This is a genomic window from Allobosea sp. GW821-FHT03A12, assembly GCF_058986765.1.
On the sequence record NZ_JBYSVZ010000006.1, the window covers coordinates 109,866 to 219,545 of the forward strand.

107 protein-coding genes, 1 other RNA gene and 1 riboswitch (2 of these 109 running past the window's edge) are annotated in these 109,680 nt (G+C 67.6%); of the genes, 53 read left to right on the forward strand and 55 right to left on the reverse strand.

The window, feature by feature from the left end; all coding sequences use genetic code 11:
* Nucleotides 1-5: the 5' portion of a hypothetical protein gene (locus AC3WLC_RS22820; RefSeq protein ID WP_493686206.1), read on the reverse strand. It extends 202 nt beyond the left edge of the window; the window shows 5 of its 207 coding nt (coding positions 1-5); it begins with the start codon at nt 3-5; the stop codon falls past the left edge of the window.
* Nucleotides 2-745, reverse strand: a complete 744-nt coding sequence (locus tag AC3WLC_RS22825) for a COG4280 domain-containing protein (RefSeq protein ID WP_493686207.1) — start codon at nt 743-745, stop codon at nt 2-4. Before AC3WLC_RS22825 ends, AC3WLC_RS22820 begins: the two co-directional genes overlap by 4 nt.
* 126 nt (nt 746-871) lie before the next feature.
* Here AC3WLC_RS22825 and AC3WLC_RS22830 point away from each other — a divergent pair, with 126 nt between their 5' ends.
* The 5 genes from AC3WLC_RS22830 (at nt 872) to recR (ending at nt 4,622) form a co-directional block, all read left to right on the forward strand.
* Nucleotides 872-1,435, forward strand: a complete 564-nt coding sequence (locus AC3WLC_RS22830) for a Chromate resistance protein ChrB (protein WP_493686208.1) — start codon at nt 872-874, stop codon at nt 1,433-1,435.
* Between the two features lie 49 nt (nt 1,436-1,484).
* An RNA gene (ffs, locus tag AC3WLC_RS22835) (signal recognition particle sRNA small type) lies at nt 1,485-1,581 on the forward strand.
* A gap of 124 nt (nt 1,582-1,705) precedes the next feature.
* Nucleotides 1,706-3,571 (forward strand): DNA polymerase III subunit gamma/tau, encoded by a 1,866-nt coding sequence (locus AC3WLC_RS22840; protein ID WP_493686209.1) that lies wholly within the window; start codon nt 1,706-1,708, stop codon nt 3,569-3,571.
* Between the two features lie 19 nt (nt 3,572-3,590).
* Nucleotides 3,591-3,911: a YbaB/EbfC family nucleoid-associated protein gene (locus AC3WLC_RS22845; RefSeq protein ID WP_137882796.1), complete on the forward strand. Its 321-nt coding sequence runs from the start codon at nt 3,591-3,593 to the stop codon at nt 3,909-3,911.
* Between the two features lie 105 nt (nt 3,912-4,016).
* Complete coding sequence (gene recR / locus AC3WLC_RS22850) at nt 4,017-4,622, forward strand: recombination mediator RecR (protein ID WP_493686210.1); 606 nt, start codon at nt 4,017-4,019, stop codon at nt 4,620-4,622.
* A gap of 7 nt (nt 4,623-4,629) precedes the next feature.
* On the opposite strand, the gene AC3WLC_RS22855 is transcribed toward recR, so the two are convergent.
* Entirely contained in the window at nt 4,630-4,917 is a 288-nt protein-coding gene (locus AC3WLC_RS22855; protein ID WP_493686211.1) for a hypothetical protein, read from the reverse strand.
* 212 nt (nt 4,918-5,129) lie between these two features.
* Between AC3WLC_RS22855 and dapD the strand changes: the two genes are divergently transcribed.
* Together dapD and AC3WLC_RS22865 are read left to right on the forward strand one after the other, a co-directional pair.
* Complete coding sequence (gene dapD, locus AC3WLC_RS22860; protein ID WP_493686212.1) at nt 5,130-5,972, forward strand: 2,3,4,5-tetrahydropyridine-2,6-dicarboxylate N-succinyltransferase; 843 nt, start codon at nt 5,130-5,132, stop codon at nt 5,970-5,972.
* Between the two features lie 19 nt (nt 5,973-5,991).
* On the forward strand, nt 5,992-6,585 hold the full coding sequence (locus AC3WLC_RS22865; protein ID WP_493686213.1) for a hypothetical protein: 594 nt from the start codon (nt 5,992-5,994) through the stop codon (nt 6,583-6,585).
* Between the two features lie 18 nt (nt 6,586-6,603).
* Here the strand turns inward: AC3WLC_RS22865 and AC3WLC_RS22870 are convergent, their stop codons facing one another.
* The gene (locus tag AC3WLC_RS22870; protein ID WP_346358473.1) at nt 6,604-7,158 is read right to left on the reverse strand and encodes a DUF1269 domain-containing protein; all 555 of its coding nucleotides are present in this window, start codon (nt 7,156-7,158) and stop codon (nt 6,604-6,606) included.
* Nucleotides 7,159-7,300: 142 nt separating this feature from the next.
* On the reverse strand, nt 7,301-8,794 hold the full coding sequence (locus tag AC3WLC_RS22875) for an MDR family MFS transporter (RefSeq protein WP_493686645.1): 1,494 nt from the start codon (nt 8,792-8,794) through the stop codon (nt 7,301-7,303).
* A 160-nt stretch (nt 8,795-8,954) separates the two neighbouring features.
* Between AC3WLC_RS22875 and AC3WLC_RS22880 the strand changes: the two genes are divergently transcribed.
* On the forward strand, nt 8,955-9,332 hold the full coding sequence (locus tag AC3WLC_RS22880) for a hypothetical protein (protein ID WP_493686214.1): 378 nt from the start codon (nt 8,955-8,957) through the stop codon (nt 9,330-9,332).
* Nucleotides 9,332-9,829, forward strand: a complete 498-nt coding sequence (locus AC3WLC_RS22885) for a KH domain-containing protein (protein WP_493686215.1) — start codon at nt 9,332-9,334, stop codon at nt 9,827-9,829. Before AC3WLC_RS22880 ends, AC3WLC_RS22885 begins: the two co-directional genes overlap by 1 nt.
* On the opposite strand, the gene AC3WLC_RS22890 is transcribed toward AC3WLC_RS22885, so the two are convergent.
* Nucleotides 9,826-10,287 (reverse strand): winged helix-turn-helix transcriptional regulator, encoded by a 462-nt coding sequence (locus AC3WLC_RS22890; protein WP_493686216.1) that lies wholly within the window; start codon nt 10,285-10,287, stop codon nt 9,826-9,828. The two genes, AC3WLC_RS22885 and AC3WLC_RS22890, sit on opposite strands and share 4 nt — an antisense overlap.
* 113 nt (nt 10,288-10,400) lie before the next feature.
* Between AC3WLC_RS22890 and AC3WLC_RS22895 the strand changes: the two genes are divergently transcribed.
* Nucleotides 10,401-11,678 carry an MFS transporter gene (locus tag AC3WLC_RS22895; RefSeq protein ID WP_493686217.1) on the forward strand — a complete coding sequence of 426 codons (1,278 nt, stop codon included), beginning with the start codon at nt 10,401-10,403 and terminating at the stop codon, nt 11,676-11,678.
* Between the two features lie 59 nt (nt 11,679-11,737).
* Here the strand turns inward: AC3WLC_RS22895 and AC3WLC_RS22900 are convergent, their stop codons facing one another.
* The 4 genes from AC3WLC_RS22900 to AC3WLC_RS22915 all read right to left on the reverse strand — a co-directional run bounded on the left by AC3WLC_RS22900 (nt 11,738) and on the right by AC3WLC_RS22915 (nt 15,496).
* Nucleotides 11,738-12,226 carry a GlcG/HbpS family heme-binding protein gene (locus AC3WLC_RS22900; protein ID WP_493686218.1) on the reverse strand — a complete coding sequence of 163 codons (489 nt, stop codon included), beginning with the start codon at nt 12,224-12,226 and terminating at the stop codon, nt 11,738-11,740.
* Nucleotides 12,227-12,324: 98 nt separating this feature from the next.
* A complete protein-coding gene (locus AC3WLC_RS22905) occupies nt 12,325-12,933 on the reverse strand; it encodes a response regulator transcription factor (RefSeq protein WP_493686219.1) in 609 nt (202 codons plus the stop codon).
* Nucleotides 12,930-14,441, reverse strand: coding sequence for a sensor histidine kinase (locus AC3WLC_RS22910; protein ID WP_493686220.1), 1,512 nt, complete (start codon nt 14,439-14,441; stop codon nt 12,930-12,932). Before AC3WLC_RS22910 ends, AC3WLC_RS22905 begins: the two co-directional genes overlap by 4 nt.
* 80 nt (nt 14,442-14,521) lie before the next feature.
* Complete coding sequence (locus tag AC3WLC_RS22915; protein WP_493686221.1) at nt 14,522-15,496, reverse strand: sensor histidine kinase; 975 nt, start codon at nt 15,494-15,496, stop codon at nt 14,522-14,524.
* Nucleotides 15,497-15,694: 198 nt separating this feature from the next.
* On the opposite strand from AC3WLC_RS22915, the gene AC3WLC_RS22920 reads away from it, so the two are divergent.
* The 8 genes from AC3WLC_RS22920 to AC3WLC_RS22955 all read left to right on the forward strand — a co-directional run bounded on the left by AC3WLC_RS22920 (nt 15,695) and on the right by AC3WLC_RS22955 (nt 24,119).
* Entirely contained in the window at nt 15,695-16,498 is an 804-nt protein-coding gene (locus AC3WLC_RS22920; protein WP_493686222.1) for a DeoR/GlpR family DNA-binding transcription regulator, read from the forward strand.
* A gap of 101 nt (nt 16,499-16,599) precedes the next feature.
* Complete coding sequence (glpD, locus tag AC3WLC_RS22925; RefSeq protein WP_493686223.1) at nt 16,600-18,135, forward strand: glycerol-3-phosphate dehydrogenase; 1,536 nt, start codon at nt 16,600-16,602, stop codon at nt 18,133-18,135.
* Entirely contained in the window at nt 18,132-19,217 is a 1,086-nt protein-coding gene (locus AC3WLC_RS22930; RefSeq protein ID WP_493686224.1) for an ABC transporter ATP-binding protein, read from the forward strand. Before glpD ends, AC3WLC_RS22930 begins: the two co-directional genes overlap by 4 nt.
* A gap of 1 nt (nt 19,218) precedes the next feature.
* The gene (locus AC3WLC_RS22935; protein WP_493686225.1) at nt 19,219-20,313 is read left to right on the forward strand and encodes an ABC transporter ATP-binding protein; all 1,095 of its coding nucleotides are present in this window, start codon (nt 19,219-19,221) and stop codon (nt 20,311-20,313) included.
* A complete protein-coding gene (locus tag AC3WLC_RS22940) occupies nt 20,310-21,209 on the forward strand; it encodes a carbohydrate ABC transporter permease (protein ID WP_377012682.1) in 900 nt (299 codons plus the stop codon). Before AC3WLC_RS22935 ends, AC3WLC_RS22940 begins: the two co-directional genes overlap by 4 nt.
* Complete coding sequence (locus AC3WLC_RS22945) at nt 21,209-22,006, forward strand: carbohydrate ABC transporter permease (protein WP_493686226.1); 798 nt, start codon at nt 21,209-21,211, stop codon at nt 22,004-22,006. Before AC3WLC_RS22940 ends, AC3WLC_RS22945 begins: the two co-directional genes overlap by 1 nt.
* Nucleotides 22,006-22,284, forward strand: a complete 279-nt coding sequence (locus AC3WLC_RS22950) for a DUF2160 domain-containing protein (protein WP_493686227.1) — start codon at nt 22,006-22,008, stop codon at nt 22,282-22,284. Before AC3WLC_RS22945 ends, AC3WLC_RS22950 begins: the two co-directional genes overlap by 1 nt.
* A 77-nt stretch (nt 22,285-22,361) precedes the next feature.
* A complete protein-coding gene (locus AC3WLC_RS22955; protein ID WP_493686228.1) occupies nt 22,362-24,119 on the forward strand; it encodes an ABC transporter substrate-binding protein in 1,758 nt (585 codons plus the stop codon).
* A gap of 219 nt (nt 24,120-24,338) precedes the next feature.
* Here the strand turns inward: AC3WLC_RS22955 and AC3WLC_RS22960 are convergent, their stop codons facing one another.
* Together AC3WLC_RS22960 and AC3WLC_RS22965 are read right to left on the reverse strand one after the other, a co-directional pair.
* Nucleotides 24,339-24,743 (reverse strand): VOC family protein, encoded by a 405-nt coding sequence (locus tag AC3WLC_RS22960; protein ID WP_493686229.1) that lies wholly within the window; start codon nt 24,741-24,743, stop codon nt 24,339-24,341.
* Between the two features lie 67 nt (nt 24,744-24,810).
* The gene (locus tag AC3WLC_RS22965) at nt 24,811-25,275 is read right to left on the reverse strand and encodes a MarR family winged helix-turn-helix transcriptional regulator (RefSeq protein WP_493686230.1); all 465 of its coding nucleotides are present in this window, start codon (nt 25,273-25,275) and stop codon (nt 24,811-24,813) included.
* Nucleotides 25,276-25,343: 68 nt separating this feature from the next.
* On the opposite strand from AC3WLC_RS22965, the gene AC3WLC_RS22970 reads away from it, so the two are divergent.
* Nucleotides 25,344-26,075, forward strand: coding sequence for a DUF899 domain-containing protein (locus AC3WLC_RS22970; RefSeq protein ID WP_493686231.1), 732 nt, complete (start codon nt 25,344-25,346; stop codon nt 26,073-26,075).
* Nucleotides 26,076-26,207: 132 nt separating this feature from the next.
* Here the strand turns inward: AC3WLC_RS22970 and rfbB are convergent, their stop codons facing one another.
* The 3 genes from rfbB to AC3WLC_RS22985 are packed head-to-tail and all read right to left on the reverse strand — an operon-like array spanning nt 26,208 to nt 28,991.
* The gene (gene rfbB, locus AC3WLC_RS22975; protein WP_493686233.1) at nt 26,208-27,263 is read right to left on the reverse strand and encodes a dTDP-glucose 4,6-dehydratase; all 1,056 of its coding nucleotides are present in this window, start codon (nt 27,261-27,263) and stop codon (nt 26,208-26,210) included.
* Entirely contained in the window at nt 27,260-27,838 is a 579-nt protein-coding gene (rfbC, locus tag AC3WLC_RS22980) for a dTDP-4-dehydrorhamnose 3,5-epimerase (RefSeq protein WP_493686234.1), read from the reverse strand. Before rfbC ends, rfbB begins: the two co-directional genes overlap by 4 nt.
* Nucleotides 27,839-27,869: 31 nt before the next feature.
* A complete protein-coding gene (locus AC3WLC_RS22985) occupies nt 27,870-28,991 on the reverse strand; it encodes an anhydro-N-acetylmuramic acid kinase (protein ID WP_493686235.1) in 1,122 nt (373 codons plus the stop codon).
* A 173-nt stretch (nt 28,992-29,164) separates the two neighbouring features.
* Between AC3WLC_RS22985 and AC3WLC_RS22990 the strand changes: the two genes are divergently transcribed.
* A complete protein-coding gene (locus tag AC3WLC_RS22990) occupies nt 29,165-29,551 on the forward strand; it encodes a hypothetical protein (RefSeq protein WP_346361777.1) in 387 nt (128 codons plus the stop codon).
* A 2-nt stretch (nt 29,552-29,553) separates the two neighbouring features.
* On the opposite strand, the gene AC3WLC_RS22995 is transcribed toward AC3WLC_RS22990, so the two are convergent.
* The 4 genes from AC3WLC_RS22995 to AC3WLC_RS23010 form a co-directional block, all read right to left on the reverse strand.
* Complete coding sequence (locus tag AC3WLC_RS22995) at nt 29,554-29,763, reverse strand: hypothetical protein (protein ID WP_346361776.1); 210 nt, start codon at nt 29,761-29,763, stop codon at nt 29,554-29,556.
* An 85-nt stretch (nt 29,764-29,848) separates the two neighbouring features.
* The gene (locus tag AC3WLC_RS23000; protein WP_493686236.1) at nt 29,849-31,432 is read right to left on the reverse strand and encodes an ABC transporter substrate-binding protein; all 1,584 of its coding nucleotides are present in this window, start codon (nt 31,430-31,432) and stop codon (nt 29,849-29,851) included.
* 53 nt (nt 31,433-31,485) lie between these two features.
* On the reverse strand, nt 31,486-33,069 hold the full coding sequence (locus AC3WLC_RS23005; protein ID WP_493686237.1) for an ABC transporter substrate-binding protein: 1,584 nt from the start codon (nt 33,067-33,069) through the stop codon (nt 31,486-31,488).
* On the reverse strand, nt 33,066-34,592 hold the full coding sequence (locus AC3WLC_RS23010) for a serine hydrolase domain-containing protein (RefSeq protein WP_493686238.1): 1,527 nt from the start codon (nt 34,590-34,592) through the stop codon (nt 33,066-33,068). The genes AC3WLC_RS23005 and AC3WLC_RS23010 overlap by 4 nt, the downstream gene beginning before the upstream one ends.
* A gap of 228 nt (nt 34,593-34,820) precedes the next feature.
* Between AC3WLC_RS23010 and AC3WLC_RS23015 the strand changes: the two genes are divergently transcribed.
* Entirely contained in the window at nt 34,821-35,144 is a 324-nt protein-coding gene (locus tag AC3WLC_RS23015; protein WP_493686239.1) for a hypothetical protein, read from the forward strand.
* A gap of 12 nt (nt 35,145-35,156) precedes the next feature.
* Here AC3WLC_RS23015 and AC3WLC_RS23020 read toward each other — a convergent pair whose 3' ends face one another.
* From AC3WLC_RS23020 to AC3WLC_RS23040, 5 genes are all read right to left on the reverse strand, one after another.
* Entirely contained in the window at nt 35,157-36,443 is a 1,287-nt protein-coding gene (locus AC3WLC_RS23020) for a four-carbon acid sugar kinase family protein (protein WP_493686241.1), read from the reverse strand.
* A gap of 2 nt (nt 36,444-36,445) precedes the next feature.
* Nucleotides 36,446-37,720, reverse strand: coding sequence for a ribulose-bisphosphate carboxylase large subunit family protein (locus AC3WLC_RS23025; RefSeq protein WP_493686242.1), 1,275 nt, complete (start codon nt 37,718-37,720; stop codon nt 36,446-36,448).
* 130 nt (nt 37,721-37,850) lie between these two features.
* Nucleotides 37,851-38,390 (reverse strand): VOC family protein, encoded by a 540-nt coding sequence (locus tag AC3WLC_RS23030; protein ID WP_493686243.1) that lies wholly within the window; start codon nt 38,388-38,390, stop codon nt 37,851-37,853.
* Between the two features lie 25 nt (nt 38,391-38,415).
* On the reverse strand, nt 38,416-40,293 hold the full coding sequence (locus AC3WLC_RS23035; protein WP_493686244.1) for a TRAP transporter large permease: 1,878 nt from the start codon (nt 40,291-40,293) through the stop codon (nt 38,416-38,418).
* Between the two features lie 32 nt (nt 40,294-40,325).
* Nucleotides 40,326-41,342: a TRAP transporter substrate-binding protein gene (locus AC3WLC_RS23040; RefSeq protein WP_493686245.1), complete on the reverse strand. Its 1,017-nt coding sequence runs from the start codon at nt 41,340-41,342 to the stop codon at nt 40,326-40,328.
* Nucleotides 41,343-41,455: 113 nt separating this feature from the next.
* On the opposite strand from AC3WLC_RS23040, the gene AC3WLC_RS23045 reads away from it, so the two are divergent.
* Nucleotides 41,456-42,523: a LacI family DNA-binding transcriptional regulator gene (locus AC3WLC_RS23045; RefSeq protein ID WP_493686246.1), complete on the forward strand. Its 1,068-nt coding sequence runs from the start codon at nt 41,456-41,458 to the stop codon at nt 42,521-42,523.
* Nucleotides 42,524-42,542: 19 nt separating this feature from the next.
* On the opposite strand, the gene AC3WLC_RS23050 is transcribed toward AC3WLC_RS23045, so the two are convergent.
* Nucleotides 42,543-44,186, reverse strand: coding sequence for an acyl-CoA dehydrogenase family protein (locus AC3WLC_RS23050; protein ID WP_493686247.1), 1,644 nt, complete (start codon nt 44,184-44,186; stop codon nt 42,543-42,545).
* Nucleotides 44,183-45,715: a 4-hydroxyphenylacetate 3-hydroxylase family protein gene (locus AC3WLC_RS23055; protein WP_493686248.1), complete on the reverse strand. Its 1,533-nt coding sequence runs from the start codon at nt 45,713-45,715 to the stop codon at nt 44,183-44,185. The genes AC3WLC_RS23050 and AC3WLC_RS23055 overlap by 4 nt, the downstream gene beginning before the upstream one ends.
* 81 nt (nt 45,716-45,796) lie before the next feature.
* Here AC3WLC_RS23055 and AC3WLC_RS23060 point away from each other — a divergent pair, with 81 nt between their 5' ends.
* From AC3WLC_RS23060 to AC3WLC_RS23080, 5 genes are all read left to right on the forward strand, one after another.
* A complete protein-coding gene (locus AC3WLC_RS23060; RefSeq protein WP_493686249.1) occupies nt 45,797-46,429 on the forward strand; it encodes a TetR/AcrR family transcriptional regulator in 633 nt (210 codons plus the stop codon).
* 14 nt (nt 46,430-46,443) lie between these two features.
* The gene (locus AC3WLC_RS23065) at nt 46,444-46,965 is read left to right on the forward strand and encodes an isochorismatase family protein (protein WP_493686250.1); all 522 of its coding nucleotides are present in this window, start codon (nt 46,444-46,446) and stop codon (nt 46,963-46,965) included.
* Nucleotides 46,966-46,973: 8 nt separating this feature from the next.
* Complete coding sequence (locus tag AC3WLC_RS23070) at nt 46,974-47,609, forward strand: 2-hydroxychromene-2-carboxylate isomerase (protein ID WP_493686251.1); 636 nt, start codon at nt 46,974-46,976, stop codon at nt 47,607-47,609.
* Nucleotides 47,610-47,719: 110 nt separating this feature from the next.
* The gene (locus AC3WLC_RS23075) at nt 47,720-48,727 is read left to right on the forward strand and encodes a Vgb family protein (RefSeq protein WP_493686252.1); all 1,008 of its coding nucleotides are present in this window, start codon (nt 47,720-47,722) and stop codon (nt 48,725-48,727) included.
* Nucleotides 48,724-49,095 (forward strand): c-type cytochrome, encoded by a 372-nt coding sequence (locus AC3WLC_RS23080; RefSeq protein WP_493686253.1) that lies wholly within the window; start codon nt 48,724-48,726, stop codon nt 49,093-49,095. Before AC3WLC_RS23075 ends, AC3WLC_RS23080 begins: the two co-directional genes overlap by 4 nt.
* Before the next feature lie 9 nt (nt 49,096-49,104).
* Here AC3WLC_RS23080 and AC3WLC_RS23085 read toward each other — a convergent pair whose 3' ends face one another.
* The 6 genes from AC3WLC_RS23085 to AC3WLC_RS23110 all read right to left on the reverse strand — a co-directional run bounded on the left by AC3WLC_RS23085 (nt 49,105) and on the right by AC3WLC_RS23110 (nt 54,644).
* On the reverse strand, nt 49,105-50,094 hold the full coding sequence (locus tag AC3WLC_RS23085) for a branched-chain amino acid ABC transporter permease (protein ID WP_493686254.1): 990 nt from the start codon (nt 50,092-50,094) through the stop codon (nt 49,105-49,107).
* A gap of 19 nt (nt 50,095-50,113) precedes the next feature.
* Nucleotides 50,114-51,001 carry a branched-chain amino acid ABC transporter permease gene (locus AC3WLC_RS23090; RefSeq protein WP_493686255.1) on the reverse strand — a complete coding sequence of 296 codons (888 nt, stop codon included), beginning with the start codon at nt 50,999-51,001 and terminating at the stop codon, nt 50,114-50,116.
* Nucleotides 51,002-51,084: 83 nt separating this feature from the next.
* Nucleotides 51,085-52,287: an ABC transporter substrate-binding protein gene (locus tag AC3WLC_RS23095; protein WP_493686256.1), complete on the reverse strand. Its 1,203-nt coding sequence runs from the start codon at nt 52,285-52,287 to the stop codon at nt 51,085-51,087.
* Between the two features lie 54 nt (nt 52,288-52,341).
* Nucleotides 52,342-53,085 (reverse strand): ABC transporter ATP-binding protein, encoded by a 744-nt coding sequence (locus AC3WLC_RS23100; protein WP_493686257.1) that lies wholly within the window; start codon nt 53,083-53,085, stop codon nt 52,342-52,344.
* Complete coding sequence (locus AC3WLC_RS23105) at nt 53,075-53,839, reverse strand: ABC transporter ATP-binding protein (protein WP_493686258.1); 765 nt, start codon at nt 53,837-53,839, stop codon at nt 53,075-53,077. The genes AC3WLC_RS23100 and AC3WLC_RS23105 overlap by 11 nt, the downstream gene beginning before the upstream one ends.
* Before the next feature lie 169 nt (nt 53,840-54,008).
* A complete protein-coding gene (locus AC3WLC_RS23110) occupies nt 54,009-54,644 on the reverse strand; it encodes a TetR/AcrR family transcriptional regulator (RefSeq protein ID WP_493686259.1) in 636 nt (211 codons plus the stop codon).
* 196 nt (nt 54,645-54,840) lie between these two features.
* On the opposite strand from AC3WLC_RS23110, the gene AC3WLC_RS23115 reads away from it, so the two are divergent.
* From AC3WLC_RS23115 to AC3WLC_RS23125, 3 genes are read left to right on the forward strand one after another with little or no spacing between them, the layout of a single operon-like run.
* On the forward strand, nt 54,841-55,302 hold the full coding sequence (locus AC3WLC_RS23115) for a (2Fe-2S)-binding protein (RefSeq protein WP_493686260.1): 462 nt from the start codon (nt 54,841-54,843) through the stop codon (nt 55,300-55,302).
* 2 nt (nt 55,303-55,304) lie between these two features.
* Nucleotides 55,305-57,479, forward strand: coding sequence for a xanthine dehydrogenase family protein molybdopterin-binding subunit (locus AC3WLC_RS23120; protein ID WP_493686261.1), 2,175 nt, complete (start codon nt 55,305-55,307; stop codon nt 57,477-57,479).
* Complete coding sequence (locus AC3WLC_RS23125) at nt 57,479-58,099, forward strand: Isoquinoline 1-oxidoreductase subunit (protein WP_493686262.1); 621 nt, start codon at nt 57,479-57,481, stop codon at nt 58,097-58,099. The genes AC3WLC_RS23120 and AC3WLC_RS23125 overlap by 1 nt, the downstream gene beginning before the upstream one ends.
* A gap of 121 nt (nt 58,100-58,220) precedes the next feature.
* Here the strand turns inward: AC3WLC_RS23125 and AC3WLC_RS23130 are convergent, their stop codons facing one another.
* The gene (locus AC3WLC_RS23130; protein WP_493686263.1) at nt 58,221-59,675 is read right to left on the reverse strand and encodes an AMP nucleosidase; all 1,455 of its coding nucleotides are present in this window, start codon (nt 59,673-59,675) and stop codon (nt 58,221-58,223) included.
* Between the two features lie 111 nt (nt 59,676-59,786).
* Here AC3WLC_RS23130 and AC3WLC_RS23135 point away from each other — a divergent pair, with 111 nt between their 5' ends.
* Nucleotides 59,787-60,446 (forward strand): GntR family transcriptional regulator, encoded by a 660-nt coding sequence (locus AC3WLC_RS23135; RefSeq protein WP_493686264.1) that lies wholly within the window; start codon nt 59,787-59,789, stop codon nt 60,444-60,446.
* Nucleotides 60,446-60,928 carry an OsmC family protein gene (locus AC3WLC_RS23140; RefSeq protein ID WP_493686265.1) on the forward strand — a complete coding sequence of 161 codons (483 nt, stop codon included), beginning with the start codon at nt 60,446-60,448 and terminating at the stop codon, nt 60,926-60,928. The genes AC3WLC_RS23135 and AC3WLC_RS23140 overlap by 1 nt, the downstream gene beginning before the upstream one ends.
* Nucleotides 60,929-60,960: 32 nt before the next feature.
* Here AC3WLC_RS23140 and AC3WLC_RS23145 read toward each other — a convergent pair whose 3' ends face one another.
* Together AC3WLC_RS23145 and AC3WLC_RS23150 are read right to left on the reverse strand one after the other, a co-directional pair.
* Complete coding sequence (locus tag AC3WLC_RS23145) at nt 60,961-62,178, reverse strand: glycosyltransferase (RefSeq protein WP_493686266.1); 1,218 nt, start codon at nt 62,176-62,178, stop codon at nt 60,961-60,963.
* Nucleotides 62,127-62,612, reverse strand: a complete 486-nt coding sequence (locus AC3WLC_RS23150) for a MarR family transcriptional regulator (RefSeq protein WP_493686646.1) — start codon at nt 62,610-62,612, stop codon at nt 62,127-62,129. Before AC3WLC_RS23150 ends, AC3WLC_RS23145 begins: the two co-directional genes overlap by 52 nt.
* A 458-nt stretch (nt 62,613-63,070) precedes the next feature.
* On the opposite strand from AC3WLC_RS23150, the gene AC3WLC_RS23155 reads away from it, so the two are divergent.
* The 16 genes from AC3WLC_RS23155 (at nt 63,071) to AC3WLC_RS23230 (ending at nt 84,382) form a co-directional block, all read left to right on the forward strand.
* Nucleotides 63,071-64,822 (forward strand): type I secretion system permease/ATPase, encoded by a 1,752-nt coding sequence (locus tag AC3WLC_RS23155; RefSeq protein WP_493686267.1) that lies wholly within the window; start codon nt 63,071-63,073, stop codon nt 64,820-64,822.
* The gene (locus AC3WLC_RS23160) at nt 64,819-66,174 is read left to right on the forward strand and encodes an HlyD family type I secretion periplasmic adaptor subunit (protein ID WP_493686268.1); all 1,356 of its coding nucleotides are present in this window, start codon (nt 64,819-64,821) and stop codon (nt 66,172-66,174) included. The genes AC3WLC_RS23155 and AC3WLC_RS23160 overlap by 4 nt, the downstream gene beginning before the upstream one ends.
* Nucleotides 66,175-66,487: 313 nt before the next feature.
* Nucleotides 66,488-67,282, forward strand: coding sequence for a calcium-binding protein (locus tag AC3WLC_RS23165; protein ID WP_493686269.1), 795 nt, complete (start codon nt 66,488-66,490; stop codon nt 67,280-67,282).
* 71 nt (nt 67,283-67,353) lie between these two features.
* Nucleotides 67,354-69,657: a glycosyltransferase gene (locus AC3WLC_RS23170; RefSeq protein ID WP_493686270.1), complete on the forward strand. Its 2,304-nt coding sequence runs from the start codon at nt 67,354-67,356 to the stop codon at nt 69,655-69,657.
* Nucleotides 69,654-70,484, forward strand: coding sequence for a class I SAM-dependent methyltransferase (locus AC3WLC_RS23175; protein ID WP_493686271.1), 831 nt, complete (start codon nt 69,654-69,656; stop codon nt 70,482-70,484). Before AC3WLC_RS23170 ends, AC3WLC_RS23175 begins: the two co-directional genes overlap by 4 nt.
* Nucleotides 70,481-71,734: a glycosyltransferase family 4 protein gene (locus tag AC3WLC_RS23180; protein ID WP_493686272.1), complete on the forward strand. Its 1,254-nt coding sequence runs from the start codon at nt 70,481-70,483 to the stop codon at nt 71,732-71,734. Before AC3WLC_RS23175 ends, AC3WLC_RS23180 begins: the two co-directional genes overlap by 4 nt.
* The gene (locus AC3WLC_RS23185) at nt 71,731-72,498 is read left to right on the forward strand and encodes a hypothetical protein (protein ID WP_493686273.1); all 768 of its coding nucleotides are present in this window, start codon (nt 71,731-71,733) and stop codon (nt 72,496-72,498) included. Before AC3WLC_RS23180 ends, AC3WLC_RS23185 begins: the two co-directional genes overlap by 4 nt.
* 4 nt (nt 72,499-72,502) lie before the next feature.
* The gene (locus AC3WLC_RS23190) at nt 72,503-74,683 is read left to right on the forward strand and encodes a glycosyltransferase family 2 protein (RefSeq protein WP_493686274.1); all 2,181 of its coding nucleotides are present in this window, start codon (nt 72,503-72,505) and stop codon (nt 74,681-74,683) included.
* 2 nt (nt 74,684-74,685) lie between these two features.
* Nucleotides 74,686-75,990, forward strand: coding sequence for a glycosyltransferase family 4 protein (locus AC3WLC_RS23195; RefSeq protein ID WP_493686275.1), 1,305 nt, complete (start codon nt 74,686-74,688; stop codon nt 75,988-75,990).
* Nucleotides 75,991-76,022: 32 nt separating this feature from the next.
* Nucleotides 76,023-77,228, forward strand: coding sequence for a polysaccharide pyruvyl transferase family protein (locus AC3WLC_RS23200; protein ID WP_493686276.1), 1,206 nt, complete (start codon nt 76,023-76,025; stop codon nt 77,226-77,228).
* Entirely contained in the window at nt 77,225-78,427 is a 1,203-nt protein-coding gene (locus tag AC3WLC_RS23205; RefSeq protein ID WP_493686277.1) for a hypothetical protein, read from the forward strand. The genes AC3WLC_RS23200 and AC3WLC_RS23205 overlap by 4 nt, the downstream gene beginning before the upstream one ends.
* On the forward strand, nt 78,424-79,884 hold the full coding sequence (locus AC3WLC_RS23210) for a polysaccharide pyruvyl transferase family protein (RefSeq protein WP_493686278.1): 1,461 nt from the start codon (nt 78,424-78,426) through the stop codon (nt 79,882-79,884). The genes AC3WLC_RS23205 and AC3WLC_RS23210 overlap by 4 nt, the downstream gene beginning before the upstream one ends.
* Before the next feature lie 145 nt (nt 79,885-80,029).
* Nucleotides 80,030-81,064, forward strand: coding sequence for a GSCFA domain-containing protein (locus AC3WLC_RS23215; RefSeq protein ID WP_493686279.1), 1,035 nt, complete (start codon nt 80,030-80,032; stop codon nt 81,062-81,064).
* A gap of 121 nt (nt 81,065-81,185) precedes the next feature.
* On the forward strand, nt 81,186-81,467 hold the full coding sequence (locus AC3WLC_RS23220) for a hypothetical protein (protein ID WP_493686280.1): 282 nt from the start codon (nt 81,186-81,188) through the stop codon (nt 81,465-81,467).
* A 71-nt stretch (nt 81,468-81,538) separates the two neighbouring features.
* On the forward strand, nt 81,539-83,698 hold the full coding sequence (locus AC3WLC_RS23225; protein WP_493686281.1) for a protein-disulfide reductase DsbD family protein: 2,160 nt from the start codon (nt 81,539-81,541) through the stop codon (nt 83,696-83,698).
* Nucleotides 83,699-83,743: 45 nt separating this feature from the next.
* Entirely contained in the window at nt 83,744-84,382 is a 639-nt protein-coding gene (locus AC3WLC_RS23230) for a thioredoxin family protein (RefSeq protein WP_493686282.1), read from the forward strand.
* Between the two features lie 194 nt (nt 84,383-84,576).
* Here the strand turns inward: AC3WLC_RS23230 and AC3WLC_RS23235 are convergent, their stop codons facing one another.
* The 5 genes from AC3WLC_RS23235 to ugpB form a co-directional block, all read right to left on the reverse strand.
* Nucleotides 84,577-85,656 (reverse strand): sn-glycerol-3-phosphate import ATP-binding protein UgpC, encoded by a 1,080-nt coding sequence (locus tag AC3WLC_RS23235; protein WP_493686283.1) that lies wholly within the window; start codon nt 85,654-85,656, stop codon nt 84,577-84,579.
* Nucleotides 85,657-85,663: 7 nt separating this feature from the next.
* Nucleotides 85,664-86,512, reverse strand: coding sequence for a sn-glycerol-3-phosphate ABC transporter permease UgpE (gene ugpE, locus AC3WLC_RS23240; RefSeq protein ID WP_454029222.1), 849 nt, complete (start codon nt 86,510-86,512; stop codon nt 85,664-85,666).
* Nucleotides 86,512-87,270, reverse strand: a complete 759-nt coding sequence (locus AC3WLC_RS23245) for a creatininase family protein (RefSeq protein WP_493686284.1) — start codon at nt 87,268-87,270, stop codon at nt 86,512-86,514. Before AC3WLC_RS23245 ends, ugpE begins: the two co-directional genes overlap by 1 nt.
* Nucleotides 87,270-88,151, reverse strand: a complete 882-nt coding sequence (gene ugpA, locus AC3WLC_RS23250; protein ID WP_493686285.1) for a sn-glycerol-3-phosphate ABC transporter permease UgpA — start codon at nt 88,149-88,151, stop codon at nt 87,270-87,272. The genes AC3WLC_RS23245 and ugpA overlap by 1 nt, the downstream gene beginning before the upstream one ends.
* 165 nt (nt 88,152-88,316) lie before the next feature.
* Nucleotides 88,317-89,636 carry a sn-glycerol-3-phosphate ABC transporter substrate-binding protein UgpB gene (gene ugpB / locus AC3WLC_RS23255; RefSeq protein WP_493686286.1) on the reverse strand — a complete coding sequence of 440 codons (1,320 nt, stop codon included), beginning with the start codon at nt 89,634-89,636 and terminating at the stop codon, nt 88,317-88,319.
* A 204-nt stretch (nt 89,637-89,840) separates the two neighbouring features.
* On the opposite strand from ugpB, the gene AC3WLC_RS23260 reads away from it, so the two are divergent.
* From AC3WLC_RS23260 to AC3WLC_RS23270, 3 genes are read left to right on the forward strand one after another with little or no spacing between them, the layout of a single operon-like run.
* Nucleotides 89,841-91,019, forward strand: coding sequence for a fumarylacetoacetate hydrolase family protein (locus AC3WLC_RS23260; RefSeq protein ID WP_493686287.1), 1,179 nt, complete (start codon nt 89,841-89,843; stop codon nt 91,017-91,019).
* Complete coding sequence (locus AC3WLC_RS23265) at nt 91,016-91,948, forward strand: PfkB family carbohydrate kinase (protein ID WP_493686288.1); 933 nt, start codon at nt 91,016-91,018, stop codon at nt 91,946-91,948. The genes AC3WLC_RS23260 and AC3WLC_RS23265 overlap by 4 nt, the downstream gene beginning before the upstream one ends.
* A gap of 13 nt (nt 91,949-91,961) precedes the next feature.
* Nucleotides 91,962-92,990 carry a proline racemase family protein gene (locus AC3WLC_RS23270; RefSeq protein WP_493686289.1) on the forward strand — a complete coding sequence of 343 codons (1,029 nt, stop codon included), beginning with the start codon at nt 91,962-91,964 and terminating at the stop codon, nt 92,988-92,990.
* A 1-nt stretch (nt 92,991) separates the two neighbouring features.
* Here AC3WLC_RS23270 and thiE read toward each other — a convergent pair whose 3' ends face one another.
* From thiE to AC3WLC_RS23345, 15 genes are all read right to left on the reverse strand, one after another.
* Nucleotides 92,992-93,660 carry a thiamine phosphate synthase gene (gene thiE / locus AC3WLC_RS23275; protein WP_493686290.1) on the reverse strand — a complete coding sequence of 223 codons (669 nt, stop codon included), beginning with the start codon at nt 93,658-93,660 and terminating at the stop codon, nt 92,992-92,994.
* Nucleotides 93,657-94,424 (reverse strand): hydroxyethylthiazole kinase, encoded by a 768-nt coding sequence (locus AC3WLC_RS23280; protein ID WP_493686291.1) that lies wholly within the window; start codon nt 94,422-94,424, stop codon nt 93,657-93,659. The genes thiE and AC3WLC_RS23280 overlap by 4 nt, the downstream gene beginning before the upstream one ends.
* Before the next feature lie 40 nt (nt 94,425-94,464).
* Entirely contained in the window at nt 94,465-95,436 is a 972-nt protein-coding gene (locus AC3WLC_RS23285) for a HesA/MoeB/ThiF family protein (RefSeq protein WP_493686292.1), read from the reverse strand.
* Between the two features lie 13 nt (nt 95,437-95,449).
* On the reverse strand, nt 95,450-96,220 hold the full coding sequence (locus tag AC3WLC_RS23290) for a thiazole synthase (protein ID WP_493686293.1): 771 nt from the start codon (nt 96,218-96,220) through the stop codon (nt 95,450-95,452).
* Between the two features lie 3 nt (nt 96,221-96,223).
* A complete protein-coding gene (gene thiS / locus AC3WLC_RS23295) occupies nt 96,224-96,421 on the reverse strand; it encodes a sulfur carrier protein ThiS (protein WP_493686294.1) in 198 nt (65 codons plus the stop codon).
* A complete protein-coding gene (gene thiO, locus AC3WLC_RS23300; RefSeq protein ID WP_493686295.1) occupies nt 96,390-97,391 on the reverse strand; it encodes a glycine oxidase ThiO in 1,002 nt (333 codons plus the stop codon). Before thiO ends, thiS begins: the two co-directional genes overlap by 32 nt.
* A 5-nt stretch (nt 97,392-97,396) precedes the next feature.
* Entirely contained in the window at nt 97,397-99,274 is a 1,878-nt protein-coding gene (gene thiC / locus AC3WLC_RS23305) for a phosphomethylpyrimidine synthase ThiC (RefSeq protein ID WP_493686296.1), read from the reverse strand.
* 78 nt (nt 99,275-99,352) lie between these two features.
* Nucleotides 99,353-99,457, reverse strand: a riboswitch (TPP riboswitch).
* Between the two features lie 104 nt (nt 99,458-99,561).
* Nucleotides 99,562-99,762 carry a hypothetical protein gene (locus AC3WLC_RS23310; RefSeq protein WP_493686297.1) on the reverse strand — a complete coding sequence of 67 codons (201 nt, stop codon included), beginning with the start codon at nt 99,760-99,762 and terminating at the stop codon, nt 99,562-99,564.
* Between the two features lie 67 nt (nt 99,763-99,829).
* Nucleotides 99,830-100,120, reverse strand: coding sequence for a hypothetical protein (locus AC3WLC_RS23315; protein WP_493686298.1), 291 nt, complete (start codon nt 100,118-100,120; stop codon nt 99,830-99,832).
* Nucleotides 100,121-100,245: 125 nt separating this feature from the next.
* Complete coding sequence (locus AC3WLC_RS23320; RefSeq protein ID WP_493686299.1) at nt 100,246-101,334, reverse strand: OmpA family protein; 1,089 nt, start codon at nt 101,332-101,334, stop codon at nt 100,246-100,248.
* 1,353 nt (nt 101,335-102,687) lie between these two features.
* Nucleotides 102,688-103,581 (reverse strand): polysaccharide deacetylase family protein, encoded by an 894-nt coding sequence (locus tag AC3WLC_RS23325; protein ID WP_493686300.1) that lies wholly within the window; start codon nt 103,579-103,581, stop codon nt 102,688-102,690.
* A 16-nt stretch (nt 103,582-103,597) separates the two neighbouring features.
* Nucleotides 103,598-105,307 carry a dipeptide ABC transporter ATP-binding protein gene (locus AC3WLC_RS23330; RefSeq protein ID WP_493686301.1) on the reverse strand — a complete coding sequence of 570 codons (1,710 nt, stop codon included), beginning with the start codon at nt 105,305-105,307 and terminating at the stop codon, nt 103,598-103,600.
* 127 nt (nt 105,308-105,434) lie between these two features.
* Nucleotides 105,435-106,313, reverse strand: a complete 879-nt coding sequence (locus tag AC3WLC_RS23335; protein WP_493686302.1) for an ABC transporter permease — start codon at nt 106,311-106,313, stop codon at nt 105,435-105,437.
* Nucleotides 106,313-107,284, reverse strand: coding sequence for an ABC transporter permease (locus AC3WLC_RS23340; RefSeq protein WP_493686303.1), 972 nt, complete (start codon nt 107,282-107,284; stop codon nt 106,313-106,315). Before AC3WLC_RS23340 ends, AC3WLC_RS23335 begins: the two co-directional genes overlap by 1 nt.
* Before the next feature lie 97 nt (nt 107,285-107,381).
* Nucleotides 107,382-108,083, reverse strand: coding sequence for a creatininase family protein (locus AC3WLC_RS23345; protein ID WP_493686304.1), 702 nt, complete (start codon nt 108,081-108,083; stop codon nt 107,382-107,384).
* Between the two features lie 95 nt (nt 108,084-108,178).
* Between AC3WLC_RS23345 and AC3WLC_RS23350 the strand changes: the two genes are divergently transcribed.
* Together AC3WLC_RS23350 and AC3WLC_RS23355 are read left to right on the forward strand one after the other, a co-directional pair.
* Complete coding sequence (locus AC3WLC_RS23350) at nt 108,179-108,730, forward strand: MarR family winged helix-turn-helix transcriptional regulator (protein ID WP_493686305.1); 552 nt, start codon at nt 108,179-108,181, stop codon at nt 108,728-108,730.
* Nucleotides 108,727-109,680, forward strand: partial view of an ABC transporter substrate-binding protein gene (locus AC3WLC_RS23355; protein ID WP_493686306.1) — the 5' portion only. It continues 651 nt past the right edge of the window; the window shows 954 of its 1,605 coding nt (coding positions 1-954); the start codon lies at nt 108,727-108,729; its stop codon lies off the right edge, out of view. Before AC3WLC_RS23350 ends, AC3WLC_RS23355 begins: the two co-directional genes overlap by 4 nt.

A 109,680-nucleotide genomic window follows, 5' to 3' on the forward strand; every position in this document is an offset into this window, starting at 1 on the left:
TTCATCGGGCGGGCTCCATGACGAGGCGGCGCAGCAGCGCGGTGGTGGTGATCCCGACAGCGAGGAACAACGCGACGAAGGCCAGGATGGCGAGGTCGTGCCCCGGCCACGGCACACCGAGCCCTTCGCCCGTCCAGTAGACGCCGAAGGCCGAGAGCATGACCCCGACACCGAATTTCAGCGTGTTCTCCGGCACCCGCGCGAGCGGCTTGTGGACGACGACGCCGATCGCGAGCACGAGCAAGCAGGCGGCGAGCGCCCCTAGGCTCGCCGGCCAGACGAGGCCGCGCCCGGCACCGACCGCGATGACGATGAACACGACCTCGATGCCCTCCAGCACCACTGCCTTGAACGCGGTCAGCCCGGCGATCCAGTCATGGTGCCGGCCCGACGGCCCGGTCTGGGCGAGTGCCGTGGCCTGCTTCGAGAAGGCCGCGTCCTCGTCATGCAACGGGACGATTCCAGCCGACCGCAGGATTGCCTTGCGCAGCCAGCGCAATCCGAACAACAGCAGCAGCACTCCGATTGTCAGCTGCAACGCCTGCAGGGGAACCCGTTCGAGAAGCGGGCCGAGGCCAAGCACCAGCGCAGCCAGCACCGCGAGCGCCGCCGCCGCTCCGGTCAGAGCCGGCCGCCAGCCCCGCACCATCCCCACCGCAAGCACGATGGTGAAGGCTTCGACCACCTCGACCAAGGACGCAAGGAAAGCGGCGGAGATCGCGGGAAAGGCTGTAGCCCATGTCATGTCGATTGCCTCCCGAGGCAGCGGGAGGCTGGTCAACAGCTCCCATGACCGTCACAATGGAACCTACGTAACATAACGGCCAGTCACATATCTGTGTAACGACCGTAACATTAGTTAGGTTCATCCATGTCCTTGGAATGGCTTCTCCTCACCTACAAGCTCCCTGCCGAGCCGGCGCGGCGGCGTGTCTCGGTCTGGCGCAAGCTGAAAGGCATGGGCGCGATCTACCTGCAGGGCGGCGTCTGCCTGCTGCCGAAGACCGACGACCATCTGCGCCGCCTCAAGGTGCTGGAGAACGAGATCACCGAGGCGGAGGGGGAGGCGCTGCTGCTCGCGACCACTGGGCTCGACCAGAAGCAGCAGGATAAGATCATCGCCCGCTTCAACGCCGACCGCGACGACGAGTACAAGGAGTTCATCGAGAAATGCGTCGCCTTCGAAGTGGAGATCGCCGAGGAGACCCGTGTCCGGCACTTCACCTTCGCGGAACTGGGGGAGAACGAGCAGGAGCTGATCAAGTTCAAGACCTGGATCGAGAAGATCCGGAAGCTCGATTTCTACAGGGCGCCGCGCGGCGGCGAGGCTACCGAACGGCTGGCGCGTTCCGAGACGATCCTCGACGCCTACGCCCAGAACGTCTTCGCGGCCCAGGAGGAAAACCGCCCGAACGGGCAGACCAAGCAGGATTGAAGCGCAGAGCCGGGTTGCGCTGTGGCTCGACATGCACAATATAGCGCCCGGGAGGTTGGCGAGGGACGTCTCACTCGCCAACCCGGTCAGGTCCGGAAGGAAGCAGCCGTAACGAGACCGAACGGGTCTTCGTCCAACCTCCTACTTCAGCGCAAGCATTGGCTGCGCTCGATATGCGTGAACCGCGCTCCCTCACATTCCTGACGTGTTCGCGCCCTCCTATGACAGAGCGGCGTTGACCGGCGCGCCGCGATTGGCGAAAGCAGGGGCATGACCGACGAGACCGTCCCCGCCGACGAGCCGGGTTTTCCCGGCATGGCCTTGGGCCCAGCCCCGGCCGCTGCGCCCGCCGGCTATCGCGTGCTGGCGCGCAAATACCGGCCGGCGCATTTCGGCGACCTGATCGGCCAGGACGCCATGGTCCGGACGCTGACCAACGCCTTCGCGGCCGGCCGTATCCCGCAGGCCTGGATGCTGACCGGCGTACGCGGCGTCGGCAAGACCACGACGGCGCGCATCCTCGCCCGCGCCCTGAACTACCAGAACGCCGACGGCAGCGGCGCCCCGACCACCGACCTCTCGCAATTCGGCGTGCATTGCCAGGCGATCGTCGAAGGCCGGCACATCGACGTGATGGAGATCGACGCCGCCTCGAACAACGGCGTCGACAATGTCCGCCAGATCAACGACGCGGTGCGCTACGCCCCGGTCTCGGCGCGCTACAAGGTCTACATCATCGACGAGGTCCACATGCTCTCGGGAGGCGCCTTCAACGCCTTCCTGAAGACGCTGGAGGAGCCGCCGCCGCACGCAAAATTCATCTTCGCAACCACCGAGATCCGGAAGGTTCCGGTGACGGTGCTGTCGCGCTGCCAGCGCTTCGATCTGCGCCGCGTCGATGCGGCGCTGCTGGTCGGGCATCTCGACAAGATCTGCCGGGCGGAAGGCATCGAGGCCGAAGAGGAAGCGCTCGCCGCCGTGGCACGCGCCGCCGAGGGCTCGGTGCGTGATTCGCTCTCGATCCTCGACCAGGCGATCGCCCATGCCGGCGGCCGGATCACGCTGGAGGAGGTCCGCAGCATGCTCGGCCTCTCCGACCGGGCGCGCGTCATCGACCTGTTCGAACTGGTGATGAAGGGCGACATAGCGGGGGCGCTGACCGAGCTTCGGGCGCAGTACGACGCCGGCGCCGATCCGGCGGTCGTCCTCTCCGACCTCGCCGAGTTCAGCCATCTCGTCACCCGCCTCAAGCTGGTGCCGGATGCCGCCAAGGATTCCAGCCTGTCCCAGGCCGAGCGGGTGCGCGGCGCCGATTTCGCCCAGCGCCTGTCGATCCGTGTGCTGGCGCGGGCCTGGCAGATGCTGCTGAAGGCGATCGGCGAGGTCCGCCAGGCCGACCGGCCGGTGATGGCGGCCGAAATGGCGCTGGTGCGCCTCGCCCATGCTGCCGACCTGCCGACACCGGACGAGGCGCTGCGGATGCTGCGCGACGGCAGCGGCCAAGGAACCGGCAATGGCGGCGGCAACGGCTCGCCTGCGCCGCGTCCGCCTTCGGGCGGCGGCGCGACCGCGCTCGCGGCCCGTCCGGTGCTGGCCAGCGCCAATCCGATGCCGACCGCGGCGCCGGCCGCGCAGCCGCGCGCCAGTGCCCTGCCCCAGCCGCAGAGCTTCGAAGAGGTCGTCGCGCTCGCCTCACGCCATCGCGACATCACGATGAAGCTGGCGCTGGAGCGCGATGTCCGGCTGGTGCGCTTCGAGCAGGGGCGGATCGAGTTCGCTCTGGCCGAGCACGGCAATCGCCTGCTCGCCAACGACCTGTCGAAGCGGCTGAAGGAATGGACCGGCCAGACCTGGCTGGTCGCCATCGTCAATGCCGAGGGCTCGGCGACCCTGCGCGAGCAGGCGATGGCGGCCCGCGACAAGCGCGAGAACGATGCGGCGAATCATCCGGCCGTCCGCGCCGTGATGGAGCGCTTCCCGGGCGCGCGCATCGTCGATGTCCGCGATCCCCGCGCCGCCGAAGCCGAGGCGTCAGCCACCGCCACAGGCGGCGACGAGGACCTGCCCGAATTCGAGCCGCTCTTCGACGACAGCGAGCCCGATTTCGACGGCATCGAGTTCTTGACCGACAACTGACCGCAAAGGGAGCGCCGCCATGCGCGACATGATGGGCCTGATGAAGCAGGCACAGGACATGCAGAAGAAGATGGCCGAGATGCAGGCCCAGCTCGACACCCTCGAATTCGAGGGCTCGGCCGGCGGCGGCCTGGTCAAGGTGGTGATGACCGCCAAGAACGTGCTGAAATCGGTGAAGATCGACCCGAGCCTGATGGTTCAGGGCGAGGAGGAGATTCTCGAGGATCTCGTCATCTCCGCCAGCAATGATGCCCGCAACAAGGCCGAGCGCTCGGTGCAGGAGCGGATGGCCGAGGTCACCCGCGGCCTGCCGATCCCGCCCGGCATGAAGCTGTTCTGAGCTAGAGCAGCGTCATGTTCGGGTAAGGCCCGAGCATCTCTCGCAGAAGAGCCCTCTTGTCCTGAGATGGTCGGCCCGAGGCCGACCATGACGCCCTAGAGACCCATGTCGAAAGCCATCGCCGGCCCCGAGATCGAGCGCCTGATCCAGCTCTTGGCCAAGCTGCCGGGCCTGGGCCCGCGTTCGGCCCGTCGCGCCGCGCTCCATCTCGTCAAGAAGCGCGAGCAATTGCTCGGCCCCCTCTCGGAGGCGATGGCGGTGGCGCGCGAGCGCATCGTCGTCTGCTCGACCTGCGGCAATGTCGACACCAGCGACCCCTGCGGGCTTTGCCGTGATCCGCGCCGCGACGACAGCCTGATCGTCGTCGTCGCCGATATCGCCGATCTCTGGGCGCTGGAGCGCTCGGGCGCGGTCGGCGGACGTTATCACGTGCTCGGCGGCGTGCTCTCGGCGCTCGACGGCATAAGGCCGGAAAACCTCTCGCTCGACGCACTGGTGGCGCGCGCCTCGGAACCTGCGGTGAAGGAAGTGATCCTGGCGCTCAACGCCACGGTCGAGGGCCAGACCACGGCGCATTTCATCACCGACCTGCTGGCACATCTTCAGGTCAAGGTGACCAAGCTCGCCCATGGCGTGCCGGTCGGCGGCGAGCTCGACTATCTCGACGACGGCACGCTGGCGGCGGCGATCCGCCAGCGCACGGGTTTCTGAGGCGGTCTCAATCGTCCCAGGGCGAAGCGTTCTTGCAGCGGTAGCCGACGAAGCATTGCGGCGTATCGCGGGCCGGCACCCAGGCTGGAAAAACAGTTTCGTCGAACTGGCAAAAGCTGCGGTCGCGCACGAAGCGGTCATAGGTGTAGCCGCCGGTGCCGAGCACGATCGCACCATTGGCGATAACGCTCTGGCGGTTGGCCTCGCAGCTGCGCGCCGGCGATTGCGGCCGCCCCTGCGCCTGCGCCGCGCCTACGAAACCGAGGACGAGAAGAGCAATCAGGGTCCGGGCCATCTTCGCCTCCGCCACGTTAAGCCTGTTCGCATTGTAACATGGATGGGCTGCCAGCGATCCCGCTTTGCCTTGACGGCGCCGCGGGCTTCCGCCATCGCTCAGCCCGTCACGCTCGGGTCCGTCCCGAGCCGCCACGTCTTCCCCTTTTCATCCGCGTCCGCCAGGCGTGGATGGTCGGCACGAGCCCGACCATGACGAGAGAGAGCCGCTCCATGTCCCTGACCGACCTCGCCGCCACCATCGACGCCGCCTGGGAGAACCGGGCCGAGATCGGCCTCGGCACCAAGGGCGCCGTGCGCGAGGCCGTCGCGCAGGCGATCGAGCTGCTCGATTCCGGCCAGGCCCGCGTCGCCGAGAAGGTCGGCGGCGACTGGATCACGAATCAGTGGCTGAAGAAGGCGGTGCTGCTCTCCTTCCGTCTCGCCGACAACGAGATCATGGCGCACGGCCCGGGCGACGGCGTGTTCTGGGACAAGGTGCCGTCGAAGTTTGCCGGCTGGGGCGAGAACCGCTTCCGCGCCGCGGGCTTCCGCATCGTGCCGCCGGCGGCGGCGCGCAAGGGCTCCTATCTTGCCCCGAACGTCATCCTGATGCCGTCCTTCGTCAACATCGGCGCCTATGTCGATTCCGGCACCATGGTCGACACCTGGGCTACGGTTGGCTCCTGCGCCCAGATCGGCAAGAACGTCCATCTCTCGGGCGGCGTCGGCATCGGCGGCGTGCTTGAGCCGCTGCAGGCCAACCCGACGATCATCGAGGACAACTGCTTCATCGGCGCCCGCTCCGAGGTGGTCGAGGGCGTGGTCGTCGGTGAGGGCTCGGTGCTCGCCATGGGCGTGTTCATCTCGGCGACGACCAAGATCGTCGATCGCGCCACCGGCCAGGTCCATGTCGGCAAGGTGCCGCCCTACTCCGTCGTGGTCGCCGGCTCGCTGCCGGGCAAGCCGCTGAATGACGGCACGCCCGGCCCCTCGCTCTACTGCGCCGTGATCGTCAAGACGGTCGACGCCCAGACCCGAGCCAAGACCGGCATCAACGAACTGCTGCGCGACTGAGGATGGCGGGGCGGAGCCGATGAAGACGCTTCTGAGCGCCGCTTTCCTCTCCTTGTTTTCCCTGGCATCGACGACAGCGCAGGCCGAGCCGGTCGCGTTGACCCTGAAGCTCGTCGACGAGGCCGGCAAGCCGCTGGCCGGCCGCAGCGTTCGGGTCGCGATCGGTTCGGACGCCGAGATCAGCGCGCCCGGTGCCGGGCAGCAGCTCTCCACGGATGCGGGCGGCGTCATCCGCATGCAGGGCGAGGCGGCGATCGATCGCCGCAGCGTCTCCTCGACCAGCATCTATACGCGTCACCCGGCCGAGCATCTCATCATCGGGGTCGAGCTCGATCTGATCGGCCGGCGTGCGCTCTACCGGGTCAGGCTCGATCAGACCAAGGCCGGCACGGTCGGCCAGATCAACGCCTTCCTGGCCGGAGCGGGCGGCCGCTTCGACCAGCCGCTCGCCTTCCACGCCGACACGCAGAGCTGGAGCCTGCCCGACGACCCCGCCGGCCTGCGCCTCACCGGCATCGGCGCCGAGCTCGAGGCGCAAAGCATGACGGGCTCGGCCGAGACCGGCCGCACCATCACCCTCACCATCGCCAAGCAGAGCTTCAAGCGGCGGTAGCGGAAGCCGGTCCTCGACTCAGGCGCCGGGGATCGGGTTCGGCGTCGGCTCGGTCGAACCCGGCGCCAGCTCCTGCCGCTGCGCCGCCGGCGAGGCGGCGAGCGCGTCGCGCAGCGCCTGTTCCTGCGAGTGGTCGAGCGAGGTCTTCAGCACGACGCCGCCAGTGCCCTTGATCGCCTCGAGCACCTTGTCGCCCGTCATCTTCTGGATCAGCACGAAGAGCGCGGCATTGCCCGGCTGCAGGCTGGCGGACAGCTCCTTCATGAAGGCGTCATTGACGCCGTAGTCGCTCAGCGCGCCACCGAGCGCGCCGGAGGCCGCGCCGATCGCTGCGCCGAAGATCGGCATCAGGAAGATCGCGCCGATCAGCAGCCCCCAGAAGCCTCCCGAGGCCGCCCCGAGCGCGGTGGTGTTGAGCAGCTGGTTGAGCTTGACCTTGCCGTCCTCGTGCATCACCGCGATCGCGGCGTCGCTGATCTGGATCAGGTATTCCTTCTGCAGGCCGAACAGCTTCTGCCGCATTTCCTCGGCCCTGGCTTCGGTCGGATAGACGATGACGACGAGATCGGACATGGCGCACTCCTCTGACGCGACGAGACAAGCTGCCGCCGCTCTGTGACGGGCTTGCGGCAAACGCGCGACGAGGCGGCCCGTTCCGTAAGGCATGAGCATCGGATTGGTCCGAAAAGTGGATCCCACTTTTCGGTCCGATGCCCTACTCCCCCGCCACCTCCTTCGCAGCCGCGAGGGCCGAACCGCGCAGCGGCAGCTCCTTCATGCGTAGCAGGAAGAGCAGCGCGAGGGCGAATCCCGCGAAGCTTGCAGCAAAGACATAGCGGAACAGACCGACCATGGTGGCGCGATCGACGCCGCCGGCCTTGAGCGTCTCGGCCGAGAGCCCGGGGCCGCTGGCGCCGAGGCCGCCGAGCACGATCGCGCCGAAGATGGCGACGATCAGCGCCCCGCCGATCTGGCGGAAGAAGTTCGCCGTGCCGGTGACCGTGCCGAGCTGGTGCATCGGCACCGCGTTCTGGATCGAGACGGTCGCGACCGGCAGGAGCATGCCGAAGCCGACGCTGATCAAGGCGAGGACAAGCCCGAAGGCCCAGAGCGGCAGCTGGTCGCCATAGGCGATCAGCACGGCCGTGCCGACGAGCGCGAGGCTCAAGCCCGCGACCGGCACGCGCTTGTAGTGGGTCAGCTTGCCCATCGCCCGACCGGAGGAGGTCGCGCCGAAGACGGTGCCGCAGGTCAGGGGGATCAAGCCGAGCCCGGAATTGGCGGCGGACAGGCCCATGACCGTCTCGAAATAGAGCGGCAGGTAGATGGTGAGGCCGATGAACGTGCCCATGCCGAAGCCGGCGGCGACGGTGGCATTGCGCACCACCGGATTGGCCAGGACCGTCAGCGGGATCAGCGGCTCGGCCGCCGTGCGCAGGCGCCAGGCGAAGCAGAGCCAGAGCAGGACCGAACCAGCGACCAGCCCGAGGATCGGCGGCGAGCCCCAGGGATAATGCGTACCGCCCCAGGACAACGCTAGCAGCAGCGTCATCGTCGCCCCGGTCATCAGCAGCGCGCCGAGCACGTCGAGCTTGTGCGGCCGCTCATGCCGCGGCAGGCGCTGCAGGGCCTTGTCGGTCATCCAATAGGCACCGAGTCCGAGCGGCAGATTGATCCAGAAGATCACCGACCAGTGCAGCGCCTCGGCGATCATGCCGCCGAGCACCGGCCCGAGCAGCGAGGAGGTGAAGAAGACGCTGGCGAAATAGACCTGGTACTTGCCGCGCTCCTTGGGCGGGACCATGTCGCCGACGATGGTCTGCGCCATGGCCATCAGGCCGCCGCCGCCGAGCCCCTGCACGAAGCGGGCGGCGACCAGCAGCCAGAGCGACGGCGCCAGCGCGCAGGCGACCGAGCCGATCACGAAGATCACGATGCCGCCGAGCATGGTGACGCGCCGGCCATGGATGTCGGCGAACTTGCCGTAGAGCGGTGTCACCGCGGTCGCGGCGAGCAGATAGGCAGTGACGACCCAGGGCAGATGAGCGACGTCGCCGAGTTCGCGGCCGATCGTCGGCATCGCGGTCGCGACGATGGTCTGGTCGAGCGCCGCCAGAAACATGGCGAGCATGGTCCCGATCAGGATCGACCGGATATCGGCATGGGAAAGCGCCGCCTGCGCCGGCGGCGTCTCGACCCGCTTGTCCATCGGCACCTGTCCGTCCTGTGCTTGGGGAATGCCAGAGGATAAGGCTCGGCTTGGCTATGCGCCAGAGTCGGGGACGCAAGGCCGCCGCGAAGTGGGTGCAGCCCTGGATTCGCGCGAGCCACATGCTGCGGCTAGCATGGGCCCTCCACTGCGAGGGATTATGCGCGCGCATCTGCTCCTGGCCCTGTTGCCGATGATGCCGATCGCCGCCGAAGCGCTCGAGCTGACCGGCCGCTATGGCTATGCCGGCGAATGGGCGGTGACGGCGACGCTCGCCGCGGCGGAGCCCGCCGCTTCCAAGCGCAAGCGCGATTTCGCCGGACCGGTGACCTTGAAGCATCTCGCCATGTGCGGGCCGGGCGAGGTCGCCGAGAAAGCCGGCACGCTCAACCTGCGGCGCGATGGCCAGCGCTATGCCGCGATTCTGGTGATCGGCGAGGAGAGCTGTGCGGTCACCGGCACCCTGGCCGAGGATGGCGTCGCCTTCGCCGATTGCGGCAAGGCCGGAAAAATCCCGCTCAGGCTCTGGTTGAAATGATGCATCTGCGCTGTCTCGTCACTCTGGCGGCTGTCCTCGCCTGCAACGCCGCCTGGGCCGATACGCGTCCTTCGCTGTGCCAGGCTGGCGAGGTGGCGATCTTCTCCTGCGCCATCGGCGGCAAGGTCGCCTCCCTCTGCGCCTCCCGCGATATCGGTCCGAGCCAGGGCAGCCTGAGCTATCGCTTCGGCCGCAAGGACGCGATCGAGCTGACGCATCCGGACAGGCCTTTGCCGCCGGACCAGGCTTTCAGCACTGCCGCCGTCGGCGATGCCGGCTTCGCCGGCGATATCGTCCGCTTCAGCCGCGGCGAGACCCGCTACACGCTGTACTCGATCATCGTGCGGGGACAGGGCGAGCGCGACGGCATTCGCATCGCCAGAGGCGGCCGCCGGATCGCCGACCTCAGATGCAAGGATTTCGCGCTCGGCGCCGATGCCTGGAAGCTGCTCTATCGCGCCAAGCTGCCCAAAGCGGAGCCGGCCTCGCTCGACTAGCCCCCCGCCTCCTGCTCCGGCACCTTCAGGATCATCGCACCCTCGGCATCGATCGGCCTGCCATCCTCGGTCTGCACGGTCAGCGTGACTTTGCGACCGCTGTCGCGCTCGATCAGCGAGGAATGCTGCTCGCCTGGCCCGAACAGATGCTGCTCGCCCCATTGCCTCAGCGCCACCATCACCGGGAAGAGATCGCGACCCTTGGCGGTCAAACGGTATTCCTGGCGTGCCCCGCCGGTCGCGGCCGGGACGGCTTCGAGGATGCCGCGCGCGGTCAGCGTGCGCAGCCGCTCGGAAAGGATGTTGCGGGCGATGCCAAGGCTCTTCTGGAACTCGCTGAAGCGGGTCATGCCGTCGAAGGCGTCGCGCACGATCAGCAGCGACCACCAGTCGCCGATCGCGTCGAGCGCCCGCGCGCTTGGGCAATAATCGCTGACCAGGCTGCGGCGCTTCACCATCGTTGCGACGCTCTCCTCAAGGCTCCGTGATCGCTCTTCAGTTGCAAGATAAAACCGACGTCGTTACACCGCAATGAGTTTCATAATGAAACCTATCTAGCGGAGACCCACCCATGCGACTGGACCCTGCGGCGGCGCCCGCCGGCGCCGCGAGCGCTGACGCACGCCCGTTATCCCCTCATCCGACAGCGCAGCTCTCGGCCGGCATGATCCTGCTCTTCGCGGTGGCGAGCGGGCTTGCTGTCGCCAACGCCTATTTCGCCCATCCGCTGCTCGACATCATCGCCGACGATCTCAAGCTCTCGCGTGCCACGGTCGGCCTCGTCGTCGGTGCGACGCAGCTCGGTTACGGGCTCGGGCTGATCCTGCTGGTGCCGCTCGGCGACCTCGTCGACCGGCGCAAGCTGGTCGTGCTGCAATCGCTGCTCTCGGTCGCGGCGCTGATCTGCGTCGCCGTCTCGGTCTCGGGTGCGATGCTGCTCGCAGCGATGGCGGCGATGGGTTTCCTCGCCGTGGTGACCCAGGCCTTCGTCGCCTATGCCGCGAGCTTGGCACGACCGGAGGAACGCGGTCAGGTCGTCGGCTCGGTCACGAGCGGAATCGTGCTCGGCATCCTGCTCGCCCGCGCCATAGCCGGCGCGACGGCCGACATCTCGGGCTGGCGGGCAGTCTATCTGCTCTCGGCGGTGGCGACGCTGATCATCGCCGCGATCCTGTTCTGGAATTTGCCGGCCGAGCGCAAGCCGTCGGCGCAGCTCTCCTATCCGCGCCTGATCGGCTCGCTCTTCACCTTGTTCCGGCAGGAGCGGGTGCTGCAAATCCGCGCGATCATCGCCATGCTGATCTTCGCCGACGTCACCACGCTGCTGACGCCGCTGGTGCTGCCGCTCGCCGCCCCGCCCTTCTCGCTGTCGCATACGGCGATCGGCCTGTTCGGCCTCGCCGGGGCGGCGGGGGCGCTCGGGGCAGCGCGGGCCGGCGCCTGGACCGACCACGGCCATGGCCAGCGCCTCACCGGCATCGCGCTCGCATTGATGCTGTTCGCCTGGCTGCCGATCGGATTGCTGCCGCAGTCGATCCTCTTCCTGATCGCCGGCGTGCTGATCCTCGATTTCGGCCTGCAGGCGGTGCACGTCACCAATCAGGCGATGATCTACCGCGTCCGGCCGGAGGCGCAGAGCCGGCTGACCGCCGGGTACATGGTGTTCTATTCGATCGGCAGCGCGCTGGGATCGTCGAGCTCGACGCTGGTCTACGCCCATGCCGGCTGGACCGGCGTCAGCCTGCTCGGCGCAGCCATCGCCGCGGTCGCGCTGCTGTTCTGGGCGGCGACGCTGAAGGCGATGCCCAATGAGGCGACGCGCGCCGTGACGGCGAAGCCTGCCGCCTGAAACGATCAGGGCCGCAGCCTCGCGGCAGCGGCCCTGACGCCCCCCTCACTGAAGACCGGTCACTTCAGCTTGGCGGCAATCGCCTGCAGGCCGGCATTGGCGCATTCCTCGTCGAGGTGGCCGCCCGGGGCGCCGCCGACGCCGACCGCAGCGATGACCTCGTCACCGACCTTCACCGGCACGCCGCCGCCGAGCAGCAGGAAACCGGGGATGTAGACGAGGTTGCGGGCGCCGGCATTGTTGGCGGCGGCTTCGGCCATGGCGCCGGTGTTGTTCTTGGCCGAGACCGAGGTGAAGGCCTTGGCGCGGCTGGCGTCGATGGTGTGCGGACCGGCGCGATCGGCGCGGATGGTGGCGAGCACGACGCCGCTGCGGTCGACCACGGTCGCGGCGACGTTGAAGTTCTTGGCGGAGCAGGCGGCGACGGTCGCCTGGGCGAGCTCGACGGCAAGCGCGGTCGGCAGGGCGCGAACCTGCGCAACCTGGGCCTGGGCGAGCGTCGGCAGGGCGATGGCGGCAGACATGATGGCGAGACGGGCGAACGACATGACGATCCCTCTGGTGACCACCGTTTCGGTGTGAGGGGACAATGCCGAAGCCGGCGCCGCGCTTGCATCCGGGCGATCCGCGCAAAGCTTACGTAGTTCTACCGATCGGCGCCGACGAGCTGCAGTCGGACCATCTCGGCGACCGAGGTCGTCTCCAGCTTCTCGGCGATATGGGCGCGGTGCGTGTCGACGGTGCGCGGCGAGATGGCGAGGGCGCGCGCGATCTCCTTGGTCGAGCGTCCCTCGGCGATCAGAGCGAGGATCTCGGCCTCGCGCTGCGACAGGCGGCCGAGCCTTTCACGCGATGAGGCGCTGCCGCTCTCGGCCGCGAGCATGCCGTCGAGCGCCGCCAGCGCCGCCTGGACGGTGTCGATCAACACCTGCTCATCGACCGGCTTGGTCAGGAAATCGGCGGCGCCGTTGCGGAAGGCGGCGCGGCAGGCCTCGACATCGCCATGGCCGGTGATGACGACCACTGGCCAGCGGCAGCGGGCGGCGGCGAGCCGCTCCTGCAGCTTCAGCCCGGTCAGGCGCGGCATGCGGATATCGGTGACGATGCAGCCCGGCCGCAAGCCCGGCAGCGCCTCCAGGAAGGCGGCGCCGTCGGCATGCGGCTGGACCTCGAGCCCGACGGTGCGCAGCAGGAAGCTCAGCGCCTCGCGCACCTCCCAATCGTCGTCGATCAGATGGACGAGCTGCCGGCTCATTCGGCCGCCTCCCGCGAAGCCCCGCTCGCGACGCGCGGCAGGCGGACACTGAAGACCGCGCCGCCCGCGGCGGCATTCTCGGCGGCGAGCGTGCCGTCGAAGCGCTCGACCAGGCGCACGCAGAGGGCAAGGCCGAGCCCGAGGCCGGCCGGCTTGGTGGTGAAGAAGGGCTCGAACAGGCGCGCCTGCGCTTCCGGCGACAGGCCGGGGCCATTGTCGCTGACCGCGAGCACGGCGTCGTTCCCTTGCGTGCCGACCTCGATGGTCACGCTGCGCTCGCCGTCGCGGCCCTCGACTGCCTCCAGCCCGTTGCGGGCGAGGTTGAAGACGACCTGTTCGAGCTGGACTCGGTCGGCCCGCACCAGCGGCCGGCTGCCGTCGCCGGCGACCCGCAGCGTCGCGCCGGCACTCAGAGTGTTCGCGGCAAGGAGGTGCACGACCTCGCCGGCGAGCTCGGTCAGGTCGACCGTCTCGACGACAGGCTCGGATTTGCTGATCCAGGCGCGCAGGCGCCCAAGGATGTCGCCGGCGCGGCGGGCATTGCGCGCGATCGCCTCGAAGGCGCCGGTCAGCACCGCCTGGTCCGCATCGGGCTGCGCCAGCAGGCGCCGCCCGGCCTGAGCCTGGCCCAGGATCGCGGTAAGGGGCTGGGTCAGTTCATGGGCGATGCCGGAGGCGAGCTCGCCCATCGCATTGACCCGCCCGGCATGGGCGAGACGCGCATCCTGCTCGGCGAGAGCTGCCTTACGCGCCGCCTCCTTCGCGGCACTGCGGGCTTCAAGCAGACGGTCGACCAGGAATGTGGCGAGGGCGACGAGCAGGCCCGCCAGGGCCAGAAAGCCCGGCGGCGGCAGCGGCCAGCTCGGCGCACTCGTTGTCAGCGTCAGGCGCAAGGGCTGGGTACGGCTGGCGATCTCGGCGCTGAAGGCGCGTGGCGGCTGGTCGCCTGGCTCGCCCGGCGCAATCAGCCGCAGATGGACCTGCGCATCGTCCGGCAGCGGCGTATCGCTCGCCGAGAGCCGGTTCATGTCGATGATCAGGGCGAGTGCATAGTGGCCGACACCGTCGGTAAGCGCCCGCTTGACCAGCAGCAATTTGCTGCCGCCGTCGAGGGCACGCGTGCGCAGGTTCGAGCCGACCGCCTGCCGCGCCTCCTCTGCGACGACAGCGGGATCGGCCGCGTCGAGCAGCGAGCGCGGCGGGCTCAGGGCGAGGTCGACGACATCGATACCGACGATGCGCGGATAGAAGCGGACGATGCTGGCCGCCACTTGCTCGACGGTCGCGATCGGCGCCGGCTCGGCGGCCTGAACCAGCGCCGACAGGCTGGTCAGATGGGCATCGTGCTGATCGACCCGCTGCGAGATCAGGCGGTGCAGGGTCCTCCCGGCCTCCTCCAGCGCGGCGGCGTCATGACTGCGCCGATTCAGCGAATAGGCGGCGCAGGCGAGCCCGAACGCGATGAGGCCCGCAACGAGGATGGCGGCGCGGCGCGACCTCCTCAGCATCAGCGTGTCGACCTCCTGCCGGAACCTGCCGGCAAGACTAACCGGTTTCGCGCCGCCATACAGTGGCCCGCGGCCGGCCGCTAGCCTTCCGCGAGGGCCGCGGTCGGCGCGTCGAGCGAGAGCACGATACCATCAGGCGCGAAATCGAGCCGCGCCGTGCCGCCGAGATAGCTGCCAAGCACTTTCTCGATCATCTGCGAGCCGAAGCCGCGCCGCTTCGGCGCCGTCACCGGCGGTCCGCCGCTTTCCTGCCAGCGGAAACGGAATTCGCCGCCCTGGTTGCTCCAGGAAACGTCGACATGGCCGCCTTCCTGCGAGAGCGCGCCGTATTTCACTGCATTGGTGCCGAGCTCGTGCAGGGCCAGCGCCATCGCCAGCGCGCATTTCGAGGACAGCGTCACCGAGGGCCCGTCGACGGCGAGGCGCTCGCCGGAGCGGTGAGGCGACAGCACGACCTCGACCAGCTGCGTGAGATCGGCGCCGTGGCGGCTCGCCATCATCAGGACGTCCTGCGCCGCTGCCAGCGCCTGCAAACGGTCGGAGAGGCGTCGTTTCACCATATCGAGCGGCTCGTCCGAGCCGCGCAGCGACTGGTTGACGATCCCCGAGACCATGGCGAGCAGGTTCTTGATGCGATGGTTCAATTCGCCCGCCAGCAGGCGATAGCGCTCCTCGCCGGCATGCATCTGCGTGATGTCGCGCGAGACGGAAAGAATCGCTTCCGGCTTGCCGTCGGCGGCAATGATCGGCGAAACCTGCACGTCCCAATAGCGCGGATTGCCAGCTGCGGTGTTGGCCGCCCCCTGGAAGCGGTAGCTGTTACCGGACCGCGCCGCCGCCAAGGCCGCCTGCGCCTCCGGGTAAGCGCCGCCTTCCCAAAATTGAATCCATGGACAGCCGCGGATCGCCTCGAAATCCTGGACCTCCATCACGCGCTGACCGCCCTCGCTCATGAATTCGAGCGTGCCGTCGAGGCCAATCACCTTGATGCAGTCGTCCGAGGCCGCCAGCACAGCGCGCAGGAAACGAGCATCCTTGTCGAGCTGTGTCGGCACAGGTGGGCCTTCGAGTCGGGGTGAAGACGATACAGTTCGACCGGTAGCGCGGCGTCTGTCAAACGCACATGTCTTTTGACAGGGTTGCACATCGCGAGTGCGTTCGGCAGCGCCCGCGATCGTTAGCCGCCGAACTCGATGCGGTTGACGGTGCCAGTCGGCGCGGTCAGCTTGGCGCCACGTCACGAGGAGCCGGATATGGAGAGCATCACGCCACGCCAGCGCGAGATCGTGGCGCTGGCCAGGGCGCAGGGACGCGTCAATGTCGAGGATTTGGCGGCGCGCTACGAGGTCAGCGCCCAGACCATCCGCAAGGACCTGAACCAGCTTTGCGACCAGCGCATCATGTCGCGGGTGCATGGCGGGGCGGTGGTGGCTTCCGGCGTCGAGAACCTCGCCTATGAGGCGCGGCGCTTCATCGCCCGCGATGAGAAGGCGGCGATCGGCCGGGCTGCGGCGGCGCTGATCCCGAACGAGGCTTCGCTCTTCATCAATATCGGCACGACCACCGAGGAGGTCGCGCGCGCGCTCACCGACCATCACGGCCTGCTGGTCATCACCAACAACCTGCATGTCGCGACCCTGCTCTACCCACATGAGAACATCGAGGTGATCGTCGCCGGCGGGCCGGTCCGGCGCTCGGATGGCGGCGTGATCGGCGCCGCCGCCGTCGACCTGATCCGGCAGTTCAAGGTCGACTATGCCGTGGTCGGCACCTCCGCCATCGACGAGGAAGGGGCGCTGCTCGATTTCGACTATCGCGAGGTTCGCGTCTCCCAGGCGATCATCGAGAACGCGAGGCAATGCCTGCTCGTCGCCGACAGCACCAAGTTCGAGCGCTCTGCCCCGGTGCGCATCGGCCATCTGCGCGATGTCGACGTCTTCGTCACCGACCGGCTCGACCCGGCGCCCCTACGCGAGCTCTGCCGCAGTGAGGGCATCAAGGTAGTCGAAACCGAAACGCTGATCGAGCATACGGCATACAGTCAAAGCGAAACCTGAAATTTTCACTTTGACTTTCGTTTTGCCGTTGCGCGCAAAAAAATCACGCTCTACCGTGCGTTGAAGAGGCGGCCGAAAGGGCTGCCTGCGGGAGGAAGCGTGTGACGGCTCCAGTGTTCGACATCGCCATCATCGGCGGCGGCGTGAACGGCTGCGGCATTGCACGCGATGCGGCCGGGCGTGGCGCTTCGGTCGTGCTGTTCGAGCAGTCGGATCTCGCCAGCGCGACGTCCTCGGCCTCGACCAAGCTGATCCATGGCGGGCTGCGCTATCTCGAGCACTACGAGTTCCGGCTGGTCCGCGAGGCGCTGACCGAGCGCGAGGTGATGTGGCGCGCAGCGCCGCACATCATCCGCCCCTTGCGCTTCGTGCTGCCGCACCATGCGGGCCTGCGGCCCTGGTGGATGCTGCGGATCGGCCTCTTCCTTTACGACCATCTCGGCGGCCGCAAGCTGCTGCCGGCGACGCGCTCGCTCGACCTGAAGCGCGACGCCGCCGGCGAACCCTTGCAGCCGCGCTTCGACCGCGCCTTCGAATATTCCGACTGCTGGGTCGAGGATGCCCGCCTCGTCGTGCTCAATGCCCGCGACGCGGCCGAGCATGGCGCCAGGATCCTGCCGCGCACCAAGGTCATCGGCGCGCGCCGCCAGGGCGATCTCTGGGTGGTCACGACCGAAGGTCCCGACGGCGTCCGGGCCGAGACGAGCGCGCGCGTGCTCGTCAACGCTGCCGGACCCTGGGTCGCCGACGTGCTCAACGGCATCGTCGCCAGCAATCGCCCGGCCTCGGTGCGGCTGGTCCAGGGCAGCCATATCGTGGTGCCGCGCCTGTTCGAGCACGATCGCTGCTACATCTTCCAGAACGCCGACGGCCGCATCATCTTCGCCATCCCCTATGAGGGCGACCTGACCCTGATCGGCACCACCGATAAGGACTATGACGGCGATCCGGCCAAGGTCGCCGCCAGCGAGGACGAGATCGCCTATCTCTGCGCCGCGGCGAGCGAGTATTTCCGCAAGCCGATCAAGCGCGAGGACGTGGTCTGGACCTATTCCGGCGTGCGCCCGCTCTATGACGACGGTGCCAGCAAGGCGCAGGAGGCGACGCGCGACTATGTGCTGACGCTGGACGAGCCGGCGGGCTCGGCACCGCTGCTCTCGGTCTTCGGTGGCAAGATCACCACGGCGCGCCGGCTGGCGGAAGCGGCGGTCGAGAAGCTGTCCGCGGCGGTTCCGGCCCTGCGCGCGCCGTCATGGACGGCAAAGGCGCACCTGCCCGGCGGCGATTTTCCGGTCGAGGGCTTCGAGGGATTGGTCGAGCGCATCGCCGCCGCCCGCCCCTGGCTCGAGCGCAAGCTGGCGCGCCGGCTCGCCCGCGCCTATGGCACCCGCGCCGAGACCCTGCTCGAAGGTGCCAAGGCGATGGCCGATCTCGGCCAGGTCTTCGGCGCCGACCTCACCGAGCACGAGGTCGCCTGGCTGATGAGCCAGGAATGGGCCGTGAGCGCCGAGGACGTGCTGTTCCGGCGCAGTAAGCTTGGCCTGCGCTTCTCGCCCGAGCAGCGCCGGGCGCTCGACGACTACATGGCGGCGAAGGCTTCGCCACCCGCTTCCGCCAAGATGGAGGCGCGCGGATGAGCCTGACGCTCGACAGTATCAGCCTGACGCGCGGCGCGCAGACCCTGCTCGCCGACATCTCGCTGACGCTGGAGAGGGGCTCGCTCAACGTGCTGCTCGGCGCGACGCTCGCCGGCAAGACCACGCTGATGCGCCTGATGGCCGGGCTCGACGCGCCCAGCAGCGGCAAGGTCCTGGTCGAGGGCCGCGACGTCACCGGGCTGCCGGTGCAGAAGCGCAATGTCGCGATGGTCTACCAGCAGTTCATCAACTACCCGGCCCTGTCGGTCTACGAGAACATCGCCTCGCCTCTGCGCGTCGCCGGCCTGCCGGCGAGCGAGATCGAGACCCGGGTGAAGAGCGCCGCGGCGCTGCTGCGGCTGGAGCCCTATCTCCAGCGCAAGCCGCTCGAACTCTCCGGCGGCCAGCAGCAGCGCACCGCGATCGCCCGCGCGCTGGTGAAGCGGGCCGAGCTCGTGCTGCTCGACGAGCCGCTCGCCAATCTCGACTACAAATTGCGCGAGGAGCTGCGCGAGGAATTGCCGCGCATCTTCGCCGAATCCGGCGCGATCTTCGTCTACGCCACCACCGAGCCGAGCGAGGCGCTGCTGCTCGGCGGCAATACCGCGACACTGTTCCAGGGTACGGTGACGCAGTTCGGGCCGACGGCGCAGGTCTACCGCCAGCCGGATGATCTCGTGACGGCACAGGTCTTCTCCGATCCGCCGCTCAACACGCTCGCCGGAACCAGGCAGGGCGGCGAGGTCAGGCTCTCGACCGGCCAGAGCATCCCGGCGACCGGGGCTTTCGCCGGCGTGCCCGACGGGCCCTATACGATCGGCTTCCGCGCCCATCATCTTGCGCTCGATGCGCTGCCGGCCCCGGCGATCGAACTCGAGGCGAATGTCTCGGTCTCCGAGATCACCGGCTCGGAATCCTTCGTCCATCTCGATGTCGGCGACCACCGCCTGATCGCGCTGGTGCCGGGCGTGCGGCGACTGGAGCCAAATGCTGCCGTCACGGCCTGGCTCGATCCCGCCCGCATCTTCCTGTTCGACGCCACCGGCCGGCTGGCGGCGGCGGCTCCGGCAAAGGCGGCGTGAGATGGCCAGGATCACGCTCGACAAGCTGGCCCATTCCTACAAGCCCAATCCGCAGGGACCGCAGGACTATGCCCTGCGCGAGGTCGACCATGTCTGGCGCCAGGGCGGCGCTTACGCCCTGCTCGGCCCCTCCGGCTGCGGCAAGACCACGCTGCTCAACATCATCTCCGGCCTCGTCGTGCCGACGCGCGGGCGCATCCTGTTCGACGACAAGGACGTGACGCAGTTGCCGACCGAGGCGCGCAACATCGCCCAGGTCTTCCAGTTCCCGGTCGTCTACGACACGATGACGGTGCGCGAGAACCTCGCCTTCCCCCTGAAGAACCGCGGCGTTCCGCGGGCGCAGATCGAGGCTCGCGTCGCCGAGATCGCCGGCCTGCTCGACCTCACCTCGGCGCTCGACCGCAAGGCGAGCCGGCTCGGCGCCGACGCCAAGCAGAAGATCTCGCTCGGGCGCGGACTGGTCAGGCCCGACGTCGCCGCGATCCTGTTCGACGAGCCGCTGACCGTCATCGACCCGCATCTGAAATGGCAATTGCGCTCGATGCTGAAGGAGCTGCACCGCAAGCTCGACCTCACCATGATCTACGTCACCCATGACCAGACCGAGGCGCTGACCTTCGCCGACACGGTGGTGGTGATGCATGATGGCGGCGTGGTGCAGACCGGCACGCCCGAGGAGCTGTTCCAGCATCCCGCCCACACCTTCGTCGGCCATTTCATCGGCTCGCCCGGCATGAACGTGCTGCCCTGCAAGGTCGAGGGCGCGCAAGCCAGCCTCGCCGGACAGGAGATCGCACTGGCTCGACACTATCCGGCACTCGCCGGCAAGGTCGAGCTCGGCATCCGGCCGGAATATGCGATGCTTCGTCCGCGCGGCGACGGCCTGCCGGTCAGGATCGCCAGGATTGATGATATCGGCCGCGCCCGCATCGCCCGCGTCGAGCTCGATGGCCTCAAGCTCGCCGCGAGCGTGCCTGAGGGCGCGAGCTTCGACGGAGATCAGGCGGCGCTGGCACTGCAAGCTGGCCAGATCCACATCTACAGCGACGGCCATCTGGTGAAGGGTGAAGCGCTTCCGGGAGGCCAGCCATGAAGCCGGTCAACCAGAAGGCCTGGCTGCTCGTCCTGCCGGTGCTGCTGATCGTCGCCTTCTCGGCGGTGATCCCGCTGATGACGGTGGTCAATTACTCGGTCCAGGATTCCTTCGGCAACAACCAGTTCTTCTGGAACGGCGTTGGCTGGTTCGCCGAACTGCTCGACCCGAAGAGCGATCTCGGCTCGCGCTTCTACGACTCGCTCTGGCGCAACCTCGCCTTCTCCGCGATCATCCTCGCGATCGAGATCCCGCTCGGCATCTTGGTCGCGCTGTCGATGCCGCGCCAGGGCTGGACGGTCTCGGCCACCCTCGTCCTGATGGCGCTGCCGCTGCTGATCCCGTGGAACGTCGTCGGCACGATCTGGCAGATCTTCGCACGCGGCGACATCGGCCTGTTCGGCGCGGCGGTGAACGGCCTTGGCATCCGCTACAACTACGTCTCCGACCCGGTCGCCGCCTGGTTCACCATCGTCGTGATGGATGTCTGGCACTGGACCTCGCTGGTCGCGCTGCTCTGCTATGCCGGCCTGAAGTCGATCCCGGACGCCTATTACCAGGCGGCGCGCATCGACGGCGCCTCGCGCTGGGCCGTGTTCCGCACCATCCAGCTGCCGAAGATGAACCGCGTGCTTCTGATCGCCGTGCTGCTGCGCTTCATGGACTCGTTCATGATCTATACCGAACCCTTCGTCGTCACCGGCGGCGGCCCCGGCAATTCGACGACCTTCCTCTCGATCGAACTGGTGAAGCTGGCGCTGGGCCAGTTCGACCTCGGCAAGGCCGCGGCGCTCTCGATCGTCTACAATCTGATCATCCTCGCGGTCTGCTGGGTGTTCTACACGGTGATGACCACCGCCGATGCGCGGGCCGACTCCGAAGCGGGGAGGGGCTGATGCGCGGCGGCCGGCTGATCCTTGCCCTCTACCTCATCGCGCTGATGTTGCCGATCTATTGGCTCGTCAACATGAGCTTCAAGACCAACACCGAGATCACCAGCCAGCTGACGCTCTGGCCGCGGACTTTCACCTTCGACAACTACGCCAAGATCTTCACCGACCCGAGCTGGTACAACGGCTACATCAACTCGCTGCAGTACGTCGCACTTAACACGCTGCTCTCGCTCGCCTTCGCGCTGCCGGCGGCCTACGCCTTCTCGCGCTACCGCTTCCTCGGCGACAAGCACCTGTTCTTCTGGCTGCTCTCGAACCGGATGGCGCCGCCGGCGGTGTTCGCCCTGCCCTTCTTCAACCTCTATTCGGCGATCGGCCTGTTCGATACGCCGCTCGCGGTCGCCCTCGCCCATTGTCTGTTCAATGTGCCGCTGGCGGTCTGGATCCTCGAAGGCTTCATGTCCGGCGTGCCGCGCGAAATCGACGAGACCGCGGCGATCGACGGCTATTCCTTCCCGCGCTTCTTCGTGAAGATCTTCATGCCGCTGATCGCCTCCGGCATCGGCGTCGCCGCCTTCTTCTGCTTCATGTTTTCCTGGGTCGAGCTCTTGCTGGCGCGCACGCTGACCAGCGTCAGCGCCAAGCCGATCGCCGCGACCATGACCAGAACGGTCTCGGCCGCCGGCATGGACTGGGGCGTGCTCGCCGCGGCGGGCGTGCTGACGCTGATCCCCGGCGCGCTCGTGATCTGGTTCGTCCGCAACTACATCGCCAAGGGCTTCGCCCTGGGGAGGGTGTGATGGAACTCGCCTGGATGGCCTGGACCTGGCAGACCGGCGTCTTCTTCGCCGGCATCGCCAGCCTCCTCCTGGTCCTGACCCTGCTCGCGATCTTCCGGCCCGAGACCGAGCGGGTCGGGGTGCTGGGGATCGCCACCACCCGCGGCGACCGGCTCTTCATCTCGCTGCTCGGCAGCGCCTTCATTCACCTCGCCTGGCTCGGTCTCGTCGGCCAGCCGCTGTGGTGGGCATCCGGCCTCGCGCTCCTCTATGCCGCAGCGGTGTTCCGCTTCGTCTGAGGAGGCTGGCCCAAGAACAAGAAACGACCGACCCGGAAGAACGGGCGGCACCCCAAGGGAAACGTCGGAGGACAACGATGACGACGCTCAGCAGGACCCTTACCAGCCTTTCCGGCGCCAGCCTGTTCGCGCTGACGCTCGCCGCCGGACCGGCCCTCGCCGGCCCCGAGGAAGCCCGCAAATGGATCGACAGCGAGTTCCAGCCCTCTACGCTCTCCAAGGAAGAGCAGATGAAGGAGATGGAATGGTTCATCAACGCGGCGAAGCCCTTCGCCGGCATGGAGATCAACATCGTCTCGGAGACGATCACCACGCATGAATACGAGTCCAAGGTCCTGGCCAAGGCCTTCAGCGAGATCACCGGGATCAAGCTGACGCACGACATCATCCAGGAAGGTGACGTCGTCGAGAAGATCCAGACGCAGATGCAGTCCGGCAAGAACATCTATGATGGCTGGATCAACGATTCCGACCTGATCGGCACGCATTTCCGCTACAAGCAGGCGACCAACCTGACCGACTGGATGGCGGGCCCGGGCAAGGACGTCACCAATCCCGGTCTCGACGTCGACGACTTCATCGGCAAGTCCTTCGGCACCGCCCCCGACGGCAAGCTCTACCAGCTGCCGGTGCAGCAGTTCGCGAACCTCTACTGGTTCCGCTACGACTGGTTCCAGCGCGCCGACCTCAAGGAGAAGTTCAAGGCCAAATACGGCTACGATCTCGGCGTGCCGGTGAACTGGTCGGCCTATGAGGACATCGCCGAGTTCTTCACCAACGACGTCAAGGAAGTCGACGGCACCAAGGTCTACGGCCATATGGACTATGGCAAGAAGGACCCCTCGCTCGGCTGGCGCTTCACCGATGCCTGGCTCTCCATGGCCGGCAACGGCGACAAGGGCATCCCGAACGGCCTGCCGGTCGACGAATGGGGCATCCGCATGGAAGGCTGCCGCCCGGTCGGCTCCTCGATCGAGCGCGGCGGCGACACAAATGGCCCGGCTGCAGTCTACTCGATCGTCAAATATGTCGACTGGCTGAAGAAATATGCGCCGCCGCAGGCGCAGGGCATGACCTTCGGCGAGTCGGGCCCGGTGCCGGCGCAAGGCACCATCGCCCAGCAGATCTTCTGGTACACCGCCTTCACCGCCGACATGGTCAAGCCCGGCCTGCCGGTGATGAATTCGGACGGCAAGCCGAAATGGCGGATGGCCCCCTCGCCCAAGGGCGCCTACTGGAAGGACGGCATGAAGCTCGGCTACCAGGACGCCGGCTCCGCCACGCTGCTCAACTCGACCCCGGTCGACCGGCGCAAGGCGGCCTGGCTCTACCTGCAGTTCATCGTCTCCAAGTCGGTCAGCCTGAAGAAGAGCCATGTCGGCCTGACCTTCATCCGCGAGAGCGACATCTGGGACAAGAGCTTCACCGAGCGCGCCCCGCAGCTCGGCGGGCTGATCGAGTTCTACCGCTCGCCGGCGCGCGTGCAGTGGACCCCGACCGGCAACAACGTCCCGGATTATCCGCGCCTCGCCCAGCTCTGGTGGCAGAATATCGGCGACGCCTCCTCCGGCGCCAAGACGCCGCAAGCGGCGATGGATGCCCTCGCCGCGGCGCAGGACTCGGTGATGGAGCGCCTGGAGCGCTCGGGCGTGCAGGGCGATTGCGGGCCGAAGCTCAACCCGAAGACCTCGGCCGAGGAGTGGTTCTCCAAGGCGGAAAAGGCCGGCACGATCGCGCCGCAACGCAAGCTCGCCAACGAGAAGCCGAAGGGCGAGACGATCGACTACGACACGCTGATCAAGAGCTGGCCAGCGTCTCCTCCCAAGCGCGGCTGAGCCCCCTCCTCCCGGCTCAACAGCGCGAAAGGGGCGCGGCAGCAATGCCGCGCCCCCGATCTTTACGGAGCCGCTACTGACTGAAGTTGCCGCTGCGACGCCATTCCAGTTCGTCATGCTCGCTCTCGTGGCGAGCATCCACGTCTTGAACGCCACGTTGCAGGAAGGAAGACGTGGATGGTCGGGACAAGCCCGACCATGACGGGAAAGTGCTGCTCGCTACCCCTGGACCACGCTCGGGTCCATCCACATCACGCCCCAGGCATGGCCGTCGAGATCCAGAAAGCTGTGGTCGTACATGAAGCCGTAGTCCTGCGGCTCATCGGTCGTCGTCCCGCCGGCGGCAAGCGCCGCCGCGACGGTCGCATCGACCGCCTCGCGGCTTTCGCGCGAGAGCGTGAGCAGGACCTGCAGCACCTGGCTGGTGTCGGCGATCGGCTTCGGCGAGAAGCTTTTGAACTTCTCATGGGTCAGCAGCATCACGAAGATGGTGTCGCTGATCACCATGCAGGCGGCGGTGTCGTCGGTGAATTGCGGATTGAAGGAGAAGCCGAGCGCCGCGAAAAAGGCCTTCGACTTGTCGAGGTCCTTCACCGGCAGGTTGACGAAGATCATCTGGGGCATTTGGTGCTCCTCGGGTCGGATCATCTGTCGGAAGGCCAGCCAACTGGGCCGGGACGATATGGCAGGGCTATGACACGGCCTGAAGCGCCTGCCTGAGCTTGGCCGGTTCGAAATCGCCGAGGCGGGCATCGACCGCATCATGCGTGCGCTGCCAGATCGGCAGCGCCTTGGCGAGCAGCTCAATTCCCTCCGGCGTAATTGCCAGGAGCCGGCTGCGGCGGTCCTTCTCGCCGGCGGTCACGACGACGAGGCCGCGGCGCTCCAGCGGCTTCAGCGCCGCGGTCAGCGTCGTCCGGTCCATGCCGAGCAGGTTGGCGACCGGGCCGATCGGCGGCGGCTCCGGCCGGTTGAGCGACATCAGGAGGGAGAATTGCTGATTGGTCAGGTCGACCGGGCGCAGCGCCTCGTCGAACAATCGCGCCAGCGTCCGTGCCGCCCGCTGGACATGCAGGCAGAGGCAATGGTCGCGCACATGCAGCGTCGTGGCGAAGGGAACGAGGGATTCGATGGGTGCTTCCAGTGATTTTGACATCGTTCAGATATGTTGATATCAACGCATCCAGCTTAGGCTGGGTAGCTGGATGCTGCAAGGAGGCGGTGATGGAGCATCAGGTGGTTTCCCGTTCCGACTGGCTGGATGCGCGCAAGGCCCTGCTCGCCCGCGAGAAGGAGTTCACCCGGCTGCGCGACGAGATCAATGCCGAGCGCCTCGCTTTGCCCTGGGTCAAGGTCGACAAGGATTACGTGTTCGACACGCCTGCAGGCAAGAAGACGCTGGCCGAGCTGTTCGACGGCCGCAGCCAGCTGGTGGTCTATCATTTCATGTTCGGGCCGGATTGGGAGGCGGGCTGCCCCGGCTGCTCCTTCATAGCCGACCATCTCGGCGGCACGCTGGCGCATCTCAACAACCACGACGTCACGCTGGTGATGGTCTCGCGCGCGCCGCTCGCCAAGATCGAAACCTACAAGGCGCGCATGGGCTGGAGCGTGCCCTGGGTCTCATCCTTCGGTAGCGACTTCAACTTCGACTACCAGGCCTCCTTCACCAAGGAGGAGCTCGCCCAAGGCGCGGTGCTCTACAACTTCACAAAGACGCCGTCGGAGCAGGCGCATGACGAATTGCCCGGCCTCAGCTCCTTCATCCGCAACGAAGCGGGCGAGGTCTTCCACACCTATTCGGGCTATGCCCGCGGCGGCGAGGAGATGCTGACGACGCTGATGATCCTGGATCGCGCGCCGAAGGGCCGCAACGAGGATTCGACGCTGAGCTTCGTCAGGCGCCACGACGAATACGAGGACAAGCCGAAGGCTCACGCCTGCTGCGCCGTCTGAGGGCGCAGCGAACACGATCACGCGCATAGGGTCGGTGGGATGCCCGCTTCCGCAAGGAGCCGGGCTTGGGGCGCGTGTTTTTCTCGATGGCTGCCGCGGGCCGGTTCCAGAGGCCGCCGCCCGCGCAGGAATTCAGCCGGCGCCGAGCCGCTCGCCGCGATAGACGCCGGAGCGGATTCGGCCCCACCAGTCGCGGTTCTCCAGATACCACTGGACGGTGTTGCGCAGCCCGCTTTCGAAGCTTTCCTGCGGCCGCCAGCCGAGCTCGCGCTCGATCTTGCTGGCATCGATCGCATAGCGCTGGTCATGGCCCGGCCGGTCGGCGACGAAGCGGATCAGGCTCTCGCGCGAGCCGATCGCGGCATCGGGCACGAGCTCGTCCATCAGCGCGCAGATCGCCTTGACGACCTCCAGATTGCTGCGCTCGGCCGAGCCGCCGACATTGTAGCTCTCGCCAATCCGGCCGCTTTCGGCGATCAGAGCGAGCGCGCGGGCATGGTCCTCGACATGCAGCCAGTCGCGGATCTGGGCCCCCGAGCCATAGACCGGCAGGTCCTTGCCTTCGAGCGCATTGAGGATCATCAGCGGGATCAGCTTCTCGGGGAAGTGATAGGGCCCGTAATTGTTCGAGCAGTTCGAGAGCACGACCGGCAAGCCATAAGTGTGGTGCCAGGCTCGCACCAGATGGTCCGAGGCTGCCTTCGAGGCCGAATAGGGCGAGTTCGGCTGATAGGGCGAGGTCTCGCTGAACAGCCCGTCCTCGCCGAGCGAGCCAAAGACCTCGTCGGTCGAGATCTGGTGGAAGCGGAAGCTCGCCTGCTCGGCCGGCGGCAGCGCGCGCCAGTGCCGCAGCGCCTCCTGAAGCAGCAAGAAAGAGCCGACGATATTGGTCTCGATGAAGGCGGCCGGCCCGTCGATCGAGCGGTCGACATGGCTTTCGGCGGCGAGGTGCATGACGATGTCAGGGCGGAATTCGGCAAAGGCCCGCTGTATCGCGGCCTGGTCGCCGATGTCGGCCTGGAGGAACGCCAGCCGGGGATCGTTCGAGACGGGTTCGAGATTGTCGCGGTTGCCGGCATAGGTCAGCTTGTCGACGACCAGCACCTGATGCGGCGTCTGCCGGATCAGATGACGCACCACGGCCGAGCCGATGAAGCCGGCGCCGCCAGTGACGAGATAGCGCTTCACAGCTGGGCCTCATAGCGAAACGGGCTGGCGAAACCGGTGAAGCCCGGGAGGACGGCGTCCTTGCCGGAGAGCTGCGCCTCGGCGGCCGCGACCGGCCAGTCGATCGCAAGCACGGAATCGTTCCAGGCGATGCCACCCTCGGTCTGTGGCGCATAGGGGCCGTCGACCTTGTAGACGACCTCGGTGCCTGCTTCGAGCGTGCAGAAGCCATGGGCGAAGCCACGCGGCACGTAGAGCTGCTCGGCTCCTTCGGCGGTGAGCGTCGCCGCACACCACGTCCCATAGCTCGGCGATCCCAGGCGGATATCGACGGCGACGTCGAAGATCGCGCCCTTAAGCACCCTGACGAGCTTGGCCTGCGCCGCAGGCGGAGCCTGGAAATGCAGGCCGCGCACCACGCCGCGCGCCGCCGAGAGCGACTGGTTGTCCTGGATGAAGACGGCATCGATGCCGGCCGCCGCGAAGGCCTCGGTGCTGTAGGTTTCCATGAAGTAGCCGCGCGCATCGCCGAATTTCTTCGGCCGGATCAGCATGACGGCCGGAATGGCGAGGGGCTCGAAGGCGAACTTGCTCATGCCGCCCTTGAACCCCTGCCGGCGCGCGCCGTCAACGCCCGGGCGCGATCCGCCCGCCCGTCATCGGCTCCGCCACCCCGGTGGTCAAAGGAAAGGAGATCGGCAGGCCGGCCTTGCGGCGCATGGCGAGGAAGGCGAAGCACTCCGCCTCGATCGCATCGCCGCGCCAGCCGACCGCCTCGGCCGGAATCGCCTCGGCGCCGGTGCGGGCATTGAGCGCCGCCATGATTGCCGGGTTGCGCCGACCACCACCGCAGACGATCAGCCGTTCCGGCCTGACCGGCAGCAGGTCGAGCCCGCGCCCCACAGCACCGGCGGTGAAGGCGGTCAGCGTCGCCGCCCCGTCCTCGAAGGCAAGGCCCTCGGCCATGGCGGCGGTGAAGTCGTAGCGATCGAGCGATTTCGGATAGGGCGCGAACAGGTAGCGATGCTCGAGCAGGCGCACGAGCCGGGCTTCGTCGACCGCTCCGGCCAGCGAGAAGGCGCCGTCGCGATCCATCTCGCCCTTGCCGTGTTGCTTGATCCAGTCGTTGAGCGGCGCATTGCCGGGGCCGGTATCGAAGGCGAGCACGCATTCGGCATCGGCGAAGGCGCTGAGATTGCCGACGCCGCCAAGATTGAGCGCGGCGGTCTCCTGCCCCGCCCCGATGCTGCGCATCAGTGCGGCATGGTAGCTCGCGACCAGCGGCGCGCCCTGGCCGCCTGCCCGGACATCGGCGGTGCGGAAATCGTAGACGACGTCGATACCAAGCTGCTGCGCCATCAAGGCGCCGTCGCCAAGCTGGCGGGTATCGCCCTTGCGCTCTTTGGTCGGAGCGCGATGCAGCACGGTCTGGCCATGGAAGCCGATCGCCGCGACCTCGCTCGCAGCGATGCCCTCGGCGGCGAGGAACTCGGCGACGGCCTCGCCTTGCGCCAACGTCAGAGCGTGCTCAGCCTGCGCAAAGATCGCCGGCTCCGGCCCCTCGAAGCGCCAGGCCAGCGCCGCTTGGACCGCTTCGGCCAGCAAGTCACGGACCTCCTGGCGATAGGGCGAAAGCCGCCAGGGGCCGAACTCAGCGACGACAGCACCGTCCGTGCGGATCGCCGCGATGTCGATATTGCCGTCGAGGACCGTTCCGGTCATCAGGCCGATCGCCCAGGCTGGCTGCATGCGCCGCATCCCTCTCGTCACTCCATCTCGCGCAATTCCGGACGCAAAACCGCTGCGCGCTTTTGCCGGATGGCTTTGGCGATGCCTGTCACAGGCCAGCCTCACCCGCAATCCCGTCCCGATTCCGTCCCAATCGCTGCTTACGCAAGGCAAGCCTCTTCTGGAGATCGGCCATGCTGACCCGTCGCTTCGTCCTCACCGCCTGCCTCGGCCTCGCTCCGGCGGGATCGGCCCTCGCCCAGGCCTTGAGCGGTGGCGTGGGAGCGCCGCCGCGAGCCGTTCCCCCGCCTGTCCCCCTGCCCGCCCCCGTGCCGGATGTTGCTCCACCGCCGCCGCGCGGGCCTCGGCCGCCAGCGCCGGCTTACGATGAAGACGATCAGGATTACGGCATCAGCCGGCGCGAAGCGGTGCGCATCGCCCGCCGCCGCGGCTTGGTCGATGTCGAGAACGTCAGCCGCCGTCGCGGCGTCTGGATCGTCTCGGGCACCGACGACGAGGGCGACGACATCCGCGTCGTCGTCAATGACGAAGGTTATGTCGTCGACGTCAGGCGAGACTGAATTCAGCCGGCCTGCAGCGCCGCGTCGAAGGCGTCCTGCAGCATCTGCCGGCATTGCCGAGCCTGTTCGCGGCTCGGCTCGTGCAGGATATGCGGGGTGATGTCGGCGAGATCGCGCAAGGCGAAGTCGATCGCCGACATCAAGTCGAGCGCATCGCCATCGCTTGCGGCGAGCTGCGGCTTCAACTGGCGGAACTGCAGAACCTGACCCATTACGCGTCTCACGAGACTAGAAGGCGAATCGTTCCCTTAAGTCTCGTCCGCAATCGGTCAGGAACCGGTTAACGCCGCCCCGGCCTCACTTCTTCTCGATGTTCCAGAACAGCATGACCGGAGCCGCCAGCACGCCAGAGACATTGGCGCGCCGGGCATAGGGCTGGTCGAACTGGCCGAGCACGCGATAGGGCTGCATCTCGGCCAGGCGCTTGTGCAATGCCTCGACCGCCGCCTTGCGGGCAGCATCGTCGGGCGCATCGACCACCGCGCCACGCAGCTTTTCGGCCTCGGCATCGCAGGGCCAGCCGGCCCAGGCCTTCTCGCAGGCCATGTTGGTGCCGATATTGGTCATCGGCGACTGCATGGTCGCGCCTGAGGCATAGGTGACGAACAGGTTCCAGCCGCCCTGGTCCGGCGGGCTCTTGTTCTGCTGGCGGGTGGTGACGGTGCCCCAGTCCGAGAACTGGACATCGACGGTGACGCCGATCTTCTTCAGCTGAGCGGCGGCGACCTCGGCCATCCGGCCGATCGCAGCGATGTCGTTGCTGGTCGTCAGCACCAGCTTCTCGCCCTTGTAGCCGGCCTCGGCCAGCAACTGCTTCGCCTTCTCCAGATCGGGCTTGGCGTAACCCTCCGTTCCGGCCTGCGTGCCGTTGGGCGCACCGCAGATGAAATAGGCGGCGCAGCGCTTCCACCATTCCTCGTCGCCGAAGCCGCCGGCGAGGAACTCGGCCTGGTCGGTGGCATAGGCCAAAGCGAGCCGCGCCTTCGGATTGTCGAAGGGCGGATGCAGGCTGTTCGGCCGCAGCATCACCTGGTTGGCGAGGTTGGAATAGCGCTCGACCTTGACGTCCTTGGCCGCCGCGACCACCGGGATCAGGTCCTGGCTCGGCTGCTCCCAGATGTCGATCTCGCCGGTCTGCAGCGCCGCCGCGGCCGTTGCCGGGTCGGGCATGATCAGCCACTCGACGCGATCGACCTTGACGACGCGCCCGCCGGCGAGCCCGTCGGCCGGCTCGTTGCGAGGCACATAGTCAGGATTCCTGTCATAGACGACCTTGGCGCCGCTGCGCCATTCCGCCCGGTTGAACTTGAACGGGCCGGAGCCGATCGTCTCGGTCACCGGCTTCATCGGGTCGGTCGCGGCGTCGGCTTCGCGCATGATCACCGGGATCTGGCCGACAGCCGAGCCGAGCGCGAACGGCACCAGCGCCATCGGCTTCTTCAGCTTGAGCACGAAGGTCCTGTCGTCCTTCGCCTCCATGCCTTCCGTGTACTCGCCGAGCTTGCCGCCGATGGTGTCGCGCTTCATCCAGCGCGCCAGCGAGGCGATGACGTCGCGCGTCGTCACCGGCTGGCCGTCATGGAATTTGAGGCCCGGCCGCAGGGTGAAGGTCCAGCTCAGCTTGTCATCCGAGGTCGAGAAGCTCTCGACCATCTGCGGCTTGGGCTGGAGATTGGCGTCCCAGGCGAACAGGGTCTCGTAGATCATCAGCCCGTGCATGCGGGTGATCACGATCGAGGCGGCCACCGGATCGAGCGTCTTGAGATCGGCATGCGGCGCGACACGCAGCACGTTCTTCGGCGCCGGCTGTGCCAGTGCGCCGGCGGCGAGCAGCAGCGCGGCTGTCCCGAACAGAGCGGCGACAAGGCGGGATCGGATCATGGCGGGCCTCCCTCGATTGTTGAAACGCAGGATGCGCGGGCGCCGGGGCGCCCTCATTGCTTCTCGATGTTCCAGAACAGCATGACCGGCGCGGCGAGCACGCCGGCGACATTGGCGCGCCGAGCATAGGGCTGCACGAACTGGCCGAGCACCCGATAGGGCTGAACCTCGGCGAGGTGCCGATGCAAGGTCTCGACCGCCGCCTTGCGGGCTGCCTCGTCAGGCGCATCGACGACAGCGCCGCGCAGCCTCTCGGTCTGCCCATCGCAGGCCCAGCCGGCCCAGGCCTTCTCGCACGCCATGTTTGTGCCGACATTGGTCAATGGCGACTGCATGGTCGCGCCGGGAATGGTGGTGACGAAGAGGTTCCAGCCGGCGCGGCCGGGCGCGCTGCGGTTCTGCTGGCGCGTCGCCACCGTGCCCCAGTCGGAGAACTGCAGGTCGATGTTGAAGCCGGCCTTGCGTAGGCTGTCGGCGGCGACCTCCGCCATGCGGCCGATCGAGGGGATGTCCATGCTCGACATCAGCGCCAGCGGCTCGCCCTTGTAGCCGCTCTCCGCCAGCAGCTGCCTGGCCTTGGCGAGATCGGGCTTGGCGAAGCCTTCGGCGCCAGCCTCAGTGCCGTTCGAGCTGCCGCAGATGAAGTAGGAATTGCAGCGCCGCCACCATTCCTCATCGCCGAAGCCGCCGGCCAGGAACTCGGCCTGATCGGTGGCATAGGCGAGCGCGAGCCGGGCCTTGGGATTGTCGAAGGGCGGGTAGAGATGGTTGGGCCGCAGCAGCGCCTGATCGGGCAGGCTGGCATAGCGCTCGACCTTGACCTCCTTCGTCGCCGAGATCATCGGCACGAGGTCCTGGCTCGGCTGCTCCCAGATATCGATCTCGCCGGTCTGCAGTGCCGCGGCAGCCGTCGCCGGATCGGGCATGATCAGCCATTCGACCCGGTCGACCTTGACGATCCGCCCGCCGGCGAGCCCGTCGGCCGGCTCGGAGCGCGGCACGTAGTCCGGGTTCCTGTCGTAGACGACCTTCGCGCCGCTGCGCCATTCCTCGCGGTTGAACCTGAACGGGCCGGAGCCGATCGCTTCGCTGATCGGCTTCAGCGGATCGCTCGCCGCGTCGCTCTCGCGCATGATCGCCGGGATGTTGCCGACCGCAGAGCCGAGCGCGAACGGCACCAGCGCCATCGGCTTCTTCAGCTTCAGCACGAAGGTCCGGTCATCGACCGCCGTCATGCCCTCGGTGTACTCGCCGAGCTTGCCGCCGATCGTGTCGCGCGCCATCCAGCGCTTCAGCGAGGCGATGACGTCGCGCGTCGCCACCGGCTGGCCGTCATGGAATTTGAGGCCGGGCCGCAGCGTGAAGCTCCAGCTGAGCTTGTCGTCCAAGGTCGAGAAGCTCTCGACCATCTGCGGCTTCGGCTGAAGCTTGGCGTCCCAGGCGAACAGCGTCTCGTAGATCATCAGCCCGTGCATGCGGGTAATCAGCACCGACGCTGCGACGGGATCGAGCGTCTTGAGATCGGCATGCGGTGCCACCCGCAGCACGTTTTTCGGCGCGGACTGCGCCTGCGCCCCGGTGGCGAGGAACAGGGCGGCCGCTCCGATGAGTGCGGCAGCGAGGCGGGATCGGGTCATGGCCGGCTTTCCGGGTCTATGCGGGTGAAATGCAGGATGCGCGAGCGATGGCTTGCAAGGCGCAGGCTGCCGTCCGCCTGCAGCCACAAGCAAGGCCGGTGCCGCCAGGGGCCGTGCTTCAGATCGGCCAGCGCCCGCCCGCCGGGCAGCGGCGTCAGCCGTGTATCGAGGCCGATCGTCCCGGCCCAGGGCCAGGATGCGGTGCCATCGGCCCGAATGGTGATCTCGACCCCGAGCCGGTCATCGCGCCAGCGCCCGACGAGGCGCTCGTCCAACGTCGTATCGGCGGGCACCGGCAGCAGCCGGCGAGCCGCGCCGCCGATCCTGCCGCTGAAGCCGCCATCGGCCTCGGCCTTCAGGGCGATGTCGAGATAGGCCGGCAGGCTGCGCAGACCGCCTTCGCCATCCGAGACCAGCTTCTCATAACCGCCCATGACGCTGATCGCGCCACCGGCGAACTCGGCCCAGAACGGGCCCTCCTCGGCCGCGTAGAGCCCGGTCGGCACGCTCTCCGGATCATCAGGCAGCGCTTCACCGGTGAGCGCTGCCAGCACGCGCAAGGCCGGCCAGAGCGCATCCTCCTCGCGATTGGTCAGCACAACGACGCCGACGCCCTGCTCCGGCGCCATCAGCATGTGGTTGCGATAGCCGGTGAGCGAACCGCCATGGCCGATGACCCGAATGCCGCCGAGCCGGCTCGCGACCAGGCCGAGCCGGTAGCCGCTCTCGCTGCCATCGGCGAACTGGCGCGGCGCGGTGAGCCGGTCGAGCAGCCCCGCATAAGGCTCGCGCCCGGCCATCAGGCCCGCCGCCCAGCGCGCCAGCCCCGCGGCGCTGCCGGCCATGCCACCGGAAGCCGAGAAGTTGAAGCCGTAGAAACCGCGCCGCCAGTCCTGCCCGTCGTGCCAGTAACCGGTGGCGAGGCCTGGAACGACCTCGCTCTCGTCGGAGACGAAGCGGATCGGCAGCGCGGCCGGCGCCATCAACTCCTCGACCAGTTGCGCGGCGCCCTTGCCGGTCCGGCGTTCGAGGATCGCCTGCGCCAGGCGCCAGCCGGTGTTCGAATAGGCCATCTCGGTGCCAGGCTCAGCGTTGAGGCTCGGCAGGCGGCAGGCGGCTGCGAAGATCTCGCCGGCGGAGAGGCTCGCGGTGAAGGGCGTGCCTTGCTGCCAGAGCGCTTCCATCATGTCCGGCAACGCGCCGGTCATGTCGAGCGCCCGGCCGAGCGGCACTGCGCCCAGCGCCTCGGGCAATTCCGGGATGAAGCTGCCGAGCGTTCCCTCCAGCGGCACGCCTTCGCGCAGCAGCAGCGCGGCGCAGATGTGCTTGCTGATCGAGGCCAGCCGGTTCTGCGTGTCGGGGGTGAAGGGCAGGCGGTGCTCGATCACCGCGAAACCGCCGCTGGCGCTCTCGCGCACGCCGTCGCGGTCGAACAGCACGATGGCGCCGCCCGGCCCGCCCTGCCGCGTCCAGGGCTCGGTGATCGCCTGCGCCTCGCTGCGCCCCTTCGTCCAGTCGGCCATACGCGTTCGTTCTCCGGCGATTCCGTCCCGGATGGGACTTTCGCGGATGTGGCCAGGACTAGGCAATCCTCCTGGTCATGCGTTGGTGTTCAACTGCATTGTCATGAAAGCGGCACAATCGCTGGTCGATCCTGCCATCGCGCGCCCGCGCGGCGGCGAGCTGGACCGTAGCCCGTCCCTGGCGGAGACTGCGGATTTGATGAAGGCATATTGAGGAGGCGGATTGGGATGAAACGCGTATTCTTCGTGGCTGGGGCGATTGGCTTTGCCGGTATCGTGGCGGGGTGCTCGCAGCCGCAGCGCTTCGGCGCCTCGCCTCCCGGCCTGGCGCCCAGCGCAGCACCGGCCCCCACCGTGATGACCAAGCGAATCGTCAGCGACGGTGCCGGCGGCCTGCAATTGCCGGATGGAACACGCGTCCAGACCGACCAGAGCGGCGGCTTCTCCCTGCCCAACGGCGCCTATGTCCGGCGTGACCGCTCCGGTGCGCTCAACTTGCCGAACGGATCGCGCTGCGTGCCCGACAATCAGGGCGGCTTCGTCTGCCCGTAAGGCTAGGCCGGCTCAGCCCGTCTCGGCGACACGATTGAAGAAATCGGGCGTGCCCATCTGGCCGCCTTTGAGCACGATATCGAGGCCGTCGAGCCTCGCATCGTCGCTATGGGCTCGGCAGAGCGGCGCGCCCGGCGTGCAGGGCGAACGATAGGACAGGCCCCAGAGGTCGAGCGAGCGGATCGCCAGCGTCGAGGTATCGCCGCCGGCAACGACCAGCCGCGCGATCTGCGCTTCGCTCATGATCGCGCGCAGCAGCGCTCCGGTCGCGACCGCGACCTTACCGGTCTCGGCTGGCGCGCTGGCCGGCTTGTCGGTGATCAGCATGACATTGCGCTGGGCGAGGCGGGCGAGCGTCTCGGTGCGTAGCTCATCGAGATAAGCGGGCTCGCCGGTCAGCCGCGCAGGGTCGATCGCGATCCGCTCGTATCCCTCCGCCAGCTCGACCTGGGCGCGGGTGACCGGCGAGAGGCTGCCGACCAGAGCGAGCAGATTGCCGCCAGAAACAGGCCGCGGGAGCTTTGGCAACGCGGGCTGCACAGCTCGCGGAAAGCCGGCGAAAGCCTGCGCCACCGAGCTCGCTCCGATCGCGAGCATCGGGCCGGCGCTCATCCGCTTGCGCAGCAGGGCGCCGATCGCCATAAGATCGGAAGGTTGCGAAACATCGAAGAGCACGGCTTCGGGCTCATCCGCCAGTGCAGCGCTGAGCGCCTCTCCGGCCCCGCCGCCTTCATGGCAGCGATAGTCGACGAGGGCGACGCGCTCCAGTCCCTGCGCCTGGAGATGCCGGCGCAGATCGGCCTCGCCCATCGGCGTCACCGGGTGGACGCTCATGGTCGGATGGCGGTCGATGCGGTGCACCGTCCCGCCCGCTCCGGCCGCGGCGAAGAGAATGCCGAACAGGCAGTAGCGCCCGAGATTGGGCTGGCCGCCGATGATCGGCAACAGCGGGTTCGGGAAATGCGGCCGCAAGGCGCGTGCCGCCGCGCCGAGGCTGCCGACTTCGGGCGCGCTGTCGAAGGTCGAGCAGCATTTATAGTGCAGCAGGCCGATGCCAAGCGCGGCGAAGAAGCGCCCGGCCTCGTCCAGTTCCCGCGCCATGGCGTGGGGCGTCATCGCCCGTGTCGCCCCGGCGATGCCGACAGCGTCCAACGCTCCGGCGCTGGCGAGCTGCTGGGGCGTCGGGATGCGCAGGAAGAGCAGAGCGCGCTGCCCGGCCTCTGCCAGCGTGGCGAGCGTGTCGGTGGCGCCGGTGAAGTCGTCGCCATACCAGCCGTAGCGGGGCGCCTCGTTCGCCATGCTCAGCCGGCGCCCTTGCCGAAGAAAGCGAGCGCCTGGGCGAGCTCGTCATGTTCCTTGGCTGCTTCGTTCAGCGGCACGCCGGCCGCGACCGCCTGCCAGGCCTGGCGGATGCTGGCGACACCGGCCGCGGGGCCGCCAGGATGGGCGAGGATGCCGCCGCCGGCCATGAACAGCAGGTCGTCATGGCCGATCGCATCCCAGGTCGGCTGCGCCGTGCCGGCCCATTGCCCGGAGGAGAAGGCCGGCAGCACGCGGTCGTCGATGCCATCCGCCAGCGGCGTCACGCAATCCTTCGCGGAAGTCACAACCTCCTCGTCCTCCTGCGCAAACTTCCCCTGCAAGCCATGGACATGCATGTGGTCGACGCCGGCGAGCCGCCACAGCGTCTGGTACGCCTGGAAGCCGATGCCGAGCAGCGGGTGACGCGAGAGCGCGCCAAAACCGTTGCGGTGGCCGTGCAAAGCCAGGCTGGTCGAGCGGCGGAGCGTTTCGACCGCCGAGAAGCCGCACCAGTTCAGGCTGACCATGACGCAGGAGCCACCCTCGCGCTCGACGAGCTCGGCATGGCGGCGCATCTGGTCAGTCTCGGCGGAGATGTTGAAGGCAACCATCACCGCCTTGCCGGTGCGGTCCTGATGGCGGCGGACCGCAGCCATCACGGCCGGGACACGTTGAGCCAGCGGCGCATGCACCGGATCGGCCGAGATCTCGTCGTCCTTGATGAAGTCGAGCCCGGCGGCGCAGAGCCGGCCGACCAGTTCGGCGGTCTCATAGGGGCGCAGGCCGACATTGGGCTTGATGATCGAGCCGATCATCGGGCCATCCGTCACGCCGGTCGCGCGGCGGGTGCCGGCGATGCCGCGCGTCGGCAACGGGAAGAGACGGCGATAGGCGGCCGGCAGAGCCATGCTCTCCAGCCGGAGCCCGGTGACCTCGCCGAGATCGAACAGGTTGCCGGCGACGATCGAGGCCAGCGTCGGCAAGTTGGCACCGACATTGTCGACCGGAAAGGAGAGCGTGATCCGGGCGCGCCGCCATGGGCCGTTGACACCCTTCCGCGCCAACCAGGCATTGGGCAGGCTCGGCTCGGCGGCGCTATCGAGCTCCTCGACCGCGACGACGACGGCGCGGGTGCGATCGCGGAGTTCGTCGGTCTCGCCGGCGACGCGGGTGAAGGTCCCGCTCGACTGCTCGCCGGCCATGACATCCGCGACCTTGCGGGGATCGAGCGGCGTCTCGATCAGATAGGTGGCTGTGAAGCGGTCAGCGGCCATGATCATGTTCCGAAGTCGCCGCCTCGTCATTGCGAGCGTAGCGAAGCAATCCAGGAGGTCTCGCGCAATCCCTCTGGATTGCTTCGTCGGCTTCGCCTCCTCGCAATGACGGGGAGGGCGCCATGATCGCTCAGAGCTTGCTGAGGTCGGGGAAGGGACGCACCGGGTCCTTGCCGTCCCACGTCTCGGCCGCCTCGCGGATCAGCCGGAACATCTCGCCCTTGGGACCTGCGACCTCCGAGAGCTCGATCACCGTGCCGGGATGGTAATGCGTGTCGAAATAGATGAAACGGCCGCGCTCGCCGACCTCGCCCGACATCACCGGCTTGAAGCCCTCGGCCAGCAGACGCTCCAGGTCGGCATCGTAGTCCGAGGTCCAGTAGGCGACGTGCTGCAGGCCGCTATGGCCGGCATCGGTGAAGTCCTTGTACATCGACGGCACCGCATTGCGGCACTGGATCAATTCGATCTGCAGCGGGCCGGAATTGGCGAGCGCCACGGAATTATGCGGCTCGTAGGCCTCGCCCTTGTAGCGATAGTTCCTGATCGGAACTTTGGGGTTGTAGAAGAACGGCCCGACGCCGAGCACCCGGCTCCAGTAGTCCATCGCCGCCTCGATATCGGGGACGACATAGCCGGCCTGACGGATCTGGCCAAAATGACGGCTCATGGCGGGTGCTTTCCTGCGAAGATGTCTAGAGGAAGCCGATGGAGAACCACGGCACGGCAGCGACGATGACGAGGCCGACCAAAAGGGCTGCGACATAGGCCCAGATGTATTTCAGCCCCTCGTCGGGATTGATCTTCGAGATCGCGCAGGCGCCGTAATAGCCGACGCCGAAAGGCGGGGCGAAAAGCCCGATGCCCATCGCGAAGATCACGACCATCGAATAGTGCACCTCGTGCACGCCGATCTGCTTGGCGATCGGGAAGAGCAGCGGGCCGAACAGCACGATCGCCGGGATGCCCTCGAGCACGCTGCCGAGGATGACGAAGGCGATGATCGAGATGGCGAGGAAGCCCCAGGTTCCGCCGGGGACCGCCGCCATGATCTTGGCGAGGTCCTGCGAGAAGCCCGACTGCGTCAGCCCCCAGGCCATGGCGGTGGCGCAGCCGATGATGAAGATGATCGCGCCGGTGAGCGAGGCGGTGTCGACCAGCATGCGCTTGAGCCGGCGCCAGTCGAACTGGCGATAGATCAGGATGCCGGCCAGCACCGCATAGGCGATGCCGATGGTCGAGACCTCGGTCGCGGTGGCGACGCCCTCGACGACGGCGGCGCGGATGACGAAGGGCAGTGCGATCGCCGGCGCCGCGATCAGGCAGAGCTTTCCGATCTCACGCTTCGAATACTTCGTGACGTGGCTGAGGTCCTCGCCCCGGTTGCGCCACCAGACGACGAAGCAGAGCGCGATGCCGAGCACGACCGCCGGCAGCATGCCGCCGGTGAACAGAGCCGCGATCGAGACGCCGGTGACCGAGCCGATGGTGATCAGCACGATCGAAGGCGGAATCGTCTCGGTCTGCGCGCCCGTCGCCGAAAGCAGCGCGACGAGGTCGCCGGGCTTGGCGCCGCGCTTCTGCATCTCCGGGAAGAGCACCGGCGCGATCGCGGCCATGTCGGCGATCTTCGAGCCGGAAATGCCGGAGACCAGGTACATAGCGCCGACCAGCACATAGGACAGCCCGCCGCGGACATGGCCGAGCAGCGAGGCCAGGAACTGGATCATGGCGCGCGCCATGCCGGTCATCTCGATCAGCGCGCCGAGGAAGATGAACAATGGCACGGCGAGCAGGATGAGATGGCTCATGCCCTCGTCGAGCCGGCCGACCATCACGACCATCGGCGTCGAGGTCGTCAGCGAGAGATAGCCGAAGGTGGCGAGTGCGAAGGAAAAGGCGATCGGTACCCCGGCGAAAACGTTCGCCGCGACGACGCCGACGAAGAAGATCACCAGGTTGAGCTTGCCGAGCGGCTTCAGCACCGGCCCGGCGACATAGAACAGCGCGATCAGCCCCACGGTGACTGCGACCGCGAGCGCGACGGTCTTCCACGAGCCGAAGCGCAGCAGCCGGCAGAAGGCGGCGAACAGCATCAGCACGATACCGATCGGCAGCGCCGCGGCGCGCCAGGAATTGGCGATCTCCAGCGCCGGCGTGACGATGAAGCGCTCGTCCTCGGCATAATCCAGCGCATCCGGCAGGATCATCACGAGGAAGGCGATCGCAGCGGTGATGGCGAGCGCTTCGAGCAGGAGGCGCGCCTGCGGGCCGACGCGGGTGACGAGCCCGGTCATGCGCATATGCTCGCCGCGGCGCAGCGCCACCACCGCGCCGAGCATGGAGAGCCAGAGGAACAGGATCGAGGCGAGCTCGTCCGACCAGACCAAAGGCGCATGGAAGGCGTAGCGGGCGGTGACGCCTGCACCCAGGATGACGATCTCGGCGAGGACGAGCACGGCTGCGACCAGTTCGACCACCGTGCCGACGGCACGGTCGAGCCTGTCCGCGAGGCGACCTAGGCCGGTCGCCGGCGCGGCCGGCGGCGGCAAAGTGGCGGCGTGAGCGTCCATGGCGTTTCCCCGAGATTCGGTCCCGGCAAGCCTCAGGCGAGCTTGCCGACCGCTCCCTCGAGCAGGCTCCAGGCCTCGGCGCCGAAGCGCTCCTGCCATTCCTTGTAGAACCCGCCGTCGCGGAGCTTGGCCCGGAAGCTGTCGGGGTTGGTCTTGTTGAAGGCAAGCCCCTTGGACTGCAGATCAGCCTGCACGGTTTCGTTGAGGCTCTTGATGTCGCCGCGCTGGGCGACGCCGGCGTCGTTGATCGCGGACGCCACGATCTTCTGGATGTCCGCCGGCAGGCCCTTCCAGGCGCGGCCATTGGCGATGAACCAGAAGCCGTCCCAGATATGGTTCGAGACCGCGCAGCTCTTCTGGACTTCGTAGAGCTTGGCGACCTGGATGATCGGCAGCGGGTTCTCCTGCGCATCGACGACCTTGGTCTGCAGGGCCGAATAGACCTCGGAGAACTGCAGGCTGGCGGGGGCGGCGCCGAGCGCCTTGAACATGGAGATCGAGAGCGGCGAGACCGGCACGCGGATCTTGAGCGAGGCCATGTCGGCCGCCTGCTCGATCGCCTTGCCCGAGGTGGTCATCTGGCGAAAGCCATTGTCCCACATCTTCTCGAACGCGTAGAGATTGACCTTCTCGATGGCGGCGCGGACATGCGCGCCGACCGGCCCGTCCATCGCCTTCCAGACCTGGTCGTAATCAGCGAAGGCGAAGCCGACCGCGTTGATCGCCGCGACCGGCACCAGCGTCGCGATCACCAGCGCCGACGGCGTGAAGAAGGTGATGCCGCCATTGCGGACCTGGCTCAGCATGTCGGTGTCGCCGCCGAGCTGGTTGTTCGGGAAGATCTTGATCTCGACCCGGCCGTTCGTCTCCTTGGCGACGCGCTCGGCCGCCTGCTGGGCGCGGATGTTGAGCGGATGGCTGAGCGGCAGGTTGTTGCCGTATTTCAGCTCGATCTCGGCGGCTCGCGCGATCATCGGCATGCCGATCAGCGATGCGGCGGGGGCGGCGGCGAGGCCCTTGATGAGCGTGCGGCGGCTCGGTCCGGTCATGATGTCCTCCCTGGACTTCCTGATGCGATTTGATCGCTCTTGAGTGCTTGACGCTCAGCATAGAAATCGCAACTGATGGTCTTCAAGCTCATTTTCTGATGGTTTTTGATTGAATGAATACACCGATCCGAAATGCAGCCGAGGAGATTGCACCGCGCCGCCGCCAGATGGCGCGGGTCGAGGACGTCGCGCGGCTCGCAGGCGTCTCGACTGCGACGGTCGACCGGGTGCTGAATCAGCGCCCGGGCGTCAGGCCGGCAACGGTACAGCGCGTGCTGAAGGCGGCGGGCGAGCTCGGCTATGTCATGGAGGGCGCGCTGCCGGCGAGCGCGCTCAGGCCCTTGCGGCTCGGCTTCCTGCTGCCGGCCGGAAACAACCGCTTCCTCGGCCTGCTCGGCCGGCTGATTGCCGGGTCGCAGGATCAGCTCGCTTCCTTCAACATGCGCGCAAGGGTCGAGCATATCGAGAGCTTCAAGCCGGAGCTGCTGGCCCATGAGCTCCGGCGCATCGGCCGCGAGGTCGACGGCATCGCCTTCATGGCGCTGGAGCATCCGACGGTGCGCGAGGCGGTCGATGCCCTCGCCGAGCGCGGCGTGCCGAGCGTCACGCTGATCTCCGACATCGCCAACACCGCCCGCGCCGCCTATGTCGGCCTCGACAACCGTGCTGCCGGACGCACGGCGGGACAGCTCATCGCCCGCTTCATCGGGCCGCGCCGGGCCAAGGTGGCGATGATCGCCGGCAGCCTGAGCTATCGCGCCCATGAGGAACGCGAGATGGGCTTCCTGCATCTGTTCGAGGAGCTCTATCCCGACATCCAGGTCGTCGGCCTGCGCGAGGGCCATGACGACGAGGCCAAGAACTACCGCCAGACCAAGACCCTGCTCGGCCAGCACCCGGACCTCGCCGGCATCTACAATATCGGCGGCGGGCCGGAGGGCATCGCCCGGGCACTGAAGGAGGCCGGGCGGCAGGACGTCGTCTTCGTCGGCCACGGCCTGACGCCGGAGACGCGCGGCCTTCTCGTCGACGGCACCATGGACGCAGTGATCACCCAGCAGCCTCTGGCGACACTGATGAGCTGCGTTGCAATCTTCGCCAATCTGCGCGCCGGCCGGCCGGCGGCGGAGGGAACGGCGCGGCCCGGCATCGAGATCGTGCTGCGCGAGAACCTGCCTTGAGAAAGCGACCGGCTGAGCTTCAGCCTTGCGCCACAGTCGCCCGCCGCACGATCCCCGCCAGCTCAGGCGCGGGATCGAGCGTGCCGAAGACATAGCCCCAATCGGCATCGAGCCGCGAGCGGCAGAAGCTCTCGAACACCGCCTCGTCGGCATGCTTCCTGAGCTCCGAAGCCTGCAGCGCATAGGCCATCAGATTGGCGAGGCGGCGGCCATGGCCGTCATCATTGCGCGGTTTGGCCGCCTCGTCGCCGAGCCGGTCGAGCCAGCGGTCGAGGGCGCGGTTTGCCCCGCGCGCCTGACCGACCTCGGTCATGAAGGCCTCCCTGGTGCGCGGCTCGCGGTTGAAGGCGCGCAGCACGTCCATGCACATCATGTTCGAGGTGCCCTCCCAGATCGCGTTGAGCGGTGCCTCGCGATAGAGACGCGCCATCGGATTCTCCTCAATGAAGCCGTTGCCGCCATGGCATTCCAGCGCTTCGACGACGAAGGCGGCGGCGCGCTTGCAGTTCCAGAACTTCGCCAGCGGGGTGGTGACGCGGGCGAGATGACGCTCCTGTTCGCTTGTCTCCATCGCATCGGTCGCAGCGGCGACGCGGAAGGCCATCAGCGTCGAGGCTTCCGAGTCGATGGCGAGATCGGCGAGGATATTGGTCATCATCGGCTGCTCGGCGAGCGAAGAACCAAAGCCCCGGCGCGACTGGGTGTGGTTGAGCGCCAGCGTCAGCGCCTGGCGCATCAGCCCTGCGGAACCGACGGCGAAATCGAGCCGCGTCAGATGGGCGTGGGAAAGGATCTCCTTGATCCCCGCCCCCTCCGCGCCGACGAGCCAGCCCAGGCATTCGCGGAACTCGACCTCGGAGGAGGCGTTCGAGCGGTTGCCGGCCTTGTCCTTGAGGCGCTGGATCTGCAGGCGGTTGCGGCTGCCATCGGGCAGGAAGCCCGGACAGAACAGGCAGGAGACGCCGCTTTCGGTCTGCGCCAGGGTGAAGAACCCGTCCGATTGCGGCACCGAGAAGAACCATTTGTGCCCGGTGATCAGATAGACCCGGCCCTCCGGGGTGTCCTCGAAGAAGCGGGCGGTGGTCTGGGTCTGGCGCAGGTCGGAGCCGCCCTGCTTCTCGGTCATCGCATAGCCGATGCTGGCACCCGCCTTCTGCGTCACCGGCACCGGGCGCTTGTCATAGCGACCCGAGGTGATCTTCTGCCGCCAGAGCGCGAACTCCGGCTGGGCGAGGCCGGGATAGGCGGCATAGGTCATGCCGGTCGGGCAGCCGGTCCCGTGCTCGACCTGGTTCCAGAGATAGGATAGCACCGCGCGGCCGAGATGGCCGTTCGGCTCTTTCGTGGTCCAGGCGAGCGAAGGCACCTCATGGGCGAAGGCGAGGCCCATCAATTCGTGCCAGGCCGGGTGGAATTCGATCCAGTCGATGCGATTGCCGTAGCGGTCATGGCTCCGGAGCTCCGGTCCATGGCGGTTGGCGAGGCGCGCGAGCTCCTGCACTTCGGCATCGCCGGCCTGGGCGCCGAGCGCCGCCGCCTTGTCAGCGACCCATGGCGCGCCGCGCGCGACGATGCCCTGCAGCACCGTATCGCCGGAGAAAGCGTTCCAGCCGGTGGCGGGGCGAGCCTGGTTGAGGACCTGATGGGTGGCGTGGGCGTTCATTCTGCGGCCTCCTGCGTCGTCACGCGTTCGGGCACCTCGCAGCCGGTGACGCAGCAACGGCCAGGCTGCTTCGACACGCGCGAGCCGTCGGCGAGCACGCCGCGATCGAGCAGGCTCTCGACCAGCGCGACCTTCTCCATGACGGGGTAGTTGCGCCAGATCTCGCGCTTCATCGCCTCGGGCGAGCCGCCGCCATGCAGCGAGATCACCGAATACCAGCCGGCCTCCTTGGACACGGTGAGGTCCTCGATGAAGCGGGCGACCTCGGCGCGCTGCTCATAGGGGATGTCCGGCCGCCCCGTGAGCACAGCCGCGAGCGAGGCCGAGGTCTCGGGATTGTGGTCCTCGTCCGGACCGGGGAGGGCGACGACGAGGCCGCCGGAGACGTAATGGGCGATGCGGTGCATGTCGTAGATCTTGGTAGCGAGCAGCAGCTTGCCGATATTGGCGAAAACTGCGTCCGGCATCGCGACGCCCGAGGCGTCCTTGCTGCAATAGACCGAGGCCGCGACGCCGCAGGCGAAGAAGCTCTCGGTGATGGTGATCAATTCGACCAGCTGCTCGCGGACATGCGAGTGCCTGTCGGCATCGAGCCCGTTGGCCTCGACCATCAGCGCGCCGGCGCCGATCAGGAGGTCGCCGAAGCCGGCCCTTGCGGCGATGCAGCTCTGGCGGTGATGGGTGGCGTAGCTGGTGGTGAGGTAGCCGGCTTCCTCGGTCTCGCCGGCCATGAAAACCCGGTCCCACGGCACGAAGACGTCGTCGAACATCACCGCGCCGGTCGACTGGCCGTATTTCGCCGAGAATTTCGCGGCGGGGTCGCCCGGCCGCCCAGCCGGGCGCGCAACGATGGTGATGCCCTGCGCATCGCAGGGCACGGCGCAGCACAGTGCGAAGTCCTCGTCGCCCTTGGCGTGGGTGCGGCAGGGCATCACCAGGAATTCGTGGACATAGGGCGCGCCGGTGACGATCGCCTTGGTACCGCGGATGACGATGCCATCCGGACGGCGCTCCTTGATGTGAACGTAGGAATCGCGATTGGCCTGCAGGCCCGGCCGCAGCGAGCGGTCGCCCTTGGCGTCGGTCATGGCGACGCCGCAGGTCAGGTCCTCGTCCTGGATGCGGTGCATGTAGGCGAGGAAGCGCTGGGTGTAGTCGCTGCCGTGATTGGCGTCGGCCCGCACTGTCGCCTGCAGGATACCGTTGAAGGCATCATGGGTCAGGTAGCGCTGGGCACAGCCGGAGATCTTGCAGACCAGGCGTACAGCCTCGAGCTTGGCGAGAAGATCGCTGGACGAGGCGTCGATATGGAGCATGCGGTTGACGGTCTTGCCGGAAGACCCCTGCACCGCCGTCATGATCGGCCGATAGGCCTCGTCATGGGCGAGGTCGTAGGTGACGCCGATGCCGTTGATGCCCGGCAGCAGGAGCTTCTCGTCGGCGACGCTCTCGACCCGCTGCCCGCCAACGAAGACGCGCGGTTGGTAGGCGCGCAGGGATTCGCGATAGCCGGCGGCGTCCATCAACATGCTAGCCTCCTCCCGAAAGGTTGTTGCCGTTAAAATTGAACGGCGTTAGATTTTCGTCAAGAGGATTGGAGGCGTTCCAGATTGAGCGAGGGAACGGCAGGCCGGAAGCGTGGCCGCTATGCCGCAACTGATGCGAAACGCGAGGGCATCGTCGCTGCGGCGCGCGCCGTGTTCGAGCGCGAGGGGCTGGACGGCGCCTCGCTGCGGGCGATCGCCGCAGAGGCCGGCTACACGCCGGCTGCGCTCTATTTCCATTTCGACTCGAAGGAAGCGCTCTATGCCGAGGTGCTCGGCCGGTCGATCGCGACCCTGCAGGAGGCGGTCGATACCGCCGTCGCGGCTGCCGAGACGCCCGAAGACCATTTCCGCGCCGCCGCCCTCGCCTTCTTCGATTTCTATGCTGCAAATCCGCGCGATCTGGATCTCGGCTTCTATCTGTTCCGCGGCGGCATGCGTCCGCACGGCCTCGGCCGCGAGCGCGACAGGGCGCTCAACGAGGCGCTGGAGGCGACGCTGGCGCCGATCCGCATGGCGGCACTGGCGCTTGGTGCCGATACCGCGCAAGCCGACTTGATCATGACCGACGCCTTCGCCCATGCTTCCGGCGTGCTGCTGCTGGCACATACGCGGCGCATCCGCATGTTCGGCGCGTCGCCGCGCCTGCTGATGGAGCGCCATGTCGAAACCGAACTCGACCGGCTCCTGCGGAGATGACGCCGATGCACCTGATGAGCGCCAACCGATCCCGCCTCGTCATCATCGATTTCCAGGCGCGACTGATGCCGGCGATCCATGACGGGCCGCGCCTCGTCGCCAATGCCGGCAAGCTGGTGGCGGCGGCGAAGCTGCTGGAGGTGCCGATCGTGATGACCGAGCAGAACCCTGCCGGCCTCGGCCCGACGGTGCCGGAGTTGGCGGAGGCTGCGTCCGCGATCGCCAAGATGAGCTTCGATGCCTGCGCCGCGCCCGGCTTCATCGAGGCCATCTCTGGCGACGAAGACCTGATCCTCTGCGGCTGCGAGGCACATGTCTGCTTCGGCCAGACCGCGCTCTCGCTGCTCGAGAACAAGCGCCGCGTCTTCGTGGTGCAGGACGCGGTCGGCTCGCGCGCGCCGGAAAGCAAGGAGGTGAGCTTGCGTCGGCTGCAGCGGCATGGCGCCGAGGTCGTCACCACCGAGATGGTCGTGTTCGAATGGCTGCGCTCGGCCGAGCATCCGCAGTTCCGCGCTGCGCTCGCGCTGGTCAAGTGAGCCTGCCCGTGCCTCAGCCCACCCTCTGGTATTTTGACATCATCTCGCCCTTCGCGCATCTGGCGCTGAAGCGGCTCGACGCGATCCGGACTTACCGGCCGGTCGTGCTGAAGCCGCTCGTTTTCGGTGGGGTGCTCAAGGCCTGGGGCCAGCTCGGTCCGGCCGAAATCGCTCCAAAGCGCATCCATACCTATAGGCTCGCCACCCACACAGCGCAGGCGATGGGCGTGCCTTTCCGCTTCCCGCCGACACACCCCTTCAATCCTTTGGCCATGCTGCGCCTCCTGACCGCGCTCGACGGCAACGAGGCGGCCGTGGCGGCCGCCTTCAGCCTTGTCTGGGGCGAGGGTCGCGACGCCAACGATGCGCAAGTCCTGCAGGAAGTTGCCGACGCCGCCGGCCGCCCCGATGCGCTGGCGCTGATCGGCGAGCAGGAGGTCAAGGATCGCTTGCGCCGGACGACCGAGGACGCGGTTGCCGCCGGCGTCTTCGGCGTGCCGAGCCTGGTGATCGACGGCGAGGTCTTCTGGGGCGCCGACGCGATGGCGATGGCGCAGGATTATCTCGCCGATCCCGCAACATTCCGCAGCGGCGAGATGGCGCGTGTCTCGGCCCTGCCCGAGGGCATTCAGCGGCAGCGCTAAACGGGGGGCAAGGGAACCGCCCGGCCACAGCCACAGTTTCACGATGTTGTCGGTTTACGCCTGTCTTGGACAGGCGGATCATCCACCGCCGACGACGAAAGGAGACGCCGATGCTGCGCCGTTCGTTCCTGAAATTTGGTGCCGCCGGCCTCGCCGCGCCGAACCTGATCCTGCGCAGCGCGCAAGCGACCGGCCAGACCCAGCCCGGCAGCCCGTTCATCGTCACCTATTTCGAGGTGCCGGAGATCAAGGGCTCGCGCGATGTCACCGACGCCGGCGACGGCACGATCTGGGTCTGCGGCCAGCGCAACGGCGTGCTCGGTCGCTTCGATCCGCGCACCAGCCAGACCAAGGTGATTCCGCTCGGCGACGGCGCCGCCCCGCATGGCGTGGTGCGCGGGCCTGACGGCGCCGCCTGGGTCACCGAAGGCGGGCAGAACGCCATCGCCCGCATCGACGACAAGACCCACAAGGTCGATCTGTTCAAGCTGCCGGAAGGGCGCGAGCGCGCCAATCTCAACACGCCGGTCTTCGACAAGGCCGGCATGCTCTGGTTCACCGGCCAGAACGGCATTGTCGGCCGGCTCGAGCCCAAATCCGGCAAGATGGACATTTTCGACGCCCCGCGCGGCGCCGGTCCCTATGGCATGACGCGCACGCCCTCGGGCGAAATCTGGTTCGCCTCGCTCGCCGGCAACTATATCGCCCGGATCAACACGCAGAGCGGCAGCTTCACCGTGGTCGACCCGCCGACGGAGGGCCAGGGCGCGCGCCGCGTCTGGTCGGATTCGAAGAACCGGATCTGGGTCAGCGAGTGGAACTCCGGGCAGGTCTCGTCCTTCGACACCGAAAGCGGCAGCTGGAAGGGCTGGAAATTGCCGGGCCATAAGCCGCGGACCTATTCGGTCTATGTCGACGATGCCGACAAGGTCTGGCTCACCGATTTCGCCCTCAACAGCATCGTCCGCTTCGATCCGCTCACGGAGGAGTTCAACAGCTTCCCGAGCGACAAGCCCGGCGCGAATGTCCGCCAGATGGATGGGCGAACCGGCGAGGCCTGGGGCGGCGAGAGCGGAACCAACCGGCTGGTGCGCATCCAGACGGTCAAGCCGGCGTGAGGGCGGCCCTCGCGCCGCTGATCATCTTTGCATTGGCCCTAAGCGGAGCGGCCCGAGCGCAGGAGCCGGCAAGTGCGGCCATCTTCAAGGCCTGCCAATCCTGCCACAGCCTCGATCCCGCCAAGGCCGGCATGGCCGGGCCACATCTCGCCGGTCTGAACGGGCGGGTGCTCGGCTCGGCCGAGAGCTTCGACTATTCGCCGGCGTTCAAAGCGGCGAAAGCGCAGGGGCTCAGATGGGACCGCGAGCGGCTGCTCGGCTATCTCGCCGATCCCGATGCGGTCGTGCCCGGCGGCTGGATGAGCCCACCCGCCGGCTTCAACGCTGCGGACCGGGCAGCCATCGCGGACTATCTGCTCAAGCAGTAGCGTCCGCCCTTACAGCGGCTTCTTGATCCATTTGGCGATGACGCCGACGATGCCCTCGCGGAAGAGCAGCACGCAGGCGACGAAGATCACACCCTGGACGACGAGCACCCAGGAGCCGAGGCCGGCGAGATAGTTCTGCATGGCGACGATGACGGCAGCGCCGACGATCGGGCCAAAGACGGTGCCGAGGCCGCCGACCAGCGTCATCAGCACCACTTCGCCCGACATCGTCCAGTAGACGTCGGTCAGCGAGGCCAGCTGGAAGACGATCGCCTTGGTCGCGCCGGCAAGGCCGGCGAGCCCGGCCGAGAGCACGAAGACGGCGAGCTTGTACTGGCTGGCGCGGTAGCCGAGCGAGATGGCGCGGGGCTCGTTGTCGCGGATCGCCTTGCAGACCTGGCCGAAGGGCGAGTGGATGATCCGGTAGATCAGCAGGAGCCCACCCATGAAGATCGCGGCGACCAGCCAATAGAGCGCACGGTCGTCAGCGAGGCTGATCATGCCGAGAAGCTTGCCGCGCGGCACCGCCTGGATGCCGTCCTCGCCGCCGGTGAAGCGCGGCGTCTGCAGCGAGAAGAAGAAGGCCATCTGCGCCAGCGCCAGGGTGATCATGGCGAAATAGATGCCCTGACGGCGGATGGCGAGCGCGCCGAAGACGAGGCCGAGAACGGCGGCGACGGCCGTGCCGAGCAGGATCGCCAGCTCCGGCGTCAGGCCCCAGTTCTTGGCGGTGTAGGCGCTGACATAGCTCGCCATGCCGAAATAGGCGGCGTGGCCGAAGGAGAGCAGGCCGCCATAGCCAAGCAGAAGATTGAAGGCGAGCGCGAACAGCGCGAAGCACAGCACCTTCATCACGAAGACGGGATAGGCGACGAAGGGCGCGATCGCGAGCAGCACCGCGATCGCGATGAAGAGGTTGCGGTGCAGCCGCGCGGCGCTGTCGTCTGTCTCGGCGACGACGGCGGCGGTGGGGGTATCGCTGGAAGCAAGGTCGGTCATGTCTTTGGTCCTTGCGTCCTCAGGCGGCGCGGCCGAACAGGCCGGCGGGCTTCACCAGCAGCACCAGCACCATGATGATGAAGATCACGGTCGAGGAGGCCTCGGGGTAGAACACCTTGGTCAGGCCCTCGATCAGGCCGAGCGAGAAGCCGGTGACGATCGCTCCCATGATCGAGCCCATGCCGCCGATGACGACCACGGCGAAGACGACGATGATCAGGTCGGCGCCCATGTTCGGGTTGACCGCATAGATCGGCGCGGCGAGCACGCCGGCGAAGGCGGCGAGCGCGACGCCGAAGCCGTAGGTCAGCGTCACCAGGAGCGGCACATTGATGCCGAAGGCCTGGGTCAGGGTCGGGTTCTCGGTGGCGGCGCGCAGATACGAACCCAGCTTGGTCTTCTCGATCACGAACCAGGTGGCGAGGCAGACCACCAGCGAGGCGACGACGACCCAGCCGCGATAGGTCGGCAGGAACATGAAACCGAGATTCTGGCCGCCTGTCAGCTGCGGCGGGATGCCATAGGGCAGGCCCGAGGAGCCGTAATAATTGCGGAACAGGCCCTGGATGATCAGCGCCAGGCCGAAGGTCAGCAGCAACCCGTAGAGATGGTCGTATTTGGCGATGCGGGCGAGGAAGACCCGCTCGATCACGATGCCGGTGGCGCCGACCGCGATCGGTGCGATCAGCAGCGCGGCCCAGTAGTTCACGCCGAGATAGTTCAGGCACATCCAGGCGACGAAGGCGCCCATCATGTACTGCGCCCCATGGGCGAAGTTGATGATGTTGAGCAGGCCGAAGATCACCGCCAGCCCGAGCGACAGGATCGCGTAAAACGAGCCGTTGATCAGGCCGAGAAGGACCTGGCCGAACAGCGCCTGCGGCGGCACGCCTAGAAGTTCGAACATCGGATCGACCGTTCCGTGAAAACTGATCCGGGGCCGGCTTCGGCCCCGGAAAGAGACGTCGTGCGGACCTTGTCAGCCAGCCGTCACTTGACGAGCGAGCAGCCGGTCTCGGCGAGCGGCTGGAAGGCCTCCTCGCCGGAGAGCACCGCGATCTGCTTGTAGTAGTCCCACGGCCCCTTCGACTCCGACGGCTTCTTGACCTCGTAGAGATACATCGGGTGCATCTTGCGGCCGTTGACGCGGATCGAGCCCTTGCCGAACAGCGGATCGTCGGTCGGCATTTCCTTCATCTTGGCCATGACGACGGCGGCGTCCTTGCTCTTGGTCGCCTCGACCGCCTTCAGATAATGCAGCAGGCCGGAATAGACGCCCGCCTGCACCATGGTCGGCTTCTTGCCGCCATTGAGCTTGGCAAAGCGCTCCGACCAGGCACGGGTGCCGTCGTCGCGATCCCAGTAGAAGGATTCGGTCAGCACCAGGCCCTGCGCCGCCTGCAGGCCGAGCGCATGCACGTCGCTGGCGAAGGTCAGGAGTCCGGCGAGCTTCTGGCCGCCCTGGGTGATGCCGAACTCGCTCGCCTGCTTGACCGAGTTGGTCAGGTCGCCGCCGGCATTGGCGAGGCCGATGACCTTGGCCTTGGAGGCCTGCGCCTGCAGCAGGAAGGACGAGAAGTCCGTGCCCGGGAACGGGGTGCGCACCGCGCCCACGACCTTGCCGCCAGCCTTGGTGATGACAGCCGTGGCGTCACGCTCGAGCGCATGGCCGAAGGCGTAGTCGGCGGTGAGGAAGAACCAGCTGTCGCCGCCGGCCTTGACCATCGCGCCACCGGTGCCCTGCGCGAGCGCATAGGTGTCGTAGGTCCAGTGGACCGTGTTCGGCGAGCAGGCCTTGCCGGTGAGGTCGGACGTGCCGGCGCCGGAATTGATGTGGATCTTGTTCTTGTCCTTGGTGATCTGGCTCACCGCCAGCGCCACCGAGGAGGTCGGCACGTCGAGGATCAGGTCGACGCCGTCCTGGTCGTACCATTGCCGGGCGATGGTCGAGCCGACGTCGGGCTTGTTCTGATGGTCGGCCGAGACGATGTCGACCTTGATGCCCTTCTCGGCCGCCTTGAAGTCCTCGACCGCCAGGCGCGCGGCGATCACCGAGCCCTCGCCGGAGAGGTCGGCATAGATGCCGGAGCGGTCGTTGAGCACGCCGGCCTTGACGGTGATCTGTTGCGCGAGCGCCGGCGCGGCCATCAGCGCGCCGAGCGCCGTGGCCGCAAGCAATGTCTTGAGGTTCATGTTGGTCTCCCTGGGGATGTCTGAATTGCGACGGTTCTTGTTGGACGCCCTGCGTCAGACTCCGAGATAGCTGTGGAGCTTGTCGATATTGGCGTCGAGGTCTGCGTTGGGGATCATGTCGACGACCTTGCCCTGCTCGACGACGTAGTGGCGGTCGGCGACGGTCTGGGCGAAGCGGAAGTTCTGCTCGACCAGCACGATGGTGAAGCCCTTCTGCTTCAGCATGCGGATGGTGGCGCCGATCTGGTCGATGATGACAGGCGCGAGGCCTTCGGTCGGCTCGTCGAGCAGGAGCAGGTTGGCGCCGGTGCGCAGGATGCGGCCGATCGCCAGCATCTGCTGCTCGCCGCCCGAGAGCTTGGTCCCCTGGCTCCTGAGGCGCTCCTTCAGGTTGGGGAAGAGCGTGAAGATCTGCTCGACGGTGAGGCCGCCCGGCTTCACCTGCGGCGGCAACATCAGGTTCTCCTCGACCGACAGGGTCGAGTAGATGCCGCGCTCCTCCGGGACGTAGCCGATGCCGAGCCTTGCGATGGCGCGCGAAGGCAGCCCGATCGTCTCTTGCCCGGCGAAGGTCACCGAGCCCTTGCGCTTGCCGATCACGCCCATGATCGACTTCAGCGTCGTGGTCTTGCCGGCGCCGTTGCGGCCGAGCAGCGTCACCACCTCGCCCTCGCCGACGTCGAGCTCGACACCATGCAGGACATGGCTCTCGCCATACCAGGCCTCGAGCCCGCGCACGGCGAGCAGCGGCTTGCCGCCTGTCACGGCCGGGCGCTCCAGCACCGCCTCAGTGGCCATGGCCGACCCCCGATCCGATATAGGCTTCGACCACGCGCGGATCCTTCGAAACGGTGGCGTAGTCGCCCTCGGCCAGGACCTGGCCGCGGGCGAGCACGGTGATGCGGTCGCAGAGTGCCGCAACCACCGAGAGATTGTGTTCGACCATCAGGATGGTGCGATTGGCCGAGACCTTGCGGATCAGCGCCTCGATGCGGTCGATGTCCTCGCGGCCCATGCCGGCCATCGGCTCGTCGAGCAGCAGCATCTCGGGATCGAGCGCCAATGTCGTCGCGATCTCGAGCGCGCGCTTGCGGCCATAGGAGAGCTCGCCCGCCGGCAATTCGGCGAAGGCCGAGAGGCCGACCGCCTCGACCAGGCGCAGCGCCTCGGCATCGAGCGAGGACAGCGCCCGCTCGGAGCGCCAGAAGTCGAAATTGTCGCCGCGCTTGCGCTGCAGGGCGACGCGGACATTGGTCTTGACCGAAAGCTGCGGGAACACCGCCGAGATCTGGAAGGAGCGGACCAGGCCGAGCCTGGCGATCTCCGCCGGCTTCTCGCGGGTGATGTCGCGGCCGTTATAGACGATCTGCCCGCGCGTCGGCGGCAGGAACTTGGTCAACAGGTTGAAGCAGGTGGTCTTGCCCGCCCCGTTCGGCCCGATCAACGCATGAATCGAACCGCGACGAACCTTCAGATCAACGCCATTGACAGCTGTGAAGCCGGCAAATTCTTTCGTCAGGCCTGAGGTCGCGAGAATAGTATCCTCAGACATCCCTGGATAACCTTGCCCATTGCTCGATTGTTCGTTTCCCGGGCGGCATGCTGCACCGCGCATATCGCCCATGTCAACGGCGCGGGCGTGCGCAGAACCCCATACAGAGCCCGCGAAGCAACCGCCGCTAGACGAAAGGCTTAGGCACAAGAGCCGGCTTGCGCTGCGATCAGCTTCGCGCCGACGCGTCCAGCGCGACCGCAGCCGCAAACACCGCCGCGACCTCGCGCAGCCGGACGAGATAATGCTCGCAGGACGGCTGCTCGCCATATTTCGCACCGGCGGCGGCGCGGACCAGCGTCGCGATCAGCGTCTCCAGCGGAAGGCCGCTGCGCGCGATCGCGATCTCGCCGCGGGCCGCCGCATCCTCGAAGAGCTGCCGGGCGAAACCGACGAAGATTGTCTCGAAAGCCGCAAGCTCGGCTCCGGCGATGGCGAGCATCACCGCCTTGAGCTCGCCGAGATGCTCGCCGGCGCTGAAGGCGGCGAAGGCGGTGCCGTGATGGGCCTCCATCAGCGCGGCGAGCCGCTCCGAGAACGGGCCGGGCGTCGCCAAGGCCTCGCGGCAACGTGTCTCGACTTGGGCTCCGAGGCCCGCGAGCATGGCCCGGAAGACGTCGTCCTTGCCCTTGAAATGGAGGTAGAGCGTGGCGCGGGCGACCCCGGCCTCGCGCGCGATGTCGTCCATCGAGGTGCGCTTGTAGCCGTAGCGGGCGAAGAGGCGCAGCGCCGCCGCCGCGATCTGCTCGATGCGGCCCTTGCCGTCCTCTGCGGACGCTACGGAACTTTCGCTGCGATCGCTCATTTGCAGTCTTGACAGAATCCAAACTGTCGGCGACCATTCTAGTTAGACGCAAAACGTCTAACTCGTCTAGTCGCGCGACCCAAGACGACGGATCACCGCCCGCCTTCTGATATGTCAGAACGGGCCTTCGAGCGAGCCTCGATCCGGCAGCCCTGGTGCCGCGCTGTGTCATGCCCAGCGAGCCAGAGAGGCAGCCATGGCCCACACCATCACAGTCAACGGAACGCGCCACAGCGTCGATGTCGACGACGACACCCCATTGCTCTGGGTGCTGCGCGACACTCTGCAGCTGACCGGCACCAAATTCGGCTGCGGCGTCGCGCAATGCGGCGCCTGCACCGTCTACATGGACGGCCAACCGCTGCGCTCCTGCTCCATGCCGGTCTCCGCGATCGGCGAAGCGAAGATCACCACCATCGAGGCGCTCGCCGGCAAGGAGGCCGAGGCCGTGCAGGCCGCCTGGGTCAAGCACGACGTGCCGCAATGCGGCTATTGCCAATCCGGCCAGGTGATGAGCGCGATCGCCCTGCTCAAGGAGGTCCGCAAGCCGACCGACCATGACATCGACCTCGCAATGAACGGCAATCTCTGCCGCTGCGCCACCTATGTCCGTATCCGCGCCGCGATCCACGACGCCGCGCGCACGCTGGAGGGCTGACCATGACCGCTCATGACATCTCCCTCTCGCGCCGCAATCTCCTGAGGGGCGCCGGTGCGCTCGTCATCGGCATGAGCCTGCCGCAGGCCGGCCGGGCGCAATCGGGCGCGGCCCAGGTGTTCAAGCCGGGCGGCACGGCCGCCTTCGCGCCGAACGCCTTCGTCCGCATCGCTGCCGACGACACCGTGACGGTGCTGGTCAAGCATATCGAGTTCGGCCAGGGCCCGTTCACCGGCCTCGCCACGCTCGTCGCCGAGGAGCTCGACGCCGACTGGGCCCAGATGCGGGCCGAGCACGCGGTCTCCGATCCCAGGCTCTATGCCAACCTCGCCTTCGGCATCCAGGGCACCGGCGGCTCGACCGCGATCGCCAATTCCTATGAGCAGATGCGCAAGGCCGGCGGCACCGCCCGCGCCATGCTGGTACAGGCGGCGGCCGAGGCCTGGAAGGTGCCGGCCGGCGAGATCACCGTCGAGAAGGGCGTGCTGAAGCATGCCTCTGGCAAGCAGGGCCGCTTCGGCGAGTTCGCCGAAGCGGCGTCGAAGCTGCAGGCTCCGGCCGAGGTCAAGCTCAAGGACCCCGCGCAGTTCAGGCTGATCGGCAAGGATGGCGCGACCCCGCGGCTCGACAGCCTGGGCAAGTCGACCGGCAAGGCGCAATTCACCATCGACATCCATACGCCGGAGATGCTGACGGTGGTGGTCACCCGGCCGCCGCGCTTCGGCGGCAAGGTCGCCTCCTTCGACGCGAGCGAGGCGAAGAAGGTGAAGGGCGTCGTCGACGTCAAGCAGATTCCCTCGGGCGTCGCCGTCTATGCGACCGGGACCTGGCCGGCGCTGAAGGGCCGCGAAGCCCTGAAGGTGACCTGGGACGAGAGCGGCGCCGAGAAGCGCGGCAGCCGCGAGCTCTTCGCCGAGTACCGCAAGCTCGCGCGGACGGAAGGGACCGTCGCCGGCAAGCATGGCGACGCCGAAGCCGTGCTCGCCAAGGCCGAGAAGGTGATCGAGGCGGAATACGCCTTCCCCTATCTGGCGCATGCGCCGATGGAGCCGCTCGACGGCTATCTCGAATGGAATGCGCAGGGCGCGCTCGCCCGCCTCGGCAGCCAGCTCCAGACCATCGACCACATGACCATCGCCAAGATACTCGACCTCGGACCGGAGAAGGTCACGGTCGAGACCGTGCTGGGCGGCGGCAGTTTCGGGCGGCGCGCGCAGCCAAGCTCGGAGCTTGCGGCCGAACTCGCGCAGGTCGCCAGGGCGATCGGGCCGAACCGGCCGGTCAAGCTGGTGCGCACCCGTGAGGACGACCTTTCCGGCGGCTATTACCGGCCGCTCTTCCTGCATCGCCTGCGCGGTGCGGTGAAGGACGGCAAGATCACCGCCTGGAGCGCCGCGATCGTCGGCCAGTCCTTCCTGAAGGGCTCGCCCTTCGAGGCGATGATCAAGGACGGCATCGACCCGGTGATGGTCGAGGGCGCCAACGAATTGCCCTATGAGATCGCCGATTTCCGCTGCGACCTGCACACGGTCGATGTCGGCGTGCCGACCTTGTGGTGGCGCTCGGTCGGCCACACCCATACCGGCTACGCGGTCGAGTGCTTCATCGACCAGTTGCTGCAGGCCGCCGGGCAGGACCCGGTCGCCGGGCGGCTTGCACTGATGGGCAAGCAGCAGCGGCTCGCCAATGTGCTCAAGGCCGTCGCGGATCTCGCCAAATGGAACGGGCCCGGCCCGGTCGACGGGCGTGCCCGCGGCGTCGGCGTGGTCGAGAGCTTCGGGTCCTATGTGGCGCAGATCGCCGAGGTCTCGCTCGGCGCCGGCGGCGAGCCCAAAGTGCACAAGGTCTGGTGCGCGGTCGATTGCGGCGTCGCGGTCAACCCCGACATCATCCGCGCCCAGATGGAGGGCGGCATCGGCTTTGGCCTCGGCCATGCCCTCTATGGCGAACTGACGCTGGACCAGGGCAAGCCGGTCCAGGGCAATTTCGACAGCTATCGCTCGCTGCGGATCAACGAGATGCCGGAGGTCGAGGTCCGGATCGTGCCCTCGACCGAGAAGCCGACCGGCGTCGGCGAGCCCGGCGTGCCGCCGATCGGCCCTGCTGTCGCCAATGCGCTGGCCCGGCTCGGGCGCGAGCGGCCGCTGTCGCTGCCGATGGTCGGGGGGACGGTGTGATGCGGTCGATCGTCCTCGCCTCCGCGGCTGCCGCCGTCACCCTGCTGCTCGGCAGCGCCTTCACGCTGGCGCAGACCGCGCCGGCGCCGGGCGGGGCGACCTTGCGCCCGGCCGCCAGCTTCGCCGGCATCGCCAATCAGCGCGACCGCTCGGTCGCGCTGTTCACCGAGATCGGCAAGGTGCTGCAGCACCCGCGCTGCATGAACTGCCATCCGGCCACGGAACGGCCGCGCCAGAGCGATGCGCGCCGCTTGCACCAGCCGATGGTGGTACGCGGCAAGGACGGGCATGGCGCGCCCGGCCTCGCCTGCACCACCTGCCATGGCAAGCAGAACTTCGACCCGGCCGGCGTCCCCGGCGATGGTCATTGGGCGCTGGCTCCAGCCTCGATGGCCTGGGAGGGCAAGACGCTCGGCCAGATCTGCGAACAGCTCAAGGACCAGAACCGCAATGGCAGCCGCGACCTCGCGGCGATCGTCAAGCACGTCACCTCGGACACGCTGGTGCTCTGGGGCTGGAACCCCGGCAAAGGCCGTCAGCCCGCGCCGGGGACGAATGCGCAGTTCGGCGAACTGATGCAGGCCTGGGCCGATAGCGGGGCGGCCTGCCCGGCGGGGTAGGCGAGCCGGTGAGCCTTTGCCGTCATGGTCGGGCTTGTCCCGACCATCCACGTCTTCGTTTAACTGATCGAGTGTAGTGTTCAAGACGTGGATGCTCGCCACAAGGGCGAGCATGACGGCATCACCTGAACGGCGGTTCGTCGAAACTGCGCAACTTGCGCGAATGGATCGACGAGCCGGCTTCCTTCAGCTTCTCCAGCGCGGCGAGGCCGATCTTGAGGTGCTCGCCGACTGCCCGCTCGTAGAAGGCGTTGGCGGCGCCGGGCAGCTTGATCTCGCCGTGCAGCGGCTTGTCGGAGACGCAGAGCAGAGTGCCGTAGGGCACGCGCAGGCGGTAGCCCTGCGCCGCGATGGTGCCGGATTCCATGTCGATGGCGATGGCGCGCGACAGGTTGATGCGCTTGCGCTCGTTGGTCCAGCGCAGCTCCCAATTGCGATCGTCCTGGGTGACGACGGTGCCGGTGCGCAGGCGCTGCTTCAGCCGGTCGCCCTTCTCGCCGGTGACCTCGGCAGCCGCCTGCTGCAGCGCGACCTGGACCTCGGCCAGCGCCGGGATCGGGATATCCGGCGGAACCAGCTCGTCGAGAATGCCGTCCTGGCGGAGATAGGCGTGGGCGAGGACATAATCGCCGATGATCTGCGTCTGGCGCAGGCCGCCGCAATGGCCGACCATCAGCCAGCAATTGGGCCTGAGCACCGCGAGATGGTCGGTGATGTTCTTGGCGTTGGAGGGGCCGACGCCGATATTGACCAAAGTGACGCCCTCGCCGCTCTCGCGGATCAGGTGATAGGCCGGCATCTGGAAGCGGTGCCAGGGCGCCGACATCACCCGCTCGGCGGCGCTGACGTCGATGCCGTCGCGATCGATGCGGATGCCGCCCGGCGCGACCAGCGCCTGCGCCGTGCCGGCCTCGATCTCCGCCAGAGCGAGCCGGACGAACTGGTCGACATAACGATGGTAGTTGGTCAGCAGCACCCAGGGCTGCACGGCGCGCCAATCGGTGCCGGTGTAGTGGACCAGCCGGCGCAGCGAATAATCGACCCGGACCGCGTCGAAGAGCGAGAGCGGACGCGGCTCGCCCTCGACGATCTCGAAGGTGCCGTCGGCGATCTCGTCGCCGACCAGCGCCAAGAGCGGCGTCGGAAAGTAGCGGGCGAGCTCGGCGGCCGTCACCGCGCCGCGCCCGAGTTCGTCGCCGCCATCGAGCGCGTAGGGGTAGGGGATTTCCTGGTTGCTGACGCCGGTCTCGATCGTCGCGCCGTATTCATCGACCAGCGGCTGGAGCTGGTCGAGCAGATAGGCCCGGAATTCGCCCGGCTGCGTCACCGTGGTCGAGTAGATGCCCGGCATCGAGAACTTGGCATAGCCACGCCGCGTCGCTGCCGGCAGCTTCGACGGCTCATAGGTGACGCGCAGCATCGGGTAGCGATAGAGCGCGCGCTCCTCCAGCGTCGGCGGCTCGGCGGTGGTGAAGAAGCGCTGCAGATCGTTGCGCAGCGCCGTCCGTGCCTGCTCGTAGAGCAGCTCCAGCCGGTCGACGGCCTCCTGCGGGGTGGCGGCGATCTCGAATGTCATGCGCGAACGATCCTCTCGTTCGGGGTGCTTGTAGCTGGGCCGGTGAGCCCCTGACAACAGCGCCGAAATGATGCGGCTTGCTGTGTAGCAAATTTTGGATACAATTATCCTATGCTTGCTACCTCGCTTGCCCCTGCTACGACCGCATCCGCCCTTGCCCAGCGCTTGCGCGAGGCGATCGATGCCGGGCGCTGGCAGCCCGGCGAACTGCTGCGGCAGGAGCAGATCGCCGCCGAATACGGCGTCAGCCGCATCCCGGTGCGCGAGGCGTTGGCGCAGTTGCAGAGCGAAGGCCTGCTGGAGATCGCGCATTATCGCGGCGCGCGCGTGAGCCGGCCGCAGGCCGGGGAGATCGGCGAGCTCTTTGATCTCAGGCTGCTGGTCGAGGGCGACCTGCTGGCGCGGGCACTGCGCCGGCACGACCAGCGCTCGCTGCGCGAACTGACCCGGTTGCAGGACGCTCTGGAGGACGCCGACGACCGCCTCGGCTGGATTTCCGGCGACATCGCCTTCCACGAGGCGCTCTATGCGCCGGCGGAACGTCCACGCAGCCTTGCCCTGTTCCGGCAGCTGCGCGCGCCGATCGACCGTTTCAGTGCCCAGGCACTCGGCCCCGGGGCGCGCAAGCAGGGCTGGGCGGACGAGCACCGCCAATTGATCGCCGCTGTCGCAGCCGGCGATGCGGCCGCCGCCCGGACGATCCTCGAACAGCATCTGCAGGCGACACGGGCCGTGGTGCTCGCAGCCTGCTCGGGAGAAGGAGAAAGCTGATGGCGACGCATGGCGCGACGATCACCTGGCAGCGCGGCGAGGAGGAGACCTTCCTCGACAACCGCTACAGCCGCGCCCATCTCTGGCGCTTCGACGGTGGGCTGGAGGTGCCGGCATCGAGCTCGCCGCATGTGGTGCGCGTGCCCTTCTCCAATCCGGCCAATGTCGATCCGGAAGAGGCCTATGTCGCGGCCCTGTCGAGCTGCCACATGCTCTGGTTCCTCAACCTGGCGGCGATGCGCGGCTACCGGGTCGACAGCTATGTCGACGCGGCCGAAGGCGCGATGGCGAAGAATGCCGAGGGCAAGGAGTGGGTCGCGACCGTGACGCTGAAGCCGCATGTCGTCTTCAGCGGACCGAAAACGCCGGACGAGGCCGCCGTCGAGGCGCTGCATCACGACGCCCATGCCAATTGCTTCCTGGCCAATTCGGTGCGCTCGACCCTGGAGACGCAGGGCAGCTGGGATCATCGCGCTGCCTGAGAACTGACCCAGCCGCTCGCGCCGATGCCCGCTCACTGCGCCGCGAGCAGGTCCTCCTCGGCGACGAGCCGGCCGATGAAGCCGAGCTGGCGATCGACGCAGGCCTCGCGCTCGAAGCGCGCCATGACCGTCTGGCGCGCTGCCGCGCGCAGCGGCGCCACCTCAGCGCGTCTGTCGAGCGCGGCGATCACCGTCTTCGCCAGCCTCGCCTCGTCGAAGAAGGGGGCGAGCAGGCCATTGACGCCGTGGCGGACCACCTCCTGCACCGGCGGCGTCGCCGAGCCGACGATCAGCGCGCCGCAGGCCATCGCCTCCAGCATCGACCAGGACAGGACGAAGGGAACGCTCAGATAGACATGGGCGGCCGAGACCTGGAACAGCCTGACGAGGTCGGCATGGGCGAGCCAGGGGATATGGACGATGCGGTCGCCGAGACCGGTCTCCTCCAGCATCACCTCGCGCCAGAGCCGCCCGTCCGGACGCGGCCGGCCATAGCCCGGTCCGTCGCCGCCGACCGCGACGAAGACCACCTCGGGCCGCTCCTGCGCAATCCTCGCCGCCGCCCGCATGAATTGCGGATAGCCGCGATAGGGATCGAGATCGCGGGCGGCAAAGGTGACGACGGTATCGCCGGGCCGCAGCACGCGCCCATCAGGCAGAGTGAACGTCGCCTGCCCGTCAGGCCGGCAGAAATGGATGTCGATGCCGTCATGGCAGACGGCGATGCGCTGCTGCAGGGCGCGCGGGTATTGTCGCTGCTGCCAGCGGGTCGGCGCATAGGCGAAGTCGAGGGTCTGCAACGTCACCAATTGGGCAGCGTTGCGCATGCGGATGCGCCGCCGCTCGGCCTCCGGCACCGTGAAGGCCGGATCGAAGTCGAGGTCGGAACCGGCAGCGTTGTAGAAATACTCGCAATAGCCGATCAGCGGCACGCCCGGCATCGCGTCCTTCGCGAAGAGCATGCCGCCCCAGCCGACATGGCCGAGAATGGCGTCCGGCCGGTCGTGCCGATGCAACCTGCTCAATTCAGCGGCAACCGCCTCACCCGTGCGCACGTGATAGTCCGTCGCAGCCAGCGTCGCATGCGCGGTCGCCGACTCGCCGACGGAATAGGCGATCTGCCTGATTCCCGGGCGATCCGGTTCGGGCTTCTCCGTCACCAGCGTGACCTCGCCGCCCTCGGCGACGAGGCGCTGGATCAGGTGAGCGAACTGACCAGATCCTGAACGATGAACGAATAGGACGTGCATGAAGCCAGCAGGATCCCGCCATAGCGCAAAGCGTCGCCCCACCACTGCTCGAGGCGGCGCAGCGTGTCGTGGGTAGCCTGAAGATCGGCGACGAGATCGCCGTCGAGTCCCTGGCTGAATTGGCTGGTCTCGTCGAGGAGCTTCAAGCGCTCGACCAGAAGCTGGCCCTTCGGCGAGAGCGAGATGCGGGCGAGGCGGCGGTCGCGCGGCGAGGCCCCGCGGTCGAGATAGCCGCTCTCGACCAGCTGCTTGAGGTTGTAGGAGGCGTTCGAGCCGACATAGTGGCCGCGATCGAGCAGATCGCGCACGGCGATCTCGCCGGAGCCGATGGTGAACAGCACCATCACCTGCGAGGGCGAGATGTCGTCGACGCCAAGCTTGCTGAGCTCGAGCCTGAGGTAGTCGAGAAAGCGCCGGCTGACCCGTTCGACCATGCGGGCGAGGTCGAGCTGCGACACCGGCGCCCGCGCCGGGCCTGATTCGGCTTCGAGGCGGCGGATGCCGTCGGGGGGATCTCCGTTGAAGCCATTGCCTAGGAATCGAGCGCCGTCATGGGGTTTTAGATGCATTCCCTACTCCGCCTGATCTCGAAATGAGCAGTCAGCCCTCCGGGCCCCTTCGGCTGACGAATAGCCTATACGCAAAGCACATGCCACCCCGAACCGAAGGAGATTAAGATTTTATCGGAATCAACATAGTCATGAACTGTTTCAAATTTTGAAATGTAGCACGGTTCCGCCATATTTCCGGTAATTGCCGTTGTTTCACAAGGCTTCATCTGTCATATTATAGACACGACTTGTGTGGCACGATTTTATAACGTTCAGAACCTGCCGTATCGGCATAGGCGTCGACAGCGCCATCTGATGGCCAGCCCCATTCGGAGATCTGCATGAAGGTTGCGACCCAGCCTGCCGACGTCCTGATTCGCGGCCTGCAGCGCGGCTTTGCCGGGGGGCTGGCCTATGCCGCCTTCCTCAGTTTCTGCGTCAACATCCTGCTGCTGACCGTGCCGATGTTCATGCTGCAGGTTCAGGATCGCGTCATCGTCAGCCGCAGCTACGACACGCTGACCATGCTGCTGGTGATCGCGGTCGGGGCGCTGGCGCTCTACGGCACGATCGAGTTCATCCGCTCGCTCACCTTCCAGGCGATGGCGAGCATCCTCGCCCGCCGGCTCAACCTGCCGGCGCTGCAGGCCGCCGTCTCGACCTCGCTGGAGAAGGGCTCCGGCCAGGCGACGCAGGCGATCCGCGACCTCAACGAGCTCCGCTACTTCATCGCGAGCTCGGCGATCGCGACGCCGCTGGAGGCGATGTGGGCGCCGATCTTCCTCGCCGTGCTTTTCGCCTTCCACTGGATCTACGGCCTCGTCGGCCTGGCCTCGCTGCTGATCCTGCTGCTGCTCGGCGTCGTCTCTGACATGCTGACCCGGCGGGCGCTGAAAGAGGCGAACGAGGAGGGCGTCGCCTCGATCAATGAGATCAGCGCCACCTTGCGCCATGCCGAGACGATCGAGGCGATGGGCATGCTGCCGGCCCTGTCCAGCCGCTGGCGGGCCAAGCAGATCGCCATGCTGGAGCATCTCGATCTCGGCACGCGCCGCGGCAAGTTCATCGCCGCCATCACCCGGGCCAGCCGCATGACCATGCAGCTCGCGATCTACGCAACCGGCGCCGTGCTGATCATCCGGCACGAGGTCACTGCCGGCACGCTGATGGCAGGCAGCATCCTGCTCGGCCGTTTGCTGGCGCCGTTCGATTCGATGATCACCGACTGGCGGCAATGGGTACTCGCCGCCGCGGCCTGGAAGCGCGTGCGTGAACTCCTGCAATCGCAGAGCTCGCAGCGCCAGAGCGTGCCGACCCCGGCGACGCAGGGCGACCTCGTCATCGACCGGCTGGTCTACGCGCCCAAGGGCGGCGAGCAGACGGTGATCAAGGGCGTCTCCTTCACGCTGGAGCCGGGCGATGTGCTCGGCCTGGTCGGCCCGTCCGGAGCCGGCAAATCGACGCTCGCGCGGCTGATCGTCGGCGTGCTCCGGCCCAATGTCGGCGGCGTCTATCTCGACGGCCACAACACCTATCTGTGGGAGCGCGGCTCCTTCGGCGACATGGTCGGCTATCTCCCGCAATCGGTCTCGCTGCTCGACGGCACCATCGCCGAGAACATCGCCCGCATGCGCAAGCCCGATCCGCACGCCATCCTGGAAGCGGCGCGCATTGCCGGCGTGCACGAGCTGATCGGCCGCCTGCCGCTCGGCTACGACACCAATGTCGCCGACAGCGACTTCAAGCTCTCGGGTGGCCAGCGCCAGCGCATCGGCCTGGCGCGGGCGCTCTACGGCATGCCGCGCCTCGTCGTGCTCGACGAGCCCAACGCCAATCTCGACACCGAGGGCGAGCAGAGCCTGATCCGCGCGATCAACACGGCGCGCGAGAGCGGCGCGATCGTGATCCTGATCGCGCACCGCCCCTCGGTGATGCAGACCGTCGACAAGATCCTGGTGCTGCGCGAGGGCCGCGTCGCCCAGTTCGGCCCGCGCTCGGCGATCTCCGGCATGATCACGCCCGGCGGCGTGGTCGAGCTCGAACCCGCGAAACCAGCCGGTCAACAGTCCCCTGCCCGCGAGGTGAGCGCATGAGCGAGCTTCCGATGCTGCGCCGGCCAGACCGCGCGCTCGTGCCGATGAAGGTGGAGGCGGAGCCCGAGGAGCGCATGCCCTCGCTGCGCAATCTCGTCCTCGCCGGCGTCTGCGCGGTGGCGATCGGCTTCGGCGGCTTCGGCGCCTGGGCGGTGACGGCGCGGCTCGACAATGCCGCCGTCGCGCAGGGTACCGTGATCGTCGACAGCCGGCGCAAGACCGTCAGCCATCTCGAAGGCGGCATCCTCAAGACCCTGCTCAAGGCCGAGGGCGAGCGCGTCGCCCAGGACGAGCCGCTGCTCAGGCTGGAGGATGCCCGCGCCCGTGCCGAGCTGCAGCAGCTCGAAGGCAAGCGCGTCGGCCTCGACGCCAGGCTCGCCCGCCTGCGCGCCGAGCAGGCCGATGCCACGGAGATCAACTTCCCCGAGGATATCGAGAAGGCGCGGACGCCGATCGCGCGCGAGGTCATCAATGCCGAGCGCGCGCTCTTCCGTGCCCGCGCCCAGGTCTATGACGGCAAGACCCGCATCCAGCAGCGCGTGATCGAGCAGCACCAGGCCGAGTCCGAGGCGTTGCAGGCGCAGATCGACGCCGTGCGCAACCAGCGCACGCTGATTGACGAGGAGGTCAAGACGATCGCCGAGCTCTACGAGAAGCGCTATGCGAAGCGCTCCCAGCTCGTCGAATTGCAGACCCGCCAGAGCGAGCTCACCGGCCGCGCCGGCGAGATGAAGGCGCGCAAGGCCAAGGCCGAGCAGGCCGTCGCCGGCGCCGAACTCGAAATCAAGGCGATCAGCCTCGATCGCCAGAGCGAGATCGCCAAGGACCTGCAAGACAGCCAGCTCCAGCTCTCGGAGGTGGTCGAACGTATCGTCCAGGCGCAGGACGTGCTGCGCCGACTGGTGGTGACCGCGCCGCAGGAGGGCATCGTCGCCAATATCCGCATGCGCACCGCCGGCAGCGTCGTTACCGCGGGCGAGGCGATCCTCGACATCGTGCCCGAGCAGGAGCCGCTGGTTGTCGAGGCCAAGGTCGATCCACGCGACATCGATTCGGTCCGGGTCGGCGCCGATACGCAGGTCCGACTCACCGCCTTCAATGCCCGGATCATGCCGCCCCTCCTGGCGAAGGTCTCCTATGTCGCCGCCGACCAGCTGATCGACGACAAGACCGGCAATGCCTTCTTCATCGTCCGCGCCGAGATCACGCCGCAGAGCCTGAAGGAGAACAAGGTGACGCTGCACGCCGGCATGGCGGCGGAGGTACTGATCGTCAACGGCCGGCGCTTTGCGTCCGACTACCTGCTCTCGCCGATCCGCGACAGCTTCAACCGCGCCTTCAGGGAGGACTGAACCCGGCAGCTCCGCCAGTGAAAGGCGCCCGCGCTGCGGACCTAGCGAACACGCCGACAAGATAGTTCGAAATCCAAAGTAACTTGTAAATTTAATTCCCGATATAACGAAATATAAAATGACTTAACCTTTGCTGCATCGCAAAATGGTCATAATATATTGCTTGATACGACATGGTTATTGGCTACTCTCCCGAGCGTCGTACGATAGCGAGCCTGTTTGTTCGCTGTCGAAACCGCACCATGACCCAGAACGAGCGGCGGAGGTTCTCCGCATATCTGGTGGTGCTCTCAGATCACCGAGGAGGTGACGAATGGCCACGATCGAAGGCAGCGCGTTTGACGATTTTCTGATCGGAACGCGATTCAGTGACGTAATCCATGCAGGTGCCGGCGACGACATCGTCCATGGCGGTAACGAGGTCGACCATCTCTTCGGTGAAGAGGGCGACGACCTGATCTTCGGCGACGGAGGCAACGACTTCATCTCCGGCGGGATCGGGAATGATGCGCTCTTCGGCGGCCAGGGTGACGACATCCTGTCCGGCGATGCGGGCAATGACAGCCTGTTCGGCGGCGAGGGCGACGATGTCCTCGACGGCGGCGCCGGCGACGACATCCTGCGCGGCAATGCCGGCGACGACGTGCTGCGCGGCGGTGACGGCGACGACCTGCTCCAGGGCGGGCCAGGCGACGACATCCTGCTCGGCGGCACCGGCAATGACCTCCTTCAGGGCGGCGCCGGCAGCGACGTGCTCGAAGGCGGCGCTGGCAACGACGTCCTCCAGGGCGGCGCGGGCGACGACCTGCTCTTCGCCGGCGCGGGTGACGACATTCTCTCCGGCGGGTCCGGCGACGACGTCTTCATCTTCAATGGCGGCGGCGGCAACGACGTCGTGCTCGACTTCGATGCCGGTCACGATCTGCTGCAAATCTCCAGCGGCATCAACGGCACCGACATCGGCTCGGCCGAGGATGTGGCGGCGCGGGCCACCACCGTGGGCGGCAATGCCGTCGTCGATCTCGGCAATGGCGACACCGTGACCATCGTCGGTGTCACCGCCGAAGACATCCAGGCCGATCCGAACTCCTACTTCTCGGTCGCCTGACGCTTTTAAGGGCGCCGGCCGGATTTCGGTCCGGCCGGCGCCTACCCCTGCCCTTTCGGAACAGGTTCCTCATGCTCTCTCTCGCGCCCGCGCCGGTCACGGACGGCCTGAGCCCGCAATTGCATCTCTCCAGGCTGAGCGGCTCGGTCTTCCTGCTGAGCTGGACCATCGACGCCCCCGTCCTCGCGCGGCCGCGCATCGCGCTGGCGGCAGGAGAGAAGCGTCTCGCCTCGGCCTCGGTCGTCCTGCCGCTCGGCGACGGACGCCAGCGCGTCATCGTCGTCTTCCGCCATGGCGGGCCCGGCGAGGCCGTCGCGACCCTGTCCGACGACAATCCGGGCGGCGACATCACCGCGCGCTTCGATCCCGATCTCGTCCACGGCATGGCCGATGCGGACGATCTTGTCCGCGACGCGACGCCGGAGGCGCGCCGCATGCTCGCCAACGCGCTGGTCGGCCACTGGCCCACGTTGTTCGGGCTGAGCCAGGCCGCCGGCTATCTCGGCTTCCTGCGCCAATTCCTGCTGATCCTCGCCCGCAAACCCTCGGCGGCGTCCCCGGTTGCCCGGCTCACCGAAGGCAAGGTCCTGCTAGAATCGACCGTTCCCGGCCGACTCGCCGGCATCCGCACCGCCTATCGGCTCGATTCCGGCGGCCTCTCCCGCCTGCCCGGAAAGCCGCGGCTCGGCCGCGCCGATCGCGCCGGCAACCGGCCTTTGCACCTGATCATCGACGAATTCCCGCCGCAGGCCGGCGGCCTGCTGATCCTGCAGGCCGACTCCGGCCTGATCGTCCGGACCGTCGCGGCCCGGCAGGACGTCCCTTCGCTCGGGCGCTGGTGGGCCGGCAAGGCTAGCCAGCGCGACGGCCTGCGCAGCTGGCTGGTCGAGCAGCTCTCCGGCCTCTCCGAGCAGGGCCGCCTGCTGGCGATCGAAATGCAAAGGCGCCTGCCGCTCGCCGCGCAGACCGTGCGCCGCAATGACGACCTGCCCTCGGCCGAGCTCGACCTCGCCGTCACCACCCCGGCTGGGCTCCTGCTCGGCGGCTGGTACCGGGACGCCGAAGGCCTGCTTGGCGAAATGCTGCTGCATCGCTCCGAGGGCGAGCCGGTGCCGGTCCTCGAACGGCTGGAGCAGTTCCCGGCGCTGCTGCCGGCCGGCGCCAAGGGCGACGTGATGCGCGCCTCCGGCTTTGCGGCGCTGATCCCCGGCCATGCCGGTGGTGCGCCGGTGCTGCAGCCGCGGGTCGAGCTGAAGCTGAAATCCGGCACAGTCCTGTCGCTGCGCCCCAATGTGCAGCCAGCGGATGCCGTCGCTATTCGCGCTCGCGCGCTGGCCGCGATCCCGCCGCAGCACCTGACCGCGCAGATGCTGGAGCGGACGATCGCGCCGGTGCTCGCCGAGTGCCAAAAGGCGCTGCGCGAGAGCCTGCCTGAGCCGCGGATCAAGAGCTTCGGCAAGGGGCCGGCGAGCCCGGCCGTCTCGGTGGTGATCCCGCTCTACCGCGTCTACGATTTCCTGCGCATCCAGGTCGCTGCCTTCGCCGCCGATCGCTGGTTCGCCGAGAAGGCCGAGCTGATCTACGTGCTCGATTCGCCCGAGCACGAGGGCGAGGTCGCCCACCTCCTCGGCGGGCTCTTCCTTGCCTATGGGCTGCCGATGCAGCTCGTGGTGATGGGCCGCAATGGCGGCTTCTCGGCCGCCTGCAATGCCGGCGCGGCCGCCTCGCGCGGGCAGGCGCTGGCGCTGGTCAATTCCGACGTCATCCCGGACAGCGAAGGCTGGCTGCCGGCGCTGCTGCAACGTCTGGAGCCGCATCGGCGCACCGGCGCAGTCGGCCCCAAGCTGCTCTACGATGATGGCTCGCTGCAGCATGCTGGGCTCTTCTTCAAGCGCGACAGTAAAGGCACCTGGCTCAACCATCATTACTTCAAGGGCATGCCCAGCGGCTATGCGCCGGCCAATGTCGAGCGGCCGGTGCCCGGCGTCACCGGCGCCTGCATCGTCATGCCGCGGGCGCTGTTCATGGAGATCGGCGGCTTCGACGACGCTTACGTGATCGGCGACTACGAGGACAGCGATCTCTGCCTCAAGATCGCCCGGGCCGGGCTCGGCATCGTCTATGTCCCGAGCGTCCAACTCTACCATCTCGAGCGCCAGTCGATCTCGAAGAGCCTCGACTACACGCGCGGCGTCGCCTCGCAGCACAATTCCTGGCTCCAGACCAAGCGCTGGGACGCTCAGATCGAAGCGCTGATGGCGGCGGTCGACAAGCCCGCGCCGCAGGAGCCTGCGCCACCGCCGGCGCCGACCATGAGCCCCGACCCCGAATTCTTCCTCTCCCGCGCCAATCTCAGAAGGGCGACAGCGGCATGACGGCGACCCTCGCCTTGCGACAGATCACGGAACCGGCTCCCGCGACCTTGCCGGCGACGCCAGAGCTCGCCTGGCTGATGGCCCATGTCCAGACGAACCGTTTCCTGCCGCATCCGCCGCCGGATTCGATCTTCGTCGGCGATGGCGACTATCGCGCCATCGGCGCCGAGTTTTTGGGCCATTTCGTCCGGATCGGCCGGCTGCAGCCACATGAGCGCGTCTTCGATATCGGCTGCGGCATCGGCCGCATGGCGGTGCCGCTGACGCAGTATCTCGATCCCGAGCGTGGCAGCTATGACGGCGTCGACCCGGTCATGGACGGTATCCTCTGGTGTGCCCAGACGATCACGCCGGCCTATCCGCGTTTCCGCTTCCAGCGCCTCGACATCGCCCATCCGCTCTACAACCCGCAAGGCTCGCTCCCGGGCAACGAAGTCCGATTCGGCTTCCCGAACCAGAGCTTCGACTTCATCACCATGACCTCGGTGGCGACGCATCTGCCGCCCGACGAGCTGGTGGTCTATCTCAACGAAGCCTCGCGCCTGCTCGCGCCCGGCGGCCGGCTCTTCCTCACCGCCTTCGCGCTCGACGGCCAGAGCACCGGCCAGGAGCGCCTGAAGTTCCGGCGCTGGGGCGAGGGCCCGGGCTGGTATGCGATCGAGGAAGCGCCGCTGGCGGCCGCCGGGATCGATGCCGGCTTCCTCTTGGAGCACGCCACCCAGGCCGGCCTCGCGGTCGAGCGGCTCGACCCCGGCCATTGGCGCGGCCACAGCGCGGCCCATTATCAGGACCTGCTGCTTGCGGTGAAGCCGGGAGGCCAGCGATGAGCCGGCGCATCCTCGTCGTCGCCCATAATCACCCCGATCTGCATCCGGGCGGTACCGAGATCTTCGCGCACGACCTGGCGAGTGCCTATCGCGGCGAGGGCTGCGAGGTGCTCTTCCTCGGCGCGACCAATGCGATCCACCGCCAGCCGCATCCCGGCACCGCCTTCCAGGCGACGGGAGCGAACGGCGACCTCCTGCTGTGGAGCGGCCATTTCGACCGCTTCCACCTCAGCCAGATCGATCATTACGGCACCTTGCAGGATCTCGGCTCGCTCTTGACCGAGTTCCGGCCGGACGTGATCCACATCCATCATCTCGTGCTGATTGGCGCCGAGTTCCTGGCGCTGGCGCGACGTCTGCTGCCGCAGGCGTCAATCGTGATGACGCTGCACGACTATTATTCGATCTGCCACCATGACGGGCTGATGGTGCGGGCGAACGACAAGCAGCGCTGCACCGGTGCTTCGCCGGCAAAGTGCCATGGCTGCTTCCCGGAAATCGGTCCCGACCGCTTCCTGCTGCGCGAGCGCTTCCTGAAGACGCATCTCGCCGCCGTCGACCGCTTCGTCGCGCCGAGCCGCTTCCTGCGCCAGCGCTATCTCGACTGGGGCCTGCCAGCTGAGAAGATCGAGGTCGTCGCCAATGCACGGCCAGCGCAGATGCCGGTGCCGCACCGGCACACCCATGGCGCCCGCAACCGCTTCGGCTATTTCGGCAATCTCAACCCGTGGAAGGGCGTGCTGCCGCTGCTGCAGGCCGCCAAGCTCCTGCGCGACGAGGGCGGTGAGAGCTTCGAACTGCGCATCCATGGCGGCGCGCCGTTCCAGAGCGAGGCCTTCACCACCGCGCTGGACAAGGCGCTTTCAGAAGCAGGTGCGGAAGTCATCCATTGCGGCCCCTATCGCCGCGACGAGATGCCGGCGCTGATGGCCGAGGTCGACTGGGTGGTGATGCCCTCGATCTGGTACGAGAACGCCCCACTCGTCATCCAGGAAGCCTTCCAGCACCTGCGGCCGGTGATCGCCAGCAATATCGGCGGCATGGCCGAGATGGTGCGCGACGGCGTCGACGGTTTGCACGCCCGCCCGGGCGATCCGCGCCAGCTCGCGCAGGTGATGCGCCGCGCCGCGAGCGAGGACGGGCTGTGGCGCCGCCTCGTCGACGGCATCGATTTCCAACCCGGCATGGATGACTGCGCGCAGGCGCACCTTGCCCTGTTCGATCAACTCAAACTGGCGGAGGCGGCATGACCAGCATGACGACGATGCACAGTCCGGACGGTACCGTGAGCGAAGCGAGCGCGACCCCGGCAAAGCTCAACGGGCGCGTCGACGCGCTCGACGGCAACCGGCTGCATGGCTGGATCTGGGACGAGGCCCGTCCCGAGGAGCGGCTGACCGTGCGCCTGATGCGCAATGGCCTCAAGGTGCAGGAGGCGGTGGCCGACCAGGGCCGCATCGACCTGCGCCGCAACGGCATCGGCGACGGCCGGCACGCTTTCGCCATGGAGCTCGACGACCGGACCGCGGCGGCGCGCGAGGCGCTGACCATCGTCGGTATCTCGCCGAGCACCGGCGCCGAGCTCGAATTGCGCCTGCCGCCGCCGGCGGAACTCGCGGCGGAGGCGGCGATCGCCGTGCCGCTCGCCCGCTTCTTCGACCGGGTCGAGGCGCTGATCGCGCTGCAGCGACGCTCGCAGCTCACCCAGAAGGAACTGCTCGACAAGGTCGGAGAGCTCGGCGTGCAGCTGGCGCAGCATCGCCAGCGGGAAGCCGAGGTGAGGCAATCCGAAGAGGTCGAGGGCAATGGCGCGATCGCGTCCCGTCTCGGCGAGATCGACGTCTTCCAGATGCGCTTCGACCAGACGTTGCGCGCCTTCGACGACCGGCTGGTCGCGATCCGCAAGGAAGCCAAGGCGCCGCTCCGGCAGGTCACCGTCGTGCTCGGCTTCCTCTCGGGGCTGTCGGCGGTGCTCTCCTTCGTCACCCTCACCGTCATGCTGATGGGCAGGTGACGCGATGAACGAGGTCATCATCCCCGAGCGGACCATGATCAGCCCGGCGCCGACCGTGGCCTGGACCCCGCTCGGCGAGAACGCGATCCTGGTGATGAGCGCCTGCGATGCGCTGCCCGGCAAGGTGCCGGTCGCGGTCGACGGCAATCCGCGCAACCGGGTCGAGACGATGGCGCTGACCTGGCGCCGGCCGCAGGCCGATGCCGCACACGCCACCGGCTTCCTCTGCCTCGCCCCCGCCCCGTCGCCGGATCGTGCCGGCTCCGGCGCGATCCTGCTCGGCCGACCTGGCCGTCCCTTGCGCCTGATCCTGGCGCCGAAGCCGATGCCGCTGCAGGCCTTCCTCGCCGCTCTCGCCGAGGAGGCCGGCCAATCCTTCCCGACAGTAGTCGACGGGCTGCTGGAGGTGCTCCTGTCCGGCAAGTCGAACCCGCGCCGCCTGCGCGCCGTCGGCATGCTGCTGCAGTCGGTCGCCAAGCCCGGCGGCTTCGTCGAAGTGATGGGCCCGCTCGAAGAGGGCATCTTCCTGCAGGGCTGGACCTCGAATTTCTCCGCCGGCCGAACCAAGCTGCTGATCGCCCATGGCGGGCTGTCACCAGCGGTGCTGGAGGCCGGCACCTTCGAGCGCGACGATCTCGGCGAGGGCGCCTGCGGCTTCTTCGGCCTGCTGGAGGAGTGCGCGATCCGCCATCCCAGCGAGATCGAGCGGCTGTTCTTCCGCGCCAATGACGGCTGGCGGGCGCTCGAAGTCTATGACCGCCACGTCCTGCTCGAGCAGATCACGGTGCCCGGCCATCTGCGCGACGGGCTGCAGCGCGGTACTGCCCCCCCGGCGACGACTGAGAAGCTGAAGCAGGCCTCGCAGCGCTTCGATGGCCGCGACACCATCTCCTTCCTGGAGCAGCCGGTGCGCGCCGGGATCGACGATGCCACCATCGTCGAGGGCACCGGCGTCCTGATCATCGGCTGGCTGTTCGATCCCGAGCGCCTGACCGGCAACGTCACGCTGCGCAGCGGCACGCAGTCCTGCGCCATCGACAAGAACTGGACGCGAGCGGTACGGCCGGACGTCACCGCCGCCTTCGCGGAGGACCCACGCTTCGGCCCGGCCATGGCGAGCCGGCGCAACAGCCACGGCTTCATCGTCTTCGCGCCGAAGCTGCTGCCGGAGCCCGGCCAGCCGCTCTATCTCGAATTCGAGGTCGAAGGCCACGGGCCGGCCTTCCTGCCGCTGGCGCCCGGGCGCAACCCGGCGCGGCGCGCGCTGGAGCGGGTCTTCGGCTTGCTCGATCCGCGCTCCTCGACCGCGACCGCCGTGGTCGAGAAGCAGATCGCGCCCGCTTTGCAGGCCGCCGAGATCCCGCCGCCCAAGGCGATCGAGACGCATGACATCGGCCGCTTCAATGCCGATGCGGCGCTCGGACTGGTGATCGGGCTCGACCAGCGCCAGCGCGAGCTCTCCAGCCTGTTCGCCCTGCTGGCGATCGACCCCGAGGTCAGGCCGCTGCCGATCGTCGTCGCCGCCCCCGGCGAGAGCTTCGACCGGCTCGGCGCCGAGGCGCGACGGCTGGCCAAGTTCTACGGGCTCCAGGTCCGGCTCGTGCTGGTCGAGGGTGTCGAGGACAGCTGTGATGCGCTGGAGGCGGGCGTGCGCGCCTGCCGCTTCCAGACGGTGGCGCTGCTCTCCGGCGCGGCCCAGATCCGCATGCCTGGCTGGCTCGGGCGGCTGGAGCGCGCCTATCGCGGCCGCGGCGGCCAATGCGTCGCGAGCCCGACCCTGCTGTTCGAGGACAATTCGATCCGCTGGGCCGGCGCCTGGCTCGAAGGCGAAGGCGCCAACCGGCGCGTTTACAACCGCTTCGTCGGCTATCCGCTGGATGCGATCGGCAGCCTCGGGCCGATGGAGGTCGCCGCCGGCGCGACCGAATGCTGCGTGATGTCGCGCAACGCCTTCCTCGAAGCCGACGGCTTCTCGCGCAGCTATTTCACGCCCAGCGAGAAGGGCCTCGACCTCTGCCTCAAGCTCAGGATGAACGGCGTCCCCTCGCTCTGGGTGCCGGAGGTCGAGATCTATGTCGTCGAGGACGGTGAGACCCGCCCGCATGTCGGCGCACTGATCAACCTCGCCGACCGCACCAGTTTCGACCGGCGCTGGGCGCTGGCCATTTCCAACATGAGAGGATGAGCATGCGTATCCTCGTCGTCTCGCACGGCCACCCTTCCTTCTCGCTCGGCGGCGCCGAAGTCGCCTCCTACAACCTGCACAAGGGCTTCCAGGCCAATAGCGAGGTGGACACCCACTATCTCGCCAGGGTCGGCGCGCCGACACCGCGCCATGCCGGCACGGCGCTGATGAGCCTGCGCCAACGCGGCGGCGAACTGCTCTACTACGCCGAGGAATACGACCACTTCCTGCTCTCGAATCGCGCCACCGACGAGATCGAGCGCGACTTCGTCCGCGTCTTGCGCGACCTGAAGCCCGATGTGGTGCATTTCCACCATTTCATCGGGCTCGGCCTCGAATGCATCTTCGCGGTGCGCGACACGCTGCCGGATGCGCTGATCGTGGTGACCTTCCACGAATATCTCTCGATCTGCCATCATCACGGCCAGATGGTGAAGACCGGCGCCTTCAAGCTCTGCTACAAATCCTCGCCGAGCGATTGCAACGCCTGCTTCCCGGACATTTCGCCGTCGCGCTTCCTGGCGCGCGAGACCTTCATCAAGGGCATCCTCAACCTCGCCGACCATTTCATCTCGCCAAGCCGCTTCCTCGCCGAGCGCTACCAGCAATGGGGGCTTTCGGCCGAGCGCTTCTCGGTGATCGAGAACGGCATCGACGTCGCCGAGGTCGCGCCGCCGCGGCCCGGGCCGCAAGAGAACGGTCGGCGCTCGCGCTTTGCCTATTTCGGTCAGCTCACGCCCTATAAGGGCGCCGACGTGCTGATCGACGCCGTCACCCGCATCCCGGAGGACGTCTGGGGCGAGGACAGCGTGCTTCTGGTCTATGGCGGCAATCTCGATCGCCAACCCGAGGCCTACAAGAAGAAGTTCACCGACCTGGTCGAGGCGGCCGGGCGGCGCGTGCGCTTCTGCGGCCCCTTCCAGAACCATGAGATGCCGAACCTGATGCGTTCGGTCGACTGGGTGGTGATGCCGTCGGTCTGGTGGGAGAACTCGCCGATCGTGATCCAGGAGGCCTTCTTCCATGGCCGCCCGATCCTCTCCAGCAATCTCGGCGGCATGGCCGAGAAGATCACCGACGAGGTCGACGGGCTGCATTTCCGCTCCGGCAGCCCGGAGGATCTCGTCGACTGCATGACCCGGGCGCTGAGCGAGCCCGGGCTCTGGGAGCGCCTGCGCGCAGGCATCAAGAAGCCGCTCAGCCATGTCGACTGCGCCAATCAGCATCTCGCGCTCTACCAGCGCCTGATTGCCGACCGAGGCGTGACGACCCCGGCCAATCGCGCCGCCGCGCCGATGATCGCGTGAGCGACGCGAAGACAAGAAGGGAGAACGCAACCATGGCCCGCATCCTCGTGATCAGCCCGTCGGGCGAGGTCTACGACCACGACAATGTCCGCTGGTACCGCCATGCCGACCTGCAGAGCCACATCAACCACTATCACAACATCGGCGACGCCTTCGTCTTCGATTCCTCGCTGAAGCTGCTCAACTTCGAGAAGCTCGAGGAACTGCCGATCACCAGCATCGATCCCGCCCAGATCGACCGGTTCAACGCCGAGTTCGACTATGTCTTCCTGCGCGGCTCGAACTATGTGCACGCCGGCATGAACTGGAGCCGCACCGCCGAGGTGCTGCGCCGGCTCAAGCTGCCGGTGCTCGCCTTCGGCATCGGCGCGCAGGCCCCGGTCAGTGGCAAGCTCGAGCTCAGCGAGGACAGCAAGACCGTTCTCAAGCTGATCTCGGACTCGACCGCCTCGGTCGGCGTGCGCGGCACCTATTCGGCCGAGGTGATGAACGAGCTCGGCATCAAGAATGCCCGGATCATCGGCTGCCCGACCGCCTTCCGCAACAACCGGCCGGACCTCGCCATCCGCCTGCCGGCGCTCGACGCGGTAAAACAGGTCGGCGTCACCCTGCGCCGCGAGGTCTCCAAGCACTACGCCAAGGACATCAAGCGCTACCTCTCCTTCCACCGCGACCTGGTGAAGGCGATGGCGGATCGCTTCGAGATCACGCTGATGTCGCAGGGCGAGGTCGAGGAGAAGAAGCTCGCGCTCGGCACGCCCGAGCAGAAGCTGGAGGGCATGGCCGCCCTGCGCGAGAACGGCTGGGCGATGGCCTGGTACCTCGATGAGCAGATGGAAGGCCTCTACCGCGACCGGATGTTCTATTCGGACGTCGTGGCCGGCTACGAGCAGCTCGTGCGCAAGCTCGATCTCGTGCTCGGCTATCGGCTGCACGGCAATCTGATGGCGCTCGCCAACGGCACGCCCTCGATCTACTTCACCTATGACAGCCGCACCGTCGAATTCGCCGAGACCTTCCAGATCCCGAGCGTCGATGTCTTCGGCGACAAGCCGTTCAAGCTGGAAGAGTACTGGGACCAGGTGCTCTTCGACCGCTTCAACGCGGCCTACGCCCGGACCTATGGCGCGATGAGCGCCTTCCTCAGCGAGAACAAGGTCGACCACAAGATGGTGAGGCCCGCTGTCGCCGCCCCGTCCGCACCGCCGGCTCCCGAGCCGGAAAGGAAGGTGGCATGAGGAACCTTCGCAGCGCCTTCGCCTGGCTGCCGGCGGCATTGCTGGCCGTCGCCGCTCCGGTCGCCGGCCTCGCTCAGCAGGCGCCGGGTCCGAAAGGGCCCGGCTACCGGCTGGAGATCGCGCCCGACGCGAAGGAGGAGACGGTCGTCTCCTGGGCGCGCGAGCGCTGCGAGGAATGGGACCTGCCGGACGCGCCCCTGCGCGCCTTCCGCGACAACAAGGGCGAGGTCGTCGCCTTCGCCAGCCATTATCGCAGCCGGCCGCTGATCGGCGGCAATCTCGGCGCGATCCGCAAGAGCTGCGCGGTCTCCTTCGAGGCGAAGAGCAGCGCCGACCCCAGCCAGTTCAGCGACAAGAGCTGGATCGCCGCGACCTGGACCGGCGACGGCCGCAATGTCGAGGCGCTGGTCCATGCCGAGTACCATGCCGACAAGCATCCCGGCGCCTGCCGTTTCAAGGATGCGATGAGCTGCTGGTACAATGTCGTCACCGCCGCGCATTCCAGCGATGGCGGTCTCAGCTTCAAGACCGACGAGCCGCGTCCGCTGGTGGCCGCCCCCGGCTTTCCCCAGGAGATCGGCCAGGGTCGCCATCGCGGCTTCTTCAACCCGTCTAACATCGTCCAGAAGGACGGCGCCTGGTACGCGCTGATCATGACCACCGGCGGCGAGGGCCAGAAGAACGGCGTCTGCCTGTTCCGCTCGACCAACATCAAGGACCCGACCTCCTGGCGCGCCTATGATGGGCAGGATTTCACCATCCGCGCCGTCGATCCCTATCGCGACGACCTCAGCCAGGCGCGGCCCTGCCAGACGCTCAAGCCGCTGCCGACCACCGTGGGATCGCTGACCCGGCACGAGCCGAGCGGAAAATGGCTCGCGCTGCTCCATCTCGGCCCCGATCCGAGCCAGAACATCGCCGGCGGCCGCGTCGCCTATAGCTGGTCCGACGACCTGATCCGCTGGTCGCCGCTGCAGACCCTGATGGTGCAGCCGACGATGTGGAGCAAGAACTGCAGCGACCGGCTGCGCTACGGCTATGGCGCCCTCGCCGACCCCGCCTCGCGCTCGCGCAATTTCGAGACCACCGGCGACGAGGCCTATCTCTTCATGACCAGGATGAAGGTCGCCGACTGCAAGCTCGGACCCGATCGCGATCTGGTCCGCCTCAAGGTTCAGTTCGTCAAGGAGGGGCCATGAACGCGCCCGTGCTCAATCTCGGCTCCGTCGTCTCGGCGCAGAACGCCATCAAGATTCTGCGCGCCACCACCGGCGAAGTCGTCGTCGCCATCGGTCGCCGGCCCGACCGGAGCTGGCCAGCGCTCAAGCTGCTGCTCGACGGGCAGGACTACGCCACCATCCATCCCGGCGCGATCGTCACCGGCGACGCCGATGTCGCCGAGCTGACGATCCCGCTGCCAGCTATGCCCAACGGGCGCCCCCACTCGGTCGCGATCGCCGACGCAGCCACGGGCACGCTCGCCCCGGGCTCGAATCTGCGTCCGATCGCGACCGAGACTAAATTGCGCGCGCTGGTGATCTATCCGGCTGGCGAGGTGCATGAGCACGACAAGGTGCGCTGGTACCGCGCGCCGATGGAGAAGCTGCTCTCCGACTACTTCAACATCGGCGACATGATCGTCTACGATTCGACGCTGAAGCTCCTGCGCTATGCGCATCTGGAGCCGATGAAGATCATGTCGCCGACCGAGGCCGATATCGAGCGCTATGCCAGCGAATTCGATTACGTCTTCGTGCGCGGCTCGAACTTCATCCATGAGAACATGGAGTGGTTCCGCGCCGTCGAGGTGCTGGAGCGGGTGAAGCTGCCGGTCTACGCCATCGGCGTCGGCGCGCAGGCGAGCCAGAACCGCAAGATCGAGCTGCCCGAGCCTTCGAAGCGCTTCTGGTCGATCGTCGCCGAGCGCTGCGCCTCGATCGGCGTGCGCGGCGCCTTCAGCGCCGAGACCCTGCGCCAGAACGGCATCCGCAATGTCGAGGTCGTCGGCTGCCCCTCGATCTTCCGCACCCGCAATCGCGACCTCAAGATCCGCATTCCTGACCAGCGCGAGATCCGCAAGGTCGCCTTTAGCCTGCGCCGCGAGGCCGACAAGAGCTACACCGCCGACCCCGAGGCCTATCTGCGCAACCAGAAGGCCGCGCTGCTCAAGGTCGATGCCCAAAGCGAGATGGTGATGTCCTCGCATGGCGAGCAGGAGGAGAAGGCGTTCTTCCTGCGCGATGGCGCCGCCAAGGAGAAGGCTGTCGCCGAGTTCGTGAAAACCAAGTGGTGGGACGGTCCGGACGATGCTCCGATGCGGCGCATCTACGAGAAGCAGTTGTTCTCGTTCTTCGACGTCGAGCGCTATGACGAGTTCGCGAGGTCGATCGACCTCGCCGTCGGCTACCGCGTCCATGGCGTGCTGCCGGCGGTCGCCCATGGCGTGCCCGGCGTGCTCGTCGCCTATGACACGCGCAGCCAGGAGCTGGCGGAGACGCTGAAGATCCCGGTCGTGCCGGAAGCGGCGCTGGCCGAGGGCGGCTGGCGCGCCGTCTACCAGGAGGCGGCGCTCAACAATCTCGCGAAGAGCTATGCCGCCTCCTACGACCGGATGCGCGGCTTCCTCGATCGCAACGGCATTCCCCACCGCATGTGAACAAACCCGGCGCGGCGAAGACCGCGCCGGTTGGAGGAAACGCCCGGAGGTCACCGGGCCATCTGCAAACGCCCGGCGTGCTTACGAGACTTCCCCAGTCCGCAGCGTCGAGCCCAAGAGGTTTGCACGAACCAGGAGACGATCGATGAAGATCGAATACGATGCCGGCACGGCCCTTTCCATCATGCGCGGCAATCCCGTGCGCGGCTGGACCTCGGGCAAGCCCGAGAAGATGGCCAAGGAGCGGCTGACCACCGGCAACTACCTCGCCGTCCAGCACAAGCCGAAATTCAAGATCGACCCGACCTGGCCGATCTTCACCATGGGCTCCTGCTTCGCACGCGAGGTCGAGAACATCCTGATGATGCGCGGCCTGCCGCTGCTGCTGCGCGGCCATGGCGTGCCGGCCGAGCATTTCGAGAGCTGGGACGAGGCGACGGGCCGCGGTGGCGGCGCCGATCGTGGCCAGCTTTCCCGCGGCGCGCTCAACAAGTACTCGGTCCGCTCGATGACGCATGAGCTGAAGCGCGTGCTACGCGGCGAGAGCTACCCCAATGACGGGCTGATCGAGCTCGCCCCCGGGCAATGGTTCGATCCGCATGCCAGCGGCCTCAGGCTGCTCGAGCGCGAGACCGCCTTCGCCAACCGAAAGCGCCTCACCGAGGCGACGGCGACGATCAAGCAGGCGAAGATCTGTTTCTTCACGCTTGGCCTGACCGAGACCTGGCTCGATGCCGAGACCGGGATCGCGATGAACGCCCATCCCGGGCCGAGCTGGCTGCAGCGCATGCCGGAGCGCTTCCGTTTCGTCGACTACGGCTACGATGCGACGCTGGCCGACATGCTCGACATCATCGGGTTGATCCGCGAGCACTGCAATCCGGGGATGCGCTTCGTCGTCACCGTCTCGCCGGTGCCGTTCGGCGCGACCTTCAAGGACGCCGACGTGATCGTCGCCAACAGCGCCTCGAAATCGCTGTTGCGGGCGGTGGCCGAGGAGCTGTTCCGGCGCTTCGACTATGTCGACTACTTCCCGAGCTACGAGATCGTGCTCAACTCGCCGCGGACGATCGCCTTCGAGGACGACCAGCTCCATATCGCCCGCGAGATGGTCGCGCATGTGATGACGACCTTCCAGGGCGCCTATCTGCCGCCGGTCGAGCAGCCGCAAGCAGCCTGATCATAAGCCGGTCGCCCTGACCGGTTCGACATGCCAAGATGCGCCGGGCGCCGACGAACGGCCCCCGGCGCAGGCTTGTCCGGTGGCCGTCCGACCGCCCGATCAGAATCGGGAGGACGAGATGAACGTCGCCAATCTTCAGCTCGAAGGCATGCTTCTGGCCTTCACCGCCGTGCTGCGCTCACTGGTCGCATCCGGCGCCCTGAGCGAAGCGGAGCTCAAGGCCGCGCTGGCGCAGGCCGAGCAGACCGGGCTCGGCGACCGGCAGCGCTGCGACCAGCTCAGCCCGAGCCAGCGCGACTCGCTCGCCTTCGCCGCCCGCTTCCTCTCGATCGCGACGCGGCCGGATAGCGGCATGCGCCCCTTCTCGGAGGTGGCGCGCGAGGTCGGCCGTACCACCTGACCCTGCGACCTCGCGCCGCCCTCACCCGCTTGTCATTGGCTTTTCGCGACAGAAGCGGGCATCTGATCGGCATGATCGCGACGAGCCTCCCGCGCCGGACCGCATTCCGGCTGTTGCAGCGCGCCTCAGTGGCGCTGGCCTTGCTCGCGCCTGTGCCCGTGCTTGCCGCCGAATCCACGCCCGTGACCTCGGCCCGCGTCACCGCGACCTTGCTGTCGAGCCGCGATGCGGTCGCGCCGGGCGAGCGCTTCCAGGTCGCCCTGACGCAGAAGCTGGCGCCGGGCTGGCACAGCTACTGGCAGAATCCCGGCGATTCCGGCGAGGCGACGAAGATCGACTGGACGCTGCCGGAGGGCGTGAGCGCCGGTGCGATCCGGTGGCCGACGCCGAAAGCGATCCGGGTCGAGCCGCTCGTCAATTTCGGCTTCGAGGACCATGTCCTGCTGCCGGTCGAGATCACGGTTCCCGCCAATGCCAAGCCGGGCGAGACGCTGACGCTCTCGGCCAAGGCGACCTGGCTGGTCTGCGAGAAGATCTGCATTCCCGAAGAGGGCGCATTCACGCTCGATCTGCCGATCGCGGCGACCGGCGCGGTCGATACTGCCGCGCAGGCGCGGATCGACGAGGCGATCGCCGCCCTGCCGAAGCCAGCCGGCTTCACCGGCAAGCTGACGGCGAAGGGCGAGGACAAGCTTGCGCTCGCTCTGCCCGGCCTGCCGGCCGGCGCCAGCGATATCCGTTTCTTCCCGGTCCTGGACACGCTGATCGAGCATGCGGCCGAGCAGCCGCTCGCGAACGGCGCGCTCACCCTGACCCGCTCGACCGCCTTCAAGGTGGGCACGCCGACGACCGATGGCGTCCTCACCTTCACAGAGGGTGGCGCCAAGCGTGCTTTGGCGCTCAGCGCCGAGGTCGAGCCTGCCCTGCTGCAAGCTGCTGCCGCTCCGGCGCAGGCACCGGCCAAGGTGGTTCTGCCGCCGCCTCCGGCCGAGGATTTGACGCTCCTTCTGGCGCTGGCCTTCGCCTTTGCCGGAGGCTTGATCCTCAACCTGATGCCTTGCGTGCTGCCCGTGCTGTTCATCAAGGCACTCGGCTTCGCCCAGGTGGCGCAGGCGAGCCGCGGCGAGGTCCGCCAGCAGGGCCTGCTCTTCCTCGCCGGCGTGCTTGCGACCTTCTTCGTGCTGGCCTCGCTGGTGATCACGCTCGGCGCCGGCTGGGGCTTCCAGCTGCAATCGCCGCCGCTCGTCATCCTGCTCGCGGTGCTGATGACGCTGATCGGCTTCAACCTGATCGGCGCCTTCGAGATCGGCGGCCGCCTGCAAGGGGTCGGCGACGGGCTCGCCAGTCGCAGCGGCCCGGTCGGCGCCTTCATGACGGGAGCGCTCGCCGTCGTCGTCGCGACGCCCTGTACCGCCCCGTTCATGGGCGCGGCGATGGGCTATGCACTGACCCAGCCACCGGCCGCGGCGCTCTCGATCTTCATGGCGCTGGCGCTCGGCTTTGCCGCGCCGGTGGTGGCGCTCTCCTTCGCACCCGGGCTGCTGCGTCTTTTGCCCAGGCCCGGCCGCTGGATGATTATCCTCAAGCAGGCCTTCGCCTTTCCGATGTTCGCAACCGCGATCTGGCTCGTCTGGGTCGCAACCATGCAGGCCGGGGCCGATGGTGCGCTCGCCGCGCTCGTCGCAATCCTCGTCGCCGGCTTCGCGCTCTGGCTGATCGGCGTGACGCGTGGCAGCGGCCGTGCCCTGCGCGCCATCGCGGCTGCAGTGGCCATCCTGCTCGTCGGCGCGACCTCGGCCTTCGTGATCGAAAGCGCGACGCCCTCGTCCCAGCCGACCGCCCAGGCTGGCACGGATGCGCCCGGCGTCTGGTCGCCGGCACGGGTCGCGGAATTGCAGGCGCAGGGCAAGCCGGTCTTCGTCAACTTCACCGCCGCCTGGTGCATCACCTGCCTCGCCAATGACCGGGTGGCGCTGTCGCGGCAGGAGGTGAAGGACGCCTTCGCCAAGCTCGGCGTCGCCTATCTCAAGGCCGACTGGACCAATCGCGACGCGACCATCGCCGCAACGCTGGCGGAGTATGGCCGCGCCGGCGTGCCGCTCTATCTGTTCTATCCGGGCACGAAGGGCGCGCAGGCGGAAGTGCTGCCGCAATTGCTGACGCCCGAGACTGTGGTGAGCGCGGCGCAGCGCGCCGCCGGCAAAGAGGTGAAGACCGCCACCGCACGATAACACTGCCCACGCCGACGCATCTGCCACCAACCGATGGAGACAGACATGACAGACGTGACCAGACAGAATTTCATCGCCGGCCTTGCCGCAATCGCGCTGGGCCTCGGCTCAAGCGCTGCCTTCGCCCAGAGCGCGGCGAAGCCTGGCGCCAAGGCGCCCGATTTCTCGGTCGTCGACGTCGACGGCAAATTGCAGAAGCTCTCCGACTATGCCGGCAAGACGGTGATCCTGGAATGGACCAACCACGACTGCCCCTATGTCCGGAAGCACTACAACAGCGCGACCATGCAGACCCTGCAGAAGGACATGGCCAAGGACGGCATCGTCTGGCTCTCGGTGATCTCCTCGCCCGCCGGCGAGCAGGGCCATGTCGACGCGGCCAAAGCGAAGGAGCTGAGCAAGGCGCGCGACGCCGCCCCGGCCTCAATCCTGCTCGACCCGAAGAGCCAGCTGGCGCGCGCCTATGGCGCCCAGACGACGCCGCACATGTACATCATCGATCCCAAGGGCACCCTCGCCTATGCCGGCGCGATCGACGACAAGCCTTCGTCGAACGCCTCGAGCCTCGCCGGCGCCAAGAGCTATGTCCGCCAGGCGGTGGCCGAGCTCAAGGCCGGCAAGGCGATCTCGGAGCCCGCGACCAAGGCCTATGGCTGCGTGGTGAAATACGCGCCGGCGAGTTGAGCGAAGCCGCCGTCATTGACGAGAAGAGCGCGGGCAACCCTCTCCTGGAAGGAGAGGGCAGGGTGAGGTGTGGGCCGCCCAACAAGTTACGCGAGCGCTTACCGCGCGTTTGGGTCAGGCCAACGTTTTCAGTCCGAACACCTCACCCCTGCCCCTCTCCTTCCAGGAGAGGGGTTACGTCGCGGGTCCCGCGCTCACGCCCGCCCCAGCCTAACGCCGCTCTCCGCATCGAAAACGTGGACCTTGTCGGGGTCGACCGAAATCCAGAGCCGGCCGGCCTGCGCCGCGACCTCGCCGGTCGCCGCCTGCATGACGAAGGGCTTGCCGGAGAGCTGGCCATGGAAGAGCTGGGTCGCGCCGAGCTCCTCGATGAACTCGACATCGAAGGGCAGCGAGCCCGCCGCGCCTTCCGAGGCGATCTCGATATCCTCGGGCCGCAGGCCGACCTCTACCGCGGTGCCGGTGGCCAAGTCCTCGCGCAGGTCGCGCGCCTGCAGCAGGGCATCGCCAAGCGCGATGATGCCGTGCCCGTCGACCTTGGCCGGCAGCAGGTTCATCGGCGGTGAGCCGATGAAGGTCGCGACGAAGCGGCTCGCCGGCTTGCGGTAGACATCGGCCGGCAGGCCGATCTGCTCGACCTGGCCGCCATTCATCACCACCAGCTTGTCGGAGAGCGTCATCGCCTCGACCTGATCGTGGGTGACGTAGATCGCGGTGACGCCGAGGGCGCGCTGCAGCTTCTTGATCTCGACGCGCATCTGCACGCGCAGCTTGGCGTCGAGATTGGAGAGCGGCTCGTCGAACAGGAAGACCTGCGGCTTGCGCACGATGGCGCGGCCCATGGCGACGCGCTGGCGCTGGCCGCCGGAGAGCTGGCGCGGGCGGCGCTGCAGGAAGGGCTCGATGGCGAGGATGCGGGCAGCCTCGGCGACGCGCTTCTCGATCTCGTCCTTGGGCGTGCCGCGATTGCGCAGGCCATAGGCCATGTTGTCGTAGACGCTCATATGCGGATAGAGCGCGTAGTTCTGGAAGACCATCGCGATGTCGCGGTCGGCCGGCTCGACCTGATTGACGACGCGGCTGCCGATCGCGACCTCGCCGGCCGAGATCGTCTCCAGCCCGGCGACCATGCGCAGCAGGGTCGACTTGCCGCAGCCGGAGGGGCCGACGAGGACGCAGAAGCCGCCATCGGGGATGTCGAAGGAGACGCCCTTCACCGCCTCGACGCCGCCGGCATAGATCTTCTTGACGTTGCTGAGCGTGACCTGAGCCATTGGCGGGCTACTTCTCTGTCTCGACGAGGCCCTTCACGAAGAGCCTCTGCATGGCGATGACGACGAGGACCGGGGGCAGCATGGCGAGCATGGCGGTGGCCATGGCGAGCTGCCATTCGGTCAGGGCGTCGGAGGTGGTGATCATCTTGCGGATGCCAATCACGATGGTCTGCATCGAGTCCTTGGTCGTGATCAGCAGCGGCCAGAGATACTGGTTCCAGCCATAGATGAACTGGATGACGAACAGGGCCGCGATCGTCGTCAGCGAGAGCGGCAGCACCGTGTCCTTGAAGAACTTGAACGGGCCGGCGCCGTCGATCTTCGACGCTTCGAGCAGCTCGTCGGGAATGGTCATGAAGAACTGTCGGAACAGCAGCGTGCCGGTGGCCGAGGCGATCAGCGGCACGGCGAGGCCCTGATAGCTGTCGAGCATGCCGAGATCGGAGACGACCTTGAAAGTCGGGAAGATGCGGACCTCGACCGGGAGCATCAATGTGACGAAGATGATCCAGAACGCCGCCATCCGGAACGGGAAGCGATAGTAGACGATGGCGTAAGCCGAAAGCACCGAGATGAAGATCTTACCCAGCGCGATCGTCATCGCCATGATGAAGGAGTTCAGCATCATGCTCGCCACCGGCTCGCGGGTTGAGCCCGAGGTGCCGACGAACAGGATGCGGTAGTAGTTCTCCAGGAAGTGCGGCCCCGGATAGAGCGGCAATTGCCCGTTGATGATGGTGGCGTTGTCCCAGGTCGAGGCGACGAAGGTCAGCCAGACCGGAAAGGCGCAGATGAGTACGCCGATCGTCAGGATGATGTAGGCGATCGCGTCGCCCAGGCGGCGGTCCTCGACCATCAGCCGTGCCCTCCCCGGTCGCTCAAGAGTTTCGCCAGCGCGTCCGCCGCAGCATCGAGAAAGGCTTGGCCCTTCTCCACCGTCGCCTTGCGGGCATCGCCGATCACGCCGGTCTCAGTCATCTCGCGGAAAGGGCGGTACTGGCCGACCGTCGGACGGGTCAGTGCGGTGAGATCGGCATCGAGCATGCCGAAGGCTTCCGGGAGCCGTTCGCTGCGTACGGTCTCCGGCGCCAGCACCATCATCATCGAGGTCTCGACCTCGCAGGCATGCAGCACGCTGACCTGATCGTCCATGAAGGGCGCCATCGCCTCCTGCGCCAGCAGGAAATAGGTGGTGGCGCGGACCTGGAGCGAGGTCTCCCTGGCGAAGTCCGGCAGGAAGGCGGCGAGCGCGGCGATGTTGCCGCCATGGCCGTTGACGATGACGACGCGGTGGAAGCCGTGGCGCTCCAGGCTCTTCAGCAGGGCGAGCAGCACGGCGCGATAGGTCGGGATGTCGAAGGTAAAGGTGCCGCCGAAGGCCATGTGGTGCTCGGCCATGCCGCACCACAGCGCCGGCGCAACCACCACCTCGACTTCGCCGGCGCGCTCGGCCGCGAGCTTGCAGACGCCGCCGCACAGGATGGTGTCGACCCCGACGGGCAGATGCGGGCCGTGCTGCTCGATGGAGGCGACCGGCAGCACGACGACGGCGTCCCGCGCCGCCTTGCCGCGCAGCTCCTCGGCGGTGAGCTCCTGCCAGAGTACGGACGCCATCAGTAGTTCACCTTCCGCTCAATGAAGCGGAACTGGATCGCGGTCATGCCGATGACCATGATCAGCAGGATCACCGACTGCGCCGCCGAGCCGCCAAGATCGGTACCGCCCTTGCCGTCGGAAAAGACCTTGTAGACCAGGGTGGTCGTGGCGCCCGAAGGGCCGCCGCCCGACACGGTGTCGATGATGCCGAAGGTGTCGAAGAAGACGTAGACGAGGTTGACCACCAGGAGGAAGAAGGTCGTCGGCGAGAGCAGCGGGAAGACGATGGTCCAGAAACGCCGCATCGGCCGGGCGCCGTCGATCACCGCCGCCTCGATCACGCTCTTGGGGATCGACTGCAGTCCGGCGAGGAAGAACAGGAAATTATAGGAGATCTGTTTCCAGGTCGCCGCGAGGATGACCAGCGTCATCGCATCATTGCCGTTGAGGCGCGGGTTCCAGTTGATCCCCAGCGATTGCAGCCCGCGGGCGAGCATGCCGAGCGAGGGGTCGAACATGAAGATCCAGAGCACACCGGCGATCGCCGGAGCGACCGCATAGGGCCAGATCAGCAAGGTCTTGTAGACCTCGGCGCCGCGGATCTGCCGGTCCGCCATCACCGCGAAGAGCAGCGCCAGCGAAAGCGAGAACAGGGCGACGAAGAAGGAGAAGATGCCGGTGTTGACCAGCGCCTTGAAATATTCCGGCTTAGAGAACAGCTCGCGATAGTTCTCGAACCAGACGAACTGCGTCGAGATGCCGAAGGCGTCCTGCAGCAGGAAGCTCTGCCAGACCGCCTGGCTCGCCGGCCAGTAGAAGAAGACGACCGTAATCGCGAGCTGCGGCAGCAGGAGCAGCAGCGGGATCGTCAAGCCCTTGAAGTGAGCATATTTCTGCATTGGCGACCTAGCGCTGGGCTTTCCGAGGCTTCGCACCAGCGAAGAGCCCGGAACCCATGAACACGACCTGTCTCAAGCGATGTGCCTTCATCTTTCGCCGGCATGTTCATGGATTCCGGGGTCGGGCCTTACGGCCCGCCCCCGGAACGACCAGCGAGCGTGAGATCAGCGGGCCATGGTGCGCTCGAACTGGCGCAGCGCCTGGTTGCCGCGCTCATTGGCGGCGTCGAGCGCCGCCTTCGGCGTCTTCTGGCCGTTCAGCGCCGCCTCGATCTCCTCCGACCAGATGTCGCGGATCTGGACGAGGCCGCCGAAACGCACGCCGCGGGAGTTGTCGGTCGGCTCCTTGTTGTTGAGCTCGAGCAGCGGCGTCTCGAGATAGGGGTTCTGGTTGTAGAAACCCGACGCCTTGACCTTCTCATAGGCCGCCTTGGTGATCGGCAGGTAGCCGGACTCGGTGTGCAGCTTCACCTGCCGGTCGACGTCAGAGAGGAAGGTGAAGAACTTGGCGACGCCCTTGTACTCGTCAGCCTTCTTGCCGCCCATGACCCAGAGCGAGGCGCCGCCGATGATCGAGTTCTGCGGCGCGCCGGCGACATCCGGATAATACGGCATCGGCGCGTTCGACCAGTCGAACTTGGCGTTGGCCTTGACGTTGCCGAAGAAGGCCGAGGAGGTCAGGAAGAGCGGGCACTCCCCCGAGGTGAAGCGGCCCTCGCCGGTGTTGGTGCGGCCGGAATAGTCGAAGGTCTTGTCCTTCTGAAGCTCGGCCAGATTGGTCAGGTGCTTGACGAAGAGGTCGCCGTTGATGCGGAACTCGGTATCGAAGCCATCGAAGCCGTTGGCCTTGGTGCCGACAGGCACGTTGTGCCAGGCGCCGAGCTGCTCGATATTGGCCCAGGTGGTCCAGGCGGTCGAGAAGCCGCACTTGTCGAAGCCCGCGGCCTTGAGCTTCTTGGCCGCTGCGAACACCTCCGGCCAGGTCTTCGGCGGCGCCTCCGGCAGGCCCGCCTTCTTCAGCGCGTCCTTGTTATACCACATCACCATCGAGGACGAGTTGAACGGGAAGGAGAGCATCTCACCCTTCGTCGTCGAATAGTAGCCGGTGATCGCCGGCAGATAGCTCTTCGGATCGAATTTCTCGCCGGCGTCCTTCATCACGTCGGCGACCGGCTTGATCGCGCCCTTGGCCGACATCATCGTCGCGGTGCCGACCTCGAAGACCTGCATGATGTGCGGCGCGTTGCCGGCACGGAAAGCGGCGATGCCGGCGTTCAGCGTGTCGGGATAGGACCCCTTATAGGCGACGACGACCTTGTAGTCCTTCTGCGAGGCGTTGAACTCCTCGGCCAGCTTGACGACGACGTCGTTGTTGGCGCCGGTCATGGCGTGCCACCACTGGATCTCGGTCTGCGCCATAGCCGGCGAAGCAGCGGCGAGCGCGAACGCACCGACCGCGGTCAAGGTCTTCGATTTGAAGGTCATTATCAGCTCCCTCTCAGCCCCCGATACACGCGGGCGTTCTTGTCGTTGGTGCGCAAGCTAGCATGAAGCCGGGGCGACAGTTCAATGACAAAACGATGACATTTCCGCCCCGCTGTGGACGCGCATCCGCGCACTTGCGATTTCCGGCGGAAGCGGCTGTTCTTCGCAGCTCGCCCTGTACACTGCACACAACCTGGATCAGCCATGCCCTCGCTTTCGCTCACGCCCGCCAACACCCTGCCGGCCGATGCCGACCGCGCCGCGCTGGCCGGCCGGGTCTGGCGCCCGGATCTCGCGGGACCATCGGTGGTCAAGCTCCAGGGCGACACGGTGATCGACGTCACCGCGGCCTTCCCGACCATGCGAGACCTGTGCGAGACCACCGATCCGGCAACGGCCCTGCGCGCCGCTGATGGCGAGAGCCTGGGCTCGCTGGCCGACCTGCTCGCCAACAGCTCGGCCGCCACGCGCAATGACGGCAGGCCCTGGCTGCTCGCCCCGGTCGATCTGCAGGCGGTCAAGGCCGCCGGCGTCACCTTCGCGGTGTCGATGCTGGAGCGCGTCATCGAGGAGAAGGCGCGTGGCAACCCGGCCGCCGCCGCCGCGATCCGGGCCGAGATCGGCAAGCTGATCGGCGACGATCTCTCCAAGCTGAAGCCCGGCTCGCCCGAGGCGATGAAGCTGAAGGAGGTGCTGATCGCCCAGAACAGCTGGAGCCAGTACCTTGAGGTCGGCATCGGGCCGGACGCCGAGATCTTCACCAAGGCGCCGCCGATGTCGGCGGTCGGCACCGGCGCCGATGCCGGGCTGCACCCGGCCTCGAGCTGGAACAATCCCGAGCCGGAGATCGTGCTGGTCGTCGCCTCGGATGGCCGCATCGTCGGCGCCAGCCTCGGCAACGACGTCAACCTGCGCGATGTCGAGGGTCGCTCGGCGCTGCTGCTCGGCAAGGCCAAGGACAATAATGCGGCAGCTGCGATCGGCCCCTTCATCCGCTTCTTCGATGGTGATTTCTCGCTCGACAACGTCCGCAAGACGACGGTGAGCCTGACGGTCGAAGGCGAAGACGGCTTCACGCTGGAGGGCTCGTCCTCGATCGCCATGATCAGCCGCGACCCGGCCGACCTCGCTGCGCAGATGATCGGCCCGCACCATCAGTACCCGGACGGGGCGGTGCTCTATCTCGGCACCATGTTCGCGCCGATCAAGGATCGCGACGCGCCGGGCGGCGGCTTCACCCATAAATACGGCGACGTCGTCACCATCTCGGCGCCCGAGCTCGGCGCGCTGATCAACCGGATGCGCCGCACCGACGAATGCGAGCCCTGGCGCTTCGGCGCCTCGCACCTGATGCGCAACCTGGCCAAGCGCGGCCTGCTGTGACGGGCAAGGGTGTCCTCGTCTATGGCGAGGCGCTGGTCGACATCGTGCCCGGCCGTGCCGGGCACGAGCACGAGACCGTGCTCGGCGGCTCTGGCTTCAACACGGCGCTGGCATTGGCCCGCTGCGGCGCGCCGGTCGCCTATAATGTCAGCCTATCGCAAGACGAATTCGGCCAGATTTTCCTCCAGCGTATGACCGAGGAGGGCATCGACCAGCGCTTCGCCGGGGTCTGCGATGCACCGACGCCCTCCGCCACGGCCTCGCTCGACGCAGACGGTGCCGCGACCTACCGGTTCTCGTTGAGCGGCACGGCCTTCGATACCGCACCACCCGCGCCGGCGGATCTCGACGATTTCGCGCATCTGCACGTCACCTCCTTCGGCGCGACGATCGGCGCGTCCGGCCAGGCAGCACTGGCGCTGATGCGGCGGGCGCGCGAGGCGGGCCTCAGCGTCAGCTATGATCCCAATGTCAGGCCGGCCGTGCTGCCGGCGCTTCCGGAGGCACGCCGTGCCATCGAGGAGCGAGCAGCCCTGTGCGATCTGCTGAAATGCAGCACGGATGATGCCCGAACACTCCACGGCGCCGAGTTCGGCCATCCCTTGGCGCGCTGGCTTGCCCATGGGGATCGCTTGCTGCTGGTCACCGATGGCGAGAAGGGCGGCTATCTCCTGCCGTTCCGCCGCGAGCCCATGGTGTTCCCTGCCCTCGCGCAGGAGGTGGTCGATACGATCGGCGCGGGGGATAGCTTCATAGGCGCCTTCCTCGCTTCGCTCTGGCGCAATGGCGGCCTTGGTCCGGTGCTGAAGAACCTGCCGAACGAACTCTGCGCGGCGGCTCTCGGCTTTGCCGTCGTGGTGGCGGCCGAAAACTGCGCCCAACGGGGCTGCAATCCGCCGCGGCTCGACCCGCCCTCCGCCCATGACTGATGGACGAGAACCCATGCGCCTCGCTTACATCGACTACCACACCTGCGGCGAGCCGGTGCGCATCGTCACCGGGGGCTACCCGGAGCTGACCGGCGCTGGCATCCTCGACAAGCGCCGGCAGGCGCGCGAGCAGCACGATCACCTGCGCCGTGCGATGATGCTGGAGCCGCGTGGCCATGACGGCATGTATGGTGTCATCCCGGTCAAGCCGAGCCATCCGGAAGCGGCCTTCGGCGTGCTGTTCACGCATAATGAGGGCTATTCGACCATGTGCGGCCACGCGACGATCGCGCTCGGCCGCTATGCGATCGAGCAGGGGCTGGTCGAGGCGAGCGAGCCGGTCACCCACTTCGCGATCGAGGCGCCCTGCGGGCTCGTGCGGCTCGCCTGCGAGGTCGAGGGCGGCCAAGGCAACTGGAAAGTCGGCGATGTCAGCTTCGAGAGCGTGCCGGCCTTCGTCGAGGCGCGCGATCTCGCAGTCCCGGTGCCGGGTTATGGCGACGTCGTCACCGACATCGCCTATGGCGGCGCCTATTACTGCATCCTGCCGGCCTCGCGCTTCGGGCTCGATCTGATGCAGACGCCGGTCGAGGAGATCGTCGCGGCCGCGGGCGCGCTGACCGACCAGGTCCGGGCGAGCCGCAGGATCACGCATCCGACCGAGCCCGATCTCGGCTTCCTCTATGGCACGATCGTCACCGACGAGGCGGTTCCGGGCGAGGACAGCTTCAATCTCTGCGTCTTCGCCGAGCGCCAGATCGACCGCTCTCCGACCGGCTCGGGTGTCACCGCCCGCATGGCGCTCGACCATGCCAAGGGGCTGATCCCGATCGGCCAAAGCCGGAATATCCGCAGCATCACTGGCGGCACCTTCACCGGGCGGGTGATCCGTCCGGTCGTTTTCCCGGCGGCGGGCGCGGTCACGGTCGAAGTCGGCGGACGCGGGCATCTTGCCGGCGAAGGCAGCTTCGTCATCGAGGCAGACGACCCGCTCGGGCACGGCTTTGCCCTGCCGAAGCGCTTCGCCGAGATCGCCGGCTAGGTCAGGCGCTCGCGGCGACCCGCTCCGACAGGGCGGTCTCGATCGCGAGACGAAGATCACGCGCCGCCTCGCGGATATCATCGCCACCAAAGAGCGCGCCGATCACGGCGACGCCATCAGCGCCCGCCGCAATCACCGAGCCGGCATTGGCAGCCGTGATGCCGGCGATGGCGCCGACCGGCAGGGCCCCCAGCGCGCGCGCCGCCGCCTGGCGCAAGGCGGCGAACCCGTCGACGCCGAGCGCCGCGCCGGCATTGTCCTTGTGCGTGGTCGGAAAGACGCCGCCGATGCAGGCATAGTCGATCTTGGCGGAGGCCAGCTCGGGCAACTCGTTCTCATGCTTCAGCGTCGCGCCGATGATGGCGCGCGGGCCGAGCAGGCGGCGGGCATCGACCAGCTTCATGTCGTCGGCGCCGAGATGGACGCCGTCGGCACCGGACGCGAGCGCGACGTCGACGCGGTCGTTGATCAACAACGGCACATTGGTGCCGTGCAGGGCCGAGCGGATGGCGCGGGCTTCGCGCACCATCTCGCGCGTCGTCTCGGTCTTGGCGCGCAGCTGGATCAGCGTCGCTCCGCCTTCGACCGCGGCACGCGCCATATCGGCCATGGAGCGGCCATTGGCGATCTGCGGATCGACGATGCCGTAAAGGGTGATGTCGACACTCATCGTCCGGTTCCCATCCGCGCAGCCAATGTCGCCGCGTCCATCGCCGCGACCGCGTCGATCAGCTCGACCTCGAAGCTGCCCGGGCCGCGGCATCGCTCGGCGGCGATTTCGCCGGCAATGCCATAGGCGGTCAAGGCCGCAACCGCGGCGACCGCCTTGTTCGCCTCGACGGCGCAGCAGGCCGCGATGAGGGCGCCGGCGGCGCAGCCGATGCCGGTGACCCTGGTCATCAACGGGTGGCCATGCGCGACGGCGAAGCTCGCGGAGCCGCTCTCGATCCGATCGACCTTGCCGGTGGTGACGCGGGTGACGCCCTCAGCCGCAGCGAGATCGAAGGAGAGCGCTGCCATCTCGGTGGCGTTGCCGCGCACCAGGATATTCGGCAGGCGCAGCACCTGCGCGGCAATGTGCCGGCGCAGCGGCGAGAGTTCGACGAAGACCGGATCAAAGACGACAGGCTTGCCGCGATCGCGCGCCACCTCCAGCAGCTTAGGAATGGCGAGCTCGCTCTCGGCATTGATCGTGCCGATATTGATCAGGATCGCGCCGGCGCCCTCCGCCATCGCCGCGACCTCGTCGACATGGATCGCCATCGAGGGGATCGCACCGAAGGCGAGCAGCATGTTGGCGGTGATGTTCTGCGCCACCGTGTTGGTGAGGCACTGCACTCGCGGACGGCTCTGCGCCACGCGGGCGAGCACAGCGGCGACCTCCTGCGGCTGCAGGGTCCGCGCCGGCATGATCTCGGTGGTGTCGCTCGTCATCTGGTCTCCATCGGGCTCGCCAAGGGATATGGGACAGAATCTAGCCCAGCGCCATCACGGCCAGATCGTCGGCGCCGCGCGCTGCAAGCCTGCCGGCGGCGCGCGCCGCCCTGATGCCGCTTCGGCAGCAAAGCACCACACGCCGACCGTCGACTTCATCCAGCGACAGCCGGTCGATCTCATCGACCGTCAGCCTGATCGCGTCCGGAGCAGCCGGAACAGGCGCTTCCTCGACGCCGCGCAGCTCGACGACGATGTCGCTGGCCGAAAGTTGCGATGGCGCGATGAAGCGGAATGAGCCGGCGACGGGCTCCGGCGCCCCGGCGAAGGAGAAGCCGCCGAAGCCGAGGCGGCGGGCGTCGAAGCTGATCACGCGGCCGAGCGGCGATGGCTCGAGGCCGAGCGCCAGCAGCAGGGCCATCTGCGCCTGCAGCAGGCCGAGGGTGGCGACCGCCGGGCCGAGCACACCGGCGGTGGCGCAATCGGCGGCGCGCGTCGGCATTTCCGGGAAGACGGCACGATAGCTCGGGCCATCACCGCAGAAGGCGCCGACATAGCCGGCAGTGCCGACGATCGAAGCACTGACCAGCGGCTTTCCGGCCTCGCGGCAGGCATCGCTCAGGACATAGGTCGCGGCGAAGCTGTCGGCGGCATCGATGACGATATCGGCACGCGCCACCAGCTCTGCGGCATTGTCGGGCGCGAGCCTGAGTGCCAAGGCCTCGATCTCTACACCGGGATTATACGCGGCGAGCGCCTCACGAGCCGCCTCTACCTTGGGCCGACCGACATCGCTCATCCGGTAGAGCGGCTGGCGGTGCAGATTGCTCTCCTCGACCCGGTCGGGATCGACCAGCAGCAAGCGGCCGATGCCAGCGCCAACGAGATAGGACGATACGGGACAGCCGAGGCCGCCTGCTCCGACGACGAGGATGCAGGTGCGGGCCAGCCGCGCCTGTCCCTCGGGGCCGACCTCCGGCATGACGATCTGGCGGGCATAGCGATCGATCATGGTTCCCTCCTTGTCAGCCGAGCAGGGCCCGGCCGAGCACCGGGGTCGAGGGCGCGGCCATATCGCGCGGCTCCATCGGGCCGGCTTCGAAGGCGAGGCGTCCGGCCTCGACGGCGCGGGCGAAGGCGGCCGCCATCGCGGCGGGATCGCGGGCCTTCGCCACCGCGGTGTTGAGCAGCACCGCGTCGTAGCCGAGTTCCATCGCCGCGGCGGCATGCGAGGGCAGGCCGATGCCGGCATCGACGACGAGCGGGATATCGGGGAAATGCGCCCGCAATGCCCGCAGACCGTAAGGGTTGTTCAGGCCCTTGCCGGTGCCGATCGGCGCGCCCCAGGGCATCAGCACCCGGCAACCGGCCTCGACCAGCCGCTCGGCCACGACGAGGTCCTCGGTCATGTAGGGGAAGACCTCGAAGCCCTCGGCACAGAGGATGCGCGCCGCCTCGACCAGACCGAACACATCCGGCTGGAGCGTGTCGGCCTCGCCGATCACCTCGAGCTTGATCCAGGGCGTGCCGAAGACCTCGCGCGCCATCTGCGCCGTCGTCACCGCTTCCTTGACCGAATGGCAGCCGGCCGTGTTGGGCAGCACCCTGACGCCGAGGCTGCGGATCAGCGCCCAGAAGTCCTGGCCGCCGCCGAGCCGGCCGGCCTCGCGGCGCAGCGAGACCGTGACGACATCGACGCCGGCTGCCTCGACCGACTTTTGCAGCACGGCCGGCGAAGGATATTGCGCCGTGCCGAGGAAAAGGCGCGAGCGCGGGGTGAAGCCGTAGAAATCCATCGTTCAGCCTCCCTGCATCGGCGCGAGGACCTCGAGCCGATCGCCATCTGCGAGGGTTGTGTGCGCCCGCACGGCAGCCGGTACGAAGGCTTCGTTCACGGCGGTGGCGACGACCGCGCCGGCATAGCCCAGCTCGGCCAATGCCTCGGCCAGAACCGGGGCAGCGACCTCACGCGTGTCGCCGTTGACGATGATGCGCATCGGACAACTCCCTGGATGCGAGGAGACGATCGGCCACCTGCCCGGCCAGGGCCGGCGAGAGCAGGAAGCCGTGGCGGAACAGGCCGTTGAAGCGCAGGAACCGGCCGTCCTCGATGATACGGGGCAGGTTGTCGGGAAAGGCCGGGCGGACATCGGCGCGCAGTTCGACGATCTCGGCCTCGCCGAAGGCCGGATGCAGCGCATAGGCGGCGCTGAGCAGTTCGATCGCCGAGCGGGCGCTGACACGGCGGCGATCATCGCTCTCGATCATCGTCGCGCCGATCATGAAGTGCCCATCGGCGCGTGGCACGACATAGAGCGGAATGCGCGGATGCAGCAGCCGGACCGGACGGCTCAGCCTGATCTCGTCCGTGCGCAGCACCAGCATCTCGCCGCGCACGCCGCGCAACCCGTCGAGCCGGTCGCGGGCGACAAGGCCCCGGCAATCGACGATGCGGTCGGCATCGAGCGCCGTCTCGTCAACCTCGACGCCGTAGTGGATCGGCACGCCGGCTGCCTTTAGCGCTTCAGCCAGCGCCGCCAGGGCCCGGCGCGGGTCGAGATGCGCCTCTTGCGCGAGGAACAGGCCCTGCCGGAAGCGGCCGGCGAGGTCGGGCTCCAGCGCGGCGACCCCTTCGGCGTCGAGGCGCTCGAAGCCATCAGTCCGCGCCGCAAAGCGCGTCAGCTCACCGGCGTCCCGGGCCGGAGCGAGCACGAGCGTGCCCTGGGCGAGCGTGCCGGGATAATGGCGTGGCCACCAGTCGAGGGCTTGTCGGCCCAAAGTGACGACCGCCTCCTCGGCGCTCTCGCGCTCGCACCAGGGCGCCAGCATGCCGCCGGCAGCCCACGAGCAGGCCTGCTCGCCGAGCGCTGCACTGCGTTCGAACACTTCGACCGCAACGTTTCGCTCGGCCAGCTCGAGCGCCGTCACGAGGCCGGCGACGCCAGCCCCGATCACAGCGACGCGCATGGTCCCTACTCCGCCGCGGGCAGATAGAGATTGCCGCCCTTCTTCAGGAATTCCTGCGACTTCTCCGCCATCCCCTGCGTGGCCATGGCTTCGAGCGCCGCCCGCTCATTGTCGCCCATCGCCTGAACCTCGGCACGCAGGTCCTGGGTGATCTTCATCGAGCAGAATTTCGGCCCGCACATCGAGCAGAAATGCGCGACCTTGTGGGCATCCTTCGGCAGGGTCTCGTCATGGAAGGCGCGGGCCGTGTCCGGATCGAGCGCCAGGTTGAACTGGTCCTCCCAGCGGAAGTCGAAGCGGGCGCGGGAGAGCGCGTCGTCACGCAGCTTGGCTGCCGGATGGCCCTTGGCGAGGTCGGCGGCGTGGGCGGCAATCCGGTAGGTGATGACACCGGTCTTGACGTCGTCGCGATCCGGCAGGCCGAGATGCTCCTTCGGCGTGACATAGCAGAGCATGGCGCAGCCGAACCAGCCGATCATCGCCGCGCCGATGCCGGAGGTGATGTGGTCGTAGCCCGGCGCGATGTCGGTGGTCAGCGGTCCCAACGTATAGAACGGCGCCTCGCCGCATTCGCGCAGCTGCTTGTCCATGTTCTCCTTGATCTTGTGCATCGGCACATGGCCGGGGCCCTCGATCATCACCTGGCAGCCCTTATCCCAGGCGATCTTGGTGAGCTCGCCCAGCGTCTCCAGCTCGGCGAACTGGGCGCGATCGTTGGCGTCGGCGATCGAGCCGGGACGCAGGCCGTCGCCGAGAGAGAAGGAGACGTCGTAGCGTCGCATGATCTCGCAGATCTCGTCGAAGCGCTCGTAGAGGAAGCTCTCCTTGTGATGCGCCAGGCACCAGCGCGCCATGATCGAGCCGCCGCGCGAGACGATGCCGGTCACACGGCTGGCGGTCAGCGGCACGTAAGGCAGCCTGACGCCGGCGTGGATGGTGAAATAGTCGACGCCCTGCTCGGCCTGCTCGATGAGGGTATCCTTGAACACCTCCCAGTCGAGCTTGATCGGATCGCCGCCGACCTTCTCCAGCGCCTGGTAGATCGGCACCGTGCCGATCGGGACCGGCGAGTTGCGCAGGATCCAGGAGCGGATGTTGTGGATGTTGCGGCCGGTCGAGAGGTCCATGACCGTGTCGGCGCCCCAGCGGATCGCCCAGACCAGCTTCTCGACCTCCTCGGCGGCACCGGAGGTCACGGCCGAATTGCCGATATTGGCGTTGATCTTGACCAGGAAATTGCGGCCGATCGCCATCGGCTCGAGCTCGGGGTGGTTGATGTTCGCGGGGATGATGGCGCGGCCGCGGGCGATCTCCTCGCGGACGAATTCCGGCGTGACGAATTCGGGAACCGAGGCGCCGAAGCTCTCGCCATCGGCATGGCGCTCGCGGGCGCCCTCCAGCATGGCGGCGCGGCCAAGATTCTCGCGATGGGCGACGTAGATCATCTCAGGCGTGACGATGCCGGCCTTGGCGAACTCGTACTGAGTCGTCATCTGGCCGGGCTTCGCCATCAGGATCGGGCGCTGCGCGGGACAGGCCGGGACGAGCTGCTCGGCCGAAATGTTGCCGTTGTCCGCGGCGGTGACGACGCGGCCTGCAACGACCTCGAAGCCGCGGGCGTCGAGCCAGGCGCGGCGCGGCTGCACCAGGCCAGCGTTGAGGTCGATGCTGGCGTCGGTCTCGGTATAGGGGCCGGACGGGTCGTAGATGCGCACCGGCGGTTCGGCATCGGTGGTCAGCACGACCTCGCGGAAGGGCACGCGCATGTCGGGATGCTCGGGCGCGGCGACATAGATCTTGCGCGAGCCGATGATCGGGCCAGTCGTCACCGTCTGCGGTGCGGCCTTGACGCTGTTCTTCTGGGGCTTGGTGTGGGCGTTCATCTCAGGATCTCCTCCCTCTCAGGTTCAGGAGATCCGGGGCGTCTGACGGTCCAGTCGCTGTGAGGCGGATGCACTTGTGGCGCAGCCGCGTTCCAGTCCCTCCGCCGGTATGACCCGGATCAGGTTCGATGGGTTCGGCCGTCAGGCCATCTCAGCTCTTATCGAGCACCCCTCGGAACGAGGCGGAGGTTAGAACCGTCGTGATCTGCGCGCAACTGCCAAAGGACCGCAGCTGCACGCCGCGCGGCCATGCACGGGAAACAACACCGTTGGCGGAAACGAAATAATCAGGCGGTGATGTCGAGATTGCCGCCCTGGCCGGCGGGGAGGATCGCCTGCTGCTGCTCGGACGCCTGCTGCAGCATAGCGACCAGCGCCTGGTCGGAATCGGCGTTCTGCTTGACCATCTCGATCTGCAGCGCCTGCTGCGTCGCAGCCGACTTCATGCTGATCAGGCTCTGGGCGATCGCGACCGACATCTCGCTCATGGCATAGCTCCTCACCGCCACCATAGGTGGCGAGCCTTACCTGAATCTAAACCCGAAGCGGTGGGCTCTAACGAGTCGGCGCGATGATCGACGGCACAGGCTTCGGCATGGGGATCTCACGGTTCGGCTCCGGCGGTCCGGAGCGGTCGCGTGCCAGCTGTTCGCGCTCCCGCTTCGCCTCGACGCGGTCGGAGCGTGGCTCCAGCTTCTGCACTTCGCCGGCATTCGGCGACATCGGCACGCCGGGTGCGCGCTGCTGGCGCTGCGTCTGCAGCGAGGAAGACTGCGCGGCAGCGGCTTCCGCCGCGAGCAGCCCTACAGCGAGCAGTCCGAGCAGGACCCATGAGTTCTTGCGCATGGCACTCCTCCAGTCAGGCAGGCCAAGGCGAGCCCGCCCGCTAGAGGAACAAGGGCGGCCGGGGATTGTTCCGGCCGCCCCTCGAGAAAGGCGCGGGGCAGCTCACAGGCGGCCCCGGGTTGGCGTCACTGCTGGTTCTGGCCGGTGAGCAGCGGCGTGATCCGGCGCAGCGTCACGCGCCGGTTCTCACGGGAATCGCCCTGCGTCTGCACCTTGGGGTACTGCTCGCCATAGCCCTGCGTCGTCAGATTCTCGGCCGGGATCGCAAAGTCGCGGGTCAGGATCTCGGCGACCGACTGCGCCCGCCGATCCGACAGCGAGAGGTTGTCGACATCGGCGCCGACCGCGTCGGTATGGCCCTCGACCATGAAGACCTCGTTCGGCGCCCGCTCGACCGCCTGGCGCACCGCCTGCGCGATCACCCGAAGGCGCCCGGCCTGGTCAGGCGTGACCGTCCAGGAGCCGGAATCGAAGTTGATCGTGTCGATGTCGACGCTGCGCATATGGGCGCGCAGATCGGGCGAGTAGCGGACCTCGTCGAGCGTGTAGCGGCGCGGCACCGGGGCGACCGGCGGCGCGGTGATCGTCTCATAGATCAGCCGCTCGTCGGCACGCTCGGCATCGACGATATAACGCTCGCGCGGGATGCGCAGCTGGGGCGGCGGCAGCACCACCACCTCCTCGGCGAAGCGGGCCTGGGGCCCGTCGCGGCGGACATTGTCGATCATCACGAATTCGCCGCCGTCGCGCTCGCGCCGCGAGCGGCGGATCAGCCGGCCTTCGGCGTCGGTCACCGTGACGATCTGCGTGCCGTCGGGGCGATTGTAGATCGTCACGTTTTCGTCGCCGCGGCGTTCGCTGCGGGTGTCGAGGCCGAGATCGCGGAAGCGCTGCGTCTCGTCATAGCGGATCACGGCGCGATCATCGTCGCCGCGGATGATGGTGCGGCCGGGCTCGCGGATGATGGTGACGTCGCCTTCGCGACGCTCCTCGCGCTGCTTACGGACATCGTCGAGCCGGTTCGCGCCCTGCGTCGCCATGATGCCGCCGATCGCGGCGGCGCCGAGACCGATCGCAGCCGCGCCACCGAGGCCGATGCCGCCGCGGCGACCCTGGCGATCAGGCGCAGGCTGGCCGGGCACACCTGGCTGCGGCTGGACCTGACCGGGCGCGACACCCGGCTGCGACAGGGCTCCGGGTTGCTGACCGGGCACGGGCGCGGGTTGCGACGGCGCGGTTCCGGGTTGCGACAGGCCCCCCGGCGCGCGGCCGGCATTCGGTGCCGGAGCGGGCTGGCCAGTCGCAGGCTGTCCAGCGCCGAGAGCGCCTTGGCCGGGTGCGGGCTGGGTGGGCGCAGCTTGTCCCGGAGCGGGCTGGCCGGGCTGGCGGCTGAGGCCAGACGGTTGCTGGGGCTGGGCCGGCGCCGGTTGCGCAGGCGCGGTACCGGGTTGCGACAGGGCGCCCGGCGCGCGGCCGGCATTTGGCGCTGTCGACGGCTGGCCGGGCGCGGGCTGGCTCGGAGCGGCCTGCCCGGGCTGGCGGTTCAAGCCGGGCTGTTGCGATGGGGCAGGCTGGGACGGAGCTGTACCGGGTTGCGAAAGCGCGCCCGGCGCACGGCCGGCCGGCGGCGTGCCGGAGGGCTGGCCGGGTGCCGGCTGGCCAGGCTGACCGTTCAAGCTCGGCCGCTGCTGCGACGGGGTCGGCTGGGACGGGGCCGCACCGGGCTGCGACAAGGCGCCCGGCGCGCGGCCACCGCCCGGCGCTGTGGGGGTCTGGCCAGGCTGAGTCTGGCTGCTGCTGCCCGGAGCGGCCTGTCCCGGCGCAGGTCGAGTGGGCGCCGAGGGAGCGGTGGCGGGCGGCTGCCCCGGTGCCGTCTGCGAGGGTGCAGGACGGCGCTGGCCAGTGTCGCCGGACGGCGCTCCCGAAGCGTTAGGCTGGGCCGGTGGCGTGCTCGGCCGGGCGGGCGAGGCCGGCGGTGCGATCTGGCCTGGAGCCGGCCGCTGCGGTTCGCTCGGCGCGGCCGAGGGCGCGCGTGGTGCGCCTTGCGGGGTGGACGGAGAAATCTGCCCGGGCGCGGCTCCCGCAGGCGGCGTCGGACGGCGCGGCTGTTCGGGCTCGGCACGGTTGGCCGGAGGCACGGCCTGCGGCGCGGACGGCGGACGTGGCGCGCTCGGAGCCGCTCCGGCCGGGCGTTCCGGCGCAGCGGGGCGGCCCGCTGGCGGCTGGCCCGGGGCGGGACGGGCACCGGGGCGTTCCTGGCCACCCGGGGTGGGGCGCTCCTGCCCGCCGGGCCGCTGGCGGCGCGGATCAGGCTTCTCGTCATCGCCGGACTGCGCCTGGGCCAGCTGGAGCGATGGAGCGGCGAAACTGCCCTGCGACAACACGATGGCGGGGATGATGGTGCCGATCAGAAGCAGGTTTTTCGTGCGCGTCATGACATCCGTTTCCAGTTGTTCTTCCGGAGATGAACGCCCCGGCGCCCTGAATTCCGAATGAACCGAAAACGGCCGAAATCGGGCACGGTTCCCGCTGACCCTGCGGAAACCGACCGGAAGATCACGCCTGTATCAGAGCCCCGCCTGCGCCTTCACATAGGCCGCGATCTCGGCATGCGTCGCGAACCAGACGTCGCCCTTGGCCTTGGCGTGGCGCACCAGCTCCTCGAGGATCCAGAAGCGGGAGCGATAGGTGATGACATGCGGGTGCATGGTCAGGAGGAAGAGCCCACCCTCGGCGTAAGCGCCGTCGAATTCGCGCTTGAAGATGTCGAACACCGCCTCGGGCGCCGTATAGGGTCGCAGCGCCTGGAAGCGGTTCATGTTGAAGTAGACGGCGTCGTCGCGGATCCACTCGACCGGCAGTTCGACCATGCCGGTCGGCTCGCCCTTCTCGATCAGCTCATAGGGATCGTCATCGGCGAAGAGCGAGGAATCGTAGATCAGGCCGAGCTCGCGCTCGACGGCGAGCGTCACTTCGGAAAAATCCCAGGACGGCGTGCGCATGCCGACCGGCCTGACGCCGGTGATCCTCTCCAGCGTGTCGGCCGAGCGCAGATGCAGCTCGCGCTCCTGGTCGGGCGGCACGGCCGTGTTGACCTCGTGGATCCAGCCATGGAGGCCGATCTCATGGCCCTCGGCAACCACGCGGCGCTGCTCATCGGGATAAAGCAGCGCGGTCACCGCGGGGACGAAGAAGCTCGCCTTGATCTCCTCGCGCGCCAGCATGGAGAGGATGCGCGGCATGCCGGCGCGATTGCCGTACTGGCCCCAGGACAGCCGGCCGACCGATTTGCCGCCATCGCGTAGCTCGTTGGTCTCGTGGTCGACATCGAAGGAGAGCGCCACCGCGCAGCGGGCGCCGCCCGGCCACCGCGTCGGCTTGAGGTTGCGGCCGGCGCGGACCTGCTCGACCTTGCCGCGCCAGGTCTCCTCCGGCCATTGCCAGGGCTTCAGTTCGGTCATGGCGTTCCTCCTAACGTCAGGCCGCCGCTACGGGCAGCACCGGCACGGCCGCGAGCAGCCGCCTGGTGTAGTCATGCTGCGGGTTGTCATAGACCTCGCTTGCCGATCCCTCCTCGACGATGCAGCCGCGATACATCACCGCGACCCGGTCGCAGAGATGCCGAACCACCGAGAGATCGTGCGAGATGAAGATCAGGGTCAGGCCGAGCTCGGCCCTGAGGCGCATCAGCAGGTTGATGATCTGCGCCTGGATCGAGACGTCGAGCGAAGCGACCGGCTCGTCGCAGACGACGAGGTCGGGCTGCATGGCGAGCGCGCGGGCGATGGCGACGCGCTGGCGCTGGCCGCCGGAGAACTGATGCGGATAGCGCTCGGCGAAGGCGGGATCGAGCCCGACCGCGGCGAGCCAGTCGCGGACGTAAGTCGCGGCGCCGGCCTTGCCGATCAGCCCGTGAGCAAGGGGCCCCTCGGCGATGCCGTCGCCGATGCGCATGCGCGGGTTGAGCGAGGCGAACGGGTCCTGGAAGATGGTCTGGATGCGGGTGGTCAGCTTGCGCGGCTCCTGCCCCTCGCTCATCACCGGCCAGCCCTCGAAGCGGACGGTGCCCGATGACGGTGCGTAGATGCCGGCGGCCATGCGCCCGAGCGTCGATTTGCCCGAGCCGGACTCGCCGACCAGCCCAAGCGCTTCGCCGCGCGGCACGACCAGGCTGACCTCGTCGACGGCCATCACGGCCGGCGGCGGCTGCACGAGGCCGAGTCTCTGGCCGAGGCCGCGCAAAGCGCCGGGTCGCGATTCGAAGCGCTTGCTGACGCGATCGGCAATGAAATAAGGCGCGCCAGGCACCGGCGCCGCGACCGCTGCCGCCGGCTTGCGGGCGGGCGGGGAAGCGTCTGGCACACCGCCGCCACGCAGCAGGAATTCGCCGGGTTTGGCGCGCGAGGGCAAAGCGTCGAGCAAAGCGCGGGTATAGGCGTGCTGCGGGCGCGTCAGCACGTCGAGCGTCGGGCCGGCTTCGACGATCTTGCCGAGCCGCATCACCGCGACGTGCTGGGCGATCGAAGCGACGGTGGCAAGGTCGTGGCTGATCCAGATCAGCGCCGTACCGAGCTCCGCGACGAGCTCCTTCATCTCGGCCAGGATCTCGGCCTGGATGGAGACGTCGAGCGCGGTCGTCGGCTCGTCGCAGATGATCAACTTCGGACGATGCAGCAACGCGATCGCGATGGCAACACGCTGGCGCATGCCGCCGGAGAGCTGGTGCGGGTAGAAATCGACCGTCGCCTCCGGCCGCGGAATGCGGACCTGGGCGAGGCCGGCAATGGCGCGCCGGCGGGCCTCGGCGGACGATACTTTTTCGTGCGCCTCGATCGCCAGCCGGATCTGCTCGCCGATGGTCAGGACCGGGTTCAGCGTCATCAGCGGGTCCTGGAAGACCATCGAGACGACGCGGCCGCGAAGCTTGCGCAATTCGTCGGGCGGCAACCCGACGAGTTGATGGCCTTCGAGCTTGACCGAGCCGCCGGCGACGCGGCCGGGCGGATCGATCAGGCCGATGATCGAGAAGCCGGTGACGCTTTTTCCCGAGCCGGATTCGCCGACGAGCCCCATCACCTCGCCGCGGCGCAGCGAGAAGGAGACACCATCGACCGCCTTGACCACGCCCGCGCGGGTGAAGAACTGCGTGGTGAGGTCAGTAACCTCCAGAAGGGGGGCGTTGCTCATGGGCATGCCACCCACGTCATGCTCGGCCTTGTGCCGAGCATCCACGTCTTGAACACCGCTCTCGATCCATGAAGACGTGGATGATCGGGACAAGCCCGACCATGACGGAGAGGGCTCGCTCCCGCCTTCATCGCTTCAGCCTCGGATTGACCTGGTCGCGGATCTGGTCGCCGACCAGGTTGATCGCGACGATCAGCAGGATCAGGGCAAGGCCGGGATAGATCGAGATCCAGTAGCGGCCGGACAGCATGTACTGGAAGCCGTTGGCGATCAGCGAGCCGAGCGAAGGCTCGGTCACCGGCAAGCCGACGCCGAGGAAGGACAGCGTCGCCTCCAGGGCGATGGCGTTGGCGATCTGCACCGTCGCGACCACGATCAGCGGCGGCAGACAGTTCGGCAGAATGTGGCGCCAGATCACCTGCCGGGCCGGCAGCGGCGTCGACAGCGCCGCCTCGACATAGTCCTTGCCGCGCTCGGCCGAGGCAGCGCCATGGGCGGTGCGGGCGAAATAGGCGTATTGCGCTGCGACCAGCGCGGCGATGAGCTGCGCCTTGCCCTGACCGAGCAGTGCCGAGATCACCAGCGCCAGCAGGATCGCCGGGAAGGCCAGCTGCAGGTCGATCACGCGCATGATGAAGGCCTCCCGGCGGCCGCCGAGATAGGCGGCGGCGATGCCGAGCGTGACGCCGATGGCAAAGGCAAAGGCGCCCGCGACCAGCCCCATCTGCAGAGATATGCGCAGGCCATAGAGAATGGCCGAGAGCAGGTCGCGCCCCTGCGCGTCGGTGCCGAGCCAATGGGTATAGCCGCTGGAGCCGACATAGCCGGGGGGCCTGCGCGCATCGGACAGAACGAGATTGGCGAGGTCGTAGGGGTTCTGCGGCGCGATCAGCGGGGCGAGCAGAGCGACGCCGATCATCAGGACGACGACGACGAGCGCCGCGACCGCGATACGGCTCTCCCTGAACTCGCTCCAGAAGCGGGCGATCGGCGTCTCCGTCCGCATCACGACCGTCCCTTCCGCAAGCGCGGGTCGAGCGCGAAATAAGTCAGGTCGACCAGGAAGTTGATCATGATGAAGACGAAGGCGACCAGCATCAGATAGGCGACCATCACCGGCCGGTCGAGCGACTGGATGGAGTCGATGATCAGCTTGCCGATGCCGGGCCAGGAGAAGATCGTCTCGGTGACCACCGCGAAGGCGAGCGTCGAGGCGAATTCCAGGCCGAAGACGGTGACGAGCGGGATCGAGATCAGGCGCAGCACGTGCCGGCGCAGGATGACGCCTTCCGAGATGCCGGCGGCGCGGGCGAATTTCACCGTGTCGGTCAGCATGACCTCGCGCGTGCCGGCGCGGGCCAGGCGGGTCATCAAAGCGAGCTTGAAGAAGGCGAGGTTCAGCGCCGGCAGCAGCAGATGCGAGAGGCCGTTCAGCGTCAGGAAGCTCCATTCGACGCCGAAGAGCGAGGCGGTCTCGCCGCGTCCGCCGGCCGGCAGCCAGGAAAGCTCGACGGCGAAGGTCATGATCAGGACGAGGCCGATCCAGAAGGTCGGCACCGAGAAGCCGAGAATGGACAGTGCCATGATCAGCTTGGAGAAAGGGCTCTCCGGCCGGTAGCCGGCATAGATGCCAGCGGGGATGCCGATCAGCGCCGCGCCGAACACCGCTGCGAGCGTCAATTCCAATGTCGCCGGCAGGCGCGACAGGATCAGCTCCAGCACCGGCATGCCGAAGACGAAGGAGCGGCCGAAATCACCGTGCAGGACACGGCCGAGAAAGGTGAAATACTGTTCCCAGAGCGGCTTATCGAGCCCGTAGCGAGCGATGGTGTCGAGCCTGATGTCCTGGCTGACATCGGGGCCGATCAGCACGTCGATTGGGTTGCCGATGGCGTAGACGCCGACGAAGACCAGCGCCGACATGACCAGCATGACGGCCAGCGCCTGCAGGACGCGCTCGATGATATGGGTCAGCATCGGATAGACATTCGCCGCCCCGGCTTCGCAACCTCCATGCCAAAGAGACGGGTTTTGTGGCCGCTCTCCTGGATCGAGACGGCGGCACTATAGATCATCACGGCCAGCTCTCGACCATCACCGCCCGCGTCTCCTCGACGCCGACGGCCCAGAGCGCCAGCATCTCCTCGTCCGGTCGCTGGTAGCGGCCGTGGAAATTGCCGTCGCCGAGGATCTCGCGCTTCCGCTGCGGGCTGGCGGCCTGGTAGAGCGCGGGATCGAAGGGCGGCTTCACTGCATCCGGCAACGTCACGCCTTCGAGCCGGGTCCAGGGGAAATTCTCCATCCAGGAGGCATGCGAAGCGGCCATGTCGACCGCCCTGACCGCCTTCTGGAAGCGCGGCCCCGCCCACCAATTGTGCATCTTGACGCTGGCATCGGGGCGCTTGCCCATCCACTCGGTCACTGCCGTCATCGCCGGCGCATTGCCGCCATGGCCGTTGACCAGCACGATGCGGCGGAAGCCGGAACGATAGACGCCCTCGAGCAAGTCCTCGAGCAGCGCGATATAGGTGGTCATCCGCAGCGAGATCGTGCCGGGATAGGCGGTGAAGCCCGGCGTCATGCCATAGGCCTGCACCGGGAAGACCGGGATGCCGAGCGGCTCGGCGGCTTCCGCCGCGACGCGCTCGGACAGGATCGCGTCGGTGGCGAGGCTCAAATAGGCGTGTTGCTCGACGCAGCCGAGCGGCAGCACGCAGCGATCGTCACGCTTCGCCTGCTCTTCGATCTGCATCCAGTTCATCCGGGCAACGAGCACGGCACTGATCCTTGCGTTTCGGCGAAACCGAGTCATCCTTGACAGTGCCCCCTGACACCGTCAAGTTCCATATGGAACCAAATAGGATTTCCCAGATGGCCCGAGCCCCGACCTCCCTGTCCAGGCTCGATCCAAGCCGCGAGGCGGCCTTGCGCGAGCTCGATCCGCTGACCGTCACCAAGCTCTGGGACAATCCCTGCTGGCTGTCCTTCCGGCTCAATTTCATCGCCTTCCGCTTCAACGACCCGGTCTATCGCTGGATCGAGACGCGCTACGGGCTGGTCCGGCCGGAATTCGTCGCGCTCTATGCCGTCGGCCTCAAGGGCGGCGTCGCGGCCAAGAACATCGTCTCCTCCTCCGGCCTGCCAAAGAACACCCTCTCGCGAGCTATCCAGAAGCTGCTGCAGCGGCGCCTGCTCAAGCGCGAGACCGATCCGGAGGATCTGCGCAGCTATGTGCTGGCGCTGACGCCGGCAGGACACGCCATCTTCGACGAGACCATGCCGATGATGGTGGGACAGCAAACCGCCATGCTCGCGGCGCTGACCGAGGCCGAGCAGAAGCAACTCTGCGAACTGATGGACAAGATGGTGATCGCCTCGCCGGCGTGGCCCGCCGATCTCGAACCCGAAGGGACCTCCAAATGACCAAGCCTTTGTCGCACCGGTCCCCGCTCTGGCGGACCGCCGCTCTCGCCGCCCTGATCGGCCTGCCGCTCTCCGACGCAGCCATGGCGCAGACGCTGACGATCGGCGTGCGCGCCGGACCTGAATCGATCGATCCGCATTTCACCGCGACCGGCACCCATGCCGAAGCGCTGAAGCATGTCTTCGACACGCTGACCTGGTCGGGCGACAAGCTGCAGATCGAGCCGCGCCTCGCTCTGAGCTGGAAGGCGATCGAGCCCAGCGTCTGGGAGTTCAAGCTGCGCCCGAACGTCAAGTTCCATGACGGCTCCGACTTCACCGCCGAGGACGTCAAGTTCTCGATCGAGCGCATCCCGGTCGTCGCCGGCCCGAACCCGACGACGATCTATGTCCGGCGCGTCAAGGAGGTGAAGATCGTCGATCCGCTCACCGTCCACATCGTCACCGACGGGCCGGCGCCGAACCTGCCGAACGATTTCATCCGCCTGTTCATCGTCTCGCACAAGGCGGCGGCCGGGTTGACCAAGGACAATGCCAACGACGCCTTCAACACCGGCAAGGCGGCGATCGGCACCGGCCCCTACAAGTTCGTCTCGTGGACGCCGAAGGACCAGCTCGTGCTCGAGCGCTTCGACGGCTATTGGGGCGAGAAGGAGCCGTGGCAGCGCGTGCTGCGCAAGGAATTGCCGAACGATGCCGCCCGCGTCGCCCAGCTCAAGGCCGGCCAGGTCGACATCATCGTGCGCGCACCGGCTTCCGACGTGCCGACGCTGCAGCGCGACGCCAAGCTTTCGGTCGCCACCATCGACACGGTCTATGTCTTCAACATGGAACTCGACATGCGGGACAAGTCCCCGCAAGTCAGCGCCAAGGACGGCTCGGCCCTGGCGAAGAACCCGCTGCAAGACGCCAAGGTGCGCGAGGCGATCGACCTTGCCATCGACCGGCCG

Excerpts from the sequence above, each read along its gene's own strand:
- AC3WLC_RS23140 (WP_493686265.1), top strand. The coding sequence starts at position 60,446 with ATGGCGACGCATGGCGCGACGATCACCTGGCAGCGCGGCGAGGAGGAG.
- AC3WLC_RS23125 (WP_493686262.1), top strand. The coding sequence starts at position 57,479 with ATGCGGTCGATCGTCCTCGCCTCCGCGGCTGCCGCCGTCACCCTGCTG.
- ugpB (WP_493686286.1), bottom strand. The coding sequence starts at position 89,636 with ATGACCTTCAAATCGAAGACCTTGACCGCGGTCGGTGCGTTCGCGCTC.
- AC3WLC_RS23280 (WP_493686291.1), bottom strand. The coding sequence starts at position 94,424 with ATGACGAGCGACACCACCGAGATCATGCCGGCGCGGACCCTGCAGCCG.
- AC3WLC_RS23100 (WP_493686257.1), bottom strand. The coding sequence starts at position 53,085 with ATGGCCACTGAGGCGGTGCTGGAGCGCCCGGCCGTGACAGGCGGCAAG.
- AC3WLC_RS23030 (WP_493686243.1), bottom strand. The coding sequence starts at position 38,390 with ATGAGCCGTCATTTTGGCCAGATCCGTCAGGCCGGCTATGTCGTCCCC.
- AC3WLC_RS22960 (WP_493686229.1), bottom strand. The coding sequence starts at position 24,743 with ATGCCCCAGATGATCTTCGTCAACCTGCCGGTGAAGGACCTCGACAAG.
- AC3WLC_RS23190 (WP_493686274.1), top strand. The coding sequence starts at position 72,503 with ATGAACGAGGTCATCATCCCCGAGCGGACCATGATCAGCCCGGCGCCG.
- AC3WLC_RS22900 (WP_493686218.1), bottom strand. The coding sequence starts at position 12,226 with ATGTCGTTCGCCCGTCTCGCCATCATGTCTGCCGCCATCGCCCTGCCG.
- AC3WLC_RS22920 (WP_493686222.1), top strand. The coding sequence starts at position 15,695 with ATGGAGAGCATCACGCCACGCCAGCGCGAGATCGTGGCGCTGGCCAGG.
- AC3WLC_RS23155 (WP_493686267.1), top strand. The coding sequence starts at position 63,071 with ATGAAGGTTGCGACCCAGCCTGCCGACGTCCTGATTCGCGGCCTGCAG.
- AC3WLC_RS22865 (WP_493686213.1), top strand. The coding sequence starts at position 5,992 with ATGAAGACGCTTCTGAGCGCCGCTTTCCTCTCCTTGTTTTCCCTGGCA.
- AC3WLC_RS22910 (WP_493686220.1), bottom strand. The coding sequence starts at position 14,441 with ATGCTGAGGAGGTCGCGCCGCGCCGCCATCCTCGTTGCGGGCCTCATC.
- AC3WLC_RS22870 (WP_346358473.1), bottom strand. The coding sequence starts at position 7,158 with ATGTCCGATCTCGTCGTCATCGTCTATCCGACCGAAGCCAGGGCCGAG.
- ugpA (WP_493686285.1), bottom strand. The coding sequence starts at position 88,151 with ATGCAGAAATATGCTCACTTCAAGGGCTTGACGATCCCGCTGCTGCTC.
- AC3WLC_RS23215 (WP_493686279.1), top strand. The coding sequence starts at position 80,030 with ATGAAGATCGAATACGATGCCGGCACGGCCCTTTCCATCATGCGCGGC.
- AC3WLC_RS23000 (WP_493686236.1), bottom strand. The coding sequence starts at position 31,432 with ATGATCCGATCCCGCCTTGTCGCCGCTCTGTTCGGGACAGCCGCGCTG.
- AC3WLC_RS23315 (WP_493686298.1), bottom strand. The coding sequence starts at position 100,120 with ATGCGCAAGAACTCATGGGTCCTGCTCGGACTGCTCGCTGTAGGGCTG.
- AC3WLC_RS22995 (WP_346361776.1), bottom strand. The coding sequence starts at position 29,763 with ATGGGTCAGGTTCTGCAGTTCCGCCAGTTGAAGCCGCAGCTCGCCGCA.
- AC3WLC_RS22885 (WP_493686215.1), top strand. The coding sequence starts at position 9,332 with ATGCATCTGCGCTGTCTCGTCACTCTGGCGGCTGTCCTCGCCTGCAAC.
- AC3WLC_RS23260 (WP_493686287.1), top strand. The coding sequence starts at position 89,841 with ATGCCCTCGCTTTCGCTCACGCCCGCCAACACCCTGCCGGCCGATGCC.
- AC3WLC_RS23050 (WP_493686247.1), bottom strand. The coding sequence starts at position 44,186 with ATGAACGCCCACGCCACCCATCAGGTCCTCAACCAGGCTCGCCCCGCC.
- AC3WLC_RS23090 (WP_493686255.1), bottom strand. The coding sequence starts at position 51,001 with ATGTTCGAACTTCTAGGCGTGCCGCCGCAGGCGCTGTTCGGCCAGGTC.
- AC3WLC_RS23150 (WP_493686646.1), bottom strand. The coding sequence starts at position 62,612 with ATGGTCGAACGGGTCAGCCGGCGCTTTCTCGACTACCTCAGGCTCGAG.
- thiE (WP_493686290.1), bottom strand. The coding sequence starts at position 93,660 with ATGAGTGTCGACATCACCCTTTACGGCATCGTCGATCCGCAGATCGCC.
- rfbC (WP_493686234.1), bottom strand. The coding sequence starts at position 27,838 with ATGAGCAAGTTCGCCTTCGAGCCCCTCGCCATTCCGGCCGTCATGCTG.
- AC3WLC_RS23055 (WP_493686248.1), bottom strand. The coding sequence starts at position 45,715 with ATGTTGATGGACGCCGCCGGCTATCGCGAATCCCTGCGCGCCTACCAA.
- dapD (WP_493686212.1), top strand. The coding sequence starts at position 5,130 with ATGTCCCTGACCGACCTCGCCGCCACCATCGACGCCGCCTGGGAGAAC.
- AC3WLC_RS23005 (WP_493686237.1), bottom strand. The coding sequence starts at position 33,069 with ATGACCCGATCCCGCCTCGCTGCCGCACTCATCGGAGCGGCCGCCCTG.
- thiC (WP_493686296.1), bottom strand. The coding sequence starts at position 99,274 with ATGAACGCCCACACCAAGCCCCAGAAGAACAGCGTCAAGGCCGCACCG.
- AC3WLC_RS23290 (WP_493686293.1), bottom strand. The coding sequence starts at position 96,220 with ATGGATTTCTACGGCTTCACCCCGCGCTCGCGCCTTTTCCTCGGCACG.
- AC3WLC_RS23035 (WP_493686244.1), bottom strand. The coding sequence starts at position 40,293 with ATGGACGCTCACGCCGCCACTTTGCCGCCGCCGGCCGCGCCGGCGACC.
- AC3WLC_RS23180 (WP_493686272.1), top strand. The coding sequence starts at position 70,481 with ATGAGCCGGCGCATCCTCGTCGTCGCCCATAATCACCCCGATCTGCAT.
- AC3WLC_RS23115 (WP_493686260.1), top strand. The coding sequence starts at position 54,841 with ATGGCCCACACCATCACAGTCAACGGAACGCGCCACAGCGTCGATGTC.
- thiO (WP_493686295.1), bottom strand. The coding sequence starts at position 97,391 with ATGCGCGTCGCTGTGATCGGGGCTGGCGTCGCCGGCCTCGTGACGGCG.
- AC3WLC_RS23195 (WP_493686275.1), top strand. The coding sequence starts at position 74,686 with ATGCGTATCCTCGTCGTCTCGCACGGCCACCCTTCCTTCTCGCTCGGC.
- AC3WLC_RS23205 (WP_493686277.1), top strand. The coding sequence starts at position 77,225 with ATGAGGAACCTTCGCAGCGCCTTCGCCTGGCTGCCGGCGGCATTGCTG.
- AC3WLC_RS22990 (WP_346361777.1), top strand. The coding sequence starts at position 29,165 with ATGCTGACCCGTCGCTTCGTCCTCACCGCCTGCCTCGGCCTCGCTCCG.
- AC3WLC_RS23020 (WP_493686241.1), bottom strand. The coding sequence starts at position 36,443 with ATGGCGAACGAGGCGCCCCGCTACGGCTGGTATGGCGACGACTTCACC.
- AC3WLC_RS23065 (WP_493686250.1), top strand. The coding sequence starts at position 46,444 with ATGAGCGCCAACCGATCCCGCCTCGTCATCATCGATTTCCAGGCGCGA.
- AC3WLC_RS22950 (WP_493686227.1), top strand. The coding sequence starts at position 22,006 with ATGGAACTCGCCTGGATGGCCTGGACCTGGCAGACCGGCGTCTTCTTC.
- AC3WLC_RS23185 (WP_493686273.1), top strand. The coding sequence starts at position 71,731 with ATGACCAGCATGACGACGATGCACAGTCCGGACGGTACCGTGAGCGAA.
- AC3WLC_RS23335 (WP_493686302.1), bottom strand. The coding sequence starts at position 106,313 with ATGCGGACGGAGACGCCGATCGCCCGCTTCTGGAGCGAGTTCAGGGAG.
- AC3WLC_RS23135 (WP_493686264.1), top strand. The coding sequence starts at position 59,787 with ATGCTTGCTACCTCGCTTGCCCCTGCTACGACCGCATCCGCCCTTGCC.
- AC3WLC_RS23245 (WP_493686284.1), bottom strand. The coding sequence starts at position 87,270 with ATGGCGTCCGTACTCTGGCAGGAGCTCACCGCCGAGGAGCTGCGCGGC.
- AC3WLC_RS23015 (WP_493686239.1), top strand. The coding sequence starts at position 34,821 with ATGAAACGCGTATTCTTCGTGGCTGGGGCGATTGGCTTTGCCGGTATC.
- AC3WLC_RS23210 (WP_493686278.1), top strand. The coding sequence starts at position 78,424 with ATGAACGCGCCCGTGCTCAATCTCGGCTCCGTCGTCTCGGCGCAGAAC.
- AC3WLC_RS23095 (WP_493686256.1), bottom strand. The coding sequence starts at position 52,287 with ATGAACCTCAAGACATTGCTTGCGGCCACGGCGCTCGGCGCGCTGATG.
- ugpE (WP_454029222.1), bottom strand. The coding sequence starts at position 86,512 with ATGGTCGAGGACCGCCGCCTGGGCGACGCGATCGCCTACATCATCCTG.
- AC3WLC_RS23230 (WP_493686282.1), top strand. The coding sequence starts at position 83,744 with ATGACAGACGTGACCAGACAGAATTTCATCGCCGGCCTTGCCGCAATC.
- AC3WLC_RS23170 (WP_493686270.1), top strand. The coding sequence starts at position 67,354 with ATGCTCTCTCTCGCGCCCGCGCCGGTCACGGACGGCCTGAGCCCGCAA.
- AC3WLC_RS22955 (WP_493686228.1), top strand. The coding sequence starts at position 22,362 with ATGACGACGCTCAGCAGGACCCTTACCAGCCTTTCCGGCGCCAGCCTG.
- AC3WLC_RS23225 (WP_493686281.1), top strand. The coding sequence starts at position 81,539 with ATGATCGCGACGAGCCTCCCGCGCCGGACCGCATTCCGGCTGTTGCAG.
- AC3WLC_RS23045 (WP_493686246.1), top strand. The coding sequence starts at position 41,456 with ATGAATACACCGATCCGAAATGCAGCCGAGGAGATTGCACCGCGCCGC.
- AC3WLC_RS23340 (WP_493686303.1), bottom strand. The coding sequence starts at position 107,284 with ATGCTGACCCATATCATCGAGCGCGTCCTGCAGGCGCTGGCCGTCATG.
- AC3WLC_RS22970 (WP_493686231.1), top strand. The coding sequence starts at position 25,344 with ATGGAGCATCAGGTGGTTTCCCGTTCCGACTGGCTGGATGCGCGCAAG.
- AC3WLC_RS22985 (WP_493686235.1), bottom strand. The coding sequence starts at position 28,991 with ATGCAGCCAGCCTGGGCGATCGGCCTGATGACCGGAACGGTCCTCGAC.
- AC3WLC_RS23075 (WP_493686252.1), top strand. The coding sequence starts at position 47,720 with ATGCTGCGCCGTTCGTTCCTGAAATTTGGTGCCGCCGGCCTCGCCGCG.
- AC3WLC_RS23025 (WP_493686242.1), bottom strand. The coding sequence starts at position 37,720 with ATGGCCGCTGACCGCTTCACAGCCACCTATCTGATCGAGACGCCGCTC.
- AC3WLC_RS23235 (WP_493686283.1), bottom strand. The coding sequence starts at position 85,656 with ATGGCTCAGGTCACGCTCAGCAACGTCAAGAAGATCTATGCCGGCGGC.
- AC3WLC_RS22930 (WP_493686224.1), top strand. The coding sequence starts at position 18,132 with ATGAGCCTGACGCTCGACAGTATCAGCCTGACGCGCGGCGCGCAGACC.
- AC3WLC_RS22855 (WP_493686211.1), bottom strand. The coding sequence starts at position 4,917 with ATGGCCCGGACCCTGATTGCTCTTCTCGTCCTCGGTTTCGTAGGCGCG.
- AC3WLC_RS22945 (WP_493686226.1), top strand. The coding sequence starts at position 21,209 with ATGCGCGGCGGCCGGCTGATCCTTGCCCTCTACCTCATCGCGCTGATG.
- AC3WLC_RS23120 (WP_493686261.1), top strand. The coding sequence starts at position 55,305 with ATGACCGCTCATGACATCTCCCTCTCGCGCCGCAATCTCCTGAGGGGC.
- AC3WLC_RS22890 (WP_493686216.1), bottom strand. The coding sequence starts at position 10,287 with ATGGTGAAGCGCCGCAGCCTGGTCAGCGATTATTGCCCAAGCGCGCGG.
- AC3WLC_RS22840 (WP_493686209.1), top strand. The coding sequence starts at position 1,706 with ATGACCGACGAGACCGTCCCCGCCGACGAGCCGGGTTTTCCCGGCATG.
- recR (WP_493686210.1), top strand. The coding sequence starts at position 4,017 with ATGTCGAAAGCCATCGCCGGCCCCGAGATCGAGCGCCTGATCCAGCTC.
- AC3WLC_RS22880 (WP_493686214.1), top strand. The coding sequence starts at position 8,955 with ATGCGCGCGCATCTGCTCCTGGCCCTGTTGCCGATGATGCCGATCGCC.
- AC3WLC_RS23085 (WP_493686254.1), bottom strand. The coding sequence starts at position 50,094 with ATGACCGACCTTGCTTCCAGCGATACCCCCACCGCCGCCGTCGTCGCC.
- AC3WLC_RS23310 (WP_493686297.1), bottom strand. The coding sequence starts at position 99,762 with ATGAGCGAGATGTCGGTCGCGATCGCCCAGAGCCTGATCAGCATGAAG.
- AC3WLC_RS23325 (WP_493686300.1), bottom strand. The coding sequence starts at position 103,581 with ATGACCGAACTGAAGCCCTGGCAATGGCCGGAGGAGACCTGGCGCGGC.
- AC3WLC_RS23010 (WP_493686238.1), bottom strand. The coding sequence starts at position 34,592 with ATGGCCGACTGGACGAAGGGGCGCAGCGAGGCGCAGGCGATCACCGAG.
- AC3WLC_RS23220 (WP_493686280.1), top strand. The coding sequence starts at position 81,186 with ATGAACGTCGCCAATCTTCAGCTCGAAGGCATGCTTCTGGCCTTCACC.
- AC3WLC_RS22875 (WP_493686645.1), bottom strand. The coding sequence starts at position 8,794 with ATGGACAAGCGGGTCGAGACGCCGCCGGCGCAGGCGGCGCTTTCCCAT.
- AC3WLC_RS23165 (WP_493686269.1), top strand. The coding sequence starts at position 66,488 with ATGGCCACGATCGAAGGCAGCGCGTTTGACGATTTTCTGATCGGAACG.
- AC3WLC_RS23330 (WP_493686301.1), bottom strand. The coding sequence starts at position 105,307 with ATGAGCAACGCCCCCCTTCTGGAGGTTACTGACCTCACCACGCAGTTC.
- AC3WLC_RS23110 (WP_493686259.1), bottom strand. The coding sequence starts at position 54,644 with ATGAGCGATCGCAGCGAAAGTTCCGTAGCGTCCGCAGAGGACGGCAAG.
- AC3WLC_RS22905 (WP_493686219.1), bottom strand. The coding sequence starts at position 12,933 with ATGAGCCGGCAGCTCGTCCATCTGATCGACGACGATTGGGAGGTGCGC.
- AC3WLC_RS23270 (WP_493686289.1), top strand. The coding sequence starts at position 91,962 with ATGCGCCTCGCTTACATCGACTACCACACCTGCGGCGAGCCGGTGCGC.
- AC3WLC_RS23285 (WP_493686292.1), bottom strand. The coding sequence starts at position 95,436 with ATGATCGATCGCTATGCCCGCCAGATCGTCATGCCGGAGGTCGGCCCC.
- AC3WLC_RS23350 (WP_493686305.1), top strand. The coding sequence starts at position 108,179 with ATGGCCCGAGCCCCGACCTCCCTGTCCAGGCTCGATCCAAGCCGCGAG.
- AC3WLC_RS23160 (WP_493686268.1), top strand. The coding sequence starts at position 64,819 with ATGAGCGAGCTTCCGATGCTGCGCCGGCCAGACCGCGCGCTCGTGCCG.
- AC3WLC_RS22965 (WP_493686230.1), bottom strand. The coding sequence starts at position 25,275 with ATGTCAAAATCACTGGAAGCACCCATCGAATCCCTCGTTCCCTTCGCC.
- AC3WLC_RS22845 (WP_137882796.1), top strand. The coding sequence starts at position 3,591 with ATGCGCGACATGATGGGCCTGATGAAGCAGGCACAGGACATGCAGAAG.
- AC3WLC_RS23130 (WP_493686263.1), bottom strand. The coding sequence starts at position 59,675 with ATGACATTCGAGATCGCCGCCACCCCGCAGGAGGCCGTCGACCGGCTG.
- AC3WLC_RS23145 (WP_493686266.1), bottom strand. The coding sequence starts at position 62,178 with ATGCACGTCCTATTCGTTCATCGTTCAGGATCTGGTCAGTTCGCTCAC.
- AC3WLC_RS23200 (WP_493686276.1), top strand. The coding sequence starts at position 76,023 with ATGGCCCGCATCCTCGTGATCAGCCCGTCGGGCGAGGTCTACGACCAC.
- AC3WLC_RS23040 (WP_493686245.1), bottom strand. The coding sequence starts at position 41,342 with ATGACCGGACCGAGCCGCCGCACGCTCATCAAGGGCCTCGCCGCCGCC.
- AC3WLC_RS22935 (WP_493686225.1), top strand. The coding sequence starts at position 19,219 with ATGGCCAGGATCACGCTCGACAAGCTGGCCCATTCCTACAAGCCCAAT.
- AC3WLC_RS22940 (WP_377012682.1), top strand. The coding sequence starts at position 20,310 with ATGAAGCCGGTCAACCAGAAGGCCTGGCTGCTCGTCCTGCCGGTGCTG.
- AC3WLC_RS22830 (WP_493686208.1), top strand. The coding sequence starts at position 872 with ATGTCCTTGGAATGGCTTCTCCTCACCTACAAGCTCCCTGCCGAGCCG.
- AC3WLC_RS23105 (WP_493686258.1), bottom strand. The coding sequence starts at position 53,839 with ATGTCTGAGGATACTATTCTCGCGACCTCAGGCCTGACGAAAGAATTT.
- thiS (WP_493686294.1), bottom strand. The coding sequence starts at position 96,421 with ATGCGCATCATCGTCAACGGCGACACGCGTGAGGTCGCTGCCCCGGTT.
- AC3WLC_RS22895 (WP_493686217.1), top strand. The coding sequence starts at position 10,401 with ATGCGACTGGACCCTGCGGCGGCGCCCGCCGGCGCCGCGAGCGCTGAC.
- AC3WLC_RS22825 (WP_493686207.1), bottom strand. The coding sequence starts at position 745 with ATGACATGGGCTACAGCCTTTCCCGCGATCTCCGCCGCTTTCCTTGCG.
- AC3WLC_RS23175 (WP_493686271.1), top strand. The coding sequence starts at position 69,654 with ATGACGGCGACCCTCGCCTTGCGACAGATCACGGAACCGGCTCCCGCG.